The organism is Streptomyces sp. NPDC005551 (assembly GCF_042871785.1).
In the GTDB taxonomy this organism is placed as follows: Bacteria; Actinomycetota; Actinomycetes; order Streptomycetales; family Streptomycetaceae; genus Streptomyces.
In genome coordinates this window covers 340,068-454,331 of record NZ_JBIAJE010000006.1, presented here as the reverse complement: position 1 = coordinate 454,331, position 114,264 = coordinate 340,068, and the positions used below count along the sequence as shown (strand labels likewise).

At 69.2% G+C, this 114,264-nt stretch carries 104 protein-coding genes, 1 tRNA gene and 1 pseudogene (2 of these 106 running past the window's edge); 35 read left to right on the top strand and 71 right to left on the bottom strand.

Annotated elements, in window-relative coordinates; all coding sequences use genetic code 11:
* The 4 genes from ACFYP4_RS20130 to ACFYP4_RS20115 all read right to left on the bottom strand — a co-directional run.
* A protein-coding gene (locus tag ACFYP4_RS20130; protein ID WP_358854210.1) for an ATP-binding protein crosses the window boundary here: on the bottom strand, positions 1 to 49 show its 5' end (the start). It extends 2,429 nt beyond the left edge of the window; the window shows 49 of its 2,478 coding nt (coding positions 1-49); it begins with the start codon at positions 47 to 49; its stop codon lies beyond the left edge, outside the window.
* Positions 50 to 267: 218 nt separating this feature from the next.
* Positions 268 to 591, bottom strand: coding sequence for an STAS domain-containing protein (locus ACFYP4_RS20125; RefSeq protein WP_358854209.1), 324 nt, complete (start codon positions 589 to 591; stop codon positions 268 to 270).
* 171 nt (positions 592 to 762) lie between these two features.
* Entirely contained in the window at positions 763 to 1,611 is an 849-nt protein-coding gene (locus ACFYP4_RS20120) for a 3-hydroxyacyl-CoA dehydrogenase family protein (protein ID WP_358854208.1), read from the bottom strand.
* A 124-nt stretch (positions 1,612 to 1,735) separates the two neighbouring features.
* A complete protein-coding gene (locus ACFYP4_RS20115) occupies positions 1,736 to 2,377 on the bottom strand; it encodes a TetR/AcrR family transcriptional regulator (protein ID WP_358854207.1) in 642 nt (213 codons plus the stop codon).
* Between the two features lie 80 nt (positions 2,378 to 2,457).
* Here ACFYP4_RS20115 and ACFYP4_RS20110 point away from each other — a divergent pair, with 80 nt between their 5' ends.
* The 3 genes from ACFYP4_RS20110 to ACFYP4_RS20100 are packed head-to-tail and all read left to right on the top strand — an operon-like array spanning position 2,458 to position 4,589.
* Positions 2,458 to 3,240 carry an ABC transporter ATP-binding protein gene (locus ACFYP4_RS20110; protein ID WP_388786719.1) on the top strand — a complete coding sequence of 261 codons (783 nt, stop codon included), beginning with the start codon at positions 2,458 to 2,460 and terminating at the stop codon, positions 3,238 to 3,240.
* A 13-nt stretch (positions 3,241 to 3,253) separates the two neighbouring features.
* A complete protein-coding gene (locus ACFYP4_RS20105) occupies positions 3,254 to 4,003 on the top strand; it encodes an ABC transporter permease (RefSeq protein ID WP_388786716.1) in 750 nt (249 codons plus the stop codon).
* Positions 4,004 to 4,016: 13 nt separating this feature from the next.
* Positions 4,017 to 4,589 carry a cob(I)yrinic acid a,c-diamide adenosyltransferase gene (locus tag ACFYP4_RS20100; protein WP_388786713.1) on the top strand — a complete coding sequence of 191 codons (573 nt, stop codon included), beginning with the start codon at positions 4,017 to 4,019 and terminating at the stop codon, positions 4,587 to 4,589.
* On the opposite strand, the gene ACFYP4_RS20095 is transcribed toward ACFYP4_RS20100, so the two are convergent.
* Positions 4,506 to 5,123, bottom strand: a complete 618-nt coding sequence (locus tag ACFYP4_RS20095; RefSeq protein ID WP_358854203.1) for a hypothetical protein — start codon at positions 5,121 to 5,123, stop codon at positions 4,506 to 4,508. The genes ACFYP4_RS20100 and ACFYP4_RS20095 overlap by 84 nt on opposite strands.
* A 152-nt stretch (positions 5,124 to 5,275) precedes the next feature.
* On the opposite strand from ACFYP4_RS20095, the gene ACFYP4_RS20090 reads away from it, so the two are divergent.
* The 3 genes from ACFYP4_RS20090 to ACFYP4_RS20080 all read left to right on the top strand — a co-directional run bounded on the left by ACFYP4_RS20090 (position 5,276) and on the right by ACFYP4_RS20080 (position 9,075).
* A complete protein-coding gene (locus ACFYP4_RS20090) occupies positions 5,276 to 6,457 on the top strand; it encodes a histidine kinase (RefSeq protein ID WP_358854202.1) in 1,182 nt (393 codons plus the stop codon).
* Positions 6,454 to 7,095 carry a response regulator transcription factor gene (locus ACFYP4_RS20085; RefSeq protein WP_358854201.1) on the top strand — a complete coding sequence of 214 codons (642 nt, stop codon included), beginning with the start codon at positions 6,454 to 6,456 and terminating at the stop codon, positions 7,093 to 7,095. The genes ACFYP4_RS20090 and ACFYP4_RS20085 overlap by 4 nt, the downstream gene beginning before the upstream one ends.
* Before the next feature lie 144 nt (positions 7,096 to 7,239).
* Complete coding sequence (locus tag ACFYP4_RS20080; RefSeq protein WP_358854200.1) at positions 7,240 to 9,075, top strand: glycoside hydrolase family 18 chitinase; 1,836 nt, start codon at positions 7,240 to 7,242, stop codon at positions 9,073 to 9,075.
* Positions 9,076 to 9,155: 80 nt separating this feature from the next.
* On the opposite strand, the gene ACFYP4_RS20075 is transcribed toward ACFYP4_RS20080, so the two are convergent.
* The 26 genes from ACFYP4_RS20075 to ACFYP4_RS19950 all read right to left on the bottom strand — a co-directional run bounded on the left by ACFYP4_RS20075 (position 9,156) and on the right by ACFYP4_RS19950 (position 37,769).
* Positions 9,156 to 9,602 (bottom strand): DUF2550 domain-containing protein, encoded by a 447-nt coding sequence (locus tag ACFYP4_RS20075; protein ID WP_358854199.1) that lies wholly within the window; start codon positions 9,600 to 9,602, stop codon positions 9,156 to 9,158.
* Between the two features lie 138 nt (positions 9,603 to 9,740).
* On the bottom strand, positions 9,741 to 10,115 hold the full coding sequence (locus ACFYP4_RS20070; protein ID WP_358854198.1) for a F0F1 ATP synthase subunit epsilon: 375 nt from the start codon (positions 10,113 to 10,115) through the stop codon (positions 9,741 to 9,743).
* A 118-nt stretch (positions 10,116 to 10,233) separates the two neighbouring features.
* The gene (atpD, locus tag ACFYP4_RS20065) at positions 10,234 to 11,670 is read right to left on the bottom strand and encodes a F0F1 ATP synthase subunit beta (protein ID WP_358854197.1); all 1,437 of its coding nucleotides are present in this window, start codon (positions 11,668 to 11,670) and stop codon (positions 10,234 to 10,236) included.
* Positions 11,670 to 12,587, bottom strand: a complete 918-nt coding sequence (locus ACFYP4_RS20060; protein ID WP_358854196.1) for a F0F1 ATP synthase subunit gamma — start codon at positions 12,585 to 12,587, stop codon at positions 11,670 to 11,672. Before ACFYP4_RS20060 ends, atpD begins: the two co-directional genes overlap by 1 nt.
* 21 nt (positions 12,588 to 12,608) lie before the next feature.
* Positions 12,609 to 14,198 carry a F0F1 ATP synthase subunit alpha gene (gene atpA, locus ACFYP4_RS20055; RefSeq protein WP_358854195.1) on the bottom strand — a complete coding sequence of 530 codons (1,590 nt, stop codon included), beginning with the start codon at positions 14,196 to 14,198 and terminating at the stop codon, positions 12,609 to 12,611.
* A 127-nt stretch (positions 14,199 to 14,325) separates the two neighbouring features.
* The gene (locus ACFYP4_RS20050) at positions 14,326 to 15,141 is read right to left on the bottom strand and encodes a F0F1 ATP synthase subunit delta (RefSeq protein WP_358854194.1); all 816 of its coding nucleotides are present in this window, start codon (positions 15,139 to 15,141) and stop codon (positions 14,326 to 14,328) included.
* Entirely contained in the window at positions 15,138 to 15,686 is a 549-nt protein-coding gene (locus tag ACFYP4_RS20045; RefSeq protein WP_358854193.1) for a F0F1 ATP synthase subunit B, read from the bottom strand. The genes ACFYP4_RS20050 and ACFYP4_RS20045 overlap by 4 nt, the downstream gene beginning before the upstream one ends.
* Before the next feature lie 38 nt (positions 15,687 to 15,724).
* A complete protein-coding gene (atpE, locus tag ACFYP4_RS20040; protein ID WP_358854192.1) occupies positions 15,725 to 15,964 on the bottom strand; it encodes an ATP synthase F0 subunit C in 240 nt (79 codons plus the stop codon).
* Between the two features lie 74 nt (positions 15,965 to 16,038).
* Complete coding sequence (gene atpB, locus ACFYP4_RS20035) at positions 16,039 to 16,809, bottom strand: F0F1 ATP synthase subunit A (protein WP_358854191.1); 771 nt, start codon at positions 16,807 to 16,809, stop codon at positions 16,039 to 16,041.
* Positions 16,810 to 17,082: 273 nt separating this feature from the next.
* Complete coding sequence (locus tag ACFYP4_RS20030) at positions 17,083 to 17,520, bottom strand: hypothetical protein (protein ID WP_388786703.1); 438 nt, start codon at positions 17,518 to 17,520, stop codon at positions 17,083 to 17,085.
* 281 nt (positions 17,521 to 17,801) lie between these two features.
* Positions 17,802 to 19,139: an MraY family glycosyltransferase gene (locus ACFYP4_RS20025; protein WP_388786700.1), complete on the bottom strand. Its 1,338-nt coding sequence runs from the start codon at positions 19,137 to 19,139 to the stop codon at positions 17,802 to 17,804.
* A 129-nt stretch (positions 19,140 to 19,268) separates the two neighbouring features.
* The gene (gene glyA, locus ACFYP4_RS20020) at positions 19,269 to 20,507 is read right to left on the bottom strand and encodes a serine hydroxymethyltransferase (RefSeq protein ID WP_358854064.1); all 1,239 of its coding nucleotides are present in this window, start codon (positions 20,505 to 20,507) and stop codon (positions 19,269 to 19,271) included.
* Positions 20,508 to 20,578: 71 nt separating this feature from the next.
* Positions 20,579 to 21,226, bottom strand: a complete 648-nt coding sequence (locus tag ACFYP4_RS20015; protein ID WP_388786697.1) for a protein-tyrosine-phosphatase — start codon at positions 21,224 to 21,226, stop codon at positions 20,579 to 20,581.
* Between the two features lie 52 nt (positions 21,227 to 21,278).
* Positions 21,279 to 21,926 carry an L-threonylcarbamoyladenylate synthase gene (locus ACFYP4_RS20010; RefSeq protein ID WP_358854062.1) on the bottom strand — a complete coding sequence of 216 codons (648 nt, stop codon included), beginning with the start codon at positions 21,924 to 21,926 and terminating at the stop codon, positions 21,279 to 21,281.
* 53 nt (positions 21,927 to 21,979) lie between these two features.
* Positions 21,980 to 22,861 (bottom strand): peptide chain release factor N(5)-glutamine methyltransferase, encoded by an 882-nt coding sequence (prmC, locus tag ACFYP4_RS20005; protein ID WP_388786693.1) that lies wholly within the window; start codon positions 22,859 to 22,861, stop codon positions 21,980 to 21,982.
* 52 nt (positions 22,862 to 22,913) lie between these two features.
* A complete protein-coding gene (prfA, locus tag ACFYP4_RS20000) occupies positions 22,914 to 23,990 on the bottom strand; it encodes a peptide chain release factor 1 (RefSeq protein ID WP_358854060.1) in 1,077 nt (358 codons plus the stop codon).
* A 138-nt stretch (positions 23,991 to 24,128) separates the two neighbouring features.
* The gene (gene rpmE / locus ACFYP4_RS19995) at positions 24,129 to 24,350 is read right to left on the bottom strand and encodes a 50S ribosomal protein L31 (RefSeq protein ID WP_010984345.1); all 222 of its coding nucleotides are present in this window, start codon (positions 24,348 to 24,350) and stop codon (positions 24,129 to 24,131) included.
* Positions 24,351 to 24,520: 170 nt separating this feature from the next.
* On the bottom strand, positions 24,521 to 25,660 hold the full coding sequence (locus ACFYP4_RS19990) for an LCP family protein (protein ID WP_388786689.1): 1,140 nt from the start codon (positions 25,658 to 25,660) through the stop codon (positions 24,521 to 24,523).
* 205 nt (positions 25,661 to 25,865) lie between these two features.
* Positions 25,866 to 27,677 (bottom strand): trypsin-like serine protease, encoded by a 1,812-nt coding sequence (locus ACFYP4_RS19985; RefSeq protein ID WP_388786686.1) that lies wholly within the window; start codon positions 27,675 to 27,677, stop codon positions 25,866 to 25,868.
* 173 nt (positions 27,678 to 27,850) lie between these two features.
* On the bottom strand, positions 27,851 to 29,986 hold the full coding sequence (rho, locus tag ACFYP4_RS19980; protein ID WP_358854057.1) for a transcription termination factor Rho: 2,136 nt from the start codon (positions 29,984 to 29,986) through the stop codon (positions 27,851 to 27,853).
* A gap of 392 nt (positions 29,987 to 30,378) precedes the next feature.
* Positions 30,379 to 31,308 (bottom strand): homoserine kinase, encoded by a 930-nt coding sequence (gene thrB / locus ACFYP4_RS19975; RefSeq protein WP_358854056.1) that lies wholly within the window; start codon positions 31,306 to 31,308, stop codon positions 30,379 to 30,381.
* Between the two features lie 661 nt (positions 31,309 to 31,969).
* Positions 31,970 to 33,028 (bottom strand): threonine synthase, encoded by a 1,059-nt coding sequence (gene thrC, locus ACFYP4_RS19970; RefSeq protein WP_358854055.1) that lies wholly within the window; start codon positions 33,026 to 33,028, stop codon positions 31,970 to 31,972.
* Between the two features lie 6 nt (positions 33,029 to 33,034).
* A complete protein-coding gene (locus ACFYP4_RS19965; RefSeq protein WP_358854066.1) occupies positions 33,035 to 34,333 on the bottom strand; it encodes a homoserine dehydrogenase in 1,299 nt (432 codons plus the stop codon).
* A 179-nt stretch (positions 34,334 to 34,512) separates the two neighbouring features.
* Complete coding sequence (gene lysA / locus ACFYP4_RS19960) at positions 34,513 to 35,904, bottom strand: diaminopimelate decarboxylase (RefSeq protein WP_388786681.1); 1,392 nt, start codon at positions 35,902 to 35,904, stop codon at positions 34,513 to 34,515.
* 7 nt (positions 35,905 to 35,911) lie between these two features.
* The gene (gene nrtL, locus ACFYP4_RS19955) at positions 35,912 to 36,994 is read right to left on the bottom strand and encodes an ArgS-related anticodon-binding protein NrtL (protein ID WP_388786678.1); all 1,083 of its coding nucleotides are present in this window, start codon (positions 36,992 to 36,994) and stop codon (positions 35,912 to 35,914) included.
* Positions 36,995 to 37,250: 256 nt separating this feature from the next.
* Positions 37,251 to 37,769, bottom strand: coding sequence for a response regulator (locus ACFYP4_RS19950; RefSeq protein WP_388786675.1), 519 nt, complete (start codon positions 37,767 to 37,769; stop codon positions 37,251 to 37,253).
* A 148-nt stretch (positions 37,770 to 37,917) separates the two neighbouring features.
* Between ACFYP4_RS19950 and ACFYP4_RS19945 the strand changes: the two genes are divergently transcribed.
* Positions 37,918 to 37,989 (top strand) — tRNA-Arg (locus tag ACFYP4_RS19945).
* 356 nt (positions 37,990 to 38,345) lie between these two features.
* The gene (locus tag ACFYP4_RS19940) at positions 38,346 to 38,549 is read left to right on the top strand and encodes a hypothetical protein (protein WP_388786672.1); all 204 of its coding nucleotides are present in this window, start codon (positions 38,346 to 38,348) and stop codon (positions 38,547 to 38,549) included.
* A 19-nt stretch (positions 38,550 to 38,568) separates the two neighbouring features.
* Here ACFYP4_RS19940 and ACFYP4_RS19935 read toward each other — a convergent pair whose 3' ends face one another.
* From ACFYP4_RS19935 to ACFYP4_RS19865, 15 genes are all read right to left on the bottom strand, one after another.
* The gene (locus ACFYP4_RS19935) at positions 38,569 to 38,991 is read right to left on the bottom strand and encodes a hypothetical protein (protein ID WP_388786669.1); all 423 of its coding nucleotides are present in this window, start codon (positions 38,989 to 38,991) and stop codon (positions 38,569 to 38,571) included.
* Between the two features lie 130 nt (positions 38,992 to 39,121).
* Positions 39,122 to 39,994, bottom strand: coding sequence for a nuclease-related domain-containing protein (locus ACFYP4_RS19930; protein WP_388786666.1), 873 nt, complete (start codon positions 39,992 to 39,994; stop codon positions 39,122 to 39,124).
* 106 nt (positions 39,995 to 40,100) lie between these two features.
* A complete protein-coding gene (locus tag ACFYP4_RS19925) occupies positions 40,101 to 41,474 on the bottom strand; it encodes a tyrosine-type recombinase/integrase (protein ID WP_388786663.1) in 1,374 nt (457 codons plus the stop codon).
* Entirely contained in the window at positions 41,471 to 41,641 is a 171-nt protein-coding gene (locus ACFYP4_RS19920; protein WP_028805806.1) for an AlpA family transcriptional regulator, read from the bottom strand. The genes ACFYP4_RS19925 and ACFYP4_RS19920 overlap by 4 nt, the downstream gene beginning before the upstream one ends.
* A 20-nt stretch (positions 41,642 to 41,661) precedes the next feature.
* Complete coding sequence (locus tag ACFYP4_RS19915; protein ID WP_388786660.1) at positions 41,662 to 42,951, bottom strand: replication initiator; 1,290 nt, start codon at positions 42,949 to 42,951, stop codon at positions 41,662 to 41,664.
* A gap of 153 nt (positions 42,952 to 43,104) precedes the next feature.
* Positions 43,105 to 43,398, bottom strand: coding sequence for a SpdD protein (locus tag ACFYP4_RS19910; protein ID WP_388786657.1), 294 nt, complete (start codon positions 43,396 to 43,398; stop codon positions 43,105 to 43,107).
* Between the two features lie 13 nt (positions 43,399 to 43,411).
* A complete protein-coding gene (locus tag ACFYP4_RS19905) occupies positions 43,412 to 43,606 on the bottom strand; it encodes a hypothetical protein (protein ID WP_388786654.1) in 195 nt (64 codons plus the stop codon).
* Between the two features lie 10 nt (positions 43,607 to 43,616).
* Entirely contained in the window at positions 43,617 to 43,808 is a 192-nt protein-coding gene (locus tag ACFYP4_RS19900; protein WP_388786651.1) for a mobile element transfer protein, read from the bottom strand.
* A complete protein-coding gene (locus ACFYP4_RS19895) occupies positions 43,808 to 44,008 on the bottom strand; it encodes a hypothetical protein (protein WP_388786648.1) in 201 nt (66 codons plus the stop codon). The genes ACFYP4_RS19900 and ACFYP4_RS19895 overlap by 1 nt, the downstream gene beginning before the upstream one ends.
* Positions 44,009 to 44,028: 20 nt before the next feature.
* Positions 44,029 to 44,727, bottom strand: a complete 699-nt coding sequence (locus tag ACFYP4_RS19890; protein ID WP_388786646.1) for a DUF2637 domain-containing protein — start codon at positions 44,725 to 44,727, stop codon at positions 44,029 to 44,031.
* Positions 44,728 to 44,782: 55 nt separating this feature from the next.
* Entirely contained in the window at positions 44,783 to 46,156 is a 1,374-nt protein-coding gene (locus ACFYP4_RS19885; protein ID WP_388786644.1) for an FtsK/SpoIIIE domain-containing protein, read from the bottom strand.
* A gap of 4 nt (positions 46,157 to 46,160) precedes the next feature.
* Entirely contained in the window at positions 46,161 to 46,511 is a 351-nt protein-coding gene (locus ACFYP4_RS19880; protein WP_388786642.1) for a hypothetical protein, read from the bottom strand.
* Between the two features lie 156 nt (positions 46,512 to 46,667).
* The gene (locus tag ACFYP4_RS19875) at positions 46,668 to 47,396 is read right to left on the bottom strand and encodes a GntR family transcriptional regulator (RefSeq protein ID WP_388786638.1); all 729 of its coding nucleotides are present in this window, start codon (positions 47,394 to 47,396) and stop codon (positions 46,668 to 46,670) included.
* A 107-nt stretch (positions 47,397 to 47,503) separates the two neighbouring features.
* Positions 47,504 to 47,947 (bottom strand): ATP-binding protein, encoded by a 444-nt coding sequence (locus ACFYP4_RS19870; RefSeq protein WP_388786635.1) that lies wholly within the window; start codon positions 47,945 to 47,947, stop codon positions 47,504 to 47,506.
* 289 nt (positions 47,948 to 48,236) lie between these two features.
* The gene (locus ACFYP4_RS19865) at positions 48,237 to 48,977 is read right to left on the bottom strand and encodes a GntR family transcriptional regulator (RefSeq protein WP_388786632.1); all 741 of its coding nucleotides are present in this window, start codon (positions 48,975 to 48,977) and stop codon (positions 48,237 to 48,239) included.
* A 79-nt stretch (positions 48,978 to 49,056) separates the two neighbouring features.
* Here ACFYP4_RS19865 and ACFYP4_RS19860 point away from each other — a divergent pair, with 79 nt between their 5' ends.
* The 4 genes from ACFYP4_RS19860 to ACFYP4_RS19845 all read left to right on the top strand — a co-directional run bounded on the left by ACFYP4_RS19860 (position 49,057) and on the right by ACFYP4_RS19845 (position 61,320).
* Positions 49,057 to 50,145 carry a DUF1152 domain-containing protein gene (locus ACFYP4_RS19860; protein ID WP_388786628.1) on the top strand — a complete coding sequence of 363 codons (1,089 nt, stop codon included), beginning with the start codon at positions 49,057 to 49,059 and terminating at the stop codon, positions 50,143 to 50,145.
* Between the two features lie 1,243 nt (positions 50,146 to 51,388).
* Positions 51,389 to 54,571 (top strand): ATP-binding protein, encoded by a 3,183-nt coding sequence (locus ACFYP4_RS19855; RefSeq protein ID WP_388786625.1) that lies wholly within the window; start codon positions 51,389 to 51,391, stop codon positions 54,569 to 54,571.
* Between the two features lie 486 nt (positions 54,572 to 55,057).
* The gene (locus ACFYP4_RS19850; RefSeq protein WP_388786622.1) at positions 55,058 to 57,973 is read left to right on the top strand and encodes a DUF1156 domain-containing protein; all 2,916 of its coding nucleotides are present in this window, start codon (positions 55,058 to 55,060) and stop codon (positions 57,971 to 57,973) included.
* A gap of 14 nt (positions 57,974 to 57,987) precedes the next feature.
* Positions 57,988 to 61,320, top strand: coding sequence for a helicase-related protein (locus ACFYP4_RS19845; RefSeq protein ID WP_388786619.1), 3,333 nt, complete (start codon positions 57,988 to 57,990; stop codon positions 61,318 to 61,320).
* Positions 61,321 to 61,779: 459 nt separating this feature from the next.
* Here ACFYP4_RS19845 and ACFYP4_RS19840 read toward each other — a convergent pair whose 3' ends face one another.
* Entirely contained in the window at positions 61,780 to 62,727 is a 948-nt protein-coding gene (locus ACFYP4_RS19840) for a hypothetical protein (RefSeq protein ID WP_388786616.1), read from the bottom strand.
* Positions 62,717 to 63,130, bottom strand: coding sequence for a hypothetical protein (locus ACFYP4_RS19835; RefSeq protein ID WP_358854031.1), 414 nt, complete (start codon positions 63,128 to 63,130; stop codon positions 62,717 to 62,719). The genes ACFYP4_RS19840 and ACFYP4_RS19835 overlap by 11 nt, the downstream gene beginning before the upstream one ends.
* Positions 63,131 to 63,928: 798 nt before the next feature.
* On the opposite strand from ACFYP4_RS19835, the pseudogene ACFYP4_RS19830 reads away from it, so the two are divergent.
* Positions 63,929 to 65,046, top strand: a pseudogene (locus ACFYP4_RS19830) (IS630 family transposase).
* A gap of 21 nt (positions 65,047 to 65,067) precedes the next feature.
* On the opposite strand, the gene ACFYP4_RS19825 reads toward ACFYP4_RS19830, so the two are convergent.
* Positions 65,068 to 65,478 carry a DUF6924 domain-containing protein gene (locus ACFYP4_RS19825; RefSeq protein WP_388786613.1) on the bottom strand — a complete coding sequence of 137 codons (411 nt, stop codon included), beginning with the start codon at positions 65,476 to 65,478 and terminating at the stop codon, positions 65,068 to 65,070.
* Between the two features lie 110 nt (positions 65,479 to 65,588).
* Between ACFYP4_RS19825 and ACFYP4_RS19820 the strand changes: the two genes are divergently transcribed.
* The gene (locus tag ACFYP4_RS19820; protein ID WP_358854029.1) at positions 65,589 to 65,936 is read left to right on the top strand and encodes a hypothetical protein; all 348 of its coding nucleotides are present in this window, start codon (positions 65,589 to 65,591) and stop codon (positions 65,934 to 65,936) included.
* Positions 65,937 to 66,297: 361 nt separating this feature from the next.
* Here the strand turns inward: ACFYP4_RS19820 and ACFYP4_RS19815 are convergent, their stop codons facing one another.
* The 8 genes from ACFYP4_RS19815 to ACFYP4_RS19780 form a co-directional block, all read right to left on the bottom strand.
* Positions 66,298 to 67,959, bottom strand: coding sequence for an ATP-binding protein (locus tag ACFYP4_RS19815; protein ID WP_358854028.1), 1,662 nt, complete (start codon positions 67,957 to 67,959; stop codon positions 66,298 to 66,300).
* Complete coding sequence (locus tag ACFYP4_RS19810) at positions 67,959 to 68,351, bottom strand: HEPN domain-containing protein (RefSeq protein WP_358854027.1); 393 nt, start codon at positions 68,349 to 68,351, stop codon at positions 67,959 to 67,961. Before ACFYP4_RS19810 ends, ACFYP4_RS19815 begins: the two co-directional genes overlap by 1 nt.
* A gap of 1,348 nt (positions 68,352 to 69,699) precedes the next feature.
* Positions 69,700 to 70,143, bottom strand: coding sequence for a hypothetical protein (locus ACFYP4_RS19805; protein WP_358854026.1), 444 nt, complete (start codon positions 70,141 to 70,143; stop codon positions 69,700 to 69,702).
* Between the two features lie 21 nt (positions 70,144 to 70,164).
* Positions 70,165 to 70,578, bottom strand: a complete 414-nt coding sequence (locus ACFYP4_RS19800) for a DUF4279 domain-containing protein (RefSeq protein ID WP_358854025.1) — start codon at positions 70,576 to 70,578, stop codon at positions 70,165 to 70,167.
* A gap of 27 nt (positions 70,579 to 70,605) precedes the next feature.
* Positions 70,606 to 72,270, bottom strand: a complete 1,665-nt coding sequence (locus tag ACFYP4_RS19795; protein ID WP_358854024.1) for a putative T7SS-secreted protein — start codon at positions 72,268 to 72,270, stop codon at positions 70,606 to 70,608.
* Positions 72,270 to 72,929: a hypothetical protein gene (locus ACFYP4_RS19790; RefSeq protein WP_358854023.1), complete on the bottom strand. Its 660-nt coding sequence runs from the start codon at positions 72,927 to 72,929 to the stop codon at positions 72,270 to 72,272. Before ACFYP4_RS19790 ends, ACFYP4_RS19795 begins: the two co-directional genes overlap by 1 nt.
* A complete protein-coding gene (locus tag ACFYP4_RS19785) occupies positions 72,926 to 73,453 on the bottom strand; it encodes a hypothetical protein (protein ID WP_388786606.1) in 528 nt (175 codons plus the stop codon). Before ACFYP4_RS19785 ends, ACFYP4_RS19790 begins: the two co-directional genes overlap by 4 nt.
* Before the next feature lie 266 nt (positions 73,454 to 73,719).
* On the bottom strand, positions 73,720 to 74,856 hold the full coding sequence (locus ACFYP4_RS19780; RefSeq protein WP_358854021.1) for a Ku protein: 1,137 nt from the start codon (positions 74,854 to 74,856) through the stop codon (positions 73,720 to 73,722).
* Positions 74,857 to 74,907: 51 nt separating this feature from the next.
* Here ACFYP4_RS19780 and ligD point away from each other — a divergent pair, with 51 nt between their 5' ends.
* The gene (ligD, locus tag ACFYP4_RS19775; RefSeq protein WP_358854020.1) at positions 74,908 to 75,792 is read left to right on the top strand and encodes a non-homologous end-joining DNA ligase; all 885 of its coding nucleotides are present in this window, start codon (positions 74,908 to 74,910) and stop codon (positions 75,790 to 75,792) included.
* Positions 75,793 to 76,177: 385 nt separating this feature from the next.
* Here ligD and ACFYP4_RS19770 read toward each other — a convergent pair whose 3' ends face one another.
* Positions 76,178 to 76,981 (bottom strand): nuclease-related domain-containing protein, encoded by an 804-nt coding sequence (locus tag ACFYP4_RS19770; protein WP_358852762.1) that lies wholly within the window; start codon positions 76,979 to 76,981, stop codon positions 76,178 to 76,180.
* 117 nt (positions 76,982 to 77,098) lie between these two features.
* On the opposite strand from ACFYP4_RS19770, the gene ACFYP4_RS19765 reads away from it, so the two are divergent.
* The 6 genes from ACFYP4_RS19765 (at position 77,099) to ACFYP4_RS19740 (ending at position 83,580) form a co-directional block, all read left to right on the top strand.
* Positions 77,099 to 77,605: a protein phosphatase gene (locus ACFYP4_RS19765; RefSeq protein ID WP_358852761.1), complete on the top strand. Its 507-nt coding sequence runs from the start codon at positions 77,099 to 77,101 to the stop codon at positions 77,603 to 77,605.
* 108 nt (positions 77,606 to 77,713) lie between these two features.
* On the top strand, positions 77,714 to 78,517 hold the full coding sequence (locus ACFYP4_RS19760) for a hypothetical protein (protein WP_388786601.1): 804 nt from the start codon (positions 77,714 to 77,716) through the stop codon (positions 78,515 to 78,517).
* A complete protein-coding gene (locus tag ACFYP4_RS19755; RefSeq protein ID WP_388786598.1) occupies positions 78,514 to 79,830 on the top strand; it encodes an ATP-binding protein in 1,317 nt (438 codons plus the stop codon). Before ACFYP4_RS19760 ends, ACFYP4_RS19755 begins: the two co-directional genes overlap by 4 nt.
* A gap of 352 nt (positions 79,831 to 80,182) precedes the next feature.
* A complete protein-coding gene (locus ACFYP4_RS19750; RefSeq protein ID WP_358852758.1) occupies positions 80,183 to 80,656 on the top strand; it encodes an SH3 domain-containing protein in 474 nt (157 codons plus the stop codon).
* Positions 80,657 to 80,758: 102 nt separating this feature from the next.
* Positions 80,759 to 82,126 carry an FtsW/RodA/SpoVE family cell cycle protein gene (locus ACFYP4_RS19745; RefSeq protein WP_358852757.1) on the top strand — a complete coding sequence of 456 codons (1,368 nt, stop codon included), beginning with the start codon at positions 80,759 to 80,761 and terminating at the stop codon, positions 82,124 to 82,126.
* A complete protein-coding gene (locus ACFYP4_RS19740; RefSeq protein ID WP_388786594.1) occupies positions 82,123 to 83,580 on the top strand; it encodes a penicillin-binding transpeptidase domain-containing protein in 1,458 nt (485 codons plus the stop codon). Before ACFYP4_RS19745 ends, ACFYP4_RS19740 begins: the two co-directional genes overlap by 4 nt.
* A 132-nt stretch (positions 83,581 to 83,712) precedes the next feature.
* On the opposite strand, the gene ACFYP4_RS19735 is transcribed toward ACFYP4_RS19740, so the two are convergent.
* Positions 83,713 to 84,594 (bottom strand): hypothetical protein, encoded by an 882-nt coding sequence (locus ACFYP4_RS19735; RefSeq protein WP_358852755.1) that lies wholly within the window; start codon positions 84,592 to 84,594, stop codon positions 83,713 to 83,715.
* A gap of 59 nt (positions 84,595 to 84,653) precedes the next feature.
* Complete coding sequence (locus ACFYP4_RS19730; RefSeq protein ID WP_388786591.1) at positions 84,654 to 85,763, bottom strand: ferritin-like domain-containing protein; 1,110 nt, start codon at positions 85,761 to 85,763, stop codon at positions 84,654 to 84,656.
* A gap of 153 nt (positions 85,764 to 85,916) precedes the next feature.
* On the opposite strand from ACFYP4_RS19730, the gene ACFYP4_RS19725 reads away from it, so the two are divergent.
* From ACFYP4_RS19725 to ACFYP4_RS19710, 4 genes are all read left to right on the top strand, one after another.
* A complete protein-coding gene (locus tag ACFYP4_RS19725) occupies positions 85,917 to 86,846 on the top strand; it encodes a diiron oxygenase (protein WP_358852753.1) in 930 nt (309 codons plus the stop codon).
* Between the two features lie 68 nt (positions 86,847 to 86,914).
* Positions 86,915 to 87,640, top strand: coding sequence for a TetR/AcrR family transcriptional regulator (locus ACFYP4_RS19720; protein ID WP_388786588.1), 726 nt, complete (start codon positions 86,915 to 86,917; stop codon positions 87,638 to 87,640).
* 10 nt (positions 87,641 to 87,650) lie between these two features.
* Positions 87,651 to 87,995, top strand: coding sequence for a hypothetical protein (locus ACFYP4_RS19715; RefSeq protein WP_388786585.1), 345 nt, complete (start codon positions 87,651 to 87,653; stop codon positions 87,993 to 87,995).
* Positions 87,996 to 88,097: 102 nt separating this feature from the next.
* Positions 88,098 to 89,267 carry a C40 family peptidase gene (locus ACFYP4_RS19710; RefSeq protein WP_358852750.1) on the top strand — a complete coding sequence of 390 codons (1,170 nt, stop codon included), beginning with the start codon at positions 88,098 to 88,100 and terminating at the stop codon, positions 89,265 to 89,267.
* On the opposite strand, the gene ACFYP4_RS19705 is transcribed toward ACFYP4_RS19710, so the two are convergent.
* From ACFYP4_RS19705 to ACFYP4_RS19685, 5 genes are read right to left on the bottom strand one after another with little or no spacing between them, the layout of a single operon-like run.
* The gene (locus ACFYP4_RS19705; protein ID WP_358852749.1) at positions 89,231 to 90,493 is read right to left on the bottom strand and encodes a styrene monooxygenase/indole monooxygenase family protein; all 1,263 of its coding nucleotides are present in this window, start codon (positions 90,491 to 90,493) and stop codon (positions 89,231 to 89,233) included. The genes ACFYP4_RS19710 and ACFYP4_RS19705 overlap by 37 nt on opposite strands.
* 31 nt (positions 90,494 to 90,524) lie before the next feature.
* A complete protein-coding gene (locus ACFYP4_RS19700) occupies positions 90,525 to 91,187 on the bottom strand; it encodes an ATP/GTP-binding protein (protein ID WP_358852748.1) in 663 nt (220 codons plus the stop codon).
* Positions 91,168 to 91,566, bottom strand: a complete 399-nt coding sequence (locus tag ACFYP4_RS19695; protein ID WP_358852747.1) for a DUF742 domain-containing protein — start codon at positions 91,564 to 91,566, stop codon at positions 91,168 to 91,170. The genes ACFYP4_RS19700 and ACFYP4_RS19695 overlap by 20 nt, the downstream gene beginning before the upstream one ends.
* Complete coding sequence (locus ACFYP4_RS19690) at positions 91,563 to 92,063, bottom strand: roadblock/LC7 domain-containing protein (protein WP_358852746.1); 501 nt, start codon at positions 92,061 to 92,063, stop codon at positions 91,563 to 91,565. Before ACFYP4_RS19690 ends, ACFYP4_RS19695 begins: the two co-directional genes overlap by 4 nt.
* Positions 92,060 to 95,218 carry a nitrate- and nitrite sensing domain-containing protein gene (locus tag ACFYP4_RS19685; protein WP_388786579.1) on the bottom strand — a complete coding sequence of 1,053 codons (3,159 nt, stop codon included), beginning with the start codon at positions 95,216 to 95,218 and terminating at the stop codon, positions 92,060 to 92,062. Before ACFYP4_RS19685 ends, ACFYP4_RS19690 begins: the two co-directional genes overlap by 4 nt.
* 380 nt (positions 95,219 to 95,598) lie before the next feature.
* Here ACFYP4_RS19685 and ACFYP4_RS19680 point away from each other — a divergent pair, with 380 nt between their 5' ends.
* A complete protein-coding gene (locus ACFYP4_RS19680; RefSeq protein ID WP_388786576.1) occupies positions 95,599 to 96,387 on the top strand; it encodes a hypothetical protein in 789 nt (262 codons plus the stop codon).
* A 119-nt stretch (positions 96,388 to 96,506) separates the two neighbouring features.
* Here the strand turns inward: ACFYP4_RS19680 and ACFYP4_RS19675 are convergent, their stop codons facing one another.
* Entirely contained in the window at positions 96,507 to 97,001 is a 495-nt protein-coding gene (locus ACFYP4_RS19675) for a MarR family winged helix-turn-helix transcriptional regulator (protein WP_388786573.1), read from the bottom strand.
* Between the two features lie 289 nt (positions 97,002 to 97,290).
* Between ACFYP4_RS19675 and ACFYP4_RS19670 the strand changes: the two genes are divergently transcribed.
* Positions 97,291 to 98,130, top strand: a complete 840-nt coding sequence (locus ACFYP4_RS19670) for a lysozyme (protein WP_358852742.1) — start codon at positions 97,291 to 97,293, stop codon at positions 98,128 to 98,130.
* A 112-nt stretch (positions 98,131 to 98,242) separates the two neighbouring features.
* Here the strand turns inward: ACFYP4_RS19670 and lon are convergent, their stop codons facing one another.
* Complete coding sequence (lon, locus tag ACFYP4_RS19665; RefSeq protein ID WP_388786570.1) at positions 98,243 to 100,660, bottom strand: endopeptidase La; 2,418 nt, start codon at positions 100,658 to 100,660, stop codon at positions 98,243 to 98,245.
* Positions 100,661 to 100,835: 175 nt separating this feature from the next.
* On the opposite strand from lon, the gene ACFYP4_RS19660 reads away from it, so the two are divergent.
* The 6 genes from ACFYP4_RS19660 (at position 100,836) to ACFYP4_RS19635 (ending at position 109,450) form a co-directional block, all read left to right on the top strand.
* Positions 100,836 to 101,498: a GNAT family N-acetyltransferase gene (locus tag ACFYP4_RS19660; RefSeq protein ID WP_388786567.1), complete on the top strand. Its 663-nt coding sequence runs from the start codon at positions 100,836 to 100,838 to the stop codon at positions 101,496 to 101,498.
* A gap of 772 nt (positions 101,499 to 102,270) precedes the next feature.
* Positions 102,271 to 102,948, top strand: a complete 678-nt coding sequence (locus ACFYP4_RS19655) for a spermidine synthase (protein WP_358852739.1) — start codon at positions 102,271 to 102,273, stop codon at positions 102,946 to 102,948.
* Between the two features lie 113 nt (positions 102,949 to 103,061).
* Positions 103,062 to 103,799 carry a response regulator transcription factor gene (locus ACFYP4_RS19650; protein ID WP_054236710.1) on the top strand — a complete coding sequence of 246 codons (738 nt, stop codon included), beginning with the start codon at positions 103,062 to 103,064 and terminating at the stop codon, positions 103,797 to 103,799.
* A gap of 54 nt (positions 103,800 to 103,853) precedes the next feature.
* Positions 103,854 to 104,954 (top strand): HAMP domain-containing sensor histidine kinase, encoded by a 1,101-nt coding sequence (locus ACFYP4_RS19645; protein ID WP_358852738.1) that lies wholly within the window; start codon positions 103,854 to 103,856, stop codon positions 104,952 to 104,954.
* Positions 104,955 to 105,235: 281 nt separating this feature from the next.
* Complete coding sequence (locus ACFYP4_RS19640) at positions 105,236 to 109,099, top strand: multifunctional oxoglutarate decarboxylase/oxoglutarate dehydrogenase thiamine pyrophosphate-binding subunit/dihydrolipoyllysine-residue succinyltransferase subunit (protein WP_388786562.1); 3,864 nt, start codon at positions 105,236 to 105,238, stop codon at positions 109,097 to 109,099.
* A gap of 168 nt (positions 109,100 to 109,267) precedes the next feature.
* Positions 109,268 to 109,450 carry a DUF6104 family protein gene (locus ACFYP4_RS19635; RefSeq protein ID WP_005312030.1) on the top strand — a complete coding sequence of 61 codons (183 nt, stop codon included), beginning with the start codon at positions 109,268 to 109,270 and terminating at the stop codon, positions 109,448 to 109,450.
* 222 nt (positions 109,451 to 109,672) lie between these two features.
* Here the strand turns inward: ACFYP4_RS19635 and ACFYP4_RS19630 are convergent, their stop codons facing one another.
* Complete coding sequence (locus ACFYP4_RS19630) at positions 109,673 to 110,590, bottom strand: hypothetical protein (protein ID WP_358852736.1); 918 nt, start codon at positions 110,588 to 110,590, stop codon at positions 109,673 to 109,675.
* 180 nt (positions 110,591 to 110,770) lie between these two features.
* Between ACFYP4_RS19630 and ACFYP4_RS19625 the strand changes: the two genes are divergently transcribed.
* Positions 110,771 to 111,625 carry a DUF4097 domain-containing protein gene (locus ACFYP4_RS19625; protein WP_388786557.1) on the top strand — a complete coding sequence of 285 codons (855 nt, stop codon included), beginning with the start codon at positions 110,771 to 110,773 and terminating at the stop codon, positions 111,623 to 111,625.
* A 1-nt stretch (position 111,626) separates the two neighbouring features.
* Positions 111,627 to 112,703: a helix-turn-helix transcriptional regulator gene (locus ACFYP4_RS19620; protein ID WP_388786554.1), complete on the top strand. Its 1,077-nt coding sequence runs from the start codon at positions 111,627 to 111,629 to the stop codon at positions 112,701 to 112,703.
* A gap of 274 nt (positions 112,704 to 112,977) precedes the next feature.
* On the opposite strand, the gene ACFYP4_RS19615 is transcribed toward ACFYP4_RS19620, so the two are convergent.
* From ACFYP4_RS19615 to ACFYP4_RS19605, 3 genes are all read right to left on the bottom strand, one after another.
* A complete protein-coding gene (locus ACFYP4_RS19615; protein WP_388786551.1) occupies positions 112,978 to 113,541 on the bottom strand; it encodes a Clp protease N-terminal domain-containing protein in 564 nt (187 codons plus the stop codon).
* On the bottom strand, positions 113,541 to 113,750 hold the full coding sequence (locus ACFYP4_RS19610; protein ID WP_217454569.1) for a helix-turn-helix domain-containing protein: 210 nt from the start codon (positions 113,748 to 113,750) through the stop codon (positions 113,541 to 113,543). Before ACFYP4_RS19610 ends, ACFYP4_RS19615 begins: the two co-directional genes overlap by 1 nt.
* A gap of 159 nt (positions 113,751 to 113,909) precedes the next feature.
* On the bottom strand, positions 113,910 to 114,264 hold the 3' end of the coding sequence (locus ACFYP4_RS19605; protein ID WP_358852732.1) for a zinc-binding dehydrogenase. The gene runs 611 nt beyond the window's last position; 355 of the gene's 966 nt are visible here — the last part of the coding sequence; its start codon lies off the right edge, out of view; it ends in the stop codon at positions 113,910 to 113,912.

Below are 114,264 nucleotides of genomic sequence, written 5' to 3'. Positions count from 1 at the left end.
CGTCGTCGTCATGACCGTACTCCGCGGGTTCCCGGTGATTCGGGTCCATGATGTCCTGCCCCCCAAAAGCGTCGGGTGCCGAGCCCCTCCCGGCCTTGCTGCACACCGCGCTGTCGCTTCTGGTCCGGTGCCCGCTCCAGGGGTTCAGACTGCGGGCAGGCGAACCCTAAACCTTCGCTCAGTATCCGGGAACAGGCGGGGTACCGCGTCGCCCGAGACGTCACAGCTTCGTGAGGATTGCGCGCGAGGTACGTTTCGTGCGGCGGGTCAGACCCGGGGCAGCGACTCGACCCCGAGGCCGCCCTCGATCGCCAGGATCCGGTGCAGCCGGGTGGCCACCAGCAGCCGCTGCATCTGCGTCGGTACGCGGCGCAGGACGAGCCGTCGGCCGCACCGCCCGGCCCGTCGGTGGGCCCCCATGATGACGCCGAGTCCGGTGGCGTCCCAGGAGTCCAGCTCGGACAGGTCCAGCACCAGGTCGCCGACTCCGTCGTCGACGGCCGAGTGCAGGACCGTACGGGCGTCCGCCGCGCTGCGGACGTCGAGGCGGCCCCCGACGACCAGCTCGGCGTGGTCGCCCCTGATGTACATATGCGCTCCCCGAGAGTGCGTGTCGTACTCCGCGTCTGTCTGTCTGCGTGTGACTGTGTGCACCGTCTGACTGCCCTGGGGCCGCAGAGGTTGCCGTCTGTGAGCGAACCGATACCGAATTCACCCGTGGGGGTGACGGCCGGGAGGACCGTACGGATTCGGTGCCCAAAGTCAGTGCTTGTAGAAGCCCTGCCCGCTCTTGCGCCCGATGTCACCGGCGTCAACCATCCGGCGCATCAGCTCCGGCGGTGCGAACTTCTCGTCCTGGGACTCCGTGTAGATGTTGCCGGTCGCGTGCAGCAGGATGTCGACGCCCGTCAGGTCGGCCGTGGCCAGGGGGCCCATGGCGTGCCCGAAGCCCAGCTTGCAGGCGAGGTCGATGTCCTCGGCGGAGGCCACGCCCGACTCGTACAGCTTGGCCGCCTCGACGACGAGCGCCGAGATGAGACGGGTGGTGACGAAGCCGGCGACGTCGCGGTTGACGACGATGCAGGTCTTGCCGACGGACTCGGCGAACTCCCGCGTCGCGGCGAGGGTTTCGTCGCTCGTCTTGTAGCCGCGCACCAGTTCGCACAGCTGCATCATCGGGACCGGTGAGAAGAAGTGCGCACCGACCACGCGCTCCGGGCGCTCCGTCACGGCCGCGATCTTGGTGATCGGGATGGCGGAGGTGTTGGAGGCGAGGACGGTGTCGTCGCGGACGAGCTTGTCGAGCGCACGGAAGATCTCGTGCTTGACCTCGAGCTTCTCGAACACGGCCTCGACGACGATGTCGGCGTCGGCGGCCGCGTCGAGGTCGGTGCTGGTGGTGATGCGCCCGAGCGCGGCCTCGGCGTCCTCGGCGGACAGCCTGCCCTTGCTCACGAACTTGTCGTAGGACGCCTTGATGCCGTCGGTGCCGCGGGTCAGGGCTTCGTCGGTGACGTCACGCAGAACGACGTCCCAGCCCGCTTGCGCGGAGACCTGGGCGATACCGGATCCCATGAGACCGGCTCCGATGACGGCGAGCTTCCGTGCCACTCCGACTCCCCTTAACACGCTGTTTATGTAGCCTCTCCGGCGGACCCTAGCGCTCGTGAGGGCCGCTGTGACCGGTAAGTAATGCGCGTCACGTCTCATCTGACGGACATCACACCGGCCCGGGTCATCGCGGCGCCCGGACGGCGTAGTTGAGGACCCGGTCGCTCAGCAGGTCCTCCATCTCGTCGAGGAGCACCAGCGTTTCGCGGGACACTTCGCCCGGATTGCGCCCCTGGACCATCTCGCGTCCGATGGAGCCCATGACCGTGTGGTGGATCCAGTTGAGCTGACCGGCCATCAGGGCCGGGACGGGGTCGCCCGCGGCGGCGGCCGTCTCCTCGCGCAGGGTCGCCTCCAGGTTGTCCTGCACCTGCTGCTGGATGCTCCACAGGCGGGAGCGCAGGGGCGGCGCCTCGTCGATCACCTTCATGAAGCGGGCGTAGCCCTCCATCAGGCCGACCCGGGGCGAGACCGCCTCGACCTCCTCGCGCAGCTCCCGCAGGACGGCCGCGGCGGCCGACTCCCCGACGGCCCGGCCGCGCACCCAGCGCGAGAGGCGGTCGACGACGCCCTTGCTGCGGTCGAGGAAGAGGTCCTCCTTGGTCGCGAAGTAGTTGTAGACGGTGTTCACGGAGACGTCGGCGGCCTCCGCGACGTCCGCGATCGTGACTGCCAGGAAGCCGCGCTCCAGGAACAGTCCGGTGGCGATGTCCGAGATCCGCTGCCTGGTCTCGCGCTTCTTGCGCTCCCTGAGTCCCTCAGCCATCCCCGCATCGTAACGCCGACTGGACTCCCTGCATTTTTGGGGACATTGCAAAATTGTAGGCACTCTGTTTTTCTGGGGACATGGCAATCATCAGTACCGCCGGACTCGCCCGTACCTTCCGGACGAAGCACGGCCCCGTGGAGGCCGTGCGCGGCATCGACCTGACCGTCCGCGCGGGCGAGATCCTCGGCTTCCTCGGCCCGAACGGCGCCGGCAAGACGACCACCCTGCGCATGCTGACCACCCTGCTGAGGCCCACCGGCGGCGCGGCCACCGTCGCCGGCCACGACCTGGTCGCCGACCCGGCCGCAGTGCGGCGGGCCTGCGGCTACGTGGCCCAGTCCGGCGGGGTCGACCCGCAGATCAGCGTGCGGGAGGAGCTGGTCACCCAGGGCCGTCTGTACCGGCTGCCGAAGGCGCGCGCGGTGGCCCGAGCCGAGGAGCTCGCCGAGGACCTCGGTCTCACCGGACTGCTCGACCGCAGGGCGGGCGCGCTCTCCGGCGGGCAGCGGCGCCGCCTGGACATCGCCATGGCGCTCACCCACCGCCCGAAGCTGCTCTTCCTGGACGAGCCGACGACGGGCCTCGACCCCGGCAGCCGGGCCGACCTGTGGAACCTGATCCGCCGCCTGCGCGACGAGCACGGCACGACCGTGTTCCTGACCACCCACTACCTCGACGAGGCCGACGCCCTGTCCGACCGGCTGGTGATCGTGGACGAGGGCGTCGTCGTGGCCGAGGGCACCCCGGGCGCCCTGAAGCTGCGCCACGGAGGCGCGCCGGACGCGACCCTCCAGGACGCGTTCCTCGCCATCACCGGCCGCGTCCCGGCACCGTCCGACGCCGCCCCCGCCGCCCTGTAGGAGTCACCCGAAGATGCTGCTCCACGACACGGCCCTCATCTACGGCCGCTACCTCCGCCAGTCCCTGCGCTCCCGGTTCGCCCTGCTCTTCGGCGTGCTGACGCCGCTGCTCTATCTCCTCTTCTTCGGCCCGCTGCTGACGAACCTCCCGCTCGGCGGGCAGGGCAGCTCCTGGCAGATGCTGGTCCCCGGCCTGCTCATGCAACTCGGCCTGTTCGGAGCCCTGTTCGCGGGTTTCACGATCATCATCGAGAGCGGTCAGGGCGTGGTCGAGCGGATGCGGGTGACCCCGGTCAGCCGCCTCGCCCTGCTCCTCGGCCGGGTCCTGCGCGAAGCCACGGTCTTCGTCTTGCAGGCGGTGCTGCTGGTGCTGGCCGCGCTGGCGATGGGCCTGCGCGCACCGCTCGCCGGCATCCTGATCGGCTTCGCGTTCGTGGGCCTGCTCACGGTGTCACTGGCCTCGCTGTCGTACGCGGTGGCGCTGCGGGTGCGCACCCCGCAGCAGTTCGGCCCGCTGATCAACGCCGTGTCCATGCCGTCGATGCTGTTGTCCGGCCTGATGCTCCCGATGAGCCTCGCCCCGGGCTGGCTGGACGCCCTCTCGCACTTCATGCCGTTCCGCTACCTGGTGGACGCGGTGCGGGACGCGTACGTCGGCTCGTACACGACGGCGCACATGCTGTACGGCGTCCTGGTGGCCCTCGGCCTCACCGTGCTCGCCGTGACGGTGGGCACACGCGGCTTCCGCGGGGCCGAAGCATAACTACGCTGGCCGCATGGTCAATCTGACGCGCATCTACACCAGGACCGGCGACCGGGGCACCACCGCCCTCGGCGACATGAGCCGGGTCGCCAAGACCGATCTGCGGATCTCCGCCTACGCGGACGCCAACGAGGCGAACGCGGCCCTCGGCACGGCGATCGCGCTCGGCGGGCTCGACGAGGAGACCGTCAAGGTCCTCACCCGCGTCCAGAACGACCTGTTCGACGTGGGCGCGGACCTGTCGACGCCGGTCGTCGAGAACCCCGAATTCCCGCCGCTGCGCGTCGAGCAGTTCTACATCGACCGCCTGGAGGCCGACTGCGACCGTTTCAACGAACAGCTGGAGAAGCTCCGCTCGTTCATCCTGCCCGGCGGCACGCCCGGCGCGGCGCTGCTGCACCAGGCGTGCACGGTCGTCCGCCGGGCCGAGCGGTCCACCTGGGCCGCCATGGAGGTGCACGGCGAGGTGATGAACCCGCTGACGGCGACCTACCTCAACCGGCTATCGGACCTGCTGTTCATCCTCGCCCGCACGGCCAACAAGGGGGTCGGGGACGTGCTGTGGGTCCCGGGCGGGGAGCGCTGACGCCGGGCGCCGCTTCGGCCAGACCAGGTAGGTGAGCGCGGTCAGGCCGTGGATCCCGGCCACCCGCAGCGCCACTGCCTGGTAGGAACGCAGGGACTCGGTGCCGCCGCCCTCGCCGACGTAGGTGATGGCACCCTGGAGGAGGGCGCAGGCGACGGCCGCCGCCAGCAGCGTACGGAGCCAGAGCCCGCCCTCGTGCCGGGCCCGGGCCAGGCCGTAGCGGGGCGGCGGCACGGGGGGCGGCCCGCCGGCGAGGCGGTGGGCCGCGTGACCGTCGAGCCACCGCACCGTGCAGTGCCCGTAGGCGACGGTGAACCCGATGTAGAGGGCGGCCAGGCCGTGCTCCCAGCCCGGTTCGGCGCCCCGCTTCAGGTCGAGGGCCGTCGCCGCGAACAGGACGAGTTCCAGCAGCGGCTCGCCCAGCAGCAGGGCCAGGCCGGTACGGCGCAGCCCCAGCAGGTAGCGGGCCGTCAGACCGGCCGCCAGCAGCACCCAGAAGCCCACTTCACAGGCGATGATCAGTCCGATGATCACGATCGCTCCTCTCGCTCACCTTCTCAAGGCTCCCCTCCGCGGCCGGGCGGTGCGTCGTCGGCCGTGACGAGGCGCGACTGCATCCTTCGATGTAGCCGGGGACCGTCCGCGGGAAGCACGCGCCCCGCCCGCCCGCCGTGTTGGATGGAGCCATGGCCGCCCCGCTCCCCCGCCCGCACCGCTTCGACGTGTACATCGCGGCCGCCGGCCTGCTCAGCGGGGTACTCGTATGGGCGTTCGGCCTGTACTCGAACCCCGGCCGGCTGTTCGCCGAACCGTGGGTGCTGGTCCCGCTCGCCGCGATGGCGGCCCTGGAGCTGCTGCGCCGGAGCAGGCCGCAGGCCGCCGTCGTGGCCGGCACGCTGGCGCTGGTCGCGGACCAGTTCACGCGGGGCAGCATCGTGACGGTCCTGATGTACACCGACCTCATGTACGCGGCCGCCCTGTACGGCAGCCCGGCCGCCGCCCGCCGTCTCCCCGTCACCACCGGGCTGGTCACCGTCGGGATGACGGTCGGGTTCCTCGCCTGGTGGCGAACGCCCGACGCACTGCTGATCGGCTTCGCGACCGGCATCGTGGCGTTCGCCCCGGCCGTCACCGGCGTGGTGGTCCGCAACCACCGGGACGCCGCCGACTCCGCCCGGCTGCGGGCCGAGCAGACCGCGCTGCTAGCCGAGATGGACCGGGTTCAGGCGGTCACGGCCGAGCGGGCCCGGATGGCACGCGAACTGCACGACATGATCGCCAACCATCTGTCCGCGATCGCCATCCACTCCACGGCCGCGCTCTCCCTCGACGACCCGCGCACCACCCGGGACGCCCTCACCGTCATCCGCGAGAACAGCGTCGACGGCCTCGCCGAGATGCGCCGGCTCATCGGCATCCTGCGGCACGACAGCGACGACCGGGAGCCGGCCGCGGCACCGACGCTGGAGGGGGTCGGCGCGCTCGTCGAGGCCGCCCGCACCAACGGTCTCGACGTCGTCCTGGAGGCCGCGCACGAGGACGGGCTCCCCGCGCCGCTGGAACTCGCCGCCTACCGCATCGTCCAGGAGTCCCTGACCAACGCCCTCAAGCACGCCGCCGCCGGCCCGGTCACCGTCACCCTCGCCCAGCGGGACGGGCTGCTCACCGTGCGGGTGACCAGCCCGTACGGCGACCGGGACGGACCGCGGGCACCCGGTTCCGGGGCCGGCCTGACCGGTATGCGGGAGCGGGTCGCCCTGCTCCACGGCACCTTCGACGCGGGCCCCGAGGAGCCGCCGGGCTCCCCCGGCGGCACGCTCTGGACCGTGCGTGCCACGCTGCCCCTGAGCCATGGAGGAACCGGATGATCCGCGTGCTCGTCGCCGAGGACCAGGCCGCCGTACGGGCCGGACTCGTGCTCATCCTGCGCAGCGCGCCCGACATCGAGGTCGTCGGCGAGACCGCGGACGGCGAGCGGGCGGTGTCGCTCGCCCGTGAACTGCGGCCGGACCTGGTCCTGATGGACATCCAGATGCCCCTGCTCGACGGGGTCGCGGCCACCCGCCGGGTCGTCGCCGAGGAACTCGCCGACGTGCTCGTGCTGACCACCTTCGACCTCGACGAGTACGTCTTCGGGGCGCTGCGCGCGGGTGCCGCCGGCTTCCTGCTGAAGAACACGGACGCCCGCGATCTGCTGGCGGCCGTGCGGACGGTGGCGCGCGGCGAGGGACTGATCGCCCCGGCCGTGACCCGGCGTCTGATCGCCGAGTTCGGCGCCCGGCCCGTGCGGGAGCCCTCGGCCGATCCGGCCGTCCTCGAAGTCCTCACCCGCCGGGAACGGGAGGTGCTGTCCTGTCTCGGCCGGGGACTGTCCAACGCGGAGATCGCCGTGCGCCTCGACATGGCCGAGGCCACGGTGAAGACGCACGTCAGCCGCCTGCTCGGGAAGCTGGGACTGCGCAGCCGGGTCCAAGCGGCCGTGCTCGCACAACAGTTGGGCGTCTGATTCACCCCCACCTCACTGGTCCAGACCTATTGACCGATGGTCCAGACCTTTCTATTCTCGCCGCACTGCGCTGGAACATGCCCACGCCATCCCCGCCACCGGTGAGCAGCCCCCGGAGGCGACCAGAAGAAGAGGAGAGGCATCATGCGCTTCCGGCAGAGAGCCAGAAACAGAGCGATCGCGGGTCTCACCACCCTGCTGCTCCCGTTCGCCGCGATGGTCGGGCTCGCGAGCCCCGCCTCGGCGGCCACCTCCGTCACCGCCACGTACGCCAAGACCCAGGACTGGGGCTCGGGCTTCGAGGGCAAGTGGACCGTCAAGAACACCGGCACCACAAGCATCAGTTCGTGGACGGTGGAGTGGGACTTCCCCTCCGGCACCTCCGTCACCTCGGCCTGGGACGCCGACGTCACCAACTCCGGCACCCACTGGACCGCCAAGAACAAGTCCTGGAGCGGCACGCTCGCCGCCGGCGCCTCCGTCTCCTTCGGCTTCAACGGCTCCGGCACCGGCTCGCCCTCCAACTGCAAGATCAACGGCGGCAGTTGTGACGGCACCAGCGTCCCCGGCGACGCGGCCCCCTCGGCGCCCGGCACCCCGACCGCGTCCGGCGTCACCGACACCTCGGTGAAGCTCTCCTGGAGCGCGGCCACCGACGACAAGGGCGTCAAGAACTACGACGTCCTTCGCGACGGCGCCAAGGTCGCCACGGTGACCACCACGTCGTACTCGGACACCGGCCTCACCGCCGGCACCGACTACTCCTACACGGTCCAGGCCCGCGACACCGCCGACCAGACCGGTCCGGTGAGCGGCGCGGTCAAGGTCCACACCACCGGCGGCGGCACCACGGACCCGGGCACCGGCGGCAAGGTCAAGCTCGGCTACTTCACCGAGTGGGGCGTCTACGGGCGCAACTACCACGTGAAGAACCTGGTCACCTCCGGCTCCGCCGCGAAGATCACGCACATCAACTACGCCTTCGGCAACGTGCAGGGCGGCAAGTGCACGATCGGTGACGCCTACGCCGACTACGACAAGGCGTACACCGCCGACCAGTCGGTCAGCGGCGTCGCGGACACCTGGGACCAGCCGCTGCGCGGCAACTTCAACCAGCTGCGCCAGCTGAAGGCCAAGTACCCGAACATCAAGGTCCTGTGGTCCTTCGGCGGCTGGACCTGGTCCGGCGGCTTCACCGACGCCGCGAAGAACCCGGCCGCCTTCGCCCAGTCCTGCTACGACCTGGTCGAGGACCCGCGCTGGGCCGACGTCTTCGACGGCATCGACATCGACTGGGAGTACCCGAACGCCTGCGGTCTGACCTGTGACACCAGCGGCCCGGCAGCGATCAAGAACCTCACCTCCGCGCTGCGGGCGAAGTTCGGGTCCAAGAACCTGGTCACCGCCGCGATCACCGCGGACGGCAGCGACGGCGGCAAGATCGACGCGGCCGACTACGGCGGCGCGGCCACCTCGCTCGACTGGTACAACGTGATGACGTACGACTACTTCGGCGCCTGGGACAAGACGGGCCCGACCGCCCCGCACTCCCCGCTGACCTCCTACTCGGGCATCCCGAAGGAGGGCTTCACCTCGGCCGCGGCGATCGCCAAGCTCAAGGCCAAGGGCGTCCCGGCGAGCAAGCTCCTGCTCGGCATCGGCTTCTACGGCCGAGGCTGGACCGGCGTCACGCAGTCCGCGCCCGGCGGCACCGCGACCGGCCCGGCGGCCGGCACCTACGAGCAGGGCATCGAGGACTACAAGGTACTCAAGACGGCCTGCCCGGCCACCGGCACCGTCGCCGGCACGGCGTACGCGCACTGCGGCACCAACTGGTGGAGCTACGACACCCCGGCGACCATCGGCTCGAAGATGACCTGGGCCAAGAGCCAGGGCCTCGGCGGAGCGTTCTTCTGGGAGTTCAGCGGTGACACCGGCAACGGAGAGCTGGTGAGCGCGATCAACAGCGGCCTGCAGTAGCCGGCACGCCGCGAGGCACCGGCACTGAGCACCAGGCCCTCAGCACCAAGCACTAAGCACTAAGCACCAAGCACCAAGCACTAAGCGACATTGACGCGCTGACCGGGCGGGGCTGCTTCCAGCCACGCGAGAAATCCGGTCAGCGCGTCTTCGCTCATCGCCAGCTCCAGCCGCGTACCCCGGTGCAGACAGGTGAGGATGATCGCGTCGGACAGGAGCGCCAGCTCCTCCTCGCCCTCGGGGGCGCGGCGGCCGGCCACCTCGATCGCCGAGCGCTCCAGGGTGCGGCGCGGCCGGGGGGCGTAGGAGAAGACGCGGTACCACTCGATGCGGTCGCCGTTGTAGCGGGCGACCCCGTAGCTCCAGCCCTTGCCGTTGGTGTCGCTCTTCTCGGGGACGTCCCAGCGCAGGCTGCAGTCGAACGTTCCGCCGGAACGCTGGATCAGCCGGCGGCGGAGGCCGAAGACGAACAGCCCCACCACCACGAGGGCCACTACCAACCCGCACACAGTCAGAGCGAGGACCATCGACACCGACCTCCTCGTCTCCTAGGTAAAGCAGGTAATGGAACGGAAAAAAGCACCCGCATCGCCTCAGCCGCGACCCGGTCTGGATTGCTCCAGTCCCGGCCGCGGCTGAGTCACGTCATTACGTGCGTGCTGGGGTCAGCGAGCCGACACCGCACGCAGTCGGACATCCGCGCGACGCTCCGCGGACGCGTCCGCGTCCGACTTCGCGCGCTCGAGCGCCCGCTCCGCACGCTGGACATCGATCTCGTCCGACAGCTCGGCGATCTCGGCCAGCAGGGAGAGCTTGTTGTCCGCGAACGACAGGAAACCGCCGTGCACGGCGGCGACGACGGTCGCACCGTCGTTCGTACGGATGGTCACCGGGCCCGACTCCAGCACACCGAGCAGCGGCTGGTGACCGGGCATGACGCCGATGTCGCCGGACGTGGTACGCGCGACGACCAGGGTGGCCTCGCCGGACCAGACACTGCGGTCCGCGGCGACGAGCTCGACGTGCAGCTCAGCAGCCAAGGTGGGCTCCTCGGGTCACCACCCGGCGTTGCTGCCGGGTGTTGGGTCAAAGTCTAGTGGGCGTACGAGAGGGGGCGGGACGCGCCCGCCCCCTCTCGCCGTGAATGCGGGGCCGGCGTCAGGAGACGCCGAGCTCCTTGGCGTTGGCCTTGAGGTCCTCGATGCCACCGCACATGAAGAACGCCTGCTCCGGGAAGTGGTCGTACTCGCCGTCGATGATCGAGTTGAAGGCCGCGATCGACTCGTCCAGCGGGACGTCCGACCCGTCGACGCCGGTGAACTGCTTGGCGACGTGGGTGTTCTGGGACAGGAAGCGCTCCACGCGACGGGCGCGGTGGACGACGAGCTTGTCCTCTTCGCCCAGCTCGTCGATACCGAGGATCGCGATGATGTCCTGGAGGTCCTTGTACTTCTGGAGGACCGTCTTGACGCGCATCGCGGCCTCGTAGTGGTCCTGCGCGATGTAGCGCGGGTCCAGGATCCGGGACGTGGAGTCCAGCGGGTCCACGGCCGGGTAGATGCCCTTCTCGGAGATCGGACGGGACAGAACCGTCGTCGCGTCGAGGTGGGCGAAGGTGGTCGCCGGAGCCGGGTCGGTCAGGTCGTCCGCGGGGACGTAGATCGCCTGCATCGAGGTGATCGAGTGACCACGCGTCGAGGTGATGCGCTCCTGGAGGAGGCCCATCTCGTCGGCCAGGTTCGGCTGGTAGCCCACCGCGGAGGGCATGCGGCCGAGCAGGGTCGAGACCTCGGAACCGGCCTGCGTGAAGCGGAAGATGTTGTCGATGAAGAACAGCACGTCCTGCTTCTGCACATCGCGGAAGTACTCCGCCATGGTCAGACCGGCCAGGGCCACGCGCAGACGGGTGCCCGGGGGCTCGTCCATCTGGCCGAAGACCAGCGCGGTCTTGTCGATGACGCCCGACTCGGACATCTCCTCGATGAGGTCGTTGCCCTCACGGGTGCGCTCGCCGACACCGGCGAACACGGAGACACCGTCGTGGTTGTTGGCGACGCGGTAGATCATCTCCTGGATGAGCACCGTCTTGCCGACGCCGGCACCACCGAACAGACCGATCTTTCCACCCTTGACGTACGGGGTGAGAAGGTCGATGACCTTGACGCCGGTCTCGAACATCTCGGTCTTCGACTCGAGCTCGTCGAAGTTCGGCGCCTTGCGGTGGATGGACCAGCGCTCGCCGTCGTAGGTCTCGTCGACGTTCAGCACCTCACCGAGGGTGTTGAACACCTTGCCCTTGGTGAAGTCGCCGACCGGGACGGTGATGCCCGTACCGGTGTTGGTCACCGGGGCCTGGCGGACCAGACCGTCGGTGGGCTGCATCGAGATCGTGCGGACCAGGCCGTCACCCAGGTGCTGGGCGACCTCGAGGGTCAGCGTCTTGAGCGCGCCCTCCAGAGCCGGGTCGGCCACCTCGACGTGCAGAGCGTTGTAGATCTCCGGCATCGCGTCGACGGGGAACTCCACGTCGACGACCGGGCCGATGACCCGGGCGACGCGGCCCGTGGCAACGGCCGTCTCAACAGTGGTCGTCATTACTTGTCACTCCCCGCGGTCGCGTCGGCGAGGGCTGCGGAGCCACCGACGATCTCGCTGATTTCCTGGGTGATTTCGGCCTGGCGGGCCGCGTTGGCAAGTCGGGAGAGCGTGGTGATCAGGTCTCCCGCGTTGTCGGTGGCCGACTTCATCGCGCGGCGCGTGGCGGCGTGCTTGGAGGCAGCCGACTGGAGCAGCGCGTTGTAGATACGGCTTTCGACGTACCGCGGCAGCAGGGCGTCGAGGACGTCCTCAGCCGACGGCTCGAAGTCGTACAGCGGAAGGATCTCGCCCTTGGTGGACGTCTCCTCCGCGACCTCTTCGAGGCGGAGCGGAAGCAGCCGGCTGTCGATCGCCGACTGCGTCATCATCGAGACGAACTCGGTGTAGACGATGTGGATCTCGTCCACGCCGCCCTCGGCCGTCTCCGTCTCGATGGCCTCGATCAGCGGACCCGCGACCTTCTTCGCGTCCGCGTACGTGGGCTCGTCGGTGAAGCCCGACCACGACTCCGCGACCTTGCGCTCGCGGAAGTTGTAGTGGGCCAGACCGCGGCGGCCGACGATGAACGTGTCGACCTCCTTGCCCTCCGCCTCGAGACGCGCGGTCAGCTGCTCCGCCGCCTTGATGGCGTTGGAGTTGAAGGCGCCGGCCAGTCCGCGGTCGCTCGTGAGGAGCAGCACCGCGGAACGGGTCGCCGTCTCCGCCTCCGTGGTCAGCGGGTGCTTGGTGTTCGACCCGGTCCCCACCGCCGTGACCGCGCGGGTGAGCTCGGTCGCGTACGGCGCGGAGGCCGCCACCTTGCGCTGCGCCTTGACGACACGCGAGGCGGCGATCATCTCCATCGCCTTGGTGATCTTCTTGGTCGCGGTGACGGATCGGATGCGACGCTTGTAGACCCGGAGCTGGGCTCCCATGAGTCAGGTCCCTTCCTTACGTCACTTGGCGGCGGCCGGAGCGTCCTCGCCGAGAAGCTTCCCGTCCGAGGTCTCGAACTGCTTCTTGAACTCCGTGATGGCGTCCGCCACGGCGGTCAGCGTGTCGTCCGACATCTTCCCGCCCTCCTTGATGGAGGTCATGAGGCCCTGCTCCTTGCGGTGCAGGTACTCCAGGAGCTCCTTCTCGAAGCGGCGGATGTCGTTGACCGGGACGTCGTCCATCTTGCCGGTGGTACCGGCCCACACGGAGACGACCTGGTCCTCGGTCGACATCGGCTGGTACTGAGCCTGCTTGAGCAGCTCGACCATCCGCTGGCCGCGCTCCAGCTGCGCCTTCGACGCGGCGTCCAGGTCGGAACCGAAGGCGGCGAACGCCTCCAGCTCACGGAACTGGGCGAGGTCCACGCGCAGTCGGCCGGAGACCTGCTTCATCGCCTTGTGCTGCGCGGAACCACCGACTCGGGAGACGGAGATACCGACGTTCAGCGCGGGGCGCTGACCGGCGTTGAACAGGTCCGACTCCAGGAAGCACTGGCCGTCGGTGATGGAGATGACGTTGGTCGGGATGAACGCCGAGACGTCGTTGGCCTTCGTCTCGACGATCGGCAGACCGGTCATCGAGCCCGCGCCCATGTCGTCGGAGAGCTTCGCGCAGCGCTCCAGCAGACGGGAGTGCAGGTAGAAGACGTCACCCGGGTAGGCCTCGCGCCCCGGCGGGCGGCGGAGCAGCAGGGACACGGCGCGGTAGGCGTCGGCCTGCTTCGAGAGGTCGTCGAAGATGATGAGGACGTGCTTGCCCTCGTACATCCACTGCTGGCCGATGGCCGAGCCGGTGTACGGCGCCAGGTACTTGAAGCCGGCCGGGTCGGACGCCGGGGCGGCGACGATGGTCGTGTACTCCAGCGCGCCGGCGTCCTCGAGGGCGCCACGCACGGAGGCGATGGTCGAGCCCTTCTGGCCGATGGCGACGTAGACGCAGCGGACCTGCTTCTTCGGGTCACCGGTGCGCCAGTTGTCGCGCTGGTTGATGATCGTGTCGACGGCCAGGGCGGTCTTGCCGGTCTGGCGGTCACCGATGATCAGCTGACGCTGACCACGGCCGATCGGGGTCATCGCGTCGACGGCCTTGTAGCCCGTCTCCATCGGCTCGTGCACCGACTTGCGGGCCATGACGCCCGGGGCCTGCAGCTCGAGGGCGCGGCGACCGCTGGTCTCGATCTCGCCGAGGCCGTCGATCGGGTTGCCGAGCGGGTCGACCACGCGGCCGAGGTAACCCTCGCCCACGGCGACCGACAGGACCTCGCCGGTACGGGTGACCGGCTGACCCTCCTCGATGCCGCTGAACTCGCCGAGGACGACGCAGCCGATCTCGCGCTCCTCGAGGTTGAGGGCGAGACCGAGGGTGCCGTCCTCGAACTTCAGCAGTTCGTTGGCCATGGCCGAGGGGAGGCCCTCGACCTTCGCGATGCCGTCGCCGGCAAGGGTGACCGTACCGACCTCCTCGCGCGAGGCCGCGTCCGGCTTGTACGACTGGACAAAGTTCTCCAGCGCGTCCCGGATCTCCTCCGGCCGGATCGTGAGCTCCGCCATCTGGGTTCCCTGCTCTCCTTGTTGGGCCCGAAGTTTCAACTTGGGGGTCTGGGGGCGACCCCCAGGAATCCTCTGCAACGGCCCAACCAGGGCCGTAAGTACTGCGATCTTGCTTGTGAAGTTGCTGCTAGCTCGCCATGCGGCGGGCGGCCTCTTCGAGCCGGTCCGCGATGGAGCCGTTGATGACCTCGTCACCGACCTGCACCCGGATCCCGCCGAGGACGTCGGGGTCCACGTCGAGGTTGAGGTGCATCCGGCGCCCGTAGAGCTTGGCCAGAGCTTCGCCGAGGCGTCGCTTCTGTCCGTCGCTCAGCGGAACCGCCGAGGTGACGACGGCGACCATGCGGTCCCGGCGCGCGGCGGCGAGCTTGGACAGGGACTCCAGTCCCGCCTCCAGGCTACGTCCACGCGGCACGGTCACGAGACGCGTCACCAGTCGCTCGGTCACCGCGTTGGCCCGGCCGCCGAGCAGGCTGCCCAGCAGCTCGCCCTTGGCCGCCTTGCCGGCGGCGCGGTTGGTCAGCGCGGCGCGCAGCTCGGTGCTCGAGGCGACGATCCGGCCGAAGCGGAACAGCTCGTCCTCGACGTCGTCCAGCAGACCGGCCCGCTGCGCCACGGTGAGCTCGGCGGTGTTCGCCAGCTCCTCCAGCGCGTCCACCAGGTCACGCGGCTGTGACCAGCGGGAACGCACCAGACCTGACACCAGGTCGGCGGTCGTGCCGCCCACCTGGCCGCCGAGCAGGCGCTGGGCCAGCACGGCCTTCGCCTCACCGGGCTGCGCCGGGTCGGTCAGGACCCGACGCAGCGACACCTCGCGGTGGAGCAGCGCGGTGACGGCGGCCAGCTCGTCGGCGAGCTGCGCCGCGTCCACGGACGTGGAGTCCGTCAGCGCGTCGAGACGCTCACGTGCGGCTGCCAGGGCATCGCGGCTCGCTCCGTTCATCGCGCGGCCTCGGCCTTCTCCTCGAGCTCGTCGAGGAAACGGTCGATCGTGCGGCTCTGCCGGGCGTGGTCCTCGAGGGACTCGCCGACGAGCTTGCCGGCCAGGTCGGTGGCGAGCTTGCCCACGTCCTGGCGCAGCGCCTGCGAAGCGGCCTTGCGGTCCGCCGCGATCTGGGAGTGACCGGCGGCGATGATTTCCTCACGCTGCCGCTGGCCTTCCGCGCGCATCTCGGCGATGAGCGTGGCGCCCTGCTCCTGCGCCTCCTGGCGCAGACGCGCGGCCTCGTGCCGAGCCTCGGCGAGCTGAGCCTTGTACTGCTCCAGCACGCTCTGGGCCTCGACCTTCATGGCGTCGGCCTCTTCGATACCGCCTTCGATCGCCGCGCGGCGCTCTTCCAGAACCTTGTTGATGTTCGGGAGGAGCTTCTTCCAGAAGAAGAAGAACACGATGGCGAAGGCGATGGCGCCGACGAGCAGCTCGGGGCCGGGCGGGATGAGGGGATTCTGCTTCTCCTCAGCCGCCAGCTGAACCAGGTTGGCGATCACATCAGTGCCTTTCGTCGATACGTGTCGGTAAGTAGGTCTTACTGACCGAACACGAACGGCATGACGATGCCGATGAGGGCGAGCGCCTCACAGAACGCGAAGCCGAGGATCTGGTTGGCGCGGATCAGACCGGCCGCCTCGGGCTGGCGGGCCAGGGCCTGGGTGCCGTTGCCGAAGATGATGCCGATGCCGATGCCGGGGCCGATCGCAGCGAGACCGTAGCCGATGGAACCGAGGGAGCCGGTGACGCCAGCGGCGAGTTCGATGGTCGCGGACATGCCGTTACTTCCTTGTCTGTTACGAACCGGTGGGGGTTGGCCACCGGACGACTGGGGGTTTGCGGGTGAGCGGATCAGTGGTGCTCGGCGAGAGCGCCCTGCACGTAGGAGCAGGCCAGCAGCACGAACACGTACGCCTGAACGGCCTGGACGAAGAGCTCGAACAGGACCATCACGATCGTCATCACGAAGGAGACGGCCGCGCCGGGGATCATGTAGCTGTTCAGCAGGTACCAGCTGGCGACGGTGAACATCACGAGCAGCAGGTGGCCGGCGAACATGTTGGCGAACAGTCGGACCGCGTGGGTGAAGGGCCGGACGAGGACGTTCGAGAAGAACTCGATGACCACGACGAGCGGCAGTACCGCGCCGAGCGACTTGTCGTAACCGGTGAGGTTCTTGAACCCGCCGACGAAGCCGTGCTTCTTGAACGTCAGCGACAGCCACACCACGTACACGATCGCCGCGAGGACGGCGGGGAACGCGATGATCGACGACACCGGGAACTGTGCCACCGGGATCACGGACCAGACGTTCATGATCCAGATGAAGAAGAAGAGCGAGACCATCAGCGGGACGTACTTCTCGCCCTCCCGCTTCCCGAGGGTCTCGTAGACGATGCCTCGGCGGACGAAGTCGTAGCCGGCCTCGCCGACCATCTGCAGCTTGCCCGGCACCAGCTTGGCCTTGCCGAAGGCGGCCCAGAAGAAGCCGACGACAAGGACGGTGGTGATGAGCGAGAGCAGCATCACCTTGTTGAAGTCGAACCCTCCGACCGTGGCGATCGGCTCGAAGAGGAACGAGTGCAGGCCCGGAGCCGGAAAGCCACACCCGTTGTCGGACATGATCCGACAGCTCCAGTCAAAGGCGAGCTGGGTCTGGTCAGCACTCACCACGGGCTCCTTCGGCGTGACGCATGGGTACGGCAACCTCGTTGTGTCGGCGCGGCATACAGCCGCGGGTCGGCACCGGACTGGTGTGACGGATGTGGGGGCGGCTGGGGGGCATCGAGCCTCGCGATTGAGCGGGCTTCACTTCAGATGCCCACGCCCGCGATGCCGCAGTTGGCACCGGACGATAGCAGTAGATCTCCCCTGCCTTTATCCCGGCCCTACCCCTCACGACGAGGACCCTGACTTCTCGGGCCGCTCGCTCTTCTCGGGTTCCGGGTCGACATAGAAGATCTTGGACTTCATGTGCGCACGAGCCTGGGCAGCCATCCACACGACGGTCGCCACGACCAGCGAGAGCGCGAACGCCTTCGGGTTGAAGAGAGAGGTGTTCTTGAAGATGGCCACGAAGATCATGAGCAGCAGGAGCTGCGCGACGTAGAGCATCAGGCCCATGGCCTGGAACAGCTGCGGAAGCTTTTTCGCCGTCCACTGCAGGGCGTACAGACCGAGGCCCATGAAGAGCATGGCCAACAGCACGCCGACCGCCGCGCCGACCGCCCCCTTACCGCCTGCGACCGCGCCACTGACGGCGACGGCGACCACGCCGGCGGCCGCTGTGGGCGCAGCGATCAGCAGTAGATTCCGGGCGTCATTGGACGGCATGGCGGCAACTCCGCTTGCTAAGGGGGGCGTGTCGTCATGGACGAGCGTAGTCCCGGGTCGAGTGAGGACCTCACGCCAAGAGACCGTCGCATCACGGCCCTTCGGCTCTATCCCGGGTTCTCGTGAACCGTATCACAAACTATTTGATGAGGTCTTTACCTGGTTGGTGTGCTCGCTGTCACACATGAGAGTTACTCCGCGCGTCTGTGCGGCGCCGGAGACAACTTGTCTGGTAATGGACCGCTTTGCGCGCAGCGCTCTCGCGGGATTCCTCCCTCGCGTCAGTGGGAGGACCCCGCCCCGCGGCGGTCCAGCCGGTGCTCCCGGACCCCAACTGCCGTGGCCCCGTTGACTCCTGAGACGCCTGTGACGACCGGGGCGCGGGGCTCCTCCTCGCCCGGCGCGTACGCGGCCGACGGGGCGCCGTCGGCGTCCGGGACGGCGACGGCGCCCCGTCGGCGGTAGCGCGGCGGCACGAAGCGCTCCGCCCAGCGCGGGATGCGCGGCGTGAACCGCGGCAGCAGGAGCAGCACCAGCCCGACCGCGCTGAACAGCATGACGCCGAGCACGATCCACATGGATGCCGAGTTGACGGAATAGGCGAGAGCGCCGAAGGCGATCACCGCCGACCAGAAGTACATGATCAGGACGGCCCGGCTGTGCGAGTGCCCGACCTCCAGCAGCCGGTGGTGCAGGTGCCCGCGGTCGGCGGCGAAGGGCGACTGGCCGCGCCAGGTGCGCCGCACGATGGCCAGCACGAGGTCGGCGGCCGGTACCGCGATGATCGTCAGTGGCAGCAGCAGCGGGATGTACACGGGCACCGTCTGGTGGACGGTGTTGCGCTCCGACCCGGAGAACAGGTTCATCGCGTCGGGGTCGATCTGCCCGGTGATGGAGATCGCTCCGGCGGCCAGCACCAGCCCGATGAGCATCGAGCCCGAGTCGCCCATGAAGATCCGCGCGGGATGCATGTTGTGCGGCAGGAAGCCGAGGCACATGCCCATCAGGATCGCCGCGAAGAGGGTCGCCGGGGCGGCGGCCTCGATGCCGTAGCTGTACCAGATGCGGTACGCGTACAGGAAGAACGCGGCGGAGGCGATGCACACCATGCCGGCGGCGAGTCCGTCGAGGCCGTCCACGAAGTTGACGGCGTTGATGGTGATGACGACGAGCGCGACGGTCAGCAGGGTGCCCTGCCACTGGGTCAGCGCGACGAGGCCGACACCCGGGATCGGCAGCCACAGGATCGTCAGACCCTGTATGACCATGACGCCCGCGGCGATCATCTGGCCGCCCAGCTTGATCAGGGCGTCGATCTCGAACTTGTCGTCCAGGACGCCGATCAGCCAGATCAGCGCCGCCCCGGACAGCAGCGCCCGCGGTTCGTTCGAGCTGGCGAAGACCCCGTTGAGGTTCTCCAGGTGGTCCGCGACCAGCAGTCCCGCGCACAGTCCGAAGAACATCGCGATCCCGCCGAGCCGCGGAGTGGGTTCCCGGTGCACGTCGCGCGCCCGGATCTCCGGCATGGCTCCGGCCACGATCGCGAATTTCCGTACCGGCCCTGTCAGCAGATACGTCACCGCGGCCGTGATGCAGAGCGTCAGCAGGTATTCACGCACGGGCTTCCCCACAGGTCTCGCTGGCCATCACAGCCCCACACCCTAGCTTCGCGCGCATATGAGTGAGGACTTCCGGGTAGCGACGATGGTTGCACGAGTGGCTGTGCACCCTGCGCCGCCCGCCCTTCGCTAGCCGGGATAGGGCGGAAATCTTCCGGTCAGCTCCCGTACTTCTTCACGTGCGGCCCGGCTCGCGGTCTCGTCCCTCAGCACCCGCGCGAACAGTACGGCGATCCGCGCCATCTCCGCCTCGCCCATGCCCTGCGTGGTGGTCGCCGCCGTGCCGATCCGCAGTCCGCGCGCGTCCCCGTGCGGCAGCGCGCAGGTGTCGAGGACCAGGCCCGCGGCGGCGAGCCGACCCCGCGCGGTGCGTCCCTCGACGCCGAGCGGCGCCGGGTCCGCGATCACCAGATGGGTGTCGGTGCCGCCGGTCGTCACGGCGAGCCCCTGCGCCGCCAGCGCCGCGGCCAGCACGCGCGCGTTGGCGACCACCTGATGGGCGTACGCGGTGAAGGCCGGTGTCGCCGCCTCGCCGAACGCGACGGCCTTGGCGGCGATGGTGTGCATCTGCGCACCGCCCTGCGTGAACGGGAAGACCGCCCGGTCCACGCGCTCGGCCAGTTCGCTCCCGCACAGCAGCATCCCGCCGCGCGGACCGCGCAGCACCTTGTGGGTGGTGGCGCACACGACGTCGGCGTACGGCACAGGACTGGGCGCCGCCCGCCCGGCGACGAGACCCATGGGGTGCGCGGCGTCGGCGATCAGATACGCGCCCACCTCGTCGGCGATCTCCCGGAAGGCGGCGTAGTCGACGTGCCGCGGATAGGAGATGGACCCGCACACGATCGCCTTCGGACGGTGCGTACGGGCCAGGGCGCGCACCTGCTCGTAGTCGATGAGGCCGCTCTCGGCGTCCACGCCGTAGCCGACGAAGTCGAACCAGCGGCCGGAGAAGTTCGCGGGTGAGCCGTGGGTGAGGTGGCCGCCGAAGGGCAGGCCCATCGCCAGCACGGTGTCGCCGGGGCGCAGCAGCGCGGCGTACGCGGCGAGCACCGCGGAGGAACCGGAGTGGGACTGCACGTTGGCGTGCTCGGCGCCGAACAGGGCCTTGGCGCGTTCGACGGCGACGCGCTCGGCGACGTCGACGATCTCGCAGCCGCCGTGGTGCCGGGCGCCCGGGTAGCCCTCGGCGTACTTGTTGGCGAGCGGCGACCCGAGGGCGGCCAGCACGGCCGGGGAGGTGAAGTTCTCGGCGGCGATGAGCTGCAGGGTGGTCGACTGCCGGTCCAGCTCCCCGAGCAGGATGTCGGCGAGCTCCGGGTCCTGCCGGCGCAGGACGTCCGCTTCGAGCGTGGGTGTGACCGGCATGGTGGACTCCGGACCTCGGCGGGGCGTGGCTTGTGTCCAATGTAGAACCGGGACCGGTGGCACGCCCGGTGTCAGGTCCGCGCGGGCACGCCCGTCAGCGCCGTGACGACCGGGTCCAGCGCCTCGTTGATCTCGTCGCCGATCGAACGGAAGAACGGCAGGGGGGCGCCGTACGGGTCGTAGACCTCGTCCGCCTCCGCGGTCGGGGCGAGGAGCCACCCGCGCAGCGCCGCGGCGGCCCGCACGAGGGCGCGGGCGCGGGTGACCGCGCCGTCGTCGAGGGGCGGCAGCGTCGCCGGGTCTATGGCGCGCACCAGCCGGGTGAACTCCTTGAGCGTGAAGGTGCGCAGGCCCGCCGAGTGGCCCATGGAGATGACCTGGGCGCGGTGGTCGCGGGTGGCCGTCAGCACCAGGTCGGCCCGGATGACGTGCTCGTCGAGGAGTTCCCGGCCGACGAAGCCGGAGGCGTCCGCGCCGAAGTCCGCGAGGACGGCCTCGGCGTTGGCCTCCATGGGCGCGCCCTCGTGGCCCCAGGTGCCCGCGCTCTCCACGATCAGACCGCCCCACAGGGGGTCGCCGAGGCGGTCCGCGAGGGCATGGCGGGTCAGCCGCTCGGTGATCGGTGAGCGGCACACGTTGCCGGTGCTGACGTGGAGGATGCGGAAGGACCCCTGGGGGGACCCGTTGGCCCCCGTGATCCCCGTGCCTATGCCACGCATGGGGGTGCCCCCTGGTCGAGCGGAGTCGGGAGCTTGGGGGAGTCAGGGGCTGTCAATTCGCCACCTCGAGGTCGGGTACGACCTTGCGCAGCTCTCCGGCGGACAGTGCCCCCTCGCGCAGCAGCACGGGCACCTTGCCGGTCACGTCGACGATGGAGGAGGGGACGATGCCCGGGGTCGGGCCGCCGTCCAGGTAGACCGAGACGGAGTCGCCGAGCATCTCCTGCGCGGCGTCGCAGTCCTCGGGCGAGGGGTGGCCCGTGAGGTTCGCGGAGGAGACGGCCATCGGGCCGACCTCGGTGAGCAGCTCGATGGCGACCGGGTGCAGCGGCATGCGCACGGCGACGGTGCCGCGGGTGTCCCCGAGGTCCCACTGGAGGGACGGCTGGTGCCGCGCGACGAGCGTGAGGGCGCCCGGCCAGAACGCGTCGACGAGCTCCCAGGCCATCTCGGAGAAGTCCGTGACGAGGCCGTGCAGCGTGTTCGGGGAGCCGATGAGGACGGGGGTGGGCATGTCGCGGCCCCGGCCCTTGGCGGCCAGGAGGTCGGCGACGGCCTCGGAGCTGAACGCGTCGGCACCGACGCCGTACACGGTGTCGGTCGGCAGCACCACGAGCTCGCCACGGCGGACCGCGGACGCGGCCTCGCGCAGCCCGGTCGCGCGGTCGGTCGCGTCGTTGGTGTCGTATCGCCGTGCCATCTAGCGGGCCTCCTCGTACACGTACTGCTGGTTTGGAGAGACGGTGGGCGCGCTCACGGCATCGCCCTGCGGGCGGTCGCGAACCGCGGCCGGTTGTTGAGGTCCGGGTGGTCGGCCGCGTCGGCCCAGCCCCGCTCCTCGGTGAAGATCCACGGCACCTGTCCGCCCTGGGTGTCGGCGTGCTCGACGACGACGACCCCGCCGGGCCGCAGCAGCCGGTGCGCGGTGCGTTCGATGCCGCGGATGAGGTCGAGTCCGTCCTCGCCGGAGAACAGGGCGAGTTCGGGATCGTAGTCGCGGGCCTCCGGAGCGACGTACTCCCATTCCGTGAGGGGGATGTACGGCGGGTTGGAGATGACCAGGTCGACCTGGCCGTCGAGGTCGGGGAAGGCTTCCAGGGCGTCTCCCTGGCGCAGGTCGACCCTGGACCCCTCGACGTTCTTGCGCGTCCATCTGAGGGCGTCCTCGGACAGCTCCACGGCGTGCACGCGCGAGCGCGGGACCTCCTGGGCGAGGGCGAGCGCGATGGCGCCGGAGCCGGTGCACAGGTCGACGATGAGCGGTTCCACCACGTCCATGGCCCGTACGGCGTCTATGGCCCAGCCTACGACCGACTCGGTCTCGGGCCGGGGCACGAAGACGCCGGGGCCGACCTGGAGCTCCAGGTAGCGGAAGTAGGCGTGCCCCGTGATGTGCTGGAGCGGCTCGCGCGCCTCGCGGCGCGCGATCATCTCCCAGTACCGGGCGTCGAAGTCGATGTCCTTGACGGTGTGCAGCTCGCCCCGCTTCACGCCGTGCACGAAGGCGGCGAGCTCCTCCGCGTCGTTGCGCGGCGAGGGCACGCCGGCGTCGGCCAGCCGCTGGGTGGCCTGGGCCACTTCCGCGAGCAGCACGCTGCGGGGGTTCGGGGGTCGCCCCCCAAAATGTTGCTGCACGCTGGTCCTCCGGGGCTGAGCTGTTGTCGTACGGTCTGGCTGGTACGTGTCCTTACGCGGCGGCGAGCTTGGCCGCCGAGTCCGCGTCGACGCACGCCTGGATCACGGCGTCGAGGTCACCGTCGAGCACCTGGTCCAAGTTGTACGCCTTGAAGCCGACGCGGTGGTCCGAGATGCGATTCTCCGGGTAGTTGTACGTACGGATCTTCTCGGAGCGGTCGACGGTGCGGACCTGGCTGCGGCGGGCGTCCGCGGCCTCCTTCTCCGCTTCCTCCTGGGCCGCCGCGAGGAGCCTGGAGCGCAGGATACGCATCGCCTGCTCCTTGTTCTGCAGCTGGCTCTTCTCGTTCTGGCAGGAGGCGACGACTCCGGTGGGAAGGTGCGTGATGCGCACCGCGGAGTCGGTGGTGTTGACGGACTGGCCGCCGGGGCCGGAGGAGCGGTAGACGTCGATCCGCAGGTCGTTCGCGTGGATCTCGACGTCGACCTCCTCGGCCTCGGGCGTGACGAGCACGCCGGCGGCGGAGGTGTGGATGCGGCCCTGCGACTCGGTGGAGGGCACGCGCTGCACGCGGTGCACGCCGCCCTCGTACTTCATGCGGGCCCAGACGCCCTGGCCGGGCTCGGTCGCGCCGTTGCCGCCCTTGGTCTTCACGGCGACCTGGACGTCCTTGTAGCCGCCGAGCTCGGACTCGGTGGCGTCGATGATCTCGGTCTTCCAGCCGACGCGCTCGGCGTAGCGCAGGTACATGCGCAGCAGGTCGCCGGCGAACAGGGCCGACTCGTCGCCGCCCGCGCCCGCCTTGATCTCGAGGATGACGTCCTTGTCGTCGCTGGGGTCGCGCGGGACCAGCAGCAGGCGGAGCTTCTCGGTGAGCTCCTCGCGCTGCTTCTCCAGCTCCTTGACCTCGGCGGCGAAGTCGGGGTCGTCGAGGGCGAACTCCTTCGCCGTCCCGATGTCGTCCCCGGTCTGCTTCCAGGAGCGGTAGGTCGCGACGATCGGGGTCAGCTCGGCGTAGCGCTTGTTGAGCTTGCGCGCGTTGGCCTGGTCGGCGTGGACCGACGGGTCAGCGAGCTTCTTCTCCAGATCGGCGTGCTCGCCGATGAGTTCCTCGACCGCCTCGAACATCTCCGGCTCCAATGGACTGTCCCCGGCTCCGGTACGGGCGTGGGGACGTTGGTACTACGACGAATGGGGGCTGCACCGCAAAGCGCCGGTCCCGGCGTCCCCTGCTCGGGGACATCGGAGACCGGCGCTGTGGGCTCGCTACTTCTTGGCAGCGGCAGCCTTGCCGAAGCGGGCCTCGAAGCGGGCCACACGGCCACCGGTGTCGAGGATCTTCTGCTTGCCCGTGTAGAACGGGTGGCACTCGGAGCAGACCTCGGCACGGACGGTGCCGCTGGAGATCGTGCTGCGGGTGGTGAACGACGCGCCACAGGTGCAGCTGACCTGCGTCTCGACGTACTCGGGGTGGATGTCGCGCTTCAAGGGTGTCTCCTAGTTTCGGGAGGGCGCCGGGTCGCCGCCGCGGGATGCGGGTGCGTGAACCGGGGCCGACGTACCAGTCTGCCAGGACTGGGCGCATCCCCCAAAACCGGGGTGGGGGACGATCTATTCCCGGGGCTTCCCCGTCCGGCCCCGGGGACTGCCCCGACCGGTCAGCCGGAGCTGACCACGCCCTTGGCTTCACCGGTCGCCGTGCCCTCGGTGGCCGACCGTGGGATCGCGCGGTCGTCCTTCAGCGCCGTCCAGACCTGCTCGGCCTTGGTCTTCTCGACCAGGACGCGGTTGGCGTTCGCGCTGTCGTAGCGGACCGGCATCGTCACCATGGTCATCTTCGAGGCGCTGATGCCCTTCAGGCCGCCGGCGAAGGAGGCGAGGGCCTTGACGGAGGCCAGCTCCGAGTCGGTGGTGACGGTCTTCGTGGCGGTGTCGGCGACGTCGTACAGCTTCTTCGGGCTGGTCAGCACGCCGAGGTCCCTGACCTGGTCGACCAGCGCCCTGATGAACGCCTGCTGGAGCTGGATGCGGCCGAGGTCGGAGCCGTCGCCGACGCCGTGCCGGGTGCGGACCAGGCCGAGCGCCTGCTCCCCGTCGAGGGTGTGGCTGCCGGCCTTCAGCTCCAGGTGGCTGTCCGGGTCGGAGATGTCCTTGGTGGTGGTGATGTCCACCCCGCCCAGGTCGTCGACGAGCTTCTGGAAGCCGCTGAAGTCGACCTCGACGTAGTGGTCCATGCGGATCCCGCTCAGCGACTCGACGGTCTTGACCGCGCAGGCGGCGCCGCCGGTGGAGTACGCGGAGTTGAACATGACGTCCCGCGCGGCGTCGTGCCCCACGCCCTCGGCGTCGGTGCAGGACGGCCGGTCGATGAGGGTGTCCCGCGGTATCGACACGACACTGGCTCTCTTGTGGCCCTTGTAGACGTGCACGACCATCGCCGTGTCCGAGCGGGCCGTGCCGTCGTCGGTGCCGCCGCCCAGCTTCTTGTTGGTGCCCGAGCGGGTGTCGGAGCCGAGGACGAGGATGTCCTGCGAGCCGTTGTCGACGTCCAGGGGGCGGTCGCCGCCGAGGGCCTGGTTGATGTCGACGCTCTTGATGTTGCCGTTGAGCTTGACGTACAGGTACCCGACGCCGGTGCCGCCGAGGACGAGGATGCCCGCCGCGGTCCAGGCTGCGACGAGCACGCCCCTGCTTCGCTTGCCGCCGGTGTCGCGGCGGCGGCCCGGGGCGCGGTGGCGGGGGCCGTTCGGCTCGCGTTCCGGAGGTGTGCCGGGTACCGGCGTGCTCTCGGCAGACATGTGCTCCTCAGTCCTCGTGCGCTCGGTTACCCCCTGCTTTCAGGGCTGGGCCCGGTCTGTCGTGACTCGTACCGGTCCATGGTGACTCCGTACGGTCAGACGGGGAAACCCGGGAAAGGGTTGCACAACGCACTGTGCCCACCGCGTGGAGCGGTGGGCACGGTGCGTGACCGGTGAGCCGCGGCGGATCCGCTCACCTGCGCTTTCAGGCGAAGATGTCGTACTTCTGGTAACCGGTGCCGACCGTGATCCTTGTGGCGAAGATCTCGGACGTGGCCTTGCCGGTGCCCTTGTACAGGTAGAGCGTGCCGCCGGGGGTGCGGGCCAGGAAGTCGGCCTTGCCGTCGCCGGTCACGTCACCCGGGGCGTCGAAGGCGTTGTAGCCGCTCCAGGTGCGCACCTTGACGCGGGCGGAGAACGCTCCGGAGCCCGCCTTGCCGGTGCCCTTGTAGAGGTAGACGTACGAGCCGCTCTTGCTGCGCGTGATCAGGTCGGCCTTGCCGTCGCCGGTGAAGTCGCCGTGTCCGCGCACCGAGTTGTACTGGTTCCAGCCCGAGCTCACCTGGACGCGGGCCGAGAAGGAGCCGTTGCCCTTGCCCGGGTAGATCCACAGGTAGCCGGCGGAGTCGACGGAGAGCAGGTCGGGCAGGGCGTCCCCGGTGACGTCGCCGGGGGCGACGGTGCGGGTGCGGGTCTTCCAGTTGTCGAAGATCTGCTGGGTCGCCCAGGAGGCGCTGGCGGGCACGTAGTGCTGCCAGAACACGTCGCCGTCCGCGCTGCGCCGGATCACCATGTCCTGGTAACCGTCACGGTCGAGGTCGGTCTGCAGGATGACGTTGACGCCGCTCCAGCTCCCCCAGGACTCGCGCGCGGCGAACGTGGTGCCCTTGGAGTCCTTCTCGAACCCCTCGCCGTCGGAGGCCTGGCGCAGGAACAGGTCGGCCTTGTGGTCGCCGCTGAGGTTGCTGTCCTCGACGCGCGGGTACGCGGCCCCGGCGTACGTGCTGACCTTCGAGAAGACGCTGTACGCCCCCTCCTGCACGCAGTCCTTCACGCCCCAGGAGACGACACCGACGATGCGGCCCCCGACGATGAGCGGGCCGCCGGAGTCGCCGTTGCACGCGGAGGTGGTGCCGGCGTCGCTGCCGGTCGCCTGCTCGCCCGCGCAGACCATGTGGCCCTTGACGAAGTCGCTGCCGTAGTAGCCGGCGCAGGTGCTGTCCGACCGGATGGGCAGCGTCGCGGTCTTCAGCGTCCCCGAGATGTCGTCGGTGGTGGAGGTGGTGCGTCCCCAGCCGAAGAGGGTGGCCTTGGTGCCGGCCGTGTACGAGGCGGTGTCGTCCGACGTCGTCATGCGGATCGGCTTGGCGCTGACGGGGTTCGGCAGGGTCAGGACCGCGATGTCGTTGTCGATCGTCGACTCGCTGTACGACGGGTGGTCCCACTGGCGCCAGACGTCGGAGACGGTGCCGCCGTGCAGGTCGGTGCCGTTCGCCTCGTCGGTGGTCGGCAGCTGCGAGGTGCCGGTGATGACGGCGCCGTTGGCGTGCCAGTCGTAGCCGTCGACGCAGTGCGCGGCGGTGAGGACCTTCGTGGGCGAGATGACGGCGCCACCGCAGAAGAAGCCGAGGTCGTCGCTCTCGTCGGAGGTGCCCTGTTTGTCGCGGTACCAGAGCTGCGCCATCCACGGAGCGGAGGTGATGGTGGTCTCGGTGCCGCCGATGATCTTCGGATCGATCCGCGCGGCGCTCGTCCCGGCGCTGAGCGACGACTTCTTCGGCGTCTCACCGGCCGTGTCGTCACCGGCGACGGCGCCCGCCACCCGCTCCTTCAGCTCGGCGAGCGTCGCCGAGCTGGTGGCGGGCTTGACGGTCGGCTTCGGCAGCGCGGTGGCGGCCTCCGCGGACGACATCAGGAGCGCACCGGCGACGGCGGCCGCGAGAGAGGCCGCCGCGAGCGGGACGGCTATGCGGATCCGGCGTCTGTGCCGTCCGGCTCCGGACGTGGTTGTACCCACTCAAGTCCCCCCACAGAGTCATGAGTTGAGAGTGAAGCGCCGTCGAACAGCAATCGAAGACTTCTTCGACTCAAGATGAAGTCGCGATCGTACACCGGCCCCGAGCAGCACAAAGGGCCGCCCCCGTCACCTGCGTGACGGGGGCGGCCCTCGGCGGTTCTTGCGCTCTGACGTCAGTCGTTGCCGTTGCCCGGCGACGGCGTCGTCTTCTGGATCTGCAGCAGGAACTCGCCGTTCGACTTCGTCTGCTTCATCTTGTCGAGCAGCAGCTCGATCGCCTGCTGCTGGTCGAGCGCGTGCAGCACCCGGCGCAGCTTCCAGGTGACGGCGAGCTCGTCGCTGCCGAGCAGGATCTCTTCCTTACGGGTACCGGACGCGTCGACGTCCACCGCCGGGAAGATGCGCTTGTCGGCGAGCTTGCGGTCGAGCTTAAGCTCGGCGTTGCCGGTGCCCTTGAACTCCTCGAAGATGACCTCGTCCATGCGGGACCCGGTGTCCACCAGCGCGGTGGCGAGGATGGTCAGCGAGCCGCCGTCCTCGATGTTGCGGGCCGCACCGAAGAAGCGCTTCGGCGGGTACAGCGCGGTCGAGTCGACACCACCGGACAGGATGCGGCCGGAGGCGGGCGCGGCGAGGTTGTACGCACGGCCCAGACGCGTGATCGAGTCGAGCAGCACGACGACGTCGTGGCCCAGCTCCACCAGGCGCTTGGCACGCTCGATCGCCAGCTCGGCGACCGTGGTGTGGTCCTCGGCCGGACGGTCGAAGGTCGAGGAGATGACCTCGCCCTTGACCGACCGCTGCATGTCGGTGACCTCTTCCGGACGCTCGTCGACCAGGACGACCATCAGGTGGCACTCGGGGTTGTTGTGCGTGATCGCGTTGGCGATCGCTTGCATGATCATGGTCTTGCCGGTCTTCGGCGGGGCCACGATCAGACCGCGCTGGCCCTTGCCGATCGGCGCGACGAGGTCGATGATGCGGGTCGTCAGCACCCCCGGGTCCGTCTCCAGGCGGAGGCGGTCCTGCGGGTACAGCGGCGTCAGCTTGTTGAACTCCGGCCGTCCGCGGCCGTGTTCGGGCGCCATGCCGTTGACGGAGTCGAGGCGGACGAGCGCGTTGAACTTCTCGCGGCGCTCCCCCTCCTTGGGCTGGCGGACCGCACCGGTGACGTGGTCGCCCTTGCGCAGGCCGTTCTTGCGGACCTGGGCGAGGGAGACGTACACGTCGTTCGGACCGGGCAGGTAGCCCGACGTGCGGATGAACGCGTAGTTGTCGAGGATGTCGAGGATGCCCGCGACGGGGATCAGCACGTCGTCGTCGGCGACCTGCGGCTCGTTGGGGCCGAACTCCTCGCGGCCACGACGGCCACGGCGGTCGCGGTAGCGCCCGCGACGGCCGCGGCGGCCGCCCTCGAAGTCGTCCCCGTCCTCGTCGGCCCGCGGGCCGTTGTCGCGCTGCTGCCGGTCCTGGCGGTCCTGACGGCCGCCGCCCTGCTGCTGGCGGTCCTGCCGGTCCTGCCGGTCCTGGCGCTGCTGACCGCCGCCGCCCTGGCCGGCCTGGCCGCCCTGCTGCTGGTCGTCGCCCTTGCCCCGGCGGTCACGGTCACGGCCACCGCGCTCGGCACGGTCACCCCGCTCGGCACGGTCACCCCGCTCACCGCGCTCGGCACGGTCACCGCGCTCGCCCCGGTCCCGGTCACGGCGGCCCTGGCGGCCCTGACGGCCCTCGGCGCCACCGTCACCGGCGTCGACGGAGGCCTCGGCCTTGGGCTCGCTCTTCGCCTCGGCGGCGACCGTCTCGGGGCTGCCCGCCTCGGCGGTGGCCCGGCGCCGGCGGCGCTCGCCCGCGGGGGCGTCGTCTCCGCCGTCGCGGGAGGGGCCGCCGGCCGGCTGGCCGGGGATCTCGATCTGCTGCTGGGCCACGGCCGGCTCGGCGGCCCTGCCGGCCTTCTCCGCCGGCTTGTCGGCGGACTTCGCGGCGGGCGCGGCCTCGTCACCCGTACGGGTCTTGGAGGTGGCGCGGCGCTTCGGCTTGGTCTCGGCGGCGTCGGCGGTCTTCGCCGGCGCGCCTCCCCCGGCCTGCGCCTCCTTGATGACCTCGATCAGCTGGCTCTTGCGCATACGCGCGGTGCCCCTGATGCCGAGGCCGGATGCGACCTGCTGCAGTTCGGCCAGCACCATGCCGTCGAGGCCGGTGCCGCGGCGCCGCCGGGAGCCGGCACCGGCGGCAGGCGCGGAGGCGTCCGTGGCGGGCGCGGCAGCGGTCTCCTCGACACGTGCGCCCATCAGATCGGTGGTGTCGCTCACGAAGGGTCCTTCCCTGGAGCGGACGTCGGCCTGTCTGGCTCGGCGACCGGTTGTGCTGTCCGGATTTGGTCCTGTTTCTGTGGACCGTGCCGGGGCGGTGGTCCGCCTAAGCGGCGGAAGAGATATCTGGTGATGACGATTCCCGGAGCCGCGGCACTCGGTGCCTGTGTCACGCGGCTCGGTCACGCCGGTTCCGGAGCGTGCTCGGCAAACCGCTCAGCGTTGTCGTACGAGGTACGAAACACCGTGCGGCTTGGGAGGCTCCCGGAAGAATGGTTGTCCCGGACGGGGACACGAAGCACCTCGCCGTGGCGGGGTCGGGTGCAGACTTGAGGTTAACACTACCGGATCCAACAAACATTCCCCCTCTCGAAATCCGGCAACCGTGGCTCCTAGTGGGTGCCGGTGGGCGCGAGCGGCAGCACGCTCGCCCCCTGCGCGTCGAGGTCCAGCCGGTTGGCGGCCCAGCCCTCGCCCGCCAGGTGGGCGACCTTGTCCGCGGTCGCGTCGTCGGCCAGCGCCAGGACCGTGGGTCCCGCGCCGGAGATGACCGCGGGCACGCCGTCGGCCCGCAGCCGCTCCACCAGAGCGGCGCTCTCCGGCATGGCCGGGGCGCGGTACTCCTGGTGCAGCCGGTCCTCGGTGGCGGGCAGCAGCAGCTCGGGGCGCCTGGTCAGGGCCTCGACGAGCAGCGCGGCGCGGCCCGCGTTCGTGGCGGCGTCGACGTGCGGGACGGTACGCGGCAGCAGCCCCCGCGCGGTCTCGGTGAGCACCGCCCTGCCGGGCACGAAGACCACCGGAACGACGGACCGGGCGGGGTCCATCCGGATCGCCCGCGCGGCGCCGCTCTCCATCCAGGAGAGCGTGAAGCCGCCGAGGAGACAGGCCGCGACGTTGTCGGGGTGGCCCTCGATCTCGGTGGCGAGCTCCAGCAGGGCCGTGTCGTCGAGCCGGGCGTCTCCTCCTATGGTCACGGCACGCGCGGCGACGATGCCCGCGCAGATGGCGGCCGACGAGGAGCCGAGGCCGCGGCCGTGCGGAATGCGGTTGGCGCAGACGATCTCGAGACCGCGGGGCTGGCCGCCCAGCAGGTCGAAGGCGGTGCGCAGGGAGCGTACGAGCAGGTGGCTCTCGTCGCGCGGGAGCGTCTCGCTGCCCTCGCCGGCGATGTCGACGTGCAGCCCGGAGTCGGCCACCCGGACGACCACGTCGTCGTAGAGCCCCAGTGACAGGCCGAGGGCGTCGAAGCCCGGTCCGAGGTTGGCACTGGTGGCGGGGACGCGCACCCGGACGGCGGCGGCGCGGAAGGCTGGACCGGCCATCGCTCGATGACTCTCCTTGAGCTGCGTGATGTACGAGATGTCGATGAACTGCGATACGTGCGAAGGACCCGTGGGCCGCTGGCGCGGCGCGGCTCCGCGGCATATGCGGCGGGCGGGTTCGGTACAGCCTATCGAAGGAAGGTTCTGTGGCGACATAGGGCGCACGGGAGGCGCACGATGCGTGTCGTGAGCCCCTCATGCATCCGCCGCCGGGTACGCCCGGACCGGGGGCGCGGACTGCCGCTTCCGGTGCCTTCGGGCGCCGTTGGCGGTGCTTGCGGGTGCGCCGGGGGGCCGTCGGGGCCGCATGCCGCCCCGCGCGGTCACGGTCAGCCGACCGGTCCTGCGGGAAGCCGTGGGCGGTGCGCCCCTGAGCCCGCGGAGAAGCTGTGGACGATGCCGCCCCGGAGCCCGCTAGGCCGCGGGGAAGCTGTGGACGATGCCGCCCCGGAGCCCGCTGGGCCGCGGGGAGCCCTTCGGCGGCATCGCCCCGGAGCCCGCGGGCCGCCGGAGCCCGGCGGGGCCGCCCTGCGTGCACCGTCGCCGGTGTTCGCCAGGCGCCGCGCTAGGAGAGCGGCGGCCTACGTCGGTCCTCCTCGGGGCCCGGGGCCGCCCCCCGGACCCGAGGACCCGGGGACCCGGGGAGCGACGGCGTCGCGCTCTACGCGAGGCCGAGCCGCTCGGCCGCGGTCACCGCGTCCACCGGAACAGTCACCGGCTGCGGCGCGCCCGCGACGGCCCAGTCCGGGTCCTTGAGCCCGTTCCCGGTCACCGTGCAGACGATCCGCTGCCCGGGGTCGACCAGACCCTGCTCGGCGGCCTTCAGCAGACCGGCGACGGACGCGGCGGACGCGGGCTCCACGAACACGCCCTCCTGCGCGGCCAACAACCGGTAGGCGCGCAGGATCTCACGGTCCGTCACCTCGTCGATGAGCCCGCCCGACTCGTCCCGCGCGGCGAGCGCGAACTGCCACGACGCGGGATTGCCGATACGGATCGCGGTGGCGATGGTCGACGGGTCCTTGACGACCTCGCCGCGCACGATGGGCGCCGAGCCGGAGGCCTGGAAGCCCCACATACGGGGGGTCCGCGAGGCGATCGAGTCCGCGGCGTACTCGCGATAACCCTTCCAGTACGCCGTGATGTTGCCCGCGTTGCCGACCGGCAGGACGTGGATGTCGGGCGCGTCGCCGAGCATGTCGACGATCTCGAACGCCGCGGTCTTCTGGCCCTCGATCCGCACCGGGTTGACCGAATTGACCAGCGCCACCGGGTAGTTGTCGGACAGCGCGCGGGCCAGCGTCAGGCAGTCGTCGAAGTTCCCGTCGACCTGGAGGATCTTCGCTCCGTGCACGAGCGCCTGGCCCATCTTGCCGAGCGCGATCTTGCCCTGCGGCACCAGGACGGCGGAGACCATCCCGGCCCGTACGGCGTAGGCGGCCGCGGACGCCGACGTGTTGCCGGTGGAGGCGCAGATGACGGCCTTCGCGCCCTCCTCCTTGGCCCGCGTGATGGCCATGGTCATACCGCGGTCCTTGAAGGACCCGGTCGGGTTCGCGCCCTCCACCTTGAGGTGGACCTCGCAGCCCGTGCGCTCGGAGAGCACCTGCGCCGGCACGAGCGGCGTGCCGCCCTCCCGGAGCGTCACGACCTCAGTGCTGTCGGAAACCGGCAGCCGGTCCCGGTACTCCTCGATGATTCCGCGCCACTGGTGGGTCATTGCTGGTTACTCTCCTTCAACCCGCATGATGCTGGCGACACCCCGCACGGTGTCGAGGCTGCGCAGCGCCTCGACGGTCCCGTTCAGGGACGCGTCGGACGCTCGGTGGGTGACCACGACGAGGGAGGCGTCGCCGCCTCCGTCCTGTCGGCCTTGCTGGCGCACGGTGTCGATGGAGACCCCGTGCTCGGCGAAGACGGTCGCGACCTGGGCGAGTACGCCCGGTTTGTCCGCCACGTCGAGACTGATGTGGTAGCGCGTGACGACCTCGCCCATCGGCGAGACCGGCAGCTGGGTGTACGCGGAGTCGCCGGGCCCGGTCGCGCCGTTCAGCCGGTTGCGGCACACGGCCACCAGGTCGCCGAGCACGGCGGACGCGGTCGGCGCGCCGCCGGCACCCGGCCCGTAGAACATGAGCTGGCCCGCGGCGTCCGACTCCACGAACACGGCGTTGTACGCGCCGCGCACCGAAGCCAGCGGATGACTGAGGGGAATCATCGCGGGATGCACACGCGCGGTGACCGACCCGCCGTCGGCGGCCCGCTCGCAGATGGCGAGCAGTTTGATGGTGCAGCCCATCCGCCGTGCCGAGGCGAAGTCGGCGGAGGTGACCTCGGTCATGCCCTCGCGGTACACGTCGTCGAGACGCACACGCGTGTGGAAGGCGATCCCGGCGAGGATCGCGGCCTTCGCGGCGGCGTCGAAGCCCTCGACGTCGGCGGTCGGGTCCGCCTCGGCGTACCCGAGGGCGGTGGCCTCGTCGAGGGCCTCCTGGTAGCCGGCGCCCGTCGAGTCCATCTTGTCGAGGATGAAGTTGGTCGTCCCGTTGACGATGCCGAGCACGCGGTTGACCTTGTCACCGGCGAGCGACTCGCGCAGCGGCCGGATGAGCGGGATGGCGCCCGCGACGGCGGCCTCGTAGTAGAGGTCCCGCCCCTGCTGCTCGGCCGTGGCGTGCAGGGCGGCGCCGTCCTGGGCGAGCAGGGCCTTGTTGGCCGAGACGACCGACGCGCCGTGCTCGAAGGCGGTGGTGATGAGCGTACGGGCCGGCTCGATACCGCCGATCACCTCGACGACGACGTCGATGTCGCCGCGTTTGACCAGCGCGGTGGCGTCCGTGGTGACCAGCGCCGGGTCGATGCCCTCGCGCACCTTGGAGGGCCGGCGCACGGCGACGCCGGCCAGCTCCACCGGGGCGCCGATCCGCGCCGCGAGGTCGTCGGCGTGCGTCGTCATGATGCGCGCCACCTCTGAGCCGACGACCCCACAGCCCAGCAGCGCCACCTTCAGCGGACGCGTACGCATCATCCGACCTCGTTTCCTCATACCGTCACGGTGGGACCAGTCTCACTCACCGGACGGGAGTTTCTATCCTTCGTCCGGATCGTGAGATGTCTATTTCATTTTCCTGAGCGGCGGACACAGGAGATCTTGCGCCCGCCCGCAGGTGTCCCCGGAGGCACTCGCGAGCCTCCGGGGACATGTCATCCGACGTCGAGCCGCAGAAGGTCCTCCTCGGTCTCCCGGCGGACGATCACCCGCGCCTCGCCGTCCTGGACCGCGACGACCGGCGGCCGCAGCGCGTGGTTGTAGTTGCTGGCCATCGAGCGGCAGTACGCACCGGTGGCCGGCACCGCGATGAGGTCCCCCGGCGCGAGGTCGGCGGGCAGGAACGCGTCACGGACGACGATGTCACCGCTCTCGCAGTGCTTGCCGACGACGCGGACGAGCATCGGCTCGGCGTCACTCGCGCGCGACACGAGGGAGACGCTGTACTCGGCGTCGTACAGCGCGGTCCGGATGTTGTCGGACATGCCCCCGTCGACGGAGACGTACGTCCGCAGGCCGTCCAGCTCCTTGATGGTGCCGACCTCGTACAGCGTGAAGGCGGTCGGCCCGGCGATGGCGCGCCCCGGCTCGACCGAGATGCGCGGCGTCCGCAGCCCCGCCGCGTCGCACTCGCGCGTGACGATCTCGCCGAGCGCCTTGGCGATCTCGTGCGGTTCGCAAGGGTCGTCGTCGCTGGTGTACGCGATGCCGAGACCGCCGCCGAGGTCGATCTCGGGCAGCTCGATCCCGTGCTCGTCGCGCACGGCGGCCAGCAGCGCCACCACCCGTCGGGCGGCGACCTCGAACCCGGCCATGTCGAAGATCTGCGACCCGATGTGCGAGTGGATCCCGATCAGTTCGAGCCCGTCGAGGGCCAGCGCGCGCCGCACGGCCTCGGCGGCCTGCCCGTCGGCGAGCGCGATGCCGAACTTCTGGTCCTCGTGCGCGGTGGCGATGAACTCGTGCGTATGGGCCTCGACGCCGACGGTGACCCGGATCTGCACCCGCTGCCGCCTGCCGAGGCTGTCGGCGATGTGCGCGACCCGGACGATCTCCTGGAAGGAGTCGAGCACGATGCGCCCGACCCCGCTCTCGATGGCCTCGGTGATCTCGCGGGTCGACTTGTTGTTGCCGTGGAAGGCGATCCGGTCGGCGGGCATACCGGCGGACAGCGCGGTGGCGAGCTCGCCGCCGGAGCAGACGTCGAGGTTCAGCCCTTCCTCGTGCAGCCAGCGGACCACGGCGCGCGACAGGAAGGCCTTGCCGGCGTAGAAGACGTCGGCGTCGTGCCCGAAAGCGGAGCGCCAAGCCCGCGCCCGCGACCGGAAGTCGGCCTCGTCGAGGACGTAGGCGGGGGTGCCGAACTCCTCGGCCAGCCGCTTCACGTCGACACCGCCGACGCTGACGACACCGTCCTCGGTACGCGTGACGGTCTGGGCCCACACCTTGGGGTCGAGGGCGTTCAGGTCCGTGGGAGGGGCGTTGTAGTGGCCCTCGGGCAGCACATCGGCGTGACGGGGCCCGGCGGGGTGTGCGGAACGGCTCATTCTTCTCTCACAGGTAGTCAGGGGCACTGATGCCGAGCAGGGACAGGCCGCCGGCCAGCACCGCCCCGGCGGCTTCGGCGAGCGCGAGCCGGGCACGGTGGGCGGCCGAGGGTTTCTCGTCCCCGAGCGGCAGCACGGTGTGCTGGAAGCCGAGGACCCCGTCGGCGACGACGACGAGGTGCCGGGCGAGCCGGTCGGGCGCGTACTGGGTGGCGGCGGCGCGCAGGGCCGGGGGGTGGTCGGCGAGGGCACGCAGGAGAGCGGCGGCGGTGTCCGGCGCCTGCGGATCACCCGGGACGCCGGTGAAGCCCAGATGGGCGGCGTTACGGGTGAGCGCCCGGGTGCGGGCGTGGGCGTAGCGCACGCGGAACAGCGGGTTGGCCGCGCGCTGCACGAGGTGGTCGGCGGTGACACGGGGCCGGTCATGGGCGGCGGGGTGGAGCAGGGCCCACCGGGCGGCGTCGGGTCCGAGGGGGGTGGGGTCCTCGGGGGCGGGGACGGGCCGGAGGTCGACGGGGCGGGGGGCGGCGCCGGCCGTGCGGTGTTCGACCTCGGAGTGACCGCCCTGGATGGCGACGGACCCCGAGGGGGCGGGGCCGTGGGCGGCGAGGGCACCACCGGACGTGCGGTGCTCGACCTCGGCACGGCCGCCCTGGGTGGCGACGATCCGGACGAGGGTGTCGGCGACGACTTCGGCCCGGATGTCGTACGGGATACGGAACCGCAGGACCTGCCCGGCGAGGGCGTCGCTGTGACCGTAGCCACCGGCCTGGATCTCCCGTACGAGGGAGGCGACGGGGCCGGCGGCCGGGTCGAGGCGGATGTTCAGGAAGCCGGGCCCGGTGATCTCGACGCCGGCGACACCGTCGGCGCGGGTGAGGTGGGGCCGCAGGATCTGCGCCACGCGCAGGGGCGGCTGTCCGGCGGGACGCGCCAACTGCAACGCGATGGTGGTGGCGTAGTCCCCGCAGCCTCCGGGTCCGGGCACGGTCACCACGGCCCGTGCGGGCACGGCCACGGTCAGTTCCCCCTCGTCCACGGCACGACGCACCGCGCGCAGCACGGTGCGGGAGAGCTCGACGGGGGTCACGGGACAAGCGTAGGGGAGGAGGGGGGTGGGGAGGCGAGTCGGTTTCCCGGGGTTCCGGGATGTGGACGGGGGTGGGGGCGGGGGCGAGGGGGAGCGAAGCCGGGCGGGGTGCGCTCAGGGGGTTGCCCGACCTGAGCGCAGCGTGTGCCGGCCGTAGCCCCGCGTGGCAGTCCGTCCATCGTCCGTCGGCCTACCTGACAGTGGGTCCACTGACGGTCGTCCGCTCGCCCGCCTGCCTGTCTGTACGCATGTCCGTTCAATGACCGGTGCGGCTGGCGCGCTCGGGGTCGCCGGAGCCAGGGCCAGGGCCGGGGCCGGGGCCGGGGCCGGGGAGACTGCCACCGTGGGCGCTGCCGCAGGGACCGGAGACGGAACCGGCCGCACGGCCGATCAACTGCCGTACGACTCGGACCAGTTCGGCGGGCTCGAAGGGCTTGGCGAGGAAGGCGTCGATACCGACGTCGAGTCCGCTGTCGACCTCGTGCTCGGTACAGGCGCTGACGATGGCCAGGGGAAGATCCCGGGTGCGGGGGTCGGCGCGGAGGCACGCGGCGGTCCGCAGCCCGTCGAGGCGGGGCATGACCACGTCGAGGGTGACGACATCGGGCCGGACCTGATGAACGATGTCCAGACATTCGGCACCGTCGGCAGCGGTCACGACCTCGATGCCCTCCAGCTCGAGGTTGACCCTGATCAGCTGCCGGATGACCTTGTTGTCGTCCACGACAAGGACCCGGCCGGACGCGCCTGACACAACTCGAGAGTAGGTCGGCACCCGGTGCCGCGTCCGGGTTTTCCCGACTTCCGCCCCCTGCGGGTCATGGCGCCCAGTTCAGGGCGCCGACTCCCCACGGAAACCTGTTCATGGCACCCCCTACTGAGCTGGTAGGGTTCTACCCGTCGCCGCACACCACGGCCGACACGCCCCCGTAGCTCAGGGGATAGAGCAACGGCCTCCGGAGCCGTGTGCGCAGGTTCGAATCCTGCCGGGGGCACCCTTCATGAGGTGCCCAAAGACCCCGTCATCAGCGGAAACGCTGAGGGTGGGGTCTTCGCGTATATGCAGGCAGATGCAGCCCGAAGCGGCTCCATGTCGAAGTCTGTGGACGAGGCGTGGACGGGATCTTGAGGCATTCCCCCAGGTGAGCCCCGCCAAAGCAACGCGCCCCCGGACGAGCACGGAGCCGCATCGCGAAGCGGTATCGGCCCCTCTGGGGCCTGTCCCGTCAATAATCTCGAGGCTGACCCTAGGCCCAGCCTCGCCCCACCCTCGCACCGCAGTGCGGCAACAGACCCATCGCCGACCGTTAGCCGCTTGGATAGGCTCCGCGGGAACCCTTCAGGAGGTGTCGTGGCGAAGGTCACCATCAGCCTGGACAGCGATTTGGCCATCGAGGTCATGCTGCTGGCCGGCACCAGGAGCCCGCAGGATGCTGTCGAGTTGATCGTCCGGGACTACCTGGCACGGGGTCACCGCACCGAGGCTCGCACCGGTAACGCCGCCGACCAGGAGCGCCTCACCGATCGGCGGTCAGCGCCGGAGGAGGGCCGATGAGCGTTTCAGGTGAGATCGGTTAGTCGGCGGTGGTCCCCCAATAGCCGATCTGCGCGGGTCTGCCATCCCGGTAGAGCACTGTGCAGTTCCCCTGGGCGCGGTTCGGGAAGCTCAACCGCTCGGAGTCGAGAGCGGCGTCCCACTCTTCGTAGGTGGGCCGGCTGTGAGGAGCCCACGCACGCACCTCCCCATCGGTCAGCGGCCGCATGAACGGACCGTCGTCGGTGTCCGCGGCTTCGATCACGAGCGGGAAGTCGAGCACGGTGCACGTGCCACCGGTGAATATGTACTCCTGCCACTCAGGGTCGCGCCACAGTTCCTCGATGGACTGGCCCTCGAAACCGTGGTTGTCCCGCGCCAACTCATCCTCCTGAGCCTGCCGGAACGCGGCCACCCGATCACGCTGATACGGGCCCGTGTGACTCCACTCGTTTCCGCCCATCCGTATCCCCTCGCCATCTGGACTGCTTGATCAGGAGCGGAGCGTAAAGGACGGCACTGACAGGGCACCCCGCCCGGCGCTGGCCACGCCATGGAGGCTGGCCACAGCTCTTGCGGAAAGGGCCGCCACTTCACCGAGAGGAACTGGCTGAGGCCCCGATCCACGCTTGGCGATGGCGGGCGACGCCGTACACCTGCTCGACCTGTTCGGCCGTCAGCACCCCTGAGAGCGGCGCCAGTGCCGCCACCTCGCGCTCCCGGTACACGCGCACGCTGAGCTGTGTGGCGACCACCTTCAAGTCGGTCACGCCGACGAAGACGAGCACCGGCTCCACCGGCACGGGAAAGCCGCAATAGTGCTCAAGCACGCGGGCTACTCGCTTGGCCTCCGCCCGGCTTTTGCGCGCGTAAGGTGCCGGCTTTCCGTGATTGACCTTCACGGAGTCGTCGCCGACCCATACAGCCCTTTTGTGATGGTGCTTCGTATTGATGCTGAACACGCCACCGGGCCCGATCAGCAAGTGGTCCACGTCCACCTTGTCGGCCAAGAGGATGGAATGCAGGACGCGCCAGCCGTGCCGCTCCAAGCGGTTCAGCTCGGCTCCCATCCGCTGCTCCCCCGCCAGGCCCTTCCGCCAGGAGTCCCATTCGGCGGGGCGCCGCAGGAGCTGCAAGACGACTCGCTTGATCAGGCCTGGCCCGGATTTGTCGAGCAGAGACTCACCGGGACGGTTGGCGGACAGGTCATCGGCCGCCGTCAGAGGCGGCAGCAGCGGGGGCCCCTCAGCCTCGGGCGTCCTGGGCGTCTTCTGCGGCGGGACCGGTTCGGGGATGTTCCATAAGTGATCTGTCAGCACGGCGATCACGTCGTCGCGATACTCGGCGACCAGGACCGTGATGTCCCCCGTCTTCACATCCGCCCAACCGGCCGCCGTGCCATCAGGCAGATTCGCGTACAGGCGATCATGTCCGTACCGCTTCCAGCGCGTGACCTTCAGCTCCACGAGTCCCCCTCGTCCGCTCTCGGCTCGAAGCGTCGCAGCAGGTAGGGCTCATGACGAGAGAGGCCCCGGACAAGTTGTCCGGGGCCTCGGTGGGGTGCAGCGTGTCTCACTCGTACTCGCGGAGCAGATCCTCGATGCGCCGGTTGGCGACGTCCTGCCGTCCGTCGAGGCACTTCGCGTAGCGGGTCAGCAGGACCTCGACGCTGTTGCCGGCGCGCTCGGCCACCTCGGTGGGATCGACACCGGCATTGAGCCACGTCGACAGCGCCGAGTGCCGCAGATCGTACGGGCGGCTCGCGAGCGGCGAGGCCGCGGCGGACGGCGGGAGCGCGATGAGACGGGCCTCCTGCCACACGCGGTAGTACGTCGAGGACGGAACGACCGAGCCCTTCTCGCTGAAGAAGAGCCGTCCGTCATCTGCCGTGCCGAACGTCGCCAAGTGCTCGCGAAATACGGCGACGAGGTGAGGTGGGATCGGCACCCGTCGGACGTCCTCAACTGGCCGGTTCTTCAGACCGCGGTCGTCGTGGGTCTCTCCCGAATCGGTCCACTGCTTGCCGACCGACGGACGAGTCCGGTGAAGCAGCGCCGATCCCCACCCCTGTTCGGGGAGGCGCAGGTCCGTCTCGACGAGGCCGATCGCTTCAGCCGGCCGGAGACCGCCGAAGTACATCGCGGCGAAGAGACCCACCAGCCGCCGACCACGGGCCCGCCGGTAGCCGCCCACGTACGAGACGGCCGTCAGGAGATTCCGAGCCTGCTCGGGGTTCGCGACGACGCGAGGGTCGACCTGGTTGGAGACCTTCGGCTTCTGCCAGCGGACAGCGGTGATCGGGTTTTCACGCAGCTCCCCCAGGTCGACCGCGTAGTTGGCAGCGTTGACGAGGGTCCGCCGCTTACGCCGCACGGTTTCGGCTGCCGCGGCCGTGCCGTCGAGTTTGAGTTTCAGTGAGTCCAGCACCGCACGGGCCGTAGCCGGTTCAGCGAGATCGGCCAACGGGCGCGACGCCTTCGACACCCAGTGAAGGACGTTCCGCACGTCGTCCGGGACGTCCCGGTCATCAGGCCCGGGCAGGACGAAGGCCCAGTTGCGGAGCGCCTGGCGGATGGCCTGACCGGACGGCCGCCCGGCCCGCTCGTCGAGGAGCTCCACGGTCACGCTGGTGAGTGATTCGTTGATGCCATTACGCGTATTGGGGGCGGCGTGGGGCCATTTCATGGCGAGGTACCGGAGGGCGAAGTCGTACCAGGACACAGCCGACTTCCTCGGTTCCAGCGAGTCCGGAAGCCCGGATGCCCGGTCGAACTCCTCGCCTTCGCGCATCGCACGCATCAGCTTCGAGCGGTAGTGGTCGGCGAGTGCCTTCGTGCGGAACGAGTCGGAGAAGACGTTGCCCGCCACAGACCACCGCACGCCGTACGAGGGCGTTTTCGTATCCCGCTTCCGTACGGCCCAGACCTTCACGTCGAGAGACTTCACGCCGCGGCCTCCAGCTCTCGCAGCCACGTGGAGAAGTCACTCCGCCACACCCGGAGCTCCCCGTTGGGCAGCTTGAACGCAGCTGGCCCATGCCCCAGCTCACGCCAGCGGTAGAACGTCCGGCGGGAGACCCCGCCCAGCTCGTTCAGGACCTGGCGCACGGTCATCAGCTCATCGCGCTGTGGGTTCACGTCGGTTCTCCTTCCGTGCCGAGGGCGGGTTCGAGGGATGCGGCGAGCCAGGCTTCGGCGGAGGACAGACCGATTCCGGCAAAGACCCAGTGCGAAAGAACGAGGGTCGTGTCCGGCTCGTCCTCTGTGATCACTGCGGCTTGTGCGCGGCGCCATTCGGCGCGGGCGGTGCGGAGGGCGCCGAGGGTGGTGGAGTAGCGGCGGGACTTGGTGGAAAAGTGGCCGCGGAAGCCGAGCATGTGGGCCCAGGCCCGGAGCCGGAGATCTTCTAACTCCTTGCGGGCCCCGAGCTTCCAGGCCGTTCGGATCAGCGTGCGGGCGTGCTCGCTGATGTCGAGCTGGGCGAGTTCGGCGAGGAACTTCAGCGGGCGGTCGAGAGCTCCCGTGGCGGTCTCCGCGCCCTTGGTGGCGTACTTGGCGATGTATGAGGCCACGGCCCGCTCGGTCAGCTCATGACCGTCGTCAAAGTCGGCGGAGCGAATCGCACGCACGTCGATCTGCTTGCCGAAGGCGAACGCGTGCGGGCGTCCATCGACGACGGGGCCGTCGACTTGGGAGTGAGCAGCGGCGGCGCCGATCGCATCCGTGAGCAGCTCGGCAGTAGCCCAATCCGGAGGCGGGGTGTCACCGCCCTCGGGACCGTCGATGCGGATGACGGCATGGAAGTGGACCGCGCCGCGCTTCTGGTACTCGGCGACCTTTGCGAAGGAGACCCGGGCGAAGTCCGCGAAGTCCCGCTGGGTGAGGCCGGCCCGCTTGGCTATCTCCCGGCGGAGGTAGATGGAGAAGCGCCGCCAGAGCATTCCGGCATGCGCGTTCCACAGGACGGCGCCCTCATAGTCGTACGTCGCCGGGTCCAGGGGCGTGCCGAGCAATTCGTCGTCGGCGTCGTGCAGGAGTCCGCAGCGGCAGGCGCGGACGGTGCCGCGGCGGTCCGTGGGCCGGTTGTGGACGGGACCGAAGCCGGGAGCGGTGAAGGTGGCGAACACCTTCGGGTGACGGGTGACGCAGGCGGGAGTGCCCTTGCCGCCCCGCAGTCCGGCGGTGATCAGGTGGAAGGTGTCCCGGCGGTAGGTCTCCGCGCAGGCCGGGCAGCGGGTCGCCCGACGGTTGTTGCAGCGTACGAGGACGTTGCCCGCCGGGAGCGAGGCCGAGTCGAGGCGGCGGAGAATACGGCCGATCTCGCCGGTTCGGGTATCGACCGCGTGCTCGACGCGGTGACCGTCCAAGCGCACAGGCTGTGTACAACCACCGATGCCGCGGAGCTGTTTGACGAGGGTGGGCATGCCGCCCAGGGAGACGAGCGCGCCCAGTTCTTTGACCGGGGGCGGAACGCGTCCGGTAGTAATGGGAACTGTCCTTTCGGTTTCGGTCGGGAGGTCCGCGCCTGCCGGGGCGGCGGGATGCTTGGCGGTATCGAGGCCGCCCCGGCAGGCTGGTTAGCGCTTGGGCACGCTGTTGAGCACGGAGCGCAGCACCAGGGCCGCGATGGAGACGGAGACGGCCGTGACGGCGACCGTGGCCAGGAGCGCGGTCAGTACGACGCCGACGACAAGGACCGCGGCGACGGCACTCGCCCCACGGCCGACAAGGGGCGAGACCGGGCGGCCGGCGGACGCCATCGGGGCGTGGGCGCAGGAGCAGGCCGCCGGGGCATGGTGGTGCTCGGGTCGAGCCGGCGTCTGTGCGATCGGCAGCGCAGCGGCGTCGGGCATCTTGGGGCGCAGCAGCATGGTGGTTCTCCCTTCAGTGACGGGTGCCGTCGACGACGTCAACCCCGGAGCGGGTGCCGGACTCAATGGCCGGGGCGAGGAAGGTCTGAGAGAGCAGGAAGCCGAACAGGGCGATCACGGCGGCCACCCACATCCGGACACCGAGGAACTTGATCGCGGCCCAGGCGACGACGCCGAGGACGAAGACGAGAGGCAGGCTGAGGGTCACGGAGGTCTCCTCAGCGGCCTGAGCAGCGGTGGGTGCGGGCCGCCAGCTCGGCGGCGGCACGGCTGTCGTAGTCGGTCGAGAAGCCGCAGCGCGGTGCCGTGCAGGCGGCGGTGTGCTTCTCGCGGCCCCGGCCGTCGTAGTACGTGGCGACCTGGACGGGGCCGATGCGGATCACTCGGTGGAAGCGGGGGTTGGCGGGCATCAGGGCAGCTCCTTCGGAATCTCGTGGTTCTCGCCGGTGAAGTCGGCGATGTGGTCGAGCAGCCACCGCCGGATCTCCTCGCCCTCGATGTCGTCGGCGACGAGGATCACGGGTTCGGCCATGAGCATTGCTTCGGTGAGGCGGTTCTGACGGGTCAGCTCGGCGGCGCGACTGAGCGCGCGGAGCGTGGACGGGCGCATGGGCTGAAGTTCTCCTGAGATCAGGTGAGTTGGGCGGCGATGGCTTCGGCGAGCGGGCCCGGGACGCCGAGGCGAGCTCGCAGGGTGTCGGTGTCGATGGGCACACCGGTTCGGGCGCGGTGCTCAGCTGCGACCTTTCGTGCGTGGTCGACGAGCGCGGCCGGAAGCCGGTCTGTCGGCGGAGCGGCGAGCGCGGGCCGCGGAACAGCGGGGACAGGCCGGGATAGGACAGCTGGGGTCGGCCCCCGTTGCGCCGCATCGCCCGTGGAGGCGTCGTGCGGTTCCGGCGTGTCCGGCGTCGGCTCGGTGGGGCTGTGCGCGAGGAGCGTGCCGCCGAGGAAGGCGACGGCTGGCCACCCGGCCACGGCGATCCGGAGCCATGAGGGAACGTGGTCGAGGTCGAGGAGCCCGGCCGTGGCGATGTTGGCGCCGAGGCTGGCGGCGAGCGCGACGAGGAACCAGGCCCACCCAGAGGCTTTGGCGACACCGGTTCGCAGTCGCTTCCAGGCCGCCACTAACAGCAGGTCCACGCTCACCGGGTAGGCCCACGCCTTCCAGCCGTCCTGCCCGGCGGCGACCGCCAGGTCATGGAGGTGGGCGAAGGACAGGGCCGCGGCGATGAGCGCTTGGATCAGTACGGCGTCCACGCGGGCCGCAAGGGTGCGCGACGAGGAGTGCTCGGCCACCCTGATCACGTCCTCTCTTTCGGTTTCTGGCATGGCAGGAGTAGGGACTCGGCGCGAGTCGGTCGCGCCGGCCGTTGGGGCAAGCGAGTCAGCCGGTCGCCGGACGCGGTTCGGTCACTGCGATCGGAGAGGGGGTGGACGAGGTGAGAGAGCGCGGACGGAACGGAGACAGGGCCGGTACGTCGGGTACGAGGTCGGCCGCCTCGCGGCAGATGGCCGCAGCATCGGTCAGCGACAGGTAGGGGGTGCGCATGCGCGCCCATCCGCCGGAGGTGTCACCGGCCACGGACAGACCGGGCCGTTCGGCCGGAATGGTGGAGGCGACGCCGACCGCTTCGGGGGCGATGTCGCCGAGGGCCATCTTCGCTGAGGCTTCGTCGTTGACGCGGTGGCAGACGCGTCCGCTGAGCTGGGCGCGCAACATGGTCGCGCCCTTGCCCAGCTCGGCGCCGAAACGCTGCCCGCAGATCTCCAGGTAGATGCCCGCGGCCCGCCCGAGCTGGGCAAGTCGGATCAGCTGGGTCACCATCTCGTCGCGCCGTTCCTCGTCCTTGCGGCTCGCCACGAGGAAAAGTTCGGCCACCTCGTCGACGAACAGCACGATGGCCGGCGGCCGTTCGTCGTCCGGCAGCCCCCACACGTCGGAAGTGAGCTCCTCGTCCGGCGTGCCGGGCGCGATGCCCTGCCGGGCCTTGATCAGGTCGTAGCGGTCCTCCATTTCCTTGACGAGGACGGGCAGCAGCTCAGCGGCCTCGGCGGAGTCGGTGGCTAACGCCGACAGCCGCGGAGCGAACGGTGCGAGTTCCACACCTCGCTTGCAGTCGATGCCGACCAGCGCGACCGGCTGAACGGCGAGTCCCGTCAGTAGGTTGCGGAGAAACATCGACTTCCCCGACAGAGTCGCGCCGAGGACGAGTTCGTGAGGGACGGACCGGTAGTCGCGGACGAACACGGTCGCGTCCTCCCGTAGAGCCACCGGCACGGCGAGAAATTCACTTCCCGCACGGCGCGGCATCTTCACGTCGCGCAGCACGTCGAACCCGACCAACCGCAGCTCGACCACGCCGGGCTTGATCTCTCGGACGTGGACCGCGTGAACGCCCCAGGCGTGCCGCAGCCGCTCGGACGAAGCAGCCACGTCCGCCGGCTCCTGGCCGGGAGCGAGCCGAAGCCGGACCCGCAACCCCGTGGAAGTGGGACGGATCAGCCCCCGGCGCGGCGGCACCGGCCGAACCTCACGGCGCGTGGTGGCCCGCACAGCCAGCGCCCGCAGCCGGGACGGCTGAACCGTCAGCCCGCACGCGTCCATGGTCGAGCTGTACGAGCCGACCAGCCGGGCCACCGACGAGGGCAGCCCAACCGTGGCCCAGTAGATCGACGGATGTGCCTTCCTGGCGTAGACCGCCCCGCCCAATAAGGCGAGGGGTCCGCCCAGCTCGGCCAGCGTCATCAGCTCGGACACGAGATCAGTTCTCCTGTCCGACGGGGAAGACGCCCGGGACCACCGCGGCCGCCCGGTAGGCGATGCCGTGCCGGGCCTGGCCGCTAAAGACGCTCTCCCAGGGACGGGCGACGAGGCCGGGCAGGGAGACCGGAGCCCCGACGGTCAGGCCGTCCGTGATCCCGCTCTCCGGGACGGTCACCGCGATGAGCGACGACTCCCCCTCGTCGATGTAGACGACGCCGACCTTCATCAGCGCCTCCCCGCTCACCGCGTCCTTGGCGATCTCGCCCGTCTGCCGGTCCTTGACCTTCGGCTCAGGCGCCTCAGTCAGCAGGATCGTCGCGGACGAGGTCTCAACTCGGATTGCACGCACAGAACTTCTCCTTCGTAGACACCCACCAGACGACCTGACAGGTTGACTTAGCAAGCTCGAAGTTAGAGATGCCAGGTTGACTTGTCAAGCGGCTTGAGTCACCTACTACCCAGAGTCGCGAAGCATCAAAAGCCCCAACCTTGGGGCTAGTTGGACTCAGGCGAGCCGGTATGTGTCTTCAAGCTCCTGCCGATCGGCCGGAAGGAGGACATCCGTGACCTGCAGAGCCTGCCCGGCAACATCACACGCAACGACCAACACACTGAGCACCGGCACCTCTTGAGGCATCGCCAAGAGGTCAGCTTCTTCCTGGCTGGGCAGCCGGGCCGAGACCCGTTCGGTTACGTGGTCGAAGCGCACTTTCTTGCGCGCTTCCAGGTGAGCGCGCTGCCCTTCACGCAGTGGAGACGGGACGGAAAGTTCGGTCCCTTCGGCCAAGCCGGCTGAGAAGTAGGACGAGGAGAGCTCGACCGGCTCGCCGTCCTGCTCCACCAGAAGCCGCCGAACCAGGACCCTTGTCTGCCTGGGGACGCCAAGGAGGGACGCGACCCTCGACGGCGCGGAGACCTGCTCGACTTGGACAAGCCGACCTTGAATCGAGGATTCGTCGCGCTCTAGCGCGTCACGTCCCCGTCGATCCTTCTGCTCGACGACTTCCGGCCGCCCGCGGACGATGGTGCCGAACCCTTGTCGGGACTCAAGCCAGCCATCCCGCTTCAACAGCTCCAACGCGCGGACGACAGTGGGCCGGGACATCCCGAAAGCCTGGACCAGTTGATTTTCACTCGGGACCCGGCTCCCCGGCGGGTACGTACCATCCTCGATACGCCCTTGGAGCGTCTGCGCCAGCCGCACATACTTGGGTGCAGCCACCTCGTACGCCATAGCCCCGCCTAGTGAGAATCCGCCAAGTCAACCTGTCAACCAGCCTACTCACGTGAGTGGGTACTGAACAGCCACGGACTCGCAGACGCCACAGGCCAGGATCGACTTCATGGCTTCCACGCTTCGTCGATCTGGAACCACACGACAGTTCCTCCGAAGCGACTGGGGCCGGCGGCCCAAGAGTCCGCCAGCGCGTTCACCAGGCAGAGCCCGCGGCCGTGCGCATCGCTGGCTTTGGGGCTGCGGAGCCGGACGTCCGCCGGGAAGCCCGGGTTGTGGACGTCGACCCGCAGGGATTCCCCGGAGCGCGACCACTCGACTCGGACCCGCCAGGGTTCTTCGGCCTCCCCGTAAAGGATCGCGTTCGTCACCAGCTCGGAGAGCATCAGTACGCAATCGTCGATAGGGCAGGCCAGGTTGTACGGGGCGGTGAACTTTCGGAACCATCGCCTGGCCCGAGCCACGGACTCGGGCACGGGATAGAGGGTCATACCCCCGATCGGCGTCGGTCCGGCAACCACGGCTTCGGATTCTTCACGCGCATCCGCCATGAGCACCACTACTCCCTACCCGTGCCGTCACAGTCGAGACAGCGCCGCTTGGACGTAGCACGGACGCGAGCATCAGCGGCGGAGAGAGCCAGGCCGGAGCGGGAGCCAACGTGCTTCCACCCTCGCCCTCGGCATCCACGGCAGACCGCTTCCCGCGAGACGTGCCGTAACTCCCCGCGCTCCTGGCTCACGTCCGTGCCCCCTTCCGGTCAAGTGGCCTTAGCCACTTACTGGATAGTGGCATTAGCCACTCGGAGTCACAAGCGATTCTCAGAGAAAAGGCCGATTTCTAACCGATCGGGTAGCCCTGCTCGAACGCCCAACGCCCAGGCGGATACGTGGCCTCGGCGAACTCAAGAGGCCGATCCTGCATGTCGTACACCACATGATGGACAATGAGGACAGCTGCCCCGGGCTCAAGTTCAAGGTCCTCAGCCTCGTCCTCGGTCGCCAGCCGGGCGCACATCCGGTCTTCGGCATAACTGCCCTGCCGACCCGTGACGCTCTCGACGTACATGAGCGTCCCCTCCTGGATCCGGTCAGGATCACAGAGCTTGGGCGCCCGCTCGCCGACATCGGTACCGAACCACGAGGTGGAGATGGTGATGGGGCCCGACTCGTTCTTGGTGACGCGGCGACGGTGAACGGCCCGGCTTCCAGCCGCCAGACTCAGCGCCTCGGCCACGTAGTCGGGAGCCTCCAGCCAGCCGGCGGAGGTGATGACCGCGTACTCCCCCGGCGTGTAGATCTTGCCGGTCTGCTTGGCGCGGCCGTAGAGCTCCCGAGCACGCCGATTCACCGAGAGGCCCCGCACGTAAGTGCCCGACCCCTGGCGCTTCTCCACGAGCCCCTGATGACTCAAAGCCTCCAGCGACCGGGCCGCTGTAGGGCGTGAAACGCTCCAGTCCGCGGCGAGTTGACGTTCCGAGGGAACCTCGTCGCCAGGCCTCAAGTCGCCTCGCAGGATCTGATCGCGGATGTGGTGCGCGATCTGGAGGTACTTGGGCTGGGTCTCTTCGATCTGCGGCATCGGAGCCCCTCCCTAAGTGGCTATGACCAGTAGCCACTATAGGGTGAGTGGCCAGCACGGGAACCCGTACGCTGCGAGGGTGACCCGGTTGATCGTGGCAGCAGGAGGAGGGGGCGACGCAGTCGCCGCCGCAATGCTCGACGCAGCCCTTTACGGGGGTGACGACAGCCCGGCGATGATCCTCACCTACGCGTGGGACCGCCTCCTGATCGACCCCGTGCCAGGCCCCCGAGGCCCGGAGAACTTCACGGGCCTACGTCCCCTCACGCAAAGCGTCTGGACCGTCCCGGCCGACGCGAAGCCCATCGCCCCCGCGGGCTCGACACTGCCTCGCCTGGCAGCCGAACTCCCCCACACCTTCGCCCTGATCGACCCCATGCACGGTGCCGAGGGCATCACACGCCAGCTCGAAGAGCTCATCGAGCACCTGGCCCCCGAGTCCATCGACCTCCTGGACGTGGGCGGCGACATCCTCGCCAAGGGCGACGAACCCACCCTGCGCAGCCCGCTCGGCGACGCCCTCACGCTGGCCGCATGCTGCCAAGTCAACGCGCCCGTGCGGCTCTTGGTCGCCGGGCCCGGCTTGGACGGAGAGCTCCCGGCCGAGCTCCTGGCCGACCGAATGGGCCCACCAACGCTGACGCTCACGGCTGAGCACGTCGAACCGATCAGCTCGGTCCTGGAGTGGCACCCGTCCGAGGCGACGGCGATGCTCGCAGCCACAGCCCGCGGAGTGCGCGGCCTCTGCGAGGTCAGAGACGCCGGCATGCCGGTCCCGCTCACCGACGAAGGCCCCACCGTCCACGAAGCCGACCTGGACGACGCCCTCAACCGCAACGAACTCGCGCGCGCCATCCTCGCAACCGAGACCCTCACCGAGGCGGAGCAGTACAGCCGCGAGATCTGCGGATACTCGGAGATCGACTACGAGCGCAACAAGGCCAGCTGGCTCGGCAGCCGACCGGAACAGAAGCTCGACCCTGAAACCGCACTCCGCCAGCTCGACCAGTTCGAGGCCAAGGCCCGCGACCGCGGCATCACCCACACGACGTTCCGCAGGATCACCGAAGCCGTCGGCCTCAACGGCAAGCAGCGCCAGGACCTCAGAGCTCTACTGCTCAGCAGTCGTCCAGAGCAGTACGAAGCACCGCTGTGGCGCCTCACGTGAGAGACGATCACAGACTTCCGGCCGCCGCCGACCTGCCCGATCCCCGCTCGACACTCACCCGAACCAACTGGGACGCCCTCCACCATGGATACGGGCCGGCCGCGAATACACCCGAGATCCTGGTCGCGCTATGATCACCCGGCTCTGTCAGCCGTTGAGTAACAACCTTCTTTACGGGTTCAAGGCTCGCTGCGCTCGCTCGTCCGGCGGTCAACGGCGCTCATCGATCATCGCCAACCCGACCGCCGCACACTCCGCCCAAGCGCATCAACGGCCGCATACGGCCCGCATGCCACCGCCACCACGATCCGGCCTCAGGAGGGGAAGGCACAACTGCGGCCGGACTTCAACGCCCCGCTTCCGGGGCCACGCCGCGTCCCTTTCACCTGGTTGCCTACATAAGTAGGTCGGATCAACCGAGGGCCTCACCAAGCGCGGCGGCGCCGGGCGGTCGCCGCCGCGCCGCCTCAATGTCTCCGCCACCGGCCGCACGTCGCCGCCCGCCCGTCGCCGCACACAGCGGCCACATTCCAACCCGGGCACGGGGACGAACCGTGATCCCCAACGGTGCAGGTCAAAGACGCTTTGTGTTCCCGAAAGAGGCCGGATCGTGGTGGCGGTGGCATGCGGGCCGACGCTGCCAGATGCGTGGGCGTTCGTACGGCCCGCTGATCCCGCACCAGGCCGCTGACCGGACGGCGAGCGCGGCCATGAGAGGGGAGAACCCCGCTGTGGCTGGGGCGGTCGGCTCCACGACTTTAGCCAGCCACTTTGGCGCGAGCCTCGAAGATCATGGCCCCAACGTCGTGCTTTACCGGGCAGGTCCACAGACTGCCCGACGCGCCGGAAGCTTACGGGGCCATGATCACTCGCGCCAAAGCAGCTCCCGGCCAAAGTCGCTCCACCGCCCGCGCGGTCCGCCAGTCCACTCGGCATACCCAGAAACGCGGCTGGCGCTGGCCGCGGTCAAACGCTCCCGCGCTACGAAGCACGGCTTCGTATCTCAATTCCTCGCCGACCCCGCCGTCGTCACGCTCTGGAGCGTAATGTCCACACCGGACTGCGTCGGTCTTGTCCTGATCGGCACTACGGTTAGTTCAGCTGTAGGCGAGTGGTGACCAAATCACCATTAGTGGATTGGAAGAGGATGATTGGGTCAAACCTGGTGCCGCTGCGGACCGTCTGCGTACCGCGCGGGGACGTCCTTCAGGGAGGTCTCGCAGACAACCACTTCGCCGCCCAGTTGGACAAGGTCGTCCGCGACGCGGAGGACTACCCAGTCTATGGGGACGCTGACGCGTTTTTTGCCCACACTTATCCGACCTCCGGCCTCAAAACACTCCTTGCGAAGACGTTCGGACGTTTGACCGGTGCTAAGGGCGTCGCCGGCGAGAACGGAGTCCTGCGGCCGACGACCTCCTTCGGTGGCGGCAAAACGCACGGACTTACGGCCGTCTACCACCTCGCGAAGGGCTCCCGCCCGGCGAACATCGCCGAGTTCCTCGACCCCACACTTCTCCCTGAGGGTCCCGTACAGGTTGCTGCGCTGGTTGGTGACGCACTCGACCCGACTGCTGGAGTTGATACCGAGGGTCACAGGACTTACACCCTGTGGGGCGAGATGGCTGCCCAGATCGGGGACAAAGCGTACGCAGCCATGGCCGCGAACGACACCCAGCGCACCGCACCCGGTACCGGCACCATCAAGGCTGCGTTCAGCGGCAAGCCAACCGTCGTCATCGTCGACGAGATCGCCAAGTACATCCGCGCCGTGACCTCCTCCGGCTCGGAGGACGTTCGCCGCATGGCCCGAGCCATTCCAGTCTTCCTCGGGAACCTGTTCGAGGTTGCTTCGGACCCGTCCAACAGCGTGTCAGTCATCATCACTCTCGCAGCAACCACAAATGCCTTCGGCGCCGAGACCACCGAAATCAGCGAACTCACCGGCGAGGAGAAGGACCAGGCCGACACCGCCAACGCCGCCGCTGTACTGGCAGCAGCCGAGACCGGCGATGTGCTCACGAGAGCTGTGCAGCCGTCAGCTGTCATCAAGCCTGCCGACGACAGCGAGATAGGTGAGATCCTCAAGAAGCGCATCTTCGCCTCCGTTGACGAGGACGCCGCCAGGGCTGCGGGCGAGGCTTACCACGAGTTCTATGAGGCTCTCGGACAGACAGAGCAGTTGGCTGGAGGCCCCGAGCAGCCCGCCACGTATGGAGAATTTGTCACTAAGAGCTACCCCTTCCACCCTGAACTGGTCCGAGTCCTCGACAAGCGCCTCGGCAACATCACCCAGTTTCAGCGCGCTCGAGGCGCACTGAAGTTGCTTGCCGAAGTTGTCGCCAACATCTATGCCACCGGCGACAACACCGCCGTCATTAACGTCGGTGACATCAACTACAGCAACGAGCCAGTCCTTAATCACCTCACCGATGGCCTCGGTCGCGCTGAGTATGCTTCCGTGGCGCAAGGCGACTTCGCTGGCCCCAAGTCGCACGCTGCCGCTGTCGACATGGACATCTTTCCGGGCAAACCCGCCTACGCAACTCGCGTTGCCCGTACTGTGTTCACCCACTCCTTGGAAATGGTCTCTACCGCGGGAGCCGGCCGTAACGATTGGCTTGTCGGCACTCTGCGTCCAGGCGAAGACGCCACAATCTTCGAGAAGGCCCTCACGGAATCAGAGAAGGTGTTCTGGCACCTCTCCTACGACGGTTCCCGCTGGCGGTTCAACATTGAACCCAATGTCAACGCGATCATCGAGGCCGAGAAGCGGAACGTTGCCAACACCGCCGTCGCATCGAAGGTGTACGAACTCATCACCGGCGCGTTCACGAATGACGCTGCGGTGACGCCAATTCACTTCCCAAACGGCCCAGTTGACATCCCCGACGAGGCGAAACTGCGTGTCGTCGTCCTCGACTACAACGTCGTGACCGTAGACGCGCAGAGTGCCGATCAGCCGCCGTCGCTGATCGTCTCCATGCTTAACAAGGTCGGGTCCGTCGGCGCCCCACGTAAGTTCCGAAACTCGGTCACGTTCGCCGTGCCCGACACCGAGCAGGTGGACGTCCTAAAGGATCGAGCCCGCGCCCTCATCGCGGCAGCGAACCTGGCTGCCGATACTGCCCGCTTGCAGCAGTTCAGCGAAGAGGTACGCAAAAAGGTGGAGGTGTTCTACAAGCAAGCCATCCTCGACGCCCGCATTGCCGTGAACCGCTGCCACAAGCACATCTACTACCCGAGCGGTGAGAAGGCAACAAACTACCTGCGGCACCGCGAACTCCCTGCACAGGCTCAAGGCGACCCGAAGAACGCCACCTCTGCCGTCGTGACCCTCCTCGGCGACGAGGGCAAGATCCGCACCGACGAGTTCACCGCCTCGTACTTGCGGTCCAAGACTTGGCCAAGCGTCCAGTCCACCACTACCAGCGCGGTGGCGGACTTCTTCTGGGCGGACCACAGCATCCAAATCGTGCGCAACCCCGCCCTCATCCGAAATGCGATCAGCAACGGCGTCAAGAACGAAGGCTGGGTCTACTACGACGGTTCCACCGGCAAGGCTTACACCGCTCACACCATGGCGGGCATGAGTGTCGCCATCGCGCCCGATGCCGAAGTCATGACTACGAGCGAGGCTCAGTCCCGTGGCCTGCTCGTGCGCAAGCCCACTCAGACCGACCTCCGTGCCGTCCTCACCGCCGATGATCTCACCGGGGCCGAGGTCCGAGCGCGTCTTGAAGCTGAATGTGGAGGAGAACCGTCTAAAACAGACGTTCTCGAACTGCTGGCAACGGCCGTTCAGGCATCGGACTACAAGTGGTTCGTTGTTCTCGACACTGAACCCGCAGCCGGCGTCAAGGCACTGACCCCGTCGCTGATCAAGGATCGTGGGCTTGACACCCTCCGCATCATCACCCGCGGAGAGGCAGACAAGGCTGGGGTCGAGGTGTCGACGCGCACCATTCAATCCAAGACGTTCACCGCATCTGGCGCCGGTGGCGCCGCCATGCAGCACATCGTCGATCAGGTCTCCGACTTCACGATCCGGACCGTCTCTACTTTGACTCTCAAGGTATCCGCGGACGAAGCTACCGGCACTGGTGACATCGACCTCGCCGTCGCCGCTCTTGGCATGCTGCAGAAGCAGAACATCACCGTAAAGTCTTCAATGCGCGCAGAATATAAGGGCGTCAACGGTGGACTCGCGTTCTCCGGTACCGCCGGCCGCATGGAGTTCCAATCTGCGTATAACCACGCCAAGAAGGCGCTCGCCGGCGCCACGAAGGTCGTTGGCGACCTCGCGCTGACGTTCACGTTCACACCGCCCCTCGACGTCAGCGACGCTGAGTTCAACCAGATTCACAACGTCGTTAAGAACCTCACCATCCAGAAGATCAGCATTAGTGCCGAGGTCACCAAATGACTTCCACCCGACGCAGCGTGCAGAGTCTCCGGCGTCCGCTAACAGCGGTCTCCGACACTCGAGCATTCCGCATCACCATCACGCCCGGACGAGGCGACACCTATGGCGTGGTACTCGAAGAAACTTACGGCGAAGCTGGCGATGGCCTTGCAACAAACATCGCCACTGCTACCCCAGTCCAGACGGGCCGCGTTGTGGATGCCCTATTCACGGCCGTGCGAGGTTCCGGTCAACAGCCGAGTGTCCTCGCGTTCACCCGGAAGAAGCCGATCCGACTCGACGAAGCCGAGGCCGTCCGTCTGGCCCTCATTCTGCACACGACGCAACCCGTCACTAAACACAACCGTGTTCGCGCTCTCGTCGCTGGAATCAATTCTATGAGCCTCGAAGAGACGTATTACTGGTACTCCAAATGCATCGGAGTCGACGCCCGCCGAGCCCGCCGAGCCCTCCGCATCCTCCTCGCAGACGACTAAGGACCAAACTTTGAGCAGCACCGCAAAGCCCCGCGTCCTCATCGAGGACTGGCTCCCTGTCGCCGAACTCGGTATCGAATCTCGCCGCGAGCGAGGCGCAGCGTCTGCGCTGCCTCCGTTGTCTTTTCTCCACATCTGGTGGGCCCGCCGCCCCCTCGTGGCATCCGCTGCAGTCGCCCTCGCCGGCGTCATGCCTGCCTGGTCTGATGACCTCGCCGAGGCATTCCCAGATGCTGTCGAAGTACAGGACGAGAGGACGTACCGCCGCTGGCTGCTTCACCTAGTCGGCATTTGGGGTGACCCGGTTCACGGCCGCAAGGTCATCGATGCTGCCAACGCAGCGGGTGTGAAGCTCAAAGGGAACGGTTACGGCTACAAGCAGGCATTCCGCAACGGCATCCCCCGTACCGATATCGACCTGCTTCACAAGGTGCTCATCCATACGTGGGGGCACCTGCCCGTCGTTGCAGACCCAACCGCTGGAGGCGGCTCTATCCCGTGGGCTGCTAGCCGCCTTGGTCTTCCTGTAGTCGCTAACGACCTCAACGGCGTCGCTGCAAGTGTCTTGAAGGCTGGAGTTGAGATCCCCAGCCGCGAGGGTGCGGCGCTTGTTAGCGACTTGAAATATTGGGGCAAGGTTCTGGTCAAGCGGGTCGAAGAGCGACTCAAGCCGTTCTTTCCTCTAAACACAGGTGAGAGCGTCATCGCGTACATCTGGGCGAACGCTATTCCGTGCCCACGGACGGATCGCCTGGTTCCACTCCTGACCGACAAGTGGCTCCGCAAGACTGCAGGCAAGGAAGTCGCTGTCCGACTCGTCACTGAAGTCGACGGTGTCGAACTGCGTGAGCCGCGCTTCGCCCTAGACTTCGGACGCGAAGTCGACAAGGTGGACGCCTCAACTGGCATCGCCACTCGCGGACGCGCAATCTCCCCATACGACAATCTCGTAATCGATGGCGACTCAGTTAAGGACGCCGCGAAAAATGGCTTGATGACTCAAGTTCTCTACGCCGTCGCCATCCGCACCGCCGCGGGCGAGAGAACCTTTCGCGCGCCAACTCAGGCAGACTTTGACGCCATCGCAGCCGCGGAAGAGCGGCTGGACGAGGTGAAGCCGTCATGGTTGACAACAGGCATCCTGCCCTCCGAAGAAATTCCTGCTGAAGCGAACTACGACCGCGGCCACCGAATGTATGGAATCAATACGTGGCTGGAGTTCTTTACTCCACGACAGGCATTGACCCATGGGACATTTGGCGACGAATTCGCCAAACTGATTCCTGAAGTGCGTGCAGCCCTCGGGGAAAAGGCCGACGATGTTTTGTTCGAACTCGCCCTGATGCAAGGAAAGGCACTCAACTGGAACTCGCGAAGCAGTTCATGGAACATCTTCAGGCAAGGAATGCGAAGCGTTTTCGAAAAGCATAACTTCTCATTCAAATGGACCTTCGCAGAATTCGAAGGCGCGACTGCGCTTTATTCATGGTCCCTTGACCAACTCGTTGACGCTTACGGTGGCATCGCGACACTGCTCGACCAGACTGGAGCACCGGACCTGTCTGGCCAGTCTGTGCTCGAGCGTGACGTCAAAGTTCTGCAAGGAAGTGCTGCGAGCCTCAACCTCGAAGACGGTTCGATCGCCCACATCTGCATGGATCCACCGTATTACGACAACGTCATGTACGCCGAACTAGCGGACTTTTTCTACGTCTGGGAGAAGCGCACCCTCGGGAGACTTGTCCCGGGCTACTTCCGCGATGACCTCACCGACAAGGACAATGAGGCCGTTGCGAACCCTGCTCGATTCGCCGCACTGGGCCGACGGAAGGGGGAATTGGCCGACCTCGACTACGAGACGAAGATGACCAGTATCTTCGCGGAGGCACGCCGGGTGCTTCGCGAGGATGGCGTGCTATCAGTGATGTTCACCCATAAGCGTGCGGAAGCCTGGGACACACTCGGAATGGGCCTGCTACAGGCTGGATTCACTATCGAGACATCCTGGCCCGTCAACACAGAGTTCGAGCACTCACTGCACGTCGCCAATGTCAACGCAGCCGAGTCAACCATCATGCTCGTCTGCCGCAAGCGTGAGGACCGAACGGACGGCGCTAAGGTCTACCTTGACGACATTGAGGCCAATATCCGCGCCGCCGCTCGCGACGCCGCTACTCGATTCCAGCATGACGGTATCGAGGGCGTGGACCTTCTCCTCTCGACGTACGGGCCAACTCTGTCAGTCATCTCGCAAAGCTGGCCCGTCTATTCGTCCACACCCGACGCCGATGGCCGCGACCGCCTGCTGCGCCCAGAGGAAGCACTGTCTCTGGCACGCGAGGAAATCGTCGAACTCCGGCGTAATCGACTTGTCGGGAAGGCCGCAAAAGTCGACAGCGCCACCGACTTCGTGCTGTTGGCATGGGACACTTTCGAAGCCCGCACATTCCCGTTCGATACGGCACGCCTGCTCGCCCTCGCAGTGGGAGGGCTCGATATCGATCACCTCGACAGCGCCAGGATTATCAAGAAGGGTTCCGGCAGTGTGTCGCTGCTGGCACCCAAGGAGCGGCTGCGTCGCGGTACAGACTCGAACCAGCCTGGGGTGAAGCCGGAAGCGTCGTCGTTCGAATACATCATCGACGCGGTCGACACGGCCTTCTACGTCGCACAGGTTGACGGCATGCAGGCCGCGAAGCGATTCCTCGACAAGCATGGTTACACCGACGACGCAGGGTTCATCGCAACGTTGCAGGGTCTCGCCAATGCTATGCCGCGCACCCAGGTAAAGGGTTCGTGGGTTGTTCCCGAGTCGGGAACGCTGGACACCCTTTGCACGCTCTACTTCCCTAGCGTGACCCTCCCAGAGGCGGAGGATGTCGTGTCCTTCGTAGAGGAAAAGCCTGACACTCTGTTCGAAATTTAGTGAGTGAGAACCCGATGGCACGCGAAATCGATGAGCCGTTCCTGCCCGGTACCTCCAGTCAGGTGGAGACTCAGCAGAGCACCCTGTTCACTCACGACCCAATTTCCGCCGAAATGTCCTTCCGGAAAGTGAAGATCCGGCCGAACTACTCGCCGGACGATCTGCCGTTCGAACGGTTCTACGTGCCGCTGCTTTCCCGTTCAGTGTCGTATGACCGAGCAGTTGGGTACTGGTCGGCAGCCGAGTTGCAGTTCGCTGCCCAAGGCACTGCACATTTTCTCGCGAACGGCGGGCGGATCAGGCTCATCGTTGGTGCGCAGTTGATTCAAAAGGACGTGGATGCGGTCCTAAATGGCACTCCCCTCGAAGAAGTGGTTGCTGCACGCTTGTTGGCAGATCCGGACCTCGAGGGCAGGAACATCGTCGCCCACGATCACTTGTCAGTTCTGGCGTGGATGGTCGCGACAGGTCGGCTCGAAATCCGTGTAGGGATCCCGCGCGACAAAAGCGGCCGGCTCCTCACCCACAAGGAGTCTGGACGGTATTTCCACACGAAGTACGGAATTTTCACCGACCAATACGGCAATCGAGTAGCGTTCTCCGGATCGAATAATTCGTCGGTCACCGCGTGGGTGCGAAACCACGAGACTTTCGACGTATATCCCTCATGGAACGCCCCTATCTGGGAATGGTCAGGCGAGGCAAAAGTAGTAGATTTCGAAAAGCACTGGAATCAGAGAGCTGACGAAGGCTGGGCCGTCATCGACCTGCCGCAGGCGGTGAAGCGCCACCTAATCGAATTTGCCCCGATCTCGCTACCTACGCAACCTGAGGCCGACGATCAAGAGTTCAACCAGACTGAGAGCGACGCTCTTACAGATGTTGAGCTCACCACGATCGATATCGATGCCGCATGGGCTGAACTTGTAGCACTCGCCGAGGCATCTACCAGGCCGTGGACAGGCGTCTCGACCGCGTGGGCGCGGCCACTGCCACACCAAGCTGAACTCATCAACCGGGTTGTGTCCACATATCCACGGGGATACCTATTCGCTGATGAGGTCGGCCTCGGCAAAACAGTCGAGGCGGGCATGGTGCTGCGGGAACTCTTCACGCGTGGCCTTGCCAAAAAGGCTCTTCTCCTAGTGCCAGCATCAGTGATGAAGCAGTGGCAGGAAGAGCTGCATGAGAAGATGAACCTCGATGTGCCGCGTTACGATAAGGGCGGATTCGTTGACCGGTTCGACCAGCCCATCGAAGTTGATCCGAGCGTAAATCCGTGGTCCGCGTTCCCGATCGTGCTTGCCTCCTCTCATTTGGCTCGACGCAGAAGTCGCCGCACCGAGCTGCTGAACGCTGGTCCGTGGGATGTGGTCCTGGTAGACGAAGCGCACCACGCTCGCCGCAAGGGATCTAAGCCGAGCGATCCTCCAAACTCACTGCTTTCACTCCTGCAGGAGATGAAGGAGCGAGAGACATGGCGGGTCCTGTACCTCGCCTCCGCCACTCCGATGCAGATGTATCCTCACGAGGCTTGGGATCTCATCGAATTGTTCAACCTAAAGGGAAAGTGGGGGCAACAGGCCTTCTTCTTCACTCAATACTTCACGTTCCTCGGTGACCCGCCTGCCAAAAGAGGCTGGAAAATACTGTGCGAGATGCTCGGCGACTATTTCTCCGACCCACATGCCGACTACGACCATGAGCTCGCCACGCAGGTTGAGCAGCCCGCGCCCGAAGGTCTCGGTTGGGCTGGCGCTCACACGGTTCTCAACCTACAAGACAACGAGCCGTCGGCAGATATGCGCGCCCAGTTCCCAAACTCGACCTCGGAGTGGATGGATAAATGGCTGCGCCGACACAACCCGATGCGCGATCGAGTTTTCCGAAATACCCGCAATACCATGCGCGAATATCAGACCGCACGCATCATTCCTGCCGATGTCGTCATCCCGACCCGCCACGTGGAGGACGAGTTCATCGGCCTAGCGGACAATGAACGCCTCTTGTACGACCGAATTGAGGAGTACATCCGCAGGCATTACAACGCCTACAAGAACGACCAGACGAATCAAGCGCTCGGGTTCATCATGACCGTTTACCGACGGCGCCTCACCTCGTCCTTCGAAGCCATCAAACGCTCACTGCGCCGGCGGCTCGAGGTCCTCTCGCAAGGCAAGAACCTAGAAGAACTTCTCGCTGACGACGACAACCTTGACATCGAGAATTCCCTGTTTGACTCCGACGAGTTTGATGTCTCCGCCGACCGGCTTCGCGACGAGATAAGTGAGCTTCGGGATTTCCTTAGCGAGCTCGACAAAATTAGTGGCGAGGACACCAAGGCCACCCACCTCGTAGGCGACATCACCCAATCCCTCCATGCTTACGACTCCGTCGTGGTTTTTACTCAATATGGTGACACGATGGACTACGTCCGTGAGCGTCTCCTCGCAGCAGGGTTCTACAGGGTCGGCTGCTATTCCGGACGCGGCGGCGAAGTGTACGACCACGCCAGTGGAACCTGGACCAAGGTTTCCAAGGCTGACATAAAAAACAAATTCCGCAACAAGGAACTCGAAGTTCTCATTGGGACCGACTCCATGTCCGAGGGTCTCAACCTGCAAACTTCCGGCAGGCTAATCAATTACGACATGCCCTGGAACCTAATGCGTGTCGAACAGCGAATTGGGCGCGTGGACCGCATCGGAGCCACTTATAGAGACATTCGGATTTCGAATTACTTCTACAAGGATACAGTCGAAGAACAGGTCTATAGGGGAATTGCCGACGGTTACGGCGACTTCACCAAGATTGTTGGCGACGCTGCTCCTGTTCTTGCGAACGTCGAAAAAGCCATCGAGCAACTCGCTCTGGCCGAGAACGTGAGCCATGACGCCATCGCCGCCGAGGTGGCCGACATCAAGCAGCAAGCTGATGGCCTAACGAGCAGGCCCGTACAGAACAACGACATGGGCACCGCCCCCGACGTCACCGGGCAAATTCGGCAGCCACCCGTACTCGCGGGCGACACAACGCTCGCCGACCTCGAGCGTATCCTCACAAACAACCCGCTCACGACCCGCTACTTGGTTCCCGATGCGGACGCCCAGCACATCTATTGGCTTAGCTCCCCCGGTGACGACCTCAGCACAATCTCGTTCGCCCCCGCAGCCGGAGTTGAAACTCCTGAGGACTACCTTCAGGTATCAAATGAGGCTGTAGCCATCCCCATCACGTTCGACAGGGACGCGTGGGACGCCTCCCGCGACGTTGACCTCGTACTCCTGACGTACGGCACACCCCAACTCGCCAACCTGCTCCCGGCAAGCCCAGGCAACCTTCAGTGAGTCGTGCCGTGGGACGGCCGGTTACATGCCGCAACCCCAGCTGCCGAAATCTGAGAGAGCGTTCGTGGACCATCTGTGGACGAGCGATCGCTCGCTGACCTGTCCAAGCTCTGTGACCTGCGCATACATCTGGGACCGGAGTGCCCTCCGGAGCCGTGTGCGCAGGTTCGAATCCTGCCGGGGGCACAGAAGCCAGACCAGCGCGATCAACCCGCTGACTTGCGGAAGTGCCAGACATCAAGAGCCGGACCCAGCCCCACTGGGTCCGGCTCTTTGTCGCTGTCGCTCACTGATCGCGAGTGAGTAGCGAGTGAGTCTTCAGCCCTTCCGTGCGCGGACTCTGGCGCAGGAAGCCGCAGCGGCCCCCTCGCCAGCCAATCCCCAGCGTCGGGATCGATCGCAAGATGACCCCTGGAGTGCCGCCGGGGCCCATACCGTCTCTTGCCCTGCTGATGACCCCTACTGTTCAGCCTTACGGGGCACTACCTTGCCTTGAGACGGATTCACAGTAAAGTATACGGAGTTGCACTTGTCTGTCTTGAGGGACACCAAGTCGTATGTGTCGCCTGAGGCACTCAAGGCAATCGCTCCGACTTTCGATAGGTCGCAATCCTTGCCCAGGGCTTGCCGGAGACTCTTGCCTGAGACGAGCTGACTGTCGGCGCCACTTTCATTGATCACCGCAGTGACATTGCTAGGAGATGGCGGGAGAACCTGTTCCGCCTTTACGCTTTTTGGCGAAGCCGGCTGGTTTACTCCCCACGCAAAGAGCCCGATTCCCAAAGCCGCAATACCGGCCCCCCAGAACATTTTAGTTCTAGACTCCTCATACGCCTTTCCGACTCGATCGAAGCTCGCAACCTGGAGAACCCTCTGCTCCACCTGCGCCAGCGATTGCAGCGTATAGCTAGCGTGATAAAACTCGGTATCGACCCTTTCCATGCGAGATTTCCGATCACTATCACTCTCGCCTTCTGGGGCCTCCGCGTATCTCGCCCCATAGGCTTCCTTCCTTCGCTTCTGCGCCTGTTCAATTTCCTCCATCAACGACGCAATGGTCGGGTACCCGCCGAGAAGTGTCGGGTCCCGCTCAAGCGCCAATCGAAGCTGCTCGTTCGCCTGTCCAGTCAGCCACCAGAGGCTTGCATAGCTCTCCGTTACGACGGAGCTCGCCGCGTAAATGGCAAGTGCCAAGCCCACAAGCCCAAGTAGAAATCCTAGAGCCGCCGGGATCAATCGGCTAGGCTGATCTGCCGACAGCTGACCGATGTTAGCCAACTGCAAGCCACCAAAGAGGGTGACCCCCACGGCCGCAAAGCTGACGATCAACCATTTAGCCGCTTCTCGGATTCGGTCGGAAGCCAACCCCAGTGACGGAGCCTCCTTTACCTTAGATTCATCCGCCATGCCCGAAAACCAGTCTAAGGGGGCGCTCCTGATTTGCCGCCCGATCGACAAGAGCGCTCAGGTCACTGCCCGCTGGATCACCAGGGATCTCGAAAGTTAGAGCATCGCGACCTCTATCTACGCCTGAGAGCTGGCTCACAAATTCGCCAAGATCGCCGGCATCCATTTGATAAGCAAGAGCCAACGGCCCCTGCTCGAAATCGATCGGCTGCGGAATTTCGCGCGCGCCAGAAGGAGTCACGGGTGCGCTCACCCCGCCTGATGTGGTTGCTCCCTGGCCATGGCTGCATTTGAATCGGAAGACAATGTCTGAGACGGTCACCTCTGTAACCTTGCCGCATTCGCCTTGAAAGGCGAACTCAAGGGGGGCGGGAAAGCTGCCTTCAACCTGCCGGATCACCACGGACCTGCCCCTTCGTTAACGGATTCCTCATGCTAGATCCCTTCCCGTAAGACAACAAGAATCACCCGCTGAACGAGTGACATACAAGCGGTGACCTGCGAAGTTGACTATTGGATGGCTTAGGTAGCTATTCCACAAGGGGCCCTGCCGCAGCAGGGCCCGATGCGAGGAAACGCTTCAACAGTGAGGGCCTTCCGCGACCCCCTCCTTTGCTTCAGTCAGTTGCTCGGGTGGTCCATCCCATCGCCATTTCGATCTTCTTGTTGTTCAGTGCCTCGTGGCCGTCGATGCAGCCCTCGTAACGGCGATGGATGACCTCCGGGTTCACAGATGGGGTCAGGTCAGCGGGTGCCGTCGCGGTGGATGCGCATGGCGACGTTGAACAGGTGGCGGCCGAGGCGGATGCGCTTGCGGTCGCCCCGGCAGCGGCGGCAGGTCTTGCCGGGCTTGAGGCGTCCGCAGCGGTCCTTCTTGAGCGCGTAGCCGAAGCCACGGCACTTGCGGGCAGTTGCCGAACGGGCTGGACGCGCACAGTCCGACGTAACAGAGCGTGAACAGCAAGGTCAGCAGGCTAGCGGCGACTGTGAGGGTCACAAGGGGCCTCTCAGGGCGGTTTCGGGGTGTGCGACGGGGAGCCCGCTAGGCACTAGCGGGCTGATCAGGCATTGTTTGTGGTGCTAGCGGGGGTGCTAGACCTAGCGGGGGTGCCTGCTAGTGCTGTGACCGCGAACCTTCGCCGGGTTGGTGGTTGGGGCGGTTGGATGGGCGGCGACGTCCGATCCGACCGCTGGAGGTGTGGTGGCTGAGCCTGTGCGGGTGCGCAGACTGACCGATCAGGAAGGGCAAAAGCTGCAGCAGATCGTGCGCCGGGGCAGTACCAGCTCGGTGCGCTACCGGCGGGCGATGATGCTGCTGGCGTCCGCCGGCGGGAACCGCGTCCCGGTGATCGCGCAGTTGGTCCAGGCGGACGAGGACACGGTGCGGGAGGTGATCCCCCGGTTCAACGAGATCGGTCTGGCCTGTCTGGACCCTCGCTGGGCGGGAGGCCGTCCCCGCCTGCTCACCTCTGACGACGAGGACTACGTCGTCCAGACGGCCACCACCCGCCCCACCAAGCTCGGCCAGCCCTTCACCCGCTGGTCGATCCGCAAACTCGCCGCCTACCTGCGCCGCGCACGGACGCGTCATCCGCATCGGCCGCGAAGCCTTACGATGCCTGCTCCTGCGCCGCGGCGTCACCTTCCAGCGCACCAAGACCTGGAAGGAGTCACCCGACCCCGAGCGTGACGCCAAGCTCGACGCATCGAGCAGGTGCTGGAGCACTTCCCGGACCGGGTCTTCGCCTTCGACGAGTTCGGGCCCCTGGGGATCCGTCCCACTGCGGGCTCCTGCTGGGCGAAGCAGGGCAAGCCCGACCGTCTGCCGGCGACCTACCACCGCACGCACGGTGTGACCTACTTCCATGGCTGCTACTCCGTCGGTGACGACACTCTGTGGGGCGTCAACCGTCGCCGAAAGGGCACCGCCAACACACTGGCCGCGCTGAAGTCGATCCGCGCCGCCCGACCCGACGGCGCCCCGGTCTACATCATTCTGGACAACCTCTCAACCCATACCGGCATGGACATCCGCCGCTGGGCAAAGAAGAACAAGGTCGAGCTGTGCTTCACCCCGACCTATGCCTCCTGGGCCAACCCGATCGAGGCGCACTTCGGCCCGCTGCGGCAGTTCACCCTGTCGAATTCGAACTATCGCAGCACCCCGCGCAGACCAGGGCCCTGCACCGATATCTGCGCTGGCGCAACACCAATGCCCGCCACCCCGACGTCCTCGCAGCCCAGCGCAGAGAACGCGCCCGCATCCGCAGCGAAAAGGGTGTCCGCTGGGGCGGACGCCCCCTCGCACCCGCAGCCTGACACCGCCTGGCGGCCAATGACTCAGAAGCCTCGGAAAACGCCGTCGTCGCCGACGGCGCCAGCGAACTCCTCGAAGTCCATGTTCGCCCCCGAGAGGTTGTTCTCGATGCCCCACAGCTCGGCTGCCACAACGCGGACACACCGCCCACGCTCGCCCCGCAGGTCCACCACGAGGAGCGGCAGTTCGGTCGAGGCGACAGCTACAAAGTCCGCCAGAACCAGAAGTGGATGCCGGTATTCTGCAGGGATCAGGTCGAGAGCCTGGTCGGGCGTCAAGCCCTCGTACCTCCGGTCATCAACGAGTGCGACGTTGGCCAAGAAGCCGTCCCTGCTAGGCGAGTACAGCGCCGCCCGCAGAGTGTCACAAGCACCGTCTGCCGAGAAGTCGGTGCGCACAACGAGGGCTTCCAAAGTGCAGGGGAGCTGATTCATGCGCGGACAGTACCGCCAACCCGGTGAACCAATCCGGTCACAGCACTAGCCACCCGCACCGACGCCCTGCTAGCCCTGGCGGACCTACCCCGCATCCCCCGGGCGAGCCGATGTTCACGTACGACGCGTTGCAAACCGCGGACCACGGGCATCTCCGTCGACTCCACCGGACGTATGTCCCGTTCTCAGTGCTCATCGACACCAAGTACCAGGAGGACGCCCCACCGCCGACGCCGGAGTTCTATACGGCACTCGCCAGCCTGGGACACGAGCTCTACTTCACAGAGTACAACCGCACCCGCACGCCTCTACGCGACCAGACTCAGGCGCTACGACTCGCCGACGGGGTCCCTATGCTCCACGTCATCCGCGTGACCCTCGCCGAGTCGGACAAGCCCCTCGCCTTGGAGGAGTTCCACCTTTCAGGCGACGAGCTGGAGCTGTCGTTCCGGCTGTAGCACAGCCCGAGTTGGCTCAGACTTTCTCTACGTCATCAAGGCGGCTCGCTTCGCTCACCGCGCGTGGCACGGCCCCCGGCCGGGCCTGCGCTCCTGTCTCCGCCCCGCTCCGCGCGGCCAGCGCCTGTGCCGCGCTCTCACCAATCCCCCGCTTGCTGCGGGAGGAGTTTCCTCGTGGTGGGGCGGCCGACTCCATGGCTTTGGCCATCTCTCCGGTCTGGGTCCCGAATCGAGCAAGATCAGGGGGCGACTCGTGCACACTGCGAGCAGGTTAAAACTCGCCCAAGTCACTACACAACCCCCCGATCATGCTCGATTTCAAATTCAGCAGGCCACCGACCAACTCGCTGGCCTCCGGTACTTAGAAGCCCGCTACTCGTTCAGCCGCTTTCCCTGCAAGTCGTTCCAGATCGACAACTGGAGCACGCCGCAATTCGTCACGCAAAAGAGTGCCGGGAAGCTGCTTCTGCGTTCCCGCCGTGCCACTAACCCGGAAACTCCATTTCCCATCCTTCAGGTCAAGAATAGCCAATCCCCGCTTTAGGCGAACGTCAGCGTACTCACTTAGGTCAAGGATATACACCTCATATTTAACCCCCGGCCTATGTTGATCGGAAAGCGTGGACTGAATCAAGTGCGCAAATCGCAAATCTACAAGCTGGCCCAGCAACTCGTAGAACTGATGAGATTTCTGCGCAACGTCAACCCTGAAGTATGTGTATCCAGCTCCACGCACTTCCTCAGCCAAAGTATCCAAAGCGGCAGTCAGGCTAACCGCACTGTCAGAGGAAACGTCTTGCTCTAGATCTCTCTTCTTGCTCCTAGCCGCACGACCAGCGGCATCCGCGACATCTTCCCTTCCAATTTCACGCGCCTTCGGACGGGACCGTGCGGCCACAATCGAGGAAGCGAAAAGGTTCAAGTAGTCACGCGGCACGCCACCTGAAGCGAGAACCAGCCTACCGAGTGCAGCACTTTGCGCGATGCTGGATGGCTTAGCCAGTCCCGCAGTGGTTGTGTAATTAGCCAACACCGATTCAAGGAATCGCTGCGTAGATCCAGGATCTTCGAGCGTCACGTCGAGATCGATCTTTGAAGCATCATGGGGGACTTCAATGCCAATTCTCGACGATGGCTCAAACGGTCTGGTCAATCGCTCGATGCTGGCTACCTTGATCCATCCATCGCAGTCACGAAGCATGCCTGCAACACAGTCCAGCAAGTGAGGTTGCGCGGCTTGTGGAAAGAGATAGAAATCATCGATATACAAGTAGAGGCGAACAAGGCCTTCTCGCAGAACAGAGCGGAGAGACCGGTTCAACTCGGCAACCATCTCACCGAGGACCGAGTCGGAAACGGGTCCTTCTGTACGCAAGTGTGCTAGTCGAGCGTTGCTATCTTTGAGTCGCACATACGAGTCACCTTGTGAAGACCCAGCATGCTGGATCAAGGAGTTAAGGGCGACCTCAGCAATCCCGAGAAACGCACTAGCAACATCTAGACGCCGCAGCGTATGCGCGTTAATCCAAGCAGTAACGTGCCCGTCTCTCTCTGCACTCCGCTTCGCTTCGAGTAGAAGAGCTGTTTTCCCAACACCCCGTCGCCCATAAACGAGGTGGTGCCTTGATGCACCAACAGCTGCGAGGCTGGCCCTAGGGTCTTCCATGTACTTCAGACTCGGAAGCGCATCGGAGGTCCGAGACCTTGCCTCTAGCAATTGGATAAGCTGATCCATTTTCGGGCCCGAAAGAGGACCTTTATCCTTTACCTCATCTGTCTTTTTCTCCTCTGCCCGATGAGGCCTGAACGTCACGACCAGAGACTGATTGACCGCCTCCGATACATCATTCAGCGCCTGCTCAATGGACCCTGCAAGACTCTGCGCGGTTACCAGAGATTCTTCAGCAACCCATACGACGAACCACCTCTCGCCGGGAAAAGACCTCTCATCAACCCGGATGATTGAGATGTCAGCCTCTTCGAGAGCGCCGGAGATCAGGGACTCATAATTGACACTGGACATCAGATATACCCATTCGTTGAGGCGAATGACTCGCAGACCTGGAGAAAATTTGCGGCTATTACAGCGAGCCCACGCGCGTCATTTTCCCAATCATTCCCATTGAGTGGGTACGCATCATAATCCGCTTGATTGCGCAACAGACGAGCATCCGTCAACTCGTTTTCACGAGCTGCGGAATCAGGCAGAGCCGACGGAAGGTTCCTAGGCAGAACGTTATGCCGCTCGTAATCATCGCCCTTATTCTCGGCAAACACGATAGCTCGGGCCGCATGATACATACCGTAATAATGGCGACTAATTGCCGATCTGTATTGTGCGTCGAAAAGAAGCTTGTCTCCCGCCCTCAAGTGTTCACCTGCGAGTAGCAACCGGTCCACCACGACCTGTTGCATCAATTGCGAGATTGGAAAAGGGTACCTTCCTCCCCCCGTAGGGATGGCGGAAATTGCAGCGCTCTTGCTAGTTGCGATGTGAAGCAACAGTAGATCGGCAGGCGTGACTACTGGCATGGTCCTGCTGCGCCCCCTCGTGGAAGTGAACGTTGCAGGCTATCGCACAGATCCCCTAGGCGCCACCGCGCCACGATGGCCGAATCTCGAGTTTGAACGCGTCCATAAAGCCCTCGACCAGCCCCATCGACTTACAAGTCACCTAATCAAAAACGGAACTTAATGCTCCGCTTTACTCCGACTTGCGCAAGGAAGCGCAAAGAGCAGCGTGCCGCTGGGACTGACATACTTGGCTCACATGATCTGCCACGAACTGCTCCGTGGCCTGCTAGTTGTTTGAGCGCCAAGAGGGCTCTGGAGTCGTGTGTTAGCTGGCCCTGCCGCAGGAGGGCCAGCGGCGCCCGATACCGTGGCTGAGGTTGGTGGGGGTGCAGCGAGACACAAGCGCACCTGATCGGTTGGCCCGCCCGACATCGTGGTAACTTTCGCCGGCTGAGGCTCAAACGACCCAAGGCCAGCCTCCGCGCGGGTCGTGTCATTCCTGTGCGAGATCCTGCGGGTAACCTCGGGGAATCAGCCGACCGCCAGCCAGGCGCCGCCACCGCTTCCGCCGCGGGTCAGCCCTGGAACGACCCCTCAATTTCCGCAGCTTCCCAAGCTGATGACACCGCTGGCCTGCCGCTTCGTCCGGGCTGCGGCGCTCGGGCGCCGGTCCCGGTCGAGCGGCAGGCCAGTCAAGTTCGCCGGTATCCGGGGCAGCAGGACCTCCACGCTGTTGCCGGCGCGCGTCTCACGTCCCCGATCGATTGGCTCTTCAGCCCGAGGTCGTCATGGGTCTTCCCCGAGTCGGTCCACTGCTTGCCGACCGACGGGCGGGTCCGATGCAGCAGGGCCGAACCCCAGTCCCGTCCAGGAAGGGGGTCAGGTCCGTCTCGACGAGGCCGACCGCTTCCGCCGGCCGAAGGCCACCGACATACATGGCGACGAACAGACCTACGAGACGAGGTCGCGGGCACGCAGGTACCCGCCCACATGGAGACGGCTGCCAGGAGATTGCGAGCCTGCCCCGGGTTGGCGACGATGCACGGGCTCACCTGGTTGGACTCCTTCGGTGTCCGCCAGCGGACCGCCGCGATGGGGTGGTTCTCCCGCAGCTCCCCCAAGTCGACCGCTTGCATAGCCGCGTTGCGGTGGGTCCGCCGCTCACCCCGCACAGTCTCGGACGGCAGCGGGCAGACCGGAGTAGCGGGGGATCGCATCCTGCCCCGGGGCTCCAGTAGCCCCCGTCGATTCACCCGAGCCAGGCCAGTGGGTCTTCCTCGTCCTCGCCGGATGCCGTGACCGTCGTGAAGGTGACCGGGATTTCCAGTTCGGCGAGACCGGCGAGAACGTCTGGTGAGATGCGGAGTGCCGATCCTGACTCGGGCACGCCTGACACATCGACCTTCACCGATTTCCCAGCCGCCTTCAGCGCGTCGAGCGCCGGCTTGCGGGGGCCGAGGAGCGCGACGAGGTGCGCGGCTTGTTCGTCGGCGCTTTTCGAGTGCCGCTCGTCAACAGTGAGCGTGGCCCAGCCCGGGCCGGAGTAGACGTCCACGCCCCCGGCCGAGGACAGCTCTTCACTGGCGGCGAGCTGCAACTCGCCGAGCAGGGAAGCAGAGTCCACTTCCTGACCTGCCACAACCAAGGACGCGCTCAAGTCAGCCCACGTCTTCAATTTCGCTCCAGGTTCCATGGTTGTTCTTTCGGCGTTCGTTCAGCGTTCGTTCATATTGGCCGCGACCCGGAGAGGGAACCCCAGGACGGAGATTCGCTTGACTTCCTCGGGCTTGAGGGTGAGGGCGCAGTCGTTACCCGAGAAGCCGTAGATGTCGACGATCACTTCGTACCCCCGCTCGACCAGTTGCGCCAGCTCGGTCCGCTTGCTTTCCGTGGTGGAAAGGATGGTGTCCAACTGCTCGTGGAAGTCACGGCTGACGTTCGAGTTGCAGTTGATCCCCCATTCTCCGTCGACCTCGTCCGGACGACCCCATTTGCTGGGTCCCGGGTTGCGCACACCCGTGGGCTCGATACCGAGGAACGACGTGATCTCCGCGGGCTGGAGATCGCTTCCCTTTACGACGAGTGACACATCGGTCAGTACCCAGTGGCGCTTTTCTTCTACAGCCATGTACGGCTCCTCACAGATCAGGGCATTCTACTTGAGCTCACGGCACGCCGCCCAGTGCACATTTCCCATTCCGGGCTTCAGCAGTTCGCTCATCGCGGTCTCTTTGCCGACGGTCGTCGAATTCTCGAACACGCTGAAACCTCCGCCGCCCGTCGACGCGGGAGGCGCCAGCGTGTAGTTCGGGATGACATCGCCCGGACCGAACGTCTCCACGTAGCCTCCCGGATACACGCCTCGCTCGACGGTCAGGCCGTTGAGTCCGGGAAGTGCGTCTCCGTGCTGCACGTAGAAGGAGACGTTGGTTCCCTCGGGCACCACGGTTTCGCCGGCTCTGCCTGGGAGATAGCCGTGACCGGCGAAGACCTTCTCGCCGTCCGGACGACCACCGGCCAGCACGCGGTCCGCATAGTAATGGCCCTCCGTGTCGGGCCACTTCTTGTTCACGATCTGCGGGTTGGAGTCACGCAGCGCCTGCATGACGTCCGCACGCTCGGGCATGGGGTCCCCGGAACCTCTGGCCGCCTGACGCTCGAGGCCTTCCCTCGCTCCGCGTTGCGCAGCCGTCTCCAGGCCCTCCTTCGTCGCCATGCGCAGTCCGCCGCGGGCGAGGCCGGCTCCTTTGGTGCCGATGAGTTCGGGGATGAGGCGGCCGACGAACTCGGAGGGATCCTTCTTGAAGCCGTCGACAGCTGCCTGGACGACCCGTTCGGGATGGGAGGCGGTGGAGACCAGGCCGGCCAGCGTCATGTTGACGTTCTGCAGGTAGGCGGCCGGGTGGGTGAGGTTGTACGGGTCGGTCGGGTTGAGGCCGCGGACGAAATTGACCAGTCCGGCCGTGCCCTTGAGAGCGCCGCCGACGACATGGGTGAGTTCGGTGTTCACGGCCTGGTAGCCGTCCACGAAGTCGTTGCCGAGGCGCTCCAGCGGCGGGGGTTCGGCGGGTGCGTGGGCAACGGCCGCCTTCACTTTGCCCTGCGCCTCGGAGGCGGCCGTGTTGCGCTGCCTGCGGGCCTCGGCGAGCTTCTCGGCGGCCGCCTTGACGTCGGCCTTGCCGGGGTCCTTGAACGGCTCGGGCCTCGGACCGGGGTCCTCGTTCGCCTTGATCTTCGCGTTGTAGGCGTCGACCTTCTTGTTGTACGCGTCGGCCGCGTCCTTGGACGCCTTCACGCCCTTCTTGTAGAGCTCCACGGCCTCCTTGGCCTGGCCCTGCGCCCACTTGACGGTGCCCGCGTACGCCTCCAGCGCCCCCGCCGCCGCCTCGCACGCCTCGGACGCCTGTGCCCACTTGGCGGGGTGGACGCCGAACTTCTCCCGGAACGCGGCGCCGCCCTCGCCCTGCCAGCCGGACGAGTCGACCTTCTTCAGGCCCGAACCGACCTTGTCGAAGGCGCCCTGGAAGTCCTTGAGGTGCTTGGCGCTTTCGCGGATCCTGTCCGGGTTGCCGTGGACGAGCTCGTTGGCCTCCTCGGTCTGGCCGAGCTGCTGCTCACCGGGGGTGGCGCCCAGGTCCGAGGCGATCTCGTCGCCCCAGTCCTCCACACTGTCGGCCCAGTCGTGCGCACCGACCTTGTCCAGGCCTTCGCCCAGCTTGTCCGTGGTCCAGTCGACACCCTCCCCGAGCTTCTCCTTGCCCGCGTCGTAGAGGTCCTCGGCGCCGCCCAGAAGCGAGTTGGTGAGGTCTCCGAGTCCCATCAGCCGTCAGCGCCCTGCTGTTCGGCCGCCTTGGCTCGCTCCTCGGGAGACGGGCCGAAGGTGTCGTCCAGGAAACTGTCGTACTCCTGGTCCGACACCCCGAGCGTGCCGTGCAGATTCTCGGGGTTGAGGCCCAGCGGACCGACCGTGTGCGAGGTCATCACGTCCCGGCCCGCGTCCTTCCAGGCCTGCCCGCTGTTGGCCAGCGCCTGGTCGAAGGACTCCTTGCTGTAGTCCACGTCGCCGCCGTAGACACCGGACTTGGCAAGGTCGCCCCAGCCCATCTCCTCCACCTCCTCCTCGGAGGCGTACGGATTGCCGATGGCCGAGTTGGCGACGGCCTTGAAGCTGCCCTCGACGTAGTGCTCGGTCTCGTAATAAGTGCCCGCGGACAGACCCGTCTTCACGGCGAACCCGTTGCCCTCGTTGATCAGCGACCGCACGCCCCATTCCCAGCGTTCGCAGAACGACTTGAAGCCGGCCGTCAGCCCCTCGTGGCCGAGTTCCAGCCCGGACAGGGCGATGTCGCCGAAGCCGCGCCCGGCACCGGCCTCGCCCACCATGCCCAGTTCCTTCAACTCGCCCAGCGCCTCGGTCAGGCCCTGGGCGATCAGGGCGAGCCCGTCCGCCTTGAGATCCTTGCCCCCGTCACCGGTCATGCCACGTCCCCCGTCTCGTAGTCGACTGCCGCCCGGTCGGGAACGACGCCCCGCACCGGCGGAAACACCATCCCGTCCGGCCCGTCCGCGCAGTCCAGCGCCACCCCGCAGGGCACCCCGGCGGCCGGGACCGCGACATCCAGCAACCGCGCGCCGAGGACCGTCTGATACGTCCACTTCCGCGCGAACTCGCCCCGGGCCTGGGCGTATCGCGCCAGCGCCTGCCCGTCGGAGAACGCCAGGATGAAGCGCACCCCGTTCCAGTCGGCGGTCAGCAGCCCGCGTTCAGCGTCCGCCCCGTCCGCCTCACCCAGCGGCACCAGCACCGGCGTGTGCCGGAACTCCTCCAGCAGCTCCGCGAACCGCTCTCTGCGGGCGGCTACTTCAGGATCCTCGGCAACCGGGACCGGGGGCTGCTCGGCCGGTGCCGGGACGTACTTGTCCACGTAGTCGGACAAGCGGGATCTTGGTCGGTGCGCGTTCGCCGTTCTGTCTTCCCCGTTGTTGGACACGATCGCAATCATCACATCGGCGTATCGGCCCGGACAATGAGGGCTTACGAGGCTTTGATCACCGGCCTGACTGCGCCCACCGGGCCCTGGTAGCGGAGCAAGTGCGCTCCAGGGACTCGCGTTTCAACTCGCGGCCGTAGGGACACGGCCCGGCCGGGACGAGACGAAGTGACGGCCGGCGGTGGTCCCGAAGGGTCGCGCCATGTGCCTGTCGCGCGTGGCGCCTGCGGGCGCAGCGGGGCGTACTCGTGCTGCGCCTCACCGGGACGCGGTGGACTTCAGGCCGATGCGCGCTTGCGGGGTGCGGCCTTTTTCGCCGCGTTCTTCGTTCCGCTCTTCTCCGCGGACTTGGCCGTGGTCCCGGTCGTCTTCTTCGCGGCCGTCTTCCCGGCCGCCGTCGACTTCTTCTCCGGGGCCTTCTTCGCGCCTGTCGTCTTCGTGGCCGTCGTCTTCGTGGCCGTTGTCTTCGCCGCCGTCTTCTTGGCCGCGGTCTTCTTCGCGGCCGACGTGGACTTCTTTCCGCCGACGTCCTTCGGGGCGGCCTCGGCCGACTTCCGCGAGGTCTGCTTGCGGGGCGACTGCTTGCGGGCCGTGAGGTGCGTGACCTCCGCCTCCTCCCCCGCCGGGGTCTCCTCGCCGCGGGACTCCTTGGCGGCGCGCACGCTCTTCTCCAGCGCGGCCATCAGGTCGAGCACCTTGCCGCCGTCCCCTTCCCGGGCGGGCGGACCCGTCACCTCCTCGCCGGACGCCTTCGTGGCGATGAGTTCCTCGACGGCGTCGCGGTAGTCGTCGTGCAGATCCTCCAGGTCGACCTCGCCGAGGGTGTCCATCAGAGCGTCGGCCAGGTCCAGTTCCTGGTCGCGCACGGTGACGCCGGTCTCGGGGGCGACGCCCTCGGGCGCCCGGATCTCGTCCGGCCAGAGCAGGCCGTGCATGGCGATGACGTCGTCGACGACGCGCAGCATGCCGAGGCGCTCCCGCCCGCGCAGGGCGAACTTCGCGATGGCGACCTTGTTGCTGCGCTTCAGCGCCTCGCGCAGCAGGGTGTACGGCTTGGCGGCGGGGACGCCGTTCGCGGAGAGGTAGTACGCCGTGTCCATCTGGAGGGGGTCGATCCGGTCGGCCGGGACGAAGGCGACGATCTCGATGGTCCGGGCGGTCGGGATCGGGAGCTGGGCCAGATCATCGTCCGTGATCGGGATGATCGTGCCGTCGGCGTCCTGGTAGCCCTTGCCGATCTCGCCGGTCGTGACCTCGCGGTCCTCCAGTTCGCACACCTTGCGGTAGCGGATGCGGCCGCCGTCCTCCAGGTGGATCTGGCGGAAGGAGATGGAGTGGCTCTCCGTGGCGTTCACCAGTTTGATCGGGATGCTGACCAGGCCGAAGGAGATGGCGCCGTTCCAGATGGATCTCACGTGCCGCACCTTTCAGGTCGATATCACCTGGTTTCGTGGGATTCTCATCGTATGACGCCGATTACCGAGGTGGAGGGGCGACGGCTCGCGCTGAGCAACCTGGAGAAGGTCCTGTATCCGGCGACCGGCTTCACCAAGGGCGAGCTGTTGCACTACTACGCGACGAACGCGGGCGCCCTGCTGGCGCACCTCCACGCCCGGCCGCTGTCCTTCCTGCGCTACCCGGACGGTCCGGACGGCCAGGTCTTCTTCGCCAAGAACGTGCCGCCCGGTACGCCCAGCTGGGTCACCACGGCCGAGGTCCCGCGTTCGGAGGGCCCTGCCCGGATGGTGATGATCCAGGATCTGCCGAGCCTGATGTGGGCGGCGAACCTCGTCACGGAGTTCCACACGCACCAGTGGCGGATCGAGACGCCCGGGTGCGCCGACCGGATGGTCTTCGACCTCGATCCGGGGGCGCCCGCCACCGTCGTCGAATGCTGCGAGGTGGCGCTGTGGCTGCGGGAGCGGCTGGCGGCGGACGGGATCGAGGCGTACGCGAAGACGTCCGGTTCGAAGGGGCTGCACCTGCTGGCGGTGATCGAGCCGACGCCGTCCGACGAGGTGTCGGCCTACGCCAAGAAGCTCGCCGTGGAGGCGGAGGCGGCGCTGGCCGGCCGGGTCACCCACCGGATGACCCGGAGCCTGCGGCCGGGGAAGGTGTTCGTCGACTTCAGCCAGAACGCAGCACGCAAGACGACGGCGACCGCGTACACCCTGCGGGCCCGGACCGAGCCGAGCGTCTCCGCGCCGGTGACGTGGGACGAGGTCGCGGACTGCACGGACCCCAGCCACCTGGTCTTCCTGGCCGCGGACATCGAGCCCCGCCTCGCACGGTACGGAGACCTGCTGGCACCGCTGCTGGACCCCGGGCACGGGAGGCCGCTCCCGAAGTGAGCGGCCTCGCGCGGCCGGGGGCACCCTTGCTCTGGCGCTTGAGTCCATGCCCTCCGCAAGCCGAACGGCCCGCACCCGCCCGCCCGCCGAAGGGGCCGTGCCGGTACATCAGATGCCCGTTGCAGGTCGGGCGGACAACCCCGGTTCACCCCCGTCACCAGCGTGCACGCCCGACATGCAACGGGCGGATGCACCGGCACGGCCCCGACCCACCCACCGGGGCCAGGCGCCCCACCCACCGGAGCGAAGGCGCGACGGGACGGACCCACCCACCGGAGCCAGGGCGTAACCGGACGGACCCACCCACCGGAGCCAGGGCGTAACCGGACGGACCCGCCCCGCCGGAAAGCAGGCGCGGCACCCGCACCGCTCACACCCGTACCGCTCACACCCGCATCCACGTCCCCCGGTCCCGTGCCATCGCGTGCAGTGCCTCGACGTCCGCCGGTTTCAGGACGCCGCCCAGGCGGGCCAAGGACGGCACGTCCGCATCCCGCAGGATGCGGACCGCACGCGGCGGAGCGGTCACCGCCACCCCGGCGGGTTCGGCCAGCACCAGCACGGGCCTTACCTCCGCCGTCAGGGCGTACGACGCACGGTCCGCCTCCGCCCGCACCTCCCGCAGCAGCGGCTGCGGCTCCCGGCGCCCCACCGTCACCATCGGGTCGGCGACGAACACCCGCTGCCTGCGGGCGTACAGGGTCCGTACGGAGAACAGCCCGCCGGGACCGATCACGAGGTGGTGGAGACGGTCCCCGCCGGGCAGCGGCACCGAGTGCAGCGTGTGCCACCCCGCGCCGTCCAACTCGTCCAGCGCCTCCCCGACGGCCTGCTCGACGGCCAGCGCCCGCCGCCGCGGATCGGGCCGCAGCCGGTGCGCGGGCCCCGGATCACGGTCGAGGGCGATCAGCAGCGCCTCGCCGGGCCGGTTCGGCGCCAGGTCGTCGTCCGGGTGCAGGGTGAGGCGGGCGAGCTCGGCGGGCGTCGGGACGGGTGGCGGTCCCACCGTCACCGGCCCGGTGAGGAAGGGGCCGAGCGCGTCGAGCACGTCCTCGCGCCGGTCCTCGCTGAGCACACTCACCCGGGCCGCCTCACGGTCGTACCAGGCGACGTTGCTCCCGTCCGTACGACAGACGTACAGCCGCTCCTGGCCGTGCCGCCAGGTCGGTATGACGCGCAGTCCGCTCATGCACCATCACCCCATGACCATGGGAACAGGAGGGGTGCACCAGGGGCAAGAACCCCGTTACCTTTGGCAGGAGTCGGCCGGGCCCGAGGCTGGGGACCGCCATGGGGGGAGGCACCTTTGCGGACCCGCGGGAAGCATTCCGACGTACCGGCCCCGGACAGCGCCTGGAACGAGATCGTCCCCGGCCTGTGGATGGGCGGCCACGAGTTCCGGGCACACCCGGGACAGCACGAGTTCGCGGTGGTCCACGACGAGTTCGACCTGGTCCTGACGCTGCTGCGGCTCCCCGGACACGGTCCGGACCCGGGCGTGGAGCACCACGTGTGGCCGATCCCGGACGGCCCCCTCGACGGTACGCAACTGGCGGGCGTGATGCGTCTGGCGCAGTCCGCGTGCGAGGCGCTCGACGACGGCAGGCGCGTGCTGGTCCGCTGCTGGCACGGTTACAACCGGTCGGGGCTCGTCGTGGCGCACGCCCTGATCCGCGCGGGTCGCGCCCCCGACGAGGCGATCCGCCTCATCCGTACGCGCCGCTCGCCGTGGGCACTGCACAACGAGCTTTTCGTGGAGTACCTGCGGTCAGGCCTGGCGACGGCCCGGCTTCTCGAGGAACTCGCCGAGTAGCGCGGCGCCCCGACCCGGCGCACAAGGGGGGTTTCCTGCCGAGGAGCACCGTACATAACGCGCATAAGGTGGACCGGACCGTCGCGTCGCCCCGCACCCAGGAGCCCAGTGACACCGGACCGCCCCGCCCACCCCGCGCACTGCCCCGACCACCCCGCGCACCGCCCCCACCCCAAGCACCGCTCCCGCCCCGCGCTCCCTCACCGCCGCGCCACCCTCGCCCCGGCCGCCGCCCTCGCCGCTCTCCTCCTCGCGACCGTCACGGCCTGCGGCGACCCCGGCGACCTGCGCGGAGCCGGTTCCACGCCGACGGCCGTCGGTCCGACGCGGCTGTGGCCGGAGGTTCCGCCCGCCTCGACGCCCGCCCTCGACTACGGCGAGGCGGACACCGAGAAGGTCCGGGGAGTCACGGCGCCGGGCGACGACATCCACCGTGTGGACCCGCTCGACGTGGTGCGCGCCGAAGTGGCCGCGCACCCGGACCAGTACAGCGGCCCGCACGCCTCGTACGGCGAGACGGCGGACCGGCTCGACGACTGCGGCGGCGGGGCCGCACACGGCGGAAAGTGCCCGGTCCTGCGCGCCTACTACCGGGACCTCACCGGCGACGGGAAGGACGACATGGTGCTCGGCATCCGCTTCCCCGGGAACCAGCTGGCGGTGCGGGTGTACACGTTCGTGGGGCACGAGCTGGTCCAGATCATGGGCACCGCGGACAGCACGGCCGGCGTCGAGCTCGCGGGCCGGGCCGTGATCATCCGCTCGCCCTCGACGCTGCCGGGTTACGAGTACCGGACGGTGTGGACGTGGGACCGGCACCAGCACGCGATGCTGGCGACCCGGGACGAGATCCTGCGCGTGGGCACCCCGGCGCCGAGCGGGTCGCCGGTGCCGTCGGCGAGCGCCTCGTGAGACCGGCCCTGCCGCGGTGGACGGCCACCCTCACCGGGAAGGCGGCGGCCTTCATCACGGTGATGTGCTGCGCGCTGGCCGCGCTGCTCGGGCTGCTCGTGCACGTGTCGGTGACCAACCACACCGTGGGCGAGGCCCGGACGCAGGCGCTGGACCGGCTCACCGCGGCTACGGCGTCGTACGAGGCGGGGGACCGGCTGCCGCCGGGCGCCGGAGTCGACCCGCCGGGGCTGCCCGCGCGGCTGAGAGCCCTCGCGGCGGGCGGGCGGCGCGGCACGATGGTCGGTGAGCACGACCCGCGCCCCACGATGTGGGCGGCGGGACCTGCCGAGGAGAGACACGCGCTGGCCGTACGGGTCGACTACGCGCAGGGCGCCCGCACGATCGACGCGCTGGACGACGCGATCGTGTGGTCCTCGGCGCCGGCCATCGGCGCGACGCTGCTGGTGGGCGCGTTCGCGGTGACGCGGGTGACCCGGCGACTGCACGGGACGGCGCAGGTGGCCCGGCGGATCAGCGCGGGGGATCTGGACGCACGGGTGGACGATCCGCGTACGAAGGATCCGACGCGGCGCCAGGACGAGGTGGCCGCGGTGGCCGGTGCGCTGGACACCATGGCGTCGACGCTGCAGGGCAAGCTGCTGAGCGAGCAGCGGTTCACCGCGGACGTGGCGCACGAGCTGCGCACCCCGCTGACCGGGCTGCACGCGGCGGCCGAGCTGCTGCCGCCGGGCCGCCCGACGGAACTGGTCCGCGACCGGGTCGCCGCCCTGCGCACGCTCACCGAGGATCTGCTGGAGATCTCGCGGCTCGACACCGGGGGCGAGCGGCCCGCCCTCGACGCGATGCGGCTCGCTGCGCTCGCGGGGCGGGTGGTGAGGGAGTCCGGCACGGAGATCCGCGTGGTGCGGGACGTCTGGGTGGAGACCGACCGGCGTCGGCTCGAACGGGTGCTCGGCAATCTGGTGGCGAACGCGCACAAGCACGGGCGGCCCCCGGTGGTACTGACCGTCGACGGGCCGGTGGTGACCGTGCGGGACCACGGTGACGGGTTCCCGGACTACCTCGTGGCGCACGGACCGCAGCGGTTCCGCACGGAGGGCGGTGCCAGGGGGCACGGGCTCGGCCTGACCATCGCGGCCGGCCAGGCCGAGGTGCTGGGGGCACGGCTCACCTTCGGCAACGCCGCGGACGGCGGAGCGGTCGCGACGCTGACGCTCCCCCGGGCCGGGACGGGGCCCCCGCCGACGGGGCCGGAGGCGCCGCCGGACCTCGCCGCGCAGACACCGGACACCGACCCTCAGGACCGCTGACCCGCCGCAGGACCGCTTGGACCGCCCCTCAGGACCGCCGACCCGACCTTCCGGACCGCTGATCCGACCTTCCGGACCTCTGACCCGACCCCCTGGACCCGCGACCCGACCTTCCGGACCGCTGACCCGACCCCCTGGACCGGTGATCCGACCTGATCCGACCTGATCCGACCCGACCCGACCCGACCGCAAGGTCATGCCCTGCCCCGCCCCACCCAGCGCCCGCGCCTCGCGCCCCGCGGCTGTCGAGACCCCTCCGGGTGTCTCCGATGGCGCAGCAGGACGGGCGTACCGGCGGCGCCCCTCCTAGTGTGGCGAACAGTCAGCTTCGCCTCGTTCACGGAGGAGCCCCATGACTCTGCGGTCCACGCGCGCCCACCTCGGCACAGTCGCCGCCGGCGGCGCCCTCGCCATGCTGGTCGCCACGACCGCCGCTGCCGTCGCCGACGGCCGGGACTCCCACTCCGACTCCGGCGAGAGCCAGGTCAGCAGCAGCCAGGACCACAACGACACCCAGGGCTGGAACGAAGGCGGCCAGGGCTGGAACAACATCGGCCGCGACTGGAACCACGACGGCAACCACAGCCCCAGCCTCTACACCGGCCGGGTCACGGCCCGGGGCGGGCTGGTGCTGCGCGACGCGCCGGCCCGCGGCAGCGCGGTCATCCGCGTAGAGCCGTACGGCGCGACCGTCCACATCCTGTGCAGGACGAGTGGCGAGCGGGTCGGCCACGACAACCTCTGGTACCTCCTCACGGACGGCACCTGGGCCTGGGGTTCGGCGAAGCACATCGACACCATCGGTGCGGCCCCCCGCCGGTGCTGACCACGCCACCCCGGCGCGCACCGCGCTCCGAGGCAGACCGCGTTGGCCCGTTTGTAGCGACATAACAGGACATCGGGGTCCCACGCTTGCTACGTTCCGGACATGATCGAGGCCGGAACCACCGTGGCAGCGGATCCGCCCACCTCCGCCGTACGCCTGCCCCGGCGCCGCGGCGTCGAGTTCACCCTCCTCGTGGTCGCCGTCCTGCTCTCGGTGTACGGCTACTGCGCCGTCGGTCTCGCGCAGCACGGCACCCTCCCGCCCGGCGCCGCCGGTTACGGCGCCGGGCTCGGCGTGCTAGCGCTGCTGGCCCACATCGCGGTGCGCCTGCGGGCGCCGTACGCGGATCCGGTGCTGCTGCCGATCGCCGTGCTCCTCAACGGCCTGGGCCTGGTGCTGATCTACCGGCTCGACCTGGAGACGCCGCACGACCAGGCGGCCACCACCCAGCTCGTCTGGTCCACGCTCGGCGTCGCGTTCTTCATCGTGGCCGTCGTCGTGCTGCACGACCACCGGGTGCTCCAGCGCTACACCTACGTCAGCGTGGTCGCCGCGCTCGCCCTGCTCACCCTGCCGATCTTCTTCCCGTCCGTGAACGGCGCCCGGATCTGGATCAGGGTCGCGGGCTTCTCCTTCCAGCCGGGCGAGTTCGCGAAGGTGCTGCTCGCGGTCTTCTTCGCCGGCTACCTCGCGGCCAACCGGCACGCGCTCGCGTACTCGGGCCGGCAGGTCTGGCGGTTCACCCGGCTCCAGCTGCCGACCGGGCGGGTGCTCGGGCCGATCGTCGCGATCTGGCTGCTGAGTGTGGGCGTGCTGGTCCTGGAGCGGGACCTCGGCACCTCGCTGCTCTTCTTCGGCCTCTTCGTGATCCTCCTGTACGTCGCCACGGGCCGCACGGGGTGGATCGCGGTGGGGCTGCTGCTCGCGGTGGTCGGCGCGGTCGCCGTCGGCCGGCTCGAACCGCATGTGCACAGCCGGGTCGAGGACTGGCTGCACCCCTTCGCGTCGATCGAGGCGGGCCGGGGACCCAACCAACTGGCCCAGTCGCTCTTCGCGTTCGCCGCGGGCGGTGTGACGGGCACCGGTCTCGGCCTGGGGCACTCGATCCTCATCGGCTTCGCCGCCAAGTCGGACTTCATCCTCGCGACGGCCGGTGAGGAGCTGGGCCTGACCGGGCTCTGCGGGATCTTCCTGCTGTACGCCCTGCTGGTGGAGCGCGGCTACCGGGCCGGCATCGCCCTGCGCGACCCGTTCGGGCGGCTGCTGGCGATCGGTCTCGCCTCGATCCTGGCGCTGCAGGTGTTCGTGATCGCGGGCGGGGTGACCGGGCTGATCCCGCTCACCGGAATGGCGATGCCGTTCCTCGCCCAGGGCGGCTCCTCGGTCGTCACCAACTGGATCATCGTCGCGCTGCTCATCCGGGTCAGCGACTCCGCGCGCAGTCAGTACGACGGGACGGAGGCGCCGTGACCCGCTACATCCGCCGGGCGGCGGTGCTGTGCGCGGTGCTGTTCGTCGCGCTCGTGGTGAACGCGGTCCGCGTCCAGCTCGTCGAGGCGCCGTCGTACGACGACAATCCGGCCAACCGCCGGGGGACGATCGCGCGTTACGGCCAGCCGCGCGGGGACATCGTGGTCGGCGGCGCGCCGGTCACCGGGTCCGAGGACACGGGCGAGCAGCTCCGCTACGAACGGACGTACCGGAACGGGCCGTTGTACGCGCCGGTCACAGGTTTCGCCTCGCAGGTGTACGGGACCTCGCTGCTGGAGAACGCGGAGGACGGCGTCCTGTCGGGCGCCGATCCCCTGCTGGCCCCGCTCCCCCTGTGGAACGGCTTCACGCGGGCCAGGAGTCCGGGCGGTGAGGTGATCACCACGATCCACGCGGCGGCGCAGCGGGCTGCGTTCCGCGGACTGGGCGCGCGCCGGGGTGCGGTGGCCGCGATCGAGCCGTCCACCGGACGGATCCTCGCGCTGGTCTCGGCGCCCTCGTACGACCCGGGACAGCTGTCGGGCACCGGCGCGGCGGTGAAGCGGGCGTGGGCGCGGCTGAACGGCGACGAGGCCAGGCCGATGCTCAACCGGGCCATCCGGCAGACGTATCCGCCGGGTTCGACGTTCAAGGTGGTGACGGCGGCGGCGGCGCTGGACTCGGGCACGGTGACCGACCTCGACGCGCGGACCGAGTCCCCGGACCCGTACACGCTGCCGGGGACCACGACCCGGCTGACGAACGAGGTGTCGGACTGCCGGGACGCCTCCCTGCGCTACGCCTTCGAGTGGTCCTGCAACACGGTCTTCGCGAAGCTCGGCGTGGAGGTGGGGCTGGACGAAATGACCAGGTCGGTGACGAACTTCGGTTTCAACGACCGCGAGTTGCGGATTCCGTTGTCCGTCGCGCCGAGCAACTTCGACACCCGGCTGGACCGGGCGCAGCTGGCGTTGTCGTCCATCGGGCAGTTCGACACCCGGGCGACCCCGCTGCAGATGGCGATGATCTCGGCGGCGGTGGCGGGCGGCGGCTCGGTCAAGGCGCCGTACCTGGTGGAGCGGACGACCACCGCGGCGGGCACCCCGGTGCGGACGAAGGGCACGAGGACGCTCCGCCAGGCGATGCGGCCGTCCACCGCCGCGAAGCTGCGGCAGATGATGACGGACGTGGTGCGGAAGGGCACCGGCGCGAACGCCGCGATCCCGGGCGCCACGGTCGGCGGCAAGACCGGTACCGCCCAGCACGGCATCGGCAACTCCGGTACGCCGTACGCCTGGTTCATCTCCTGGGCGCAGGCGGCTGACGAGATGCAGCCGGCGGTGGCGGTCGCGGTGGTGGTGGAGGACGCGGCGGCCCGTCGCGGGGACATCAGCGGCGGCGGGGACGCGGCGCCGATCGCCAGGGCCGTCATGGAGGCCGTGCTCGACTCGTGAGCGCGGGCGGGCCCGGGCGGCGGCTGCGCCGCCCACTGCCACCCACCCGGCGGACACTGGTCCCGCCGGGCCGACGAGAGCGACGGGCCCGGCCCCGTTCGCCGTGGCGTCCCGTGACGCCGCGGCTGCCGCTCAGCCGATCGGCTTCCTGATCTCCGAGCGCACCTCGACCGCGGTCTTGGCGGCCGCCTCCAGGTTCACGTCGGAGGGGTCCTTCGTCATGCTCTCCGCGGTGATCTCGGCGACGGAGGCGCCGGTGTTGCCGTCCACCCAGCCGCACATCGGGATGGTCATCGTCGTGCCCAGCTGGTCCTTGGTGAGCACCTGGCAGGTGATCGTGGTGTCCGAGCCGGCGGGCTTGAAGTCCTTCGGCGGTACGGCCACTTTGGCGCCGTCGGACTCGGCGGCGCCCTCCATCATCTTGTCGCGGGCGGTGCCGGTGTTCTTGAACCGGCCGTACATGCCCGAGATGACCAGGTTGCCCTTGGTGGTGTCGCCGCCGACGCTGTACTGGCCGACCACGGCGGTGACGTCCCGCGCGTCCCAGGCGCCGTCCGCCTCGCCCTCGACCTTGGAGCCCTCGGAGTCGGAGAGGTCCTGGCCGAGTTCGTAGCGCTCGTCGAGCAGGGTCTTGGGCAGCGTGAGCTTGAACTCCGCGTCGGGGAAGCCGCTGTCGGTCTTCGAGCCGATCACCGCGAGCCCCACGACGATCACGACGACGAGGGCGACGACTCCGCCCACGATGCCGAGGACGAGACCGACCCGGCTCTTCTTGGGGGGCGGCGCCATCGGGGGCGCACCCCAGCCGTAGGGCTGCTGGCCGGGCTGGCCGGGCTGACCCGGCTGCCCGTACGGGGCTCCCTGCGGCGGTCCGTAGGGCGCGGCCTGCTGGCCGTACGGGCTCGGGGGCGGCTGCTGACCGTAGGCCGGCGCGGGCGGCTGTCCGCCGTACGGGCCCTGGGGCTGCTGCCCGTACGGGTTCTGCGGATGCTGGGGCGGTGGAGGCGTGGACACGCCAGAACCGTACTCCAGACGGGTGGACGGCGGTGACCCGGCCGGAAGTCGCCGGAACGTCAGTCCTCCGCGGCCCCGGACTCGATCGCCTCCCGTACCTCCGCCACCCGCTCCTGCTCCTCGGCCGCGAACCGCTCGGCGTCCAGTTTCTCCGCGATCTCCTCGTCCTGGGCCATCAGGAGGTCGAGGTTCGAGTCGCCCATCTCGAAGACGCCCATGTCAACGTACGCCTGCTGGAGCCGCTTGCCCCACAGGCCGATGTCCTTGACGCAGGGGACGATGCGGCTGAACAGCAACTGCCGGAACAGGTGCAGGAATTCGGACTGTTCGCTGTACTCCGCGGCCTCGGCCCTGGGGATGCCGAAGTTCTCCAGGACCTCGTCCCCGCGCAGCCGGTCGCGCATCAGGTAGCAGCCCTCGATGACGAACTCCTCGCGCTCGCGCAGTTCGGCGTCGGTGAGCTGCTTGTAGTAATCGCGCAGCGCCATGCGGCCGAAGGCGACGTGCCGGGCCTCGTCCTGCATGACGTAGGCGAGGATCTGCTTGGGCAGCGGCTTGTCCGTGGTGTCGCGGATCATGCCGAAGGCGGCGAGCGCGAGGCCCTCGATGAGAACCTGCATCCCGAGGTAGGGCATGTCCCAGCGGGAGTCGCGCAGGGTGTCGCCGAGGAGCGCCTGGAGGTTGTCGTTGACCGGGTAGAGCATCCCGATCTTCTCGTGCAGGAAGCGGGAGTAGATCTCCGCGTGGCGGGCCTCGTCCATCGTCTGGGTGGCCGAGTAGAGCTTGGCGTCCAGGTCGGGGGCGGACTCGACGATCCGGGCGGCGCAGACCATGGCGCCCTGCTCGCCGTGCAGGAACTGGCTGAACTGCCAGGACGCGTAGTGCTTGCGCAGCTCGCCCCTGTCCCGGTCGGTCATCTTGGCCCAGTAGGGCGTCCCGTGGAGGGTCATCGCCTCGTCCGGGGTGCCGAGCGGATCGTACGGGTCGACCTCCTGGTCCCAGTCGATCCGCTTCCGGCCGTCCCACTGCTTGTCCTTGCCCTTCTGGTACAGGGCGAGGAGGCGGTCGCGGCCGTCGTCGTACTCCCAGCTGAAGCGCGCGGCTCCGGCGGCCGGCACGCTCCACAGAGGGTCTCCCGCGTTCATGGCATAGAGCTCATACGTCGGCATACCTGGCAGGCTCACACGAGGCGGACCCGGGGTCAACAAGTCGCGCACAGGGGATTGACGAGCTTGCTGACAAGCAGTCTCATAAGACGTGACCGCCGGTAACCCTGGTGTGCCCGGCTCCTGTTCATCCGGTACGACGAGGTGGGATCAGTCATGACGACAGTCACGGAAGCCGATGTGCTGCGCGACGCGCTCGGCCTGCTGAAGGACCGGGAGCAGGTGGCCGAGCGCCTGCTCGACTCTTCCGCCAAGCACTCCTTCGACCCGGACAAGGAGCTGGACTGGGACGCCCCGTTCGAGCCGGGCAAGTGGTTCTGGCCCCCGGAGCTGGTGTCCCTCTACGACACCCCCCTGTGGAAGCGGATGAGCGAGGAGCAGCGCATCGCGCTCTCGCAGCACGAGGCCGCCGCCCTCGCCTCGCTCGGCATCTGGTTCGAGATCATCCTGATGCAGCTGCTGGTGCGGCACATCTACGACAAGGCGGCGACGAGCGCCCACGTGCGGTACGCGCTCACCGAGATCGAGGACGAGTGCCGCCACTCCAAGATGTTCGCCCGCCTGATCAGCCGGGGCGGGACGCCCCACTACCCGGTCAGCCGGGCGCACCAGAACCTGGGCCGGATATTCAAGACCGTCTCGACCACGCCCGGTTCCTTCACGGCCACCCTGCTCGGCGAGGAGGTGCTCGACTGGATGCAGCGGCTGACGTTCCCGGACGAGCGCGTCCAGACCCTGGTCCGCGGCGTCACGCGCATCCACGTCGTGGAGGAGGCCCGCCACGTCCGGTACGCCCGCGAGGAGCTGCGCCGCCAGATGATGACGGCGCCGCGCTGGTCGCAGGAGTTCACCCGGGTCACCTCCGGTGAGTTCGCCCGCGTCTTCTCGCAGGCCTTCATCAACCCCGAGGTCTACACGAACGTGGGTCTCGACCGGCGCGAGGCCGTCGCCCAGGTGAAGGCCAGCGGTCACCGCCGCGAGGTCATGCAGACCGGCTCCAAGCGCCTGACCGACTTCCTGGACGACATCGGAGTGCTGCGCGGGGCCGGACGCCGGCTGTGGAAGTCGTCGGGACTGCTGGCGTAGCCGTGTCCGGGGAGCCGCGCCCCGCGGTCGCGGCGTGCCCGCGGGCGAACACGGTTACGCTGCCCGACATGACCCCGCAGGCCTCCACCCCCGCGTACCGCAGGCTGAGTGTCGAGCAGCGGCGCAGTCAGCTGCTCGACGCGGCGCTGTCCCTCTTCGCGCACCGCGCGCCGGAGGAGATCTCGCTCGACGACGTGGCGGAGGCGGCGGGGGTGTCGCGTCCGCTGGTCTACCGGTACTTCCCCGGCGGCAAGCAGCAGCTGTACGAGGCCGCGCTGCGGTCCGCCGCCGAGGAGCTGGAGCAGTGCTTCGCGGAGCCGCCCCAGGGGCCGCTGACCCGGCGGCTGTCGCGGGCGCTCGACCGGTACCTCGCCTTCGTCGACCAGCACGACGCCGGATTCAGTGCCCTGCTCCAGGGCGGCAGCGTCGTCGAGACCTCGCGGACGACGGCCATCGTGGACGGGGTGCGGCGGGCCGCCGCCCAGCACATCCTCACGCACCTGGACGTGGCGGATCCGGGGCCGCGGCTGCGCATGACCGTCCGGATGTGGATCACCTCGGTCGAGGCGGCCTCGCTGATCTGGCTCGACGAGGACAAGCAACCGCCGCTGGACGAGCTGCGCGACTCGCTCGTCGAGCAGTTCGTGGCCGTGCTCGCGGCGACGGCCGGCCGGGACCCGCAGGCCGCCGCCGTGGTGCGGGCGGCCCTCGCCATGGAGGCGGCGGACGGGCCCGTGGGCGCGCTGGTCCGGCGTGTGCTGCCCGTGGTCGGCGACGCGGCGCACCTGCTGTGACACTGGGGGCGTGAAGAGCGAAGACACCCCCTTCGAGGGCGGCCCGCTGGACGGCCGCGTCCTGCCCGTCCTGCTCGGCATGACCGGACACCCTCCGAAGGTGTACCGCGTCCCGGTGCCGGACGCCGCGGGGGGCCCGCCGACCGTCCTCGTCTACCGCCGCGTCCAGCGCCCGCCCAGCGGACGGTTCGCCCTGCATCCGGGGTGGAAGTACGCGTACGACCCGGCGGGCGGGAAGGGCCGCGGCCTGAAGTGGCCGTGGTCCAGGCCGGACCCCGCCCCGGACCGGGGCACCGGGAAGGGCACGGAGCACGGTGCCACGCCGACCGGCAAGCCGGACGACGCCGACGAGTGACCCCGTTGGGCCGAACCGCCCACCTTCCGCGCGCGGGCCGCGCGCAGGCAGCCGATCCTCACGGTGCGGGACGGAAACACCGCCCCCCACGGAGGTGATGACTTGTCAGGACGGCTTCTGCACCTGGTCTGTACGGCCGCGGTGGCGGCCGGAGCGCTGTTCGCCCCCTCCCCCGCCCTGGCCGCACCCGGACCCGGCACCGGTTCCGCCGCGGCCGCGACCGCGCCGGACGGCCGTTCCCTGGCCGCCCTGCTGACGGACCTTCAGAAGCTGTACCGGCAGGCCGAACAGGCCACCGAGACGTACAACTCGACGGAGGAGCGGCTGCGGGCGAAGCGGGCCGAGGCCGCGCGGCTGGAGAAGGAGCTGGCCGGCGCGCGGCTCTCACTGCACGACAGCAGGGGCGCCGCGGGACGGCTGGCCCGCCAGCAGTACCAGAACAGCAGCGAGATCTCCCCCTACGTACGGCTGCTGCTCGCCCGCGATCCGCAGCGCGCGCTCGAAGAGCGGCACGTGATCGGGCAGCTGGCACGGCAGCGGGCGGAGACCGTCGGCCGGCTCACCGTCGACGAGAGGCGCAGGGACGCCCTGGCGCGGGCCGCGCGCAAGGCCCTGGACGACCAGCTCACCCTCACCGAGCGGCGGAGGAAGGACCGCGACAGGGTCAGGGGAAAGCTGGCGGAGGTCGAGGAGCTGCTCGCCTCGCTCAGCGCGGACCGGCTGGCGGAGCTGGCCGAGCTGGAGGAGACGGGGACGGCGAAGGCGCAGCGGACGTTCATGGCGTCGGGTGCGCTCAGCAGCGGGAGCACCCCGTCGCGGGAGGGCGGCAAGGCGCTCCGCTACGCCGTACGGCAGCTGGGCAAGCCGTACGCGTGGGGTGCCGAGGGCCCGCAGTCGTACGACTGCTCGGGACTGACCTCGCGGGCGTGGGAGCACGCCGGGCGGGCCGTGCCGCGCACCAGCCAGGAGCAGTGGGCCCAGCTGCCGCGGATCCCGCTGGCCGAGCTGCGCCCGGGAGACCTGGTGGTCTACTTCCCCGAGGCCACGCATGTCGCTCTCTACCTCGGCGACGGCATGGTGGTGCAGGCGCCGCGGCCCGGCGCGCGGATCAAGGTGTCGCCGATCGCGGCGAACCCGGTGCTGGGCGCCGTGCGGCCCGACCCCGGCGGGGAGCCCCTGCGGCGGTACACGCCGCCGGAGCTGCCCCGGGACGCCGGGGACGGGTCCGACGAGGGTTACTCCTTCGCGGAGCCGGTCACCGAGGCGAGGTAGGCCTCCGTCTTCGCCGGCTCGAAGAAGAAGTTCTCGAAGTCCGCCGGGTCGTTGAAGCCGTTGGCGATCCGGTCGGCGACGGGCGGGAGCTGCCCGGCGGCGCCGATCAGGTTGAGGACGTGCTCCGGCGGGACCCCGAGCATGGCGTTGGTCCACTTGGTGACGTGCTGGGCGGTGTCCCAGTAGCGGTCGAAGGTGGCCTGCATCCAGGCCTCGTCGAAGGGCTGCTCGCCGCGCTCCAGGATGGAGGCGAGGTAGGCGGCGGCGCACTTGGACGCCGAGTTGGAGCCCTGGCCGGTGATCGGGTCGTTGGCCACGACCACGTCGGCGACGCCGAGGACCAGGCCGCCGCCGGGCAGCCGGCCGATCGGGTTGCGGACGGTCGGGGCGTAGCGGCCGGCCAGGGTGCCGTTCGCGTCGGTCAGCTCGACCCTGGTGGCGCGCGCGTACTCCCAGGGCGTGAACTTCTCCATGAGTTCCAGGGTCAGGGAGAGGTGCTCGGCGGGGTCCTTGACGCCGTTGAAGACGTCGAGCGGGCCGCCGGGAATGCCCTCCCAGAAGAGGATGTCGGCGCGGCCCGAAGTGGTGAACGTCGGCATGACGAAGAGCTCGCCCACGCCGGGGACCAGGTTGCAGCGGACCGCGTCGACGTCGGGGTGCTCGGGGCGCGGGCCCAGCCCGTGGACGTAGGCGACGGCGAGGGCGCGCTGCGGCTCGGTGTACGGCGAACGCGCGGCGTCGCGGCCGAACATGGAGACCAGCTCGCCCTTGCCGGCGGAGACCAGCACCAGGTCGTAGGTGCGGGAGAAGTAGTCGAGGTCGGAGACCGCCGCGCCGTGGATGACGAGCTGGCCGCCGCGCTGGGCGAACGTCTCCATCCAGCCGGCCATCTTCACGCGCTGGTCGACGGACTGGGCGTAGCCGTCCAGCTCGCCCACCCAGTCGACCGCGCGCTGGGTGGGGCCCGGGTCGTGCGATCCGGGTGCCGCCACCGAGACGCCGAGGCCCTCGATCTTCGGGGCCTGGGACTCCCAGAAGTTCAGCTGGAGGTCGCGTTCGTGCTGGAGTGCCGTGTCGAACATGCACTGCGTCGACATGACCCGGCCGGACCGGATCTCGTCCGCGGTCCGGTTGGACATCAGGGTGACCTCGTACCCGTGCGACTGGAGGCCGAGGGCGAGCTGGAGGCCGGACTGGCCGGCTCCGACGACGAGTATCTTCCGCATGCGGGTCCTTAACTGTGCAAGTGCGTACGACTTATTCGGGGGTGACGTCGAGTGCGTGGCCGACCAGGGCCAGCAGGGTCTCCACGACCGAGATCCGGCGCCGCGCGTCCATGATCATGACAGGTATGTGCGCGGGCACCGTGAGGGCCTCGCGCACGTCCTCCGGCTCGAACCGCTCGCTGCCGTCGAAGTGGTTCACGGCGACGACGTACGGCAGTCCGCAGCTCTCGAAGTAGTCGAGCGCCGGGAAGCAGTCCGTCAGGCGGCGGGTGTCGGCGAGGACCACCGCGCCGATCGCCCCGCGCACCAGGTCGTCCCACATGAACCAGAAGCGCTGCTGCCCGGGCGTGCCGAAGAGGTAGAGCACCAGGTCGTCGTCGAGCGTGATGCGCCCGAAGTCCATGGCCACCGTGGTGGTCAGCTTCTCCGGGGTCGCGCTGAGGTCGTCGGTGTCCTCGCTGGCCTGCGTCATCAGCGCCTCCGTCTGGAGGGGCGTGATCTCGGAGACCGCAGTGACGAGGGTGGTCTTGCCGACACCGAAGCCGCCCGCCACCACGATCTTCGTGGCGATCGGGGCGCGCGTCCGGTCGGTCTGCCAGGCCTGGAGTTCCTCCTCGGGCTCGACGAGGCGGAGGACGTCGGTCTCGACGTCCGGGGAGACACCTGTGGTGGCGTCAGAGACGACGGAGTCCACTCAGCACCCTTTCCAGCAGTGCGCGGTCCGGCTGTCCCGGGCCGTGACCTGTTCCGTACACGCGAATCCTGCCCTGGTCCGCCAGGTCGCTCAGCAGCACGCGGACCACGCCGAGCGGCATCTTGAGCAGCGCGGCGATCTCCGCCACCGTCCGCATCCGGCGGCACAGTTCGACGATGGCCCGCATCTCCGGCATCACCCGGGTGGCGAGGGAGCCGTTCGTCAGTTCCCGGCGTTCCTCGGGTGCCTCCAGCGCCGCGACGAACGTCTCGACGAGCAGCACGTGCCCGAAGCGGGTACGGCCGCCGGTGAGGGAGTAGGGGCGCACGCGGGCGGGTTTGCGGTCGCCGCCGCGGACCGGAAGCCTGGTCGTACTCATCGGGCACTCCCCATCGACTCGGTCTCCAGGGATCGGCGCAACTCGGTGCGGAGTTCGGGGGTCAGCACGTGTCCGGCGCGGCCGACGAAGAGCGCCATGTGGTACGCCACCACGCTCATGTCGCAGTCCGGGGAGCCGTGCACTCCGAGCAGGGAGCCGTCGCTGATCGACATGACGAACAGGCTGCCCTCGTCCATGGCCACCATCGTCTGCTTGACCCCGCCGCCGTCCATCAGCTTGGCGGCGCCGATGGTCAGGCTGCCGATGCCGGAGACGATGGTGGCGAGGTCGGCGGCGGACCCCTTGGGGCCGCCGCTCCGCTCGCCCGCCGTCCGGGCCTCCGCGTTCCTCCCGGGGTCGGAGGAGAGCAGCAGCAGGCCGTCGGAGGAGACGACCGCGACCGACAGCAGGCCCGGCACCTCCTCGACGAGGTTCGTCAGCAGCCAGTGCAGGTTGCGGGCCTCACTGCTCAGTCCGAAGGTACTGGGCGCGGTCAACTGCTTGCCTCCTCGACTGTGCCCCCCGTGGCTGGTACGTCGTGTGCCGCGGGTACGGCGTCCGCCTCGGGCGCCCTCGTCTGCGAGGTCTCCTCGGCGATCTCCGCCTCGACGTCGCGGCGGCCCTCCAGCGCACCGCGGTGGAATCCGCCGAGCCTGCGGCGCAGGGCCTCGGCGTCCACCCCTCCGGTGCGCTGCCTCGGGGCCGGCGCGGGTGCCGAGATCTTCGGCGTGCGCTTGGGCAGACCCTTGGCGGTGACCCGCTGCGGCTCGTCCGCGACACGGTCGTGGGTGTCGGGGCCGATGGCGTAGGGGCCGGTGGTGGTCCGGGCGGGGAGGCCGGCGTCCGTGGGGGGCTCGGAGCCGGCCTCTGCCGTGGTCTCGGGCTCCGCCGCGGGGGCGGAGGCGGGGGGCTCGTCCGCCGGGGATTCCGGCGCCAGCAGCTCCATCGTCGTCTCCGAGGGCCGCTCGGCCCGGGAGACGTTCTCGCCGTCGCGGGGGGCGTCACCGGCACGGGAGGCGTGCGGGGCGGCGTCGGCACGGGGGTCCCCCGACGCGTCACGGGTGCGGAACTCCGGCGCCGTCCCGTCGGCTGCGCCCGGCTCCCGTACGTCCTCACCGGCGCCGGGGGCGGGTACGGCGGCGTGGTCGGAGCGGGGGGCCCGTACGGCGTGGTCGGCGCCGGGCTCTCGTACGGCTCCGTCCGAGCCGGACTCTCGTACGGCCTCGTCCGTGCCGGGCTCTCGTGCAGCCTCGTCCGTGCCGGGCTCTCGTACGGCCTCGTCCATGCCGGACTCTCGTGCAGCCTCGTCCGTGCCGGGCTCCCGCGCCGGCCCGTCGGGCGCCGCGTGGGCGCGTACCGCCTGTTCGGCCGCGGCTATGAGCGGGTCCCCGGCGGTGGGGGCCCCGGAGGCCTCCGCAGGGTCGGGTGTCGCGGTGGGCGCGGTGGGCGCGGTGGTGGAACGGCCGTGCAGGACGTTGGAGTTGGCCTCGGCGTCGACACCCGGCAGGGACAGCGCGGGGGCACCGCCGAGGGCCGGCGCGGACGCGGTCCCGGCGGGCGCGGCGGCGGCCGGCGCGGCGGCCAGCAGCGCCTTGGGCAGCACGACGACCGCGGCGACGCCGCCCTGCTTCTGCTCGCGCAGGTTCACGCGCACGCCGTGACGGTGGGCGAGGCGGGCCACCACGTACAGACCGAGGCCGAGTCCCTCGCCGCTCTCCTCGTCGTAGGCGTCGTCCGGATCGAAGTCGGCGAGCCGGGCGTTGAGCTGCTCCATCCGCTCGGTGGTCATGCCGATGCCCTCGTCCTGGACGGAGAGCATCACCTCGCCGCTCTCCAGGAGCCAGCCGGAGACCTCGACCGCCATGTCGGGCGGGGAGGACGACGTGGCGTTCTCCAGCAGTTCGGCCACCAGGTGGCTCAGGTCGTCCGCGGCGAAGCCCGCCAGGTGCGCGTGCGGCGGCAGCGCGGCGATCCGCACCCGCTCGTACCGCTCGATCTCGCTGACCGAGGCCCGTACGACGTCGACCAGCGGGACCGGGCCCGCGTGCTGCTGGATGTGCTCCGCGCCGGCGAGGACCAGCAGGTTCTCGCTGTGCCGCCGCATCACGGTGGCGAAGTGGTCGAGCTTGAAGAGGGTGGAGAGGCGCTCGGGGTCCTGCTCGCGCTCCTCGAGCTTCTCGATGACGGCGAGCTGCCGCTCGACGAGGCCGAGGGTGCGCAGCGCCAGGTTGACGAACGTGCCGTGGATGCTGTGCCGCACCTGCTCCAGGTGGGCGGTGGCCGCGGCGAGTTCCGTGCGCAGCCGGGCGCGCTCGTCGGCCATCGTCTGGCGCTGGCCGATGAGGTGCTTGCGGTCGGCCTCGAGGGTGGCCTGCCGTTCGTGGAGCGCCGCGGCGTGCGCGCGCAGCGTGTTGACGGACCGGACGACCTGCGCGAACTCGTCGTTGCGGCCGGTGAACTTGACCGGCTCCTCGGTGGCCGGGTCGGCGGCCACCCGGGCCGAGCCGATCCGCAGGACCGCCAGCGGGCGGGTCAGCGTGCGGGCCATCGCCGTGCTGACGCCGACGGCGACCAGCAGCAGCGCGCCGAGGAGGGCGACGCGCAGTTCGAGGCCGGTCACGTCGTCGTCGCGCAGCCGGGCGAGTTCCTTCGTGCGGCGGTCGTTGAGCGAGGCCTCGACGCCGCGCATCAGCTCGACGCGGGCGGAGAGGGCGGCGTCCAGCTTCTTGACGCTCGTGCCGAGTTCGTCGTCCGAGAGTGTCGGCTGGTCGGTGAGGGTGGCCAGGTACTTGTCCGCCGAGGTGACGTCGGGTCCGTTGACCGTGGAGTCGTACGAGGCGCGGGCGGCCTTGGGCGCGGTGTCGCGGAAGTCGGAGAGGGCCGCGTCGGAGCGCAGGCGGGCCTGCTGGGCGGCGGCGCTGAGGGCGTCACGCTGCTTGGCGTCGGTGTCCGACGAGCTCTCCGAGGTGGTCGGCAGTCCGGTGACCGGGTCGATGGAGGTCCGCGTGGAGCGGGGGACGGCCAGCGCCGCGAGAAGCAGCCCGCGGGTGGACGCGGCCTGCTGGACGGCGGTGTCCAGTTCGGCGAGGGCGTACGCGCCGGAACCCGCGCGGGGCGGCACCAACTGCGCCAGTTCCTCGGCCAGGCCGTGCAGTTCGGTGATGGCCTCGGAGTACGCCTGGTGGGCTTGGAGAGCGGTGCTCTTGCCGGTGAGCGCCGCCCTGCGCACGGCCGCGACGGCGTCGAGGTTCTTGCGCAGTCCGGCGGGGGCGTCGGCGTCCGCGCGCAGCTCCTCGACCTGCCGGTCCACCCGGGCGCTGCGCTGCTCGGAGGGCGCCCTGGTCTTGGGGCGTCCGGCGGCGATGTACGGGACGACCTCGTCCCGTTCGTCGGCCAGCGAGTGCGCGAGGGTGAGCGCCTCCTGCGTCTGCCGCGCGAACGTCACCAGGTCCTGGGAGTCGCTCAGTCGGCCGGAGGCGGCGAGGACGGTCGGAGCGCCCGCGCCGGCGATGGCCGCCGCGACGACGGCCACGGCGACGATGAGCCGGTTGCGTACGTGGGCGGGAGCGCCCCTGCCCGCGGAGTCGGTGGCGGCGTCGCCGGTCGCACCTTCCTTGGAGGCCGTCTGCTTGCCTGTGCGCCGAGGCCGCATTTTCTGCACCGGTGCTCGCATTCCTGTACTCGTGTACCCATGGGCCCGGGTGACGTTCCGTCAACTGGGGCGATCGCCGCCCGGTACGGCTCCCGACCCTCCCAGTGCCGGTGGGCAGTGGTCCCGCATCGTCCGAGCCGCCACCCGAAGGAGTGAACATCGGCGAGGAGTTGGCGGGCAAGTTCCCGCGGCGCTTGCCACGGGCCCGCGCGGCGGGCCGGTTGGACGTCGGCGGCGCGCTTTGGCAGTATTCGCCGCCACGCTTCGCCGGAGTCGATCATTCCATGCCAAACAGGGCGCCTGACCTGCCCGTCGACGCCCGCGCGGCGGTCGGCGCCGCCCCTCGCACGAGGTGTGAAGGGCTCGTGCAGACTGGCTGGATGCGCACTGAACTCGTCACGCGGCCCGGCGACCCGGACCGCCTCAATGAGGACTTCGCCGCGGTCGGGCTTCCGGCCTCGGGGCAGGGCGGTTCCCTGGTCGTGCTGGACGGGGTGACGCCCCCGAGGGGCGACGCCGGCTGCCGGCATCCGGTCCCCTGGTTCACCGCGCGGCTGGGCGGCGCACTGACCGAACTGTCCGTTTCGCAGACCGATATGACGCTGACGGAGGTGCTGGCGCGGGCGATCCGCCGCACGGCCGCCACCCATGCCGACACGTGTGACCTTTCTCACCCGCGCACACCGCAGGCAACCGTCGCCCTCGCGCGCTGGTCCGCGGTCACGGTCGAGTACCTGGTCCTCTCGGACTCGGCGCTGCTGATCCAGGACACCACGGGCGGGGTGACCGCGGTCCTGGACGACCGGCTGTCCCGGATCCCGTCGGCGTCGCTGGCCACGGACGCCGTCGCGGACGCGACGGTCCGCAACAAGGAGGGCGGTTTCTTCACCGCGGCGGCCGACGCCTCGGTGGCCGGGCGGGCGGTGACCGGCACGCTGCCCCGCGCGGACGTCCGCGCCCTGGCCGCCCTCACGGACGGGGCGACCCGCTGGACGGACCGGTTCCATCAGGGCGACTGGGCCGACCTGTTCGCCCTCGTCCGCAAGGAGGGTGCCGCGGCCCTCGTCGACCGGATACGGGTACTGGAGTCGGCGGGCGCGGCGGAGCGGACGCGGCTGCGCCGCGGCAAGACGCACGACGACGCGACGGTGGTGTACGTGGAGTTCTAGCGTCTGGCGCTGCCCGCCGGCCCCCGCGGCGAGGGCGGGTCGTCGCGTCCCGGAGCCATCCGCCCTCCACCCCGCGGTTCACCGCAGCCATCCGCCCTCCACTCCGCGGTTCACCGCAGCTATCCGCCCTCCACCCCGCGGTTCAACTGATGAAGCAGCCTGGCCAGTTCCGCGACCTCGCGGGGGTCCCAGCCGGAGAGCTGGCGGACGTAGCGGGCCCGCCGCGCCTCCCGTACCGCCCGGAAGCGCACCCGCCCCTCCTCCGTGAGGTGGACCAGCCAGGCACGGCCGTCCGCCGGGTCGGGCTCGCGGGCGACGAGGCCGAGGTCCTCGAGGGCGCGCAGCTGACGGGACATCGTGGCCTTCCCGACCCCGATGTAGGCGGCGAGTTCGGTGGCCCGCTGCTGCCCGCACTCCTCCAGCCGGACGAGAAGTCCGTACGCGGAGGACTCCAGGTCGGGGTGGACCTCCCGGGCCATCTCCCCCGAGGAGGCCCGGGCGCGCCGCAGGAACACCGTCAACTCCCTTTCCAGCGCCGGGAATTCCTGGTCCACACCATTTCCCGACGCGGTGGATTCGACGTGACGCCCGTCGTCGTTCCCGTGCTCGTGCACGTCAGCACCCCTGACCCGGTTTCCCGATCCTGAAAGTTTCCGCCAAAAGTGGCCGTTGCCGCAGCTCCGCCAGTATTTCGCAGGAGTAGACCAACGGCAGCCTCCGGCCCCTCTTCCCAGCCGTACTTCTACGTGCGTAGCTTCTTTACCAGGCAATTACTGGCATGCGGCGCCACTGACCGGCCGACGACGGCCCGTCCTCCCCCGGAGTGCGTGCGCCTGCCGGCGTTCTCCCGCTTTCCCCCCACCGAGCATCACCGCGCACCACCGAACCCCTCGGAGGCACGCCATGCCCGAGCACAGATGCGGAACAGCCCGACCGCCGCACTCCCCCAAGCGTCTTCCCACGGCCGGAATCCTGCTCGCCGCACTCACCCTCCTGTTCAGTCTTCCGGCGGCCCTCGCCCAGGCCGCCGGCACACCGGCCCGCGGCTCCGCCCACATGGGCGTGGGCGTCCTCGCGCACGACGGCCGGGGCGGGACGCCGTCCACCGGTGACGCCGCCCAGACCGAGGGCGTCGACGTCAGCAGCCACCAGGGCAACGTCGCCTGGTCGACGCTGTGGAACAGCGGCGTCCGCTGGGCCTACACCAAGGCGACGGAGGGGACGTACTACACGAACCCCTACTTCGCCCAGCAGTACAACGGCGCCTACAACGTCGGCATGATCCGCGGTTCGTACCACTTCGCGACCCCCGACACGGCCGGCGGGGCCGCCCAGGCCAACTACTTCGTGGACCACGGAGGCGGCTGGTCCCGGGACGGCAGGACACTGCCGGGCGCCCTCGACATCGAGTGGAACCCCTACGGAGCGGCCTGCTACGGCAAGACGCAGAGCGCGATGGTCACCTGGATCCGGGACTTCCTGAACCAGTACCGGGCGCGCACCGGCCGCGACGCCGTCATCTACACGGCTACCACCTGGTGGACCCAGTGCACCGGCAACTACGGCGGCTTCGCCGCGGCCAACCCGCTGTGGATCGCCCGCTACGACACCGATCCGGGCACGCTGCCCGCCGGCTGGGGCTTCTACACGATGTGGCAGTACACGTCCTCGGGCCCGACGGTCGGCGACCACGACAAGTTCAACGGCGCCCTCGACCGAGTGACGGCACTCGCCAACGGCTAGGCCGTGTCCGCGAAGTCCCGCCTGTTCCGCGACGCCTGGCACGCACTCTCGCGGCACGGGAAGGCCCGGACCCCCGTGGGGGCCCGGGCCTTCCCCGCCCGGTGTGCGTCCGTCACGCCGCCACCGGGACCTCCGCGCCGGCGCTGTTCGTCGCCGGGGCGAGCGCCAGTTCCAGGACCTGGCGGACGTCCGTGACGGCGTGGACGTCGAGCTTGTCCAGGACCTCGGCCGGGACGTCGTCCAGGTCGGCCTCGTTGCGCTTGGGGATGATGACGGTGGACACGCCGGCCCGGTGGGCGGCCAGCAGCTTCTGCTTGACGCCCCCGATCGGCAGCACCCGGCCGGTCAGGGAGACCTCGCCGGTCATCGCCACGTCCGTGCGGACCAGGCGGCCGCTGAGCAGCGAGGCGAGGGCCGTCGTCATCGTGACGCCCGCGCTCGGCCCGTCCTTCGGGACCGCGCCCGCCGGGAAGTGGATGTGCACACCCCGGTCCTTCAGGTCGCCGACGGGCAGCTCCAGTTCGGCTCCGCGGGAGCGCAGGAAGCTCAGCGCGATCTGCGCGGACTCCTTCATCACGTCACCGAGCTGGCCGGTCAGGGTCAGGCCCGCCGCGCCCGTCTCCGGGTCGGCCAGCGACGCCTCCACGTAGAGGACGTCGCCGCCGGCGCCGGTGACCGCGAGCCCGGTGGCGACACCGGGCACCGCAGTGCGCCGCTCCGCCGGGTCCTGGGCGGACTCCGGCACGTGGTGCGGCCGCCCGATGAGGGCACGCAGGTCGGCGTCGGTCACCGTGAACGGCAGCTCCCGCTCGCCCAGTTCGTGCTGGGCGGCGACCTTGCGCAGCAGCCGTGCGACCGACCGCTCCAGGTTCCGTACGCCCGCCTCCCGGGTGTACTCGCCGGCGAGCTTGCGCAGCGCGCTCTCGTCGAGCGTCACCTCGGCCCGCTCGAGACCGGCCCGCTCCAGCTGGCGCGGGAGGAGGTGGTCGCGGGCGATGACGACCTTCTCGTCCTCGGTGTAACCGTCCAGGCGGACCAGCTCCATGCGGTCGAGCAGGGCCTCCGGGATGGCTTCGAGCACGTTGGCCGTGGCCAGGAAGACCACGTCGGAGAGGTCGAGCTCGACCTCCAGGTAGTGGTCGCGGAAGGTGTGGTTCTGCGCCGGGTCGAGCACTTCGAGCAGCGCCGCGGCCGGGTCGCCGCGGAAGTCGGAACCGACCTTGTCGATCTCGTCGAGCAGCACGACCGGGTTCATCGACCCGGCCTCCTTGACCGCGCGCACGATCCGGCCCGGCAGCGCGCCGACGTACGTACGGCGGTGGCCGCGGATCTCGGCCTCGTCCCGGACGCCGCCGAGGGCGACCCGGACGAACTTGCGGCCCATGGCGTGCGCGACGGACTCGCCGAGCGAGGTCTTGCCGACACCGGGCGGGCCGACGAGCGCGAGCACGGCACCGCCGCGCCGCCCGCCGACCACACCGAGGCCCCGGTCGCTGCGCCGCTTGCGCACCGCGAGGTACTCGGTGATCCGTTCCTTCACGTCCTGGAGCCCCGCGTGCTCGGCGTCCAGCACGCGCCGGGCGCCCGCGATGTCGTACGCGTCCTCGGTGCGCTCGTTCCACGGGAGTTCGAGCACGGTGTCGAGCCAGGTACGGATCCACGAGCCCTCGGGCGACTGGTCGCTCGCGCGCTCCAGCTTCTCGACCTCCTTGAGCGCGGCCTCGCGGACCCTCTCGGGGAGGTCGGCGGCCTCGACGCGCGCCCGGTAGTCGTCGGACTCCTCGCCGTCCTGGCCGTCTCCGTTCAGCTCGCGCAGCTCCTTGCGTACGGCTTCGAGCTGGCGGCGCAGCAGAAACTCGCGCTGCTGCTTGTCCACGCCTTCCTGGACGTCCTTGGCGATGGACTCGGCGACGTCCTGTTCGGCGAGGTGCTCGCGGAGCTGCTCGGTGGCGAGCTTCAGCCGGGCCACCGGGTCGGCGGTCTCCAGCAGCGTGACCTTCTGCTCGGTGGAGAGGAAGGGCGAGTAACCGGAGTTGTCGGCGAGGGCGGAGACGTCGTCGATGGCCTGGACGCGGTCCACGACCTGCCAGGCGCCGCGCTTGCGCAGCCAGCTGGTGGCGAGGGCCTTGTACTCCTTGACCAGGTCGGCGACCTGGCCGGGCAGCGGGTCGGGCACGGTCTCGTCGACCATCGTGCCCTCGACCCACAGGGCGGCACCGGGACCGGTGGTCCCCGCGCCGATCTTCACGCGCCCACGCCCGCGGATCAGCGCGCCCGGGTCGCCGTCGGCCAGGCGGCCGACCTGCTCGACGGTGCCGAGCACACCCGTGCCCGGGTACGACCCGTCGATGCGTGGCACCAGCAGCACCTTCGGCTTGCCCGGCTCGGACCGCGCGGCGGCCTGGGCGGCCTCCACCGCGGCGCGCACGTCGGCGTCGTTCAGGTCCAGCGGAACCACCATCCCGGGCAGCACGACCTCGTCGTCGAGCGGCAGCACGGGCAGGGTGAGCGGTGAGGACGTCGAAGCCATGATCTCCCCTTCGGCAGTCAAGTTGAGCTATGCCGACTCAATGCACGTGGACCTCCGAATGTTCCCCCGGCTGCGTTCGCTGTGAGCGATCATCGCTGTCGCGCCTCCGGGCCCGCCGCGTATCGTCGCGACTGGTAATACTCGATATACCCGATTGCCTATTACGGAGGCTGTTGTGGGCGGGATCGTGCGGGCGTGGGTGGACGGGTGGGTCGCCTCACGGGGAGCGGCACCGCCGGTGGCTGAGCAGTGGGGGTTCACGGTCGACGTGGGTCTCGCGGACCACGTGACCCGGCACGTCTTCGCCGCGACCGGGGACGACGTCGAGGAGGCGGCCGTACGCAAGGTCGCGGACGGGGTGACCGGGTCCGGTGTGTGGCTCAAGGTCTTCGCGGAAGCGTCGGTCGTGGGCCCCTGGCTCGGCGCGGGCTGGTGGGTCGACCCGGACCCCGGCTTCCTGATGACGGTCGCCCTCGCGGACACCGGGGCGGAGGCGGCTGCCGGGGCCCGCCCGCTCCCGGACGGCTACCGGCTGCGTACCTGGGCGCGCGGCGGTGTCGGTCACGCGCTCGTCGCGGCGGCGGACGGTTCGTGGGCCGCGCACGGGCACGTCGCCCCGACCGGCGCGACGGCGGTCTTCGACCGCATCGCGACCGCGCCCGGGCACCGCCGCCAAGGCCTGGGTCGACTGATCATGCGCTCCCTCACCGAACTGGCCGTCGCGCAGGGCGCCGTGACCGGAGTCCTGGCCGGCACGCCGGACGGGCGGGCGCTCTACGAGTCGCTCAAGTGGCAGGTGGCGGCCCCGCTGACGAGCGCGCGGTTCACGGCCCGCTGACGCCGGCCCCCGGGGGCGGGCCCGGCGCCTCGGTCGGCGGCACCGGCGGCCGACCCGCCGACACGCCCGCCGCGCACGCCGGGCGTCGGACACCCCGGACGATCCGACGACGCAACCGGACACGCCGACGGAGGCCCAACACGGGCCCGGACCCCGGACGATGACACCCGCCGCCGCCCACCCGTCCGGAGCCACGACCACTACCGGAGCCTGGCTCTGCCGCCGGCCGCCGAACACCTCGTGACGGCCCAACAGGAAGGTCCGGCCGGACGCCCCGGCGAAACCCCGGCGACGGGCCAGGCACCCAGGACGGCCACGCCCGCTGCCACCGGCCCGTCCGGAGATACGGCCGCCACCGGACGTCAGCCGTGCCGCCGGGCGTCCAACACCCGGGACGAGCCGACCGGACGCTCCCGCCGGCCCCCGGCCGAAACCCGACGCCGGCCCCGGCACCCCGGACGGCGGCACCCGCCGTCGGCGGCCGGCCCGGTCCGCGGGCACAGCCGACAACGCGGCCGACTGCTCCCGGACGCCGTGGCCCGGGCAGGACGGACACCCCCGGCGACAGCCGGAGGCGGGTTCGGCGCCGTGGCCCCGGGGCGCGAAGCCCGGCGCTCCGAACTCGCGCCCGGTCCCCGGCCGGGGGCGCGGCCGACGGCTGACGCGGCCCGCCGGGCCGGGGTCGCGACCGCCGGACATCACCTGCCGGCAGGCATCGGACACCCCCGAAAAATCCGGCCGGACGCCTCAACGGAGGTGCCAGGATGGCGCTATGACTGCCACGTACGACACCCCCGTGGTCATCGATCGCCGGGAGGGCCCGTACGGCGAGGTCGTGCTGCGGCGCCACGGCGCGCTGCTGCAGATCATCGCCAACGGGTGCTTCCTGATGGACACCTCCGACGGCCGCTCGGAGCGGCTGCTGGTCGACGCCGCCTGCGACGCCCTGGACGGGCGGGCGGAACCGAGCGTGCTGATCGGCGGTCTCGGCGTCGGATTCTCGCTCGCACACGCCGCCGCCGACCCCCGCTGGGGCCGTATCACGGTCGTCGAACGCGAACCGGCCATCATCGGCTGGCACCGTGAGGGACCCCTGTCCGCACTGTCCGCCGAGGCCCTCGCGGACCCGCGCACGCACCTCGTCGAGGCCGATCTCGTCCGTCACGTCAATGAGATCTCCGCCACGTACGACGCCCTGTGCCTGGACATCGACAACGGCCCGGACTGGACGGTCACCGAGGGCAACGACAGCCTGTACTCGAAGGCCGGACTGGCAGGCTGCGCACGGGCGTTGAGACCCGGCGGAGTGCTGGCGGTGTGGTCGGCGCAACCCTCTCCGGAATTTGAAGGAACCTTGCGGAATGCCGGATTCCAACGGGTGCGTACCGAAGAGATCCCCGTTGCCCGGGGCGTTCCGGACGTGGTGCATCTCGCGGTCAGGCCTGGATAGCCGAGCTGCGGTGACTGCCCGTACTCTGCTTGCCTGACGCGGATCATTCAAGCGTCAAGCGCAGTCATGGGATCACCCCACGGATTCCGGAAAGCACACTTCAGGGGCGGGCGATGGAGCAGACACACACCTCCCACAACGGCACGGCGGCGACGCCCGGCGCTCAGCGGCGGGTGCTGGTGGTCGAGGACGACCCCACGATCGTCGACGCCATCGCGGCCCGTCTGCGAGCCGAGGGATTTCTGGTGCAGACGGCGGGCGACGGCCCGGCCGCGGTCGACACCGCCGAGGCATGGCAGCCCGACCTGCTGATCCTCGACATCATGCTGCCCGGCTTCGACGGTCTGGAGGTCTGCCGGCGCGTGCAGGCCCAGCGCCCGGTGCCGGTCCTGATGCTCACGGCGCGTGACGACGAGACGGACATGCTGGTCGGGCTCGGCGTCGGCGCCGACGACTACATGACGAAGCCGTTCTCGATGCGCGAACTGGCCGCCCGGGTGCACGTCCTGCTGCGCCGCGTGGAGCGCGCCGTGGTGGCCGCTTCGACGCCGCGCAGCGGGATCCTGCGGCTCGGCGAGCTGGAGATCGACCACGCGCAGCGCCGGGTCCGGGTCCGCTCGGAGGACGTGCACCTGACGCCCACCGAGTTCGACCTGCTGGTCTGCCTGGCGAACACCCCGCGTGCCGTGCTGTCCCGCGAGCAGCTGCTCGCGGAGGTCTGGGACTGGGCGGACGCCTCCGGGACGCGCACCGTCGACAGCCACATCAAGGCCCTGCGCCGGAAGATCGGTGCGGAGCGCATCCGTACGGTCCACGGTGTGGGCTACGCGCTGGAGACCCCGACTCCCTGAGCCGGGCCGCTGTTCGGGACCTCTTGAGGGGGCGGATGTGAGAGGGCGCATGTGATGAGCGGGTTCGGGGCGCGAAAGAGTGCGGGCCCGTGGGGAGGCGTGCGCCCCTTCTCGATCAAGACGAAGCTCGGCACGCTGGTCGTGGTCTCCGTCCTCATCACCACCGGTCTGCTGATGATCGCGGTCCGCACCGAGACCGAGCTGCGCTTCATCACGGTCTTCTCGATGATCGCCACCCTACTGATCACGCAGTTCGTGGCGCACTCGCTCACCGCCCCGCTGGACGAGATGAACACGGTCGCCCGGTCCATCTCGCACGGCGACTACACGCGCCGGGTGAGCGACGGCCGCCGCGACGAGCTGGGCGACCTCGCCCAGACGATCAATCTCATGGCGGACGAGCTGGAGGCCCAGGACCGTCAGCGCAAGGAACTCGTGGCGAACGTCTCGCACGAGCTGCGCACCCCGATCGCCGGCCTGCGCGCGGTCCTGGAGAACGTGGTGGACGGGGTCTCGGCCGCGGACCCCGAGACGATGCGCACCGCCCTGAAGCAGACCGAGCGCCTCGGCCGCCTGGTGGAGACCCTGCTGGACCTGTCCCGGCTCGACAACGGCGTCGTGCCGCTGAAGAGGCGCCGCTTCGAGGTCTGGCCGTACCTGTCCGGCGTCCTGAAGGAAGCCAACATGGTCGCCTCCGCGCGCGCGGACATCGCCTCCGGCTCCGGCAGCCACACCCGCACGGACGTCCATCTGCACCTGGACGTGTCCCCGCCCGAGCTGACCGCGCACGCGGACCCGGAGCGGATCCACCAGGTCGTCGCCAACCTCATCGACAACGCGGTCAAGCACAGCCCCCCGCACGGCCGGGTGACGGTGCGGGCCCGCCGGGGCAGCTCCCCGGAGTCCCTGGACCTGGAGGTCCTGGACGAGGGGCCCGGCATCCCGAAGTCGGAGTGGCACCGGGTCTTCGAGCGGTTCAACCGCGGCGGGGTCCCCTCGCCGCACGGTCCGGGCAGCGACGGCGGCACGGGCCTCGGGCTCGCCATCGCCCGCTGGGCGGTCGATCTGCACGGCGGCCGGATCGGAGTGGCCGAATCCCGGCGCGGCTGCCGGATCCAGGTCACCCTTCCGGGCCTGCCTTCACTGCCGAGTTGACGTAGGGTTCGAAACGGAGCCTCAAGATCCACGACTGTCCGCACTGGCGGACACGTGTGAGCAGGCAGGGGCGCATGCCCCGGGGGTTTGTGCGGCCGGGCTGAAGCACCCGTTCCGCGGCTGAACCACGCTTGTTTCCCGCCATTTCCAGCCCCGAAACACCGGTTCTGATGTGACTTACACGACGATGACCAGCCCGGCCTGACCTTCTCGGCCAGGGAGGCGTAGCCTTTATTCCCGCTGTCCATCACCTTGTGAAGCGGAAGAGGGCGGTTGCCGCCGTGTCGCCACAGTCCCCCAGTAACTCGAGCATCTCGACCGACGACCAAGCCGGGAAGAACCCGGCTGCGGCCTTCGGTCCCAATGAGTGGCTCGTCGACGAGATCTATCAGCAGTACCTCCAGGACCCGAACTCGGTAGACCGAGCCTGGTGGGACTTCTTCGCCGATTACAAGCCGGGCGGCGCGACCGCCACGGCTGCGGCGGGTACTGCGGCCACGGGGGCCGCAGGCACCAGCACATCGGCTCCGGCCGCGCCTGCCGCTCCGGCGCAGGCCGCGCCGTCGGCTCCCGCGGCCCCGGCCCAGACCGCTCCGGCTCCGGCCGCTCCGGCTCCGGCTCCGGCTCCGGCCAAGGCTGCCCCGGCGCAGGCCGCACCCGCCGCCGCTCCGGCGGCCGCCCCGGCCGCGCCGAAGCCCGCTGCCGCCGCCCCGGCTCCCGCCAAGGCCGCCCCGGCCGCCGCGAAGCCGAAGGCCGAGGCCGCCACCGAGGCTCCCGAAGGCCCCGAGTACGTGACGCTGCGTGGCCCCGCCGGTGCCGTCGCGAAGAACATGAACGCCTCGCTGGAGCTGCCCACGGCCACGTCCGTGCGCGCCGTCCCGGTGAAGCTGCTGTTCGACAACCGCATCGTCATCAACAACCACCTGAAGCGCGCCCGGGGCGGGAAGATCTCCTTCACCCACCTCATCGGGTACGCGATGGTGCAGGCCATCAAGGCCATGCCGTCGATGAACTGGCACTACGCGGACAAGGACGGGAAGCCCACCCTCGTCAAGCCGCCGCACGTCAACTTCGGCCTCGCCATCGACCTGGTGAAGCCCAACGGCGACCGCCAGCTGGTCGTCGCGGGCATCAAGAAGGCCGAGACGCTGAACTTCTTCGAGTTCTGGCAGGCCTACGAGGACATCGTCCGCCGCGCCCGTGACGGCAAGCTCACGATGGACGACTTCTCCGGGGTCACGGTCTCGCTGACCAACCCCGGCGGCCTCGGCACCGTCCACTCGGTCCCGCGTCTGATGCCCGGACAGTCGGTCATCATGGGCGTCGGCTCGATGGACTACCCGGCGGAGTTCCAGGGCACCTCCCAGGACACCCTGAACAAGCTCGGCATCTCGAAGGTCATGACGCTCACGTCGACCTACGACCACCGGGTCATCCAGGGCGCCGCGTCCGGCGAGTTCCTGCGGATCGTCGCGAACCTGCTGCTCGGCGAGAACGGCTTCTTCGACGAGATCTTCGAGGCCCTGCGCATCCCCTACGAGCCGGTCCGCTGGCTCAAGGACATCGACGCCAGTCACGACGACGACGTCACCAAGGCCGCGCGCGTCTTCGAGCTGATCCACTCCTACCGGGTCCGCGGCCACGTCATGGCCGACACCGACCCGCTGGAGTACCGCCAGCGCAAGCACCCCGACCTGGACATCACCGAGCACGGCCTGACCCTCTGGGACCTGGAGCGCGAGTTCGCCGTCGGCGGCTTCGCGGGCAAGTCCCTGATGAAGCTGCGCGACATCCTCGGCGTGCTGCGCGACTCGTACTGCCGCACCACCGGCGTCGAGTTCATGCACATCCAGGACCCGAAGCAGCGCAAGTGGATCCAGGACCGCATCGAGCGCTCGCACACCAAGCCGGAGCGCGAGGAGCAGCTGCGCATCCTGCGCCGCCTGAACGCGGCTGAGGCCTTCGAGACCTTCCTGCAGACGAAGTACGTCGGCCAGAAGCGCTTCTCGCTGGAGGGCGGCGAGTCCGTCATCCCGCTGCTCGACGCGGTGCTCGACTCCGCCGCCGAGTCGCGCCTGGACGAGGTCGTCATCGGCATGGCCCACCGCGGCCGCCTGAACGTCCTCGCGAACATCGTCGGCAAGTCGTACGCGCAGATCTTCCGCGAGTTCGAGGGCAACCTCGACCCGAAGTCGATGCACGGCTCCGGTGACGTGAAGTACCACCTGGGCGCCGAGGGCACCTTCACGGGCCTGGACGGCGAGCAGATCAAGGTCTCGCTGGCCGCGAACCCCTCGCACCTGGAGGCGGTCGACCCGATCCTCGAAGGCATCGCCCGCGCCAAGCAGGACATCATCAACAAGGGCGGCACGGACTTCACGGTCCTGCCGGTCGCCCTGCACGGTGACGCGGCCTTCGCCGGCCAGGGCGTCGTGGCCGAGACGCTCAACATGTCCCAGCTGCGCGGCTACCGCACCGGCGGCACGGTTCACGTCGTCATCAACAACCAGGTCGGCTTCACCGCCGCCCCGGAGTCCTCGCGCTCCTCGATGTACGCCACCGACGTGGCCCGCATGATCGAGGCGCCGATCTTCCACGTGAACGGCGACGACCCCGAGGCCGTCGTCCGCGTCGCTCGCCTGGCCTTCGAGTTCCGCCAGGCGTTCAACAAGGACGTCGTCATCGACCTCATCTGCTACCGCCGCCGCGGTCACAACGAGTCGGACAACCCGGCCTTCACCCAGCCGCTGATGTACGACCTGATCGACAAGAAGCGCTCGGTGCGCAAGCTCTACACCGAGTCCCTCATCGGTCGCGGCGACATCACCCTGGAAGAGGCCGAGCAGGCGCTGCAGGACTACCAGGGCCAGCTGGAGAAGGTCTTCACGGAGGTCCGCGAGGCCACGTCGCAGCCGGGCGAGGCGCCCGTCTCCGACCCGCAGGCCCAGTTCCCGGTCGCCGTGAACACCGCGGTCTCCGCGGAGGTCGTCAAGCGGATCGCCGAGTCCCAGGTCAACATCCCCGACCGCGTCACCGTCCACCCGCGTCTGATGCCCCAGCTGCAACGCCGCGCGTCGATGGTCGAGGACGGCACGATCGACTGGGGCATGGGCGAGACGCTCGCGATCGGCTCCCTGCTCCTGGAGGGCACCCCGGTGCGCCTCTCGGGCCAGGACTCCCGCCGTGGCACGTTCGGTCAGCGCCACGCGGTCCTCATCGACCGGGAGACCGGCGAGGACTACACGCCGCTGCTGTACCTCTCCGAGGACCAGGCCCGCTACAACGTCTACGACTCGCTGCTCAGCGAGTACGCGGCGATGGGCTTCGAGTACGGCTACTCGCTGGCCCGCCCCGAGGCGCTGGTGATGTGGGAGGCCCAGTTCGGCGACTTCGTCAACGGCGCGCAGACGGTCGTGGACGAGTTCATCTCGTCGGCTGAGCAGAAGTGGGCCCAGACGTCGGGCGTCACCCTGCTCCTCCCGCACGGCTACGAGGGCCAGGGCCCGGACCACTCGTCCGCCCGCCCGGAGCGCTTCCTCCAGATGTGCGCGCAGAACAACATGACGGTCGCGATGCCGACCCTGCCGTCGAACTACTTCCACCTCCTGCGGTGGCAGGTGCACAACCCGCACCACAAGCCGCTGGTGGTCTTCACCCCGAAGTCGATGCTGCGTCTGAAGGCAGCGGCCTCGAAGGCGGAGGAGTTCACGACGGGCCAGTTCCGTCCGGTCATCGGCGACGCGTCCGCCGACCCGGCCGCGGTCCGCAAGGTCGTCTTCTGTGCGGGCAAGGTCTACTACGACCTGGAGGCGGAGCGCGTCAAGCGCGGCGTCACGGACACGGCCATCATCCGCATCGAGCGCCTGTACCCGCTGCCGGGTACCGAGCTCCAGGCGGAGATCGCCAAGTACCCGAACGCCGAGAAGTACCTGTGGGCCCAGGAGGAGCCGGCGAACCAGGGCGCGTGGCCCTTCATCGCCCTCAACCTGATCGACCACCTCGACCTGGCGGTCGGCGCGGACGTCCCGCACGGTGAGCGGCTGCGGCGCATCTCGCGCCCGCACTCGTCCTCCCCGGCGGTGGGTTCGGCCAAGCGCCACCAGGCCGAGCAGGAGCAGCTGGTGCGTGAGGTGTTCGAGGCCTGAGCCTCTGAGCACCGCCGAGCGAGCGAGGAGCCGGCCCCGTCGCCCCACCCGGGCGGCGGGGCCGGCTCCGTCGTCGGAGGCGGTAGGGGAGCGGGTGCGGGTGCCGCCTAACCTGGAGGGGAACGACCCCCGGCCGGCCGGTGCCGGCCCAGCCCCAGGAGAGCATCCGTGTACTTCACCGACCGTGGCATCGAGGAACTGGAGAAGCGGCGCGGCGAGGAGGAGGTCACCTTCGAGTGGCTCGCCGAGCAGCTGCGTACGTTCGTCGATCTCAACCCGGACTTCGAGGTGCCGGTCGAGCGGCTCGCGACGTGGCTGGCCCGGCTGGACGACGAGGACGACGAGGAGTAGACCCTCCCCCGCCCCGCCGAGGACGCCGGCAGGCGCGAGCGGGCGGCAGGCACGTGCGAGCAGGCACCGCCAGGCGCGAGCGGGTACGGGCGGGTGCGGCGAGCACTGACAGGCGCGAGCGGGTACGGGCGGGTGCGGGCAGGCGGCGGGCACGCCAGCCGGCGCTGCCGAGTGCGCCGACGCGGCCGGTAGGGCCCGGCTGGCGACGGTGCGGCGAGGCGGTCAGCCCTGGTCGCGCCTCCGGTCGTACGCGAGGCCGAGGGCACCGTGGAGGAGCAGCAGGGCCCCCGCGACGATCCAGCCGCCGCTGCGGTGCCGCACGCCGTAGGCGCTCAGCGGCAGTCCCACCGCCAGCTGTCCGAGGGCCAGTGCGCGCGTCCCGGTCCGGCGCGTCTCGGCTCCCGTGCCGGGTCCCGCGCGGACGGTGCGGAACGGGGGCTCCGGCGCGCGGTCTCCGGCGGCGTCGGGCTCCGCACGGACACGGTCCGGTGCGACGTCGGAGCTCTCGTGGACGCCGCTCCGGTCAGCCCGGGTGACGGGACGGGAGCCCGGCAGGCCGCGGGCGGCCTCGGTCAGGCGCCCGGCGGGCGTACCGGGCGCCAGGCCGTCCGGCAGGGTCACCCCCGCCCGCATGAGGACGGCGAGGAGCCCGCTCAGGCGGGCCCGGGCGTCGGCAGCGGCGTCGGGCTGTGTCAGCCGGTCGAGGGCCTGCATGTCGAGGACGGGGTCGAGGCCGAGACGGACGGCGAAGGTGTGCATCGCCTCGTCCTCACCGACCGGGGTGCCGTTCGCGAGCCACTCGTAGCCGACGGGGCGGCGGAAGCCCGAGGCCAGGGTGTAGCCGCTGCGGTCGGCGTCCCACCACAGCGCGAGCACGGGCCAGGGGGAGCCCACGGCGAGGGCCGCGGCCCAGCCGGTCAGCACGCGGTCGACCGGTTCGGCGTTGCCCGCCCAGGGGGTGCCCGCGGGCACGAGCACACTCCAGCCGGGGCCGGCGGCGACGAGCTCCATCGGCTCCCGCAGCAGCCGTGCGGCGGACCCCACGGCGGCGGGGTCCGCCCGGCAGAGCAGCAGGGCGCCGGCAGGCGTGTCGGCGGAGCCGCCGGGCGTGGCCGCGGGCTCGTCGGGGGTGGTCGGCATGGTCCTACGGTAGGGCGGATTCGATCCGGCTTGCCCCTTTTATTACCTCTCGTCGAAACGGACCGGACGCCGTGGTCTCACGAGAACGAATGTCTTGACTTTCGGCATCCGCGATATATCGTGAAACGTGGAAGACGCGATATGGCGTGTCGTGTCCCGTCCGGCCGAGGAGGTCGCACCATGTCCGAGTGGTCCGTCGCAGAGCCGAGGACACTGACGTTCGACGACCCCGTGACGGCGCTCCACGTGCGCATCGTCAACGGAACGGTGAACGTCGTGGGTACCGACGAGGGTTCCGCCCGGCTGGAGGTCTCCGAGCTGGAGGGCCCGCCGCTCCGGGTGACCCGGTCCGGCGGCACCCTGACGGTGGCGTACGAGGACCTTCCCTGGCAGGGCTTCCTGAAGTGGTTCGACCCCCAGGCGTGGCGGCGCAGCGCGGTCGTCTCGCTGGCCGTCCCGGCGGGCACGCCCGTCGAGGTGGGCGTGGTAGGAGCCGCCGCCGTGGTGTCCGGGACCGAGGGCCGGGTGGAGGTCAGAGGGGTGTCGGGGGACACGACGCTCGTCGCCGTCTCCGGACCGGTGCGGGTGAGCACCGTGTCCGGCAATCTGGAGGCCCAGGCCGTCACCGGCGACCTCCGCTTCAATTCCGTGTCCGGTGACCTGACCGTCGTCGAGGGCGCGGGTTCGAGCGTGCGGGCCGAGTCCGTGAGCGGCTCGATGATCGTGGACCTCGACGGCACGGGCGCCGCCACCGACGTCCACCTGACGAACGTCTCGGGGGAGATCGCCGTCCGGCTCCCCCACCCGGCGGACGCGGAGGTGGAGGCGAACACCGCGAGCGGGTCGGTCTCCAGCGCCTTCGAGGATCTGCGGGTGGGCGGGCAGTGGGGCGCCAAGAAGATCACCGGCCGACTGGGCGCGGGCAGGGGAAGACTGAAGGCGATCACCGTCTCCGGCTCCATCGCCCTGCTGCGGCGGCCCCCGGCGGAGGACGCGCCGCCGACCGACGGACCGACCGACAAGAAGGTGCTCTGAGATGCCCCCCGTCTTCGCTCACGGCCGCCTGCGGCTCTACCTGCTCAAGCTGCTCGACGAGGCCCCCCGCCACGGGTACGAGGTGATCCGCCTCCTCGAGGAGCGTTTCCAGGGGTTGTACGCGCCCTCGGCCGGCACCGTCTACCCCCGGCTCGCCAAGCTGGAGGCAGAGGGGCTGGTCACCCACACCACCGAGGGCGGCCGCAAGGTGTACGCCATCACGGACGCGGGCCGCGCCGAACTGGCCGACCGCAGCGGTGAGCTGGCCGATCTGGAGCTGGAGATCGGCGAGTCGGTCGCCGAGCTGGCCGCCGAGATCCGTGCCGATGTGCGGGGCGCCGCGGGTGATCTGCGGCGCGAGATGCGCGCGGCGGCCCGGGAGGCCAGGGACGGTTCCCCGGGTGCCTCCGGAGCCGGGGAGCGGCTCGGCCGTCCGGGCGGTTTCGGGACCGCGGGCGAGTCCGGCGACTTCGGGGAGAAGGAGGCGTGGCGGCTCGCGAAGGAGGAGATGCGGCGCGTCAAGCAGGAGTGGAAGGAGCAGGCCCGGCGCGCGAAGGACGAGAGCCGGCGGGCTCGCGACGAGGCCCAGCGGGCCCGGCGCCAGGCCAAGGAGGCCCAGGACAAGGTCCGCGCGCAGGCGCAGGAGGAGATGCAGCGCATGGCCAGGCGGGTCCAGGAGCAGGTCCAGGACCACTTCGCGCGCGGCGACTGGCCCACCGGCGTGCGGGAGGGACTCAGCGAACTGGCCAAGGAGTTCGGCGACTTCGGCAAGGACTTCGGGAAGGGCCTCGGCAAGGACTTCGGCTTCGGCCGCCCGGGCGCGACGCCGGAAGCGGAGCCGGAGTACACGGTCACCCGCGAGGACTTCCCCGCCGGGTACGAGCCGTCCTGGGCCCACGAGGACTCCACGGGTGATCCCGCCCGCGACCTCGACCGTCTGCTGGACCGCTTCCGCGACGACATCCGCGACGCGGCCCGGGACCACGGCGTGACGGAGGAGCAGCTCCGTGAGGCGCGCCGCCACTTGTCGACGGCGGCGGCGCACATAGGGGCGGCCCTGCGCACGCCGAAGCCCTGAGCCCGGGGATCCGGACAGGTCCGGGCTCCTGGAGCACGGGAGAAGTCCGGCCTCCCGGGGCACGGGAAAAGTCCGGACTCCCGGGGCACGGGCTCGCGAAGGGGCGGGGTCGCGAAACGCGGGCCGGTGAAGGACGGGCCGCCGAGCCGAACGGCTGTCAGCCCGCCCGGCTGACAGCCCGCTCGGGCGTCCAGCCCGCCCGGCTGACAGCCCGCTCGGGCGTCCAGCCCGCCCGGGTGTCCAGCCCGCCCGGGCGGGCTGGACGCCCGGCTGTTCAGCCCGCCTGGGCCGTTCCCCCGCCCCACAGCACGCGTCGCACACTCTCGTACGTGACCCCGTGGTCGGCGAGCACCTCGGCCGGGACGCCGGGGCGGGCCGTGAGGGCGAGGAGCAGGTGCTCGTCGCCGATGCGCCTGTCCCGGAGGGCGAGCGCGACCCGGAGGGACTGGGTGAGGAGGTCCTTGGCGCCGCGCGTGAAGGGGCGCCGCCCGGACCGCCGCCCGGCGGTGCCCCCACCGCCCGCCAGGGCACCCGTCCCGTGCGCCTCCTCCACCCGGGAGACGATCTCGGTGAGGTCGATGCCGAGCCCGGAGAGGGCGTCGGCGTCGGCGCGGGAGAGCCCTCCGCGGCGGCGGGCCTCGGCAAGGTCCCGGGCCACCGCCTCACGGCGGTCCCCCAGCCCGAGCGACGTCAGGGCGAACGAACCGCGACTGCCCTCCCGGTCGAGCAGGGCGAGCAGCAGGTGCGCCTCCTCGACCCGCTCCTCCCCCGTCCGTTCGCAGTGCTCGACTGCCCCCGTCACCACGGCGCGGGCGTCTTTGGTGAATCGCTCGAACATCACTGCCTCCCGTACTTCTTGTGCACGGCCTGCCTGCTCACGCCGAGTTCCGCGGCGATCTCCTGCCACGACCAGCCCTGATTGCGCGCGTTGCGCACCTGAACCGCTTCCAGCTGCTCCAGCAGCCGCCGCAGCGCGGAGACGGCCCGCAGGCCGATCCGCGGATCGCGGTCCCCCGCACGCTCGGCGAGATCCGTTGCTTCGGTCATGATGTCAACGCATGTTGACAGCTCGCACCTGTCAACCGGAGTTGACAGTCTGGTGTGGCGCGCAGTCTCGTGCGGGGCCGGACACACCGACGGCGGGCCCGGAGACTCCGGGCCCGCCGTGGATGAAGCGACGAGAAGGTGCGGATGGCGGAACGGCGGTCAGCCCGCGGTGAGGACGACCTTTCCGAACTGGTCGCCCGACGCGATGCGCTCGAAGCCCTCGCGGGCCCGGTCGAGCGGCAGGACGTCGTCGATGACGGGCCGTACTCCGGTCGCGGCGCAGAAGGACAGCAGGTCCTCCAGCTCGTCCTTGGTGCCCATCGTGGACCCGACGACCTTCAGCTCCAGGAAGAAGATCCGGGTCAGTTCGGCGTGGGAGGGGCGGTCTCCGCTGGTGGCACCCGAGATGACGACGGTGCCACCGGGGCGCAGCGACTTGACCGAGTGCGACCAGGTGGCGGCCCCGACGGTCTCGATCACGGCGTCCACGCGCTGAGGCAGCCGTGCCCCGGAC

Coding starts and splice junctions, on each gene's coding strand:
- ACFYP4_RS20125 (WP_358854209.1), bottom strand. CDS start 591: ATGTACATCAGGGGCGACCACGCCGAGCTGGTCGTCGGGGGCCGCCTC.
- ACFYP4_RS20115 (WP_358854207.1), bottom strand. CDS start 2,377: ATGGCTGAGGGACTCAGGGAGCGCAAGAAGCGCGAGACCAGGCAGCGG.
- ACFYP4_RS20110 (WP_388786719.1), top strand. CDS start 2,458: ATGGCAATCATCAGTACCGCCGGACTCGCCCGTACCTTCCGGACGAAG.
- ACFYP4_RS20105 (WP_388786716.1), top strand. CDS start 3,254: ATGCTGCTCCACGACACGGCCCTCATCTACGGCCGCTACCTCCGCCAG.
- ACFYP4_RS20100 (WP_388786713.1), top strand. CDS start 4,017: ATGGTCAATCTGACGCGCATCTACACCAGGACCGGCGACCGGGGCACC.
- ACFYP4_RS20090 (WP_358854202.1), top strand. CDS start 5,276: ATGGCCGCCCCGCTCCCCCGCCCGCACCGCTTCGACGTGTACATCGCG.
- ACFYP4_RS20085 (WP_358854201.1), top strand. CDS start 6,454: ATGATCCGCGTGCTCGTCGCCGAGGACCAGGCCGCCGTACGGGCCGGA.
- ACFYP4_RS20080 (WP_358854200.1), top strand. CDS start 7,240: ATGCGCTTCCGGCAGAGAGCCAGAAACAGAGCGATCGCGGGTCTCACC.
- ACFYP4_RS20075 (WP_358854199.1), bottom strand. CDS start 9,602: ATGGTCCTCGCTCTGACTGTGTGCGGGTTGGTAGTGGCCCTCGTGGTG.
- atpD (WP_358854197.1), bottom strand. CDS start 11,670: ATGACGACCACTGTTGAGACGGCCGTTGCCACGGGCCGCGTCGCCCGG.
- ACFYP4_RS20060 (WP_358854196.1), bottom strand. CDS start 12,587: ATGGGAGCCCAGCTCCGGGTCTACAAGCGTCGCATCCGATCCGTCACC.
- atpA (WP_358854195.1), bottom strand. CDS start 14,198: ATGGCGGAGCTCACGATCCGGCCGGAGGAGATCCGGGACGCGCTGGAG.
- ACFYP4_RS20050 (WP_358854194.1), bottom strand. CDS start 15,141: ATGAACGGAGCGAGCCGCGATGCCCTGGCAGCCGCACGTGAGCGTCTC.
- atpE (WP_358854192.1), bottom strand. CDS start 15,964: ATGTCCGCGACCATCGAACTCGCCGCTGGCGTCACCGGCTCCCTCGGT.
- atpB (WP_358854191.1), bottom strand. CDS start 16,809: ATGTCCGACAACGGGTGTGGCTTTCCGGCTCCGGGCCTGCACTCGTTC.
- ACFYP4_RS20030 (WP_388786703.1), bottom strand. CDS start 17,520: ATGCCGTCCAATGACGCCCGGAATCTACTGCTGATCGCTGCGCCCACA.
- glyA (WP_358854064.1), bottom strand. CDS start 20,507: ATGCCGGTCACACCCACGCTCGAAGCGGACGTCCTGCGCCGGCAGGAC.
- ACFYP4_RS20015 (WP_388786697.1), bottom strand. CDS start 21,226: ATGCGTGGCATAGGCACGGGGATCACGGGGGCCAACGGGTCCCCCCAG.
- ACFYP4_RS20010 (WP_358854062.1), bottom strand. CDS start 21,926: ATGGCACGGCGATACGACACCAACGACGCGACCGACCGCGCGACCGGG.
- prfA (WP_358854060.1), bottom strand. CDS start 23,990: ATGTTCGAGGCGGTCGAGGAACTCATCGGCGAGCACGCCGATCTGGAG.
- ACFYP4_RS19990 (WP_388786689.1), bottom strand. CDS start 25,660: ATGTCTGCCGAGAGCACGCCGGTACCCGGCACACCTCCGGAACGCGAG.
- thrB (WP_358854056.1), bottom strand. CDS start 31,308: ATGGCCGGTCCAGCCTTCCGCGCCGCCGCCGTCCGGGTGCGCGTCCCC.
- thrC (WP_358854055.1), bottom strand. CDS start 33,028: ATGACCCACCAGTGGCGCGGAATCATCGAGGAGTACCGGGACCGGCTG.
- ACFYP4_RS19965 (WP_358854066.1), bottom strand. CDS start 34,333: ATGCGTACGCGTCCGCTGAAGGTGGCGCTGCTGGGCTGTGGGGTCGTC.
- lysA (WP_388786681.1), bottom strand. CDS start 35,904: ATGAGCCGTTCCGCACACCCCGCCGGGCCCCGTCACGCCGATGTGCTG.
- ACFYP4_RS19935 (WP_388786669.1), bottom strand. CDS start 38,991: ATGGGCGGAAACGAGTGGAGTCACACGGGCCCGTATCAGCGTGATCGG.
- ACFYP4_RS19920 (WP_028805806.1), bottom strand. CDS start 41,641: ATGACCGTGCGCCAGGTCCTGAACGAGCTGGGCGGGGTCTCCCGCCGG.
- ACFYP4_RS19915 (WP_388786660.1), bottom strand. CDS start 42,951: ATGCCCACCCTCGTCAAACAGCTCCGCGGCATCGGTGGTTGTACACAG.
- ACFYP4_RS19910 (WP_388786657.1), bottom strand. CDS start 43,398: ATGCTGCTGCGCCCCAAGATGCCCGACGCCGCTGCGCTGCCGATCGCA.
- ACFYP4_RS19900 (WP_388786651.1), bottom strand. CDS start 43,808: ATGCCCGCCAACCCCCGCTTCCACCGAGTGATCCGCATCGGCCCCGTC.
- ACFYP4_RS19895 (WP_388786648.1), bottom strand. CDS start 44,008: ATGCGCCCGTCCACGCTCCGCGCGCTCAGTCGCGCCGCCGAGCTGACC.
- ACFYP4_RS19890 (WP_388786646.1), bottom strand. CDS start 44,727: ATGCCAGAAACCGAAAGAGAGGACGTGATCAGGGTGGCCGAGCACTCC.
- ACFYP4_RS19875 (WP_388786638.1), bottom strand. CDS start 47,396: ATGGCGTACGAGGTGGCTGCACCCAAGTATGTGCGGCTGGCGCAGACG.
- ACFYP4_RS19870 (WP_388786635.1), bottom strand. CDS start 47,947: ATGGCGGATGCGCGTGAAGAATCCGAAGCCGTGGTTGCCGGACCGACG.
- ACFYP4_RS19865 (WP_388786632.1), bottom strand. CDS start 48,977: ATGCCGCAGATCGAAGAGACCCAGCCCAAGTACCTCCAGATCGCGCAC.
- ACFYP4_RS19845 (WP_388786619.1), top strand. CDS start 57,988: ATGGCACGCGAAATCGATGAGCCGTTCCTGCCCGGTACCTCCAGTCAG.
- ACFYP4_RS19840 (WP_388786616.1), bottom strand. CDS start 62,727: ATGGCGGATGAATCTAAGGTAAAGGAGGCTCCGTCACTGGGGTTGGCT.
- ACFYP4_RS19825 (WP_388786613.1), bottom strand. CDS start 65,478: ATGAATCAGCTCCCCTGCACTTTGGAAGCCCTCGTTGTGCGCACCGAC.
- ACFYP4_RS19820 (WP_358854029.1), top strand. CDS start 65,589: ATGTTCACGTACGACGCGTTGCAAACCGCGGACCACGGGCATCTCCGT.
- ACFYP4_RS19815 (WP_358854028.1), bottom strand. CDS start 67,959: ATGTCCAGTGTCAATTATGAGTCCCTGATCTCCGGCGCTCTCGAAGAG.
- ACFYP4_RS19810 (WP_358854027.1), bottom strand. CDS start 68,351: ATGCAACAGGTCGTGGTGGACCGGTTGCTACTCGCAGGTGAACACTTG.
- ACFYP4_RS19805 (WP_358854026.1), bottom strand. CDS start 70,143: ATGGAACCTGGAGCGAAATTGAAGACGTGGGCTGACTTGAGCGCGTCC.
- ACFYP4_RS19800 (WP_358854025.1), bottom strand. CDS start 70,578: ATGGCTGTAGAAGAAAAGCGCCACTGGGTACTGACCGATGTGTCACTC.
- ACFYP4_RS19795 (WP_358854024.1), bottom strand. CDS start 72,270: ATGGGACTCGGAGACCTCACCAACTCGCTTCTGGGCGGCGCCGAGGAC.
- ACFYP4_RS19790 (WP_358854023.1), bottom strand. CDS start 72,929: ATGACCGGTGACGGGGGCAAGGATCTCAAGGCGGACGGGCTCGCCCTG.
- ACFYP4_RS19785 (WP_388786606.1), bottom strand. CDS start 73,453: ATGATTGCGATCGTGTCCAACAACGGGGAAGACAGAACGGCGAACGCG.
- ligD (WP_358854020.1), top strand. CDS start 74,908: ATGACGCCGATTACCGAGGTGGAGGGGCGACGGCTCGCGCTGAGCAAC.
- ACFYP4_RS19770 (WP_358852762.1), bottom strand. CDS start 76,981: ATGAGCGGACTGCGCGTCATACCGACCTGGCGGCACGGCCAGGAGCGG.
- ACFYP4_RS19750 (WP_358852758.1), top strand. CDS start 80,183: ATGACTCTGCGGTCCACGCGCGCCCACCTCGGCACAGTCGCCGCCGGC.
- ACFYP4_RS19745 (WP_358852757.1), top strand. CDS start 80,759: ATGATCGAGGCCGGAACCACCGTGGCAGCGGATCCGCCCACCTCCGCC.
- ACFYP4_RS19730 (WP_388786591.1), bottom strand. CDS start 85,763: ATGCCGACGTATGAGCTCTATGCCATGAACGCGGGAGACCCTCTGTGG.
- ACFYP4_RS19725 (WP_358852753.1), top strand. CDS start 85,917: ATGACGACAGTCACGGAAGCCGATGTGCTGCGCGACGCGCTCGGCCTG.
- ACFYP4_RS19720 (WP_388786588.1), top strand. CDS start 86,915: ATGACCCCGCAGGCCTCCACCCCCGCGTACCGCAGGCTGAGTGTCGAG.
- ACFYP4_RS19705 (WP_358852749.1), bottom strand. CDS start 90,493: ATGCGGAAGATACTCGTCGTCGGAGCCGGCCAGTCCGGCCTCCAGCTC.
- ACFYP4_RS19695 (WP_358852747.1), bottom strand. CDS start 91,566: ATGAGTACGACCAGGCTTCCGGTCCGCGGCGGCGACCGCAAACCCGCC.
- ACFYP4_RS19685 (WP_388786579.1), bottom strand. CDS start 95,218: ATGCGGCCTCGGCGCACAGGCAAGCAGACGGCCTCCAAGGAAGGTGCG.
- ACFYP4_RS19680 (WP_388786576.1), top strand. CDS start 95,599: ATGCGCACTGAACTCGTCACGCGGCCCGGCGACCCGGACCGCCTCAAT.
- ACFYP4_RS19670 (WP_358852742.1), top strand. CDS start 97,291: ATGCCCGAGCACAGATGCGGAACAGCCCGACCGCCGCACTCCCCCAAG.
- lon (WP_388786570.1), bottom strand. CDS start 100,660: ATGGCTTCGACGTCCTCACCGCTCACCCTGCCCGTGCTGCCGCTCGAC.
- ACFYP4_RS19655 (WP_358852739.1), top strand. CDS start 102,271: ATGACTGCCACGTACGACACCCCCGTGGTCATCGATCGCCGGGAGGGC.
- ACFYP4_RS19650 (WP_054236710.1), top strand. CDS start 103,062: ATGGAGCAGACACACACCTCCCACAACGGCACGGCGGCGACGCCCGGC.
- ACFYP4_RS19645 (WP_358852738.1), top strand. CDS start 103,854: ATGAGCGGGTTCGGGGCGCGAAAGAGTGCGGGCCCGTGGGGAGGCGTG.
- ACFYP4_RS19630 (WP_358852736.1), bottom strand. CDS start 110,590: ATGCCGACCACCCCCGACGAGCCCGCGGCCACGCCCGGCGGCTCCGCC.
- ACFYP4_RS19625 (WP_388786557.1), top strand. CDS start 110,771: ATGTCCGAGTGGTCCGTCGCAGAGCCGAGGACACTGACGTTCGACGAC.
- ACFYP4_RS19620 (WP_388786554.1), top strand. CDS start 111,627: ATGCCCCCCGTCTTCGCTCACGGCCGCCTGCGGCTCTACCTGCTCAAG.
- ACFYP4_RS19615 (WP_388786551.1), bottom strand. CDS start 113,541: ATGTTCGAGCGATTCACCAAAGACGCCCGCGCCGTGGTGACGGGGGCA.
- ACFYP4_RS19610 (WP_217454569.1), bottom strand. CDS start 113,750: ATGACCGAAGCAACGGATCTCGCCGAGCGTGCGGGGGACCGCGATCCG.